The sequence below is a fragment of the Streptomyces roseoviridis genome (assembly GCF_039535235.1).
GTDB lineage: Bacteria > Actinomycetota > Actinomycetes > Streptomycetales > Streptomycetaceae > Streptomyces > Streptomyces roseoviridis.
The window spans coordinates 2,173,354-2,288,696 of the sequence record NZ_BAAAWU010000001.1 but is presented as its reverse complement, the minus strand read 5'-3'; the positions used below and the strand labels follow the sequence as shown (position 1 = coordinate 2,288,696).

Annotated in this window: 85 protein-coding genes, 3 pseudogenes and 1 riboswitch (2 of these 89 only partly in view); of the genes and pseudogenes, 53 read left to right on the top strand and 35 right to left on the bottom strand. The window is 72.2% G+C overall.

Features of this window, described 5'->3' with window-relative positions; genetic code table 11:
* The 4 genes and pseudogenes from ABD954_RS10130 to ABD954_RS10115 all read right to left on the bottom strand — a co-directional run.
* A pseudogene (locus ABD954_RS10130) lies at window positions 1-538 on the bottom strand (tyrosine-protein phosphatase) (its annotated part extends 125 nt beyond the left edge of the window); the annotation flags it as partial.
* A 39-nt stretch (window positions 539-577) separates the two neighbouring features.
* Entirely contained in the window at window positions 578-1,186 is a 609-nt protein-coding gene (locus ABD954_RS10125) for a helix-turn-helix domain-containing protein (RefSeq protein ID WP_345492065.1), read from the bottom strand.
* Between the two features lie 146 nt (window positions 1,187-1,332).
* On the bottom strand, window positions 1,333-2,043 hold the full coding sequence (locus tag ABD954_RS10120; RefSeq protein WP_345485560.1) for a response regulator: 711 nt from the start codon (window positions 2,041-2,043) through the stop codon (window positions 1,333-1,335).
* On the bottom strand, window positions 2,040-3,836 hold the full coding sequence (locus ABD954_RS10115) for a sensor histidine kinase (RefSeq protein WP_345485559.1): 1,797 nt from the start codon (window positions 3,834-3,836) through the stop codon (window positions 2,040-2,042). The genes ABD954_RS10120 and ABD954_RS10115 overlap by 4 nt, the downstream gene beginning before the upstream one ends.
* 151 nt (window positions 3,837-3,987) lie before the next feature.
* On the opposite strand from ABD954_RS10115, the gene ABD954_RS10110 reads away from it, so the two are divergent.
* Window positions 3,988-5,400 carry a cation:dicarboxylate symporter family transporter gene (locus tag ABD954_RS10110; RefSeq protein ID WP_345485558.1) on the top strand — a complete coding sequence of 471 codons (1,413 nt, stop codon included), beginning with the start codon at window positions 3,988-3,990 and terminating at the stop codon, window positions 5,398-5,400.
* 247 nt (window positions 5,401-5,647) lie between these two features.
* Here the strand turns inward: ABD954_RS10110 and ABD954_RS10105 are convergent, their stop codons facing one another.
* The gene (locus ABD954_RS10105; protein WP_345485557.1) at window positions 5,648-6,526 is read right to left on the bottom strand and encodes an aldo/keto reductase; all 879 of its coding nucleotides are present in this window, start codon (window positions 6,524-6,526) and stop codon (window positions 5,648-5,650) included.
* Window positions 6,526-7,542 carry an NAD-dependent epimerase/dehydratase family protein gene (locus ABD954_RS10100; RefSeq protein ID WP_345485556.1) on the bottom strand — a complete coding sequence of 339 codons (1,017 nt, stop codon included), beginning with the start codon at window positions 7,540-7,542 and terminating at the stop codon, window positions 6,526-6,528. The genes ABD954_RS10105 and ABD954_RS10100 overlap by 1 nt, the downstream gene beginning before the upstream one ends.
* A gap of 44 nt (window positions 7,543-7,586) precedes the next feature.
* Here ABD954_RS10100 and ABD954_RS10095 point away from each other — a divergent pair, with 44 nt between their 5' ends.
* The 4 genes from ABD954_RS10095 to ABD954_RS10080 all read left to right on the top strand — a co-directional run bounded on the left by ABD954_RS10095 (window position 7,587) and on the right by ABD954_RS10080 (window position 9,970).
* On the top strand, window positions 7,587-8,108 hold the full coding sequence (locus ABD954_RS10095; RefSeq protein WP_345485555.1) for an Lrp/AsnC family transcriptional regulator: 522 nt from the start codon (window positions 7,587-7,589) through the stop codon (window positions 8,106-8,108).
* Window positions 8,109-8,209: 101 nt separating this feature from the next.
* Entirely contained in the window at window positions 8,210-9,124 is a 915-nt protein-coding gene (locus ABD954_RS10090) for a nitroreductase/quinone reductase family protein (RefSeq protein ID WP_345485554.1), read from the top strand.
* A 49-nt stretch (window positions 9,125-9,173) separates the two neighbouring features.
* Complete coding sequence (locus ABD954_RS10085; RefSeq protein WP_345485553.1) at window positions 9,174-9,626, top strand: MerR family transcriptional regulator; 453 nt, start codon at window positions 9,174-9,176, stop codon at window positions 9,624-9,626.
* Entirely contained in the window at window positions 9,623-9,970 is a 348-nt protein-coding gene (locus ABD954_RS10080; protein WP_345485552.1) for a thioredoxin family protein, read from the top strand. The genes ABD954_RS10085 and ABD954_RS10080 overlap by 4 nt, the downstream gene beginning before the upstream one ends.
* Before the next feature lie 237 nt (window positions 9,971-10,207).
* On the opposite strand, the gene ABD954_RS10075 is transcribed toward ABD954_RS10080, so the two are convergent.
* On the bottom strand, window positions 10,208-11,110 hold the full coding sequence (locus tag ABD954_RS10075) for a squalene/phytoene synthase family protein (RefSeq protein WP_345485551.1): 903 nt from the start codon (window positions 11,108-11,110) through the stop codon (window positions 10,208-10,210).
* 92 nt (window positions 11,111-11,202) lie between these two features.
* Between ABD954_RS10075 and ABD954_RS10070 the strand changes: the two genes are divergently transcribed.
* Window positions 11,203-11,778, top strand: a complete 576-nt coding sequence (locus ABD954_RS10070; protein WP_345485550.1) for a hypothetical protein — start codon at window positions 11,203-11,205, stop codon at window positions 11,776-11,778.
* Window positions 11,775-12,755 carry a nucleotidyl transferase AbiEii/AbiGii toxin family protein gene (locus tag ABD954_RS10065; protein WP_345485549.1) on the top strand — a complete coding sequence of 327 codons (981 nt, stop codon included), beginning with the start codon at window positions 11,775-11,777 and terminating at the stop codon, window positions 12,753-12,755. Before ABD954_RS10070 ends, ABD954_RS10065 begins: the two co-directional genes overlap by 4 nt.
* Here the strand turns inward: ABD954_RS10065 and thrS are convergent.
* Together thrS and ABD954_RS10055 are read right to left on the bottom strand one after the other, a co-directional pair.
* On the bottom strand, window positions 12,752-13,984 hold the full coding sequence (thrS, locus tag ABD954_RS10060; RefSeq protein WP_345485548.1) for a threonine--tRNA ligase: 1,233 nt from the start codon (window positions 13,982-13,984) through the stop codon (window positions 12,752-12,754). The two genes, ABD954_RS10065 and thrS, sit on opposite strands and share 4 nt — an antisense overlap.
* 193 nt (window positions 13,985-14,177) lie before the next feature.
* A complete protein-coding gene (locus ABD954_RS10055) occupies window positions 14,178-15,200 on the bottom strand; it encodes a DUF6817 domain-containing protein (RefSeq protein ID WP_345485547.1) in 1,023 nt (340 codons plus the stop codon).
* A gap of 132 nt (window positions 15,201-15,332) precedes the next feature.
* Between ABD954_RS10055 and ABD954_RS10050 the strand changes: the two genes are divergently transcribed.
* A complete protein-coding gene (locus tag ABD954_RS10050; protein ID WP_345485546.1) occupies window positions 15,333-17,567 on the top strand; it encodes a HelD family protein in 2,235 nt (744 codons plus the stop codon).
* Here the strand turns inward: ABD954_RS10050 and glgB are convergent.
* The 4 genes from glgB to ABD954_RS10030 form a co-directional block, all read right to left on the bottom strand.
* Window positions 17,554-19,842, bottom strand: a complete 2,289-nt coding sequence (gene glgB, locus ABD954_RS10045) for a 1,4-alpha-glucan branching enzyme (protein WP_345485545.1) — start codon at window positions 19,840-19,842, stop codon at window positions 17,554-17,556. The two genes, ABD954_RS10050 and glgB, sit on opposite strands and share 14 nt — an antisense overlap.
* A gap of 274 nt (window positions 19,843-20,116) precedes the next feature.
* Window positions 20,117-21,472: a maltokinase N-terminal cap-like domain-containing protein gene (locus tag ABD954_RS10040; RefSeq protein WP_345485544.1), complete on the bottom strand. Its 1,356-nt coding sequence runs from the start codon at window positions 21,470-21,472 to the stop codon at window positions 20,117-20,119.
* A 244-nt stretch (window positions 21,473-21,716) separates the two neighbouring features.
* Window positions 21,717-23,411, bottom strand: coding sequence for a maltose alpha-D-glucosyltransferase (gene treS / locus ABD954_RS10035; RefSeq protein WP_345485543.1), 1,695 nt, complete (start codon window positions 23,409-23,411; stop codon window positions 21,717-21,719).
* Window positions 23,408-25,402, bottom strand: a complete 1,995-nt coding sequence (locus ABD954_RS10030; protein ID WP_345485542.1) for an alpha-1,4-glucan--maltose-1-phosphate maltosyltransferase — start codon at window positions 25,400-25,402, stop codon at window positions 23,408-23,410. Before ABD954_RS10030 ends, treS begins: the two co-directional genes overlap by 4 nt.
* Before the next feature lie 537 nt (window positions 25,403-25,939).
* Here ABD954_RS10030 and glgP point away from each other — a divergent pair.
* Window positions 25,940-28,495 (top strand): alpha-glucan family phosphorylase, encoded by a 2,556-nt coding sequence (gene glgP, locus ABD954_RS10025; RefSeq protein ID WP_345485541.1) that lies wholly within the window; start codon window positions 25,940-25,942, stop codon window positions 28,493-28,495.
* A gap of 184 nt (window positions 28,496-28,679) precedes the next feature.
* On the opposite strand, the gene ABD954_RS10020 is transcribed toward glgP, so the two are convergent.
* The 5 genes and pseudogenes from ABD954_RS10020 to glgX form a co-directional block, all read right to left on the bottom strand.
* Complete coding sequence (locus ABD954_RS10020; RefSeq protein WP_345485540.1) at window positions 28,680-28,874, bottom strand: hypothetical protein; 195 nt, start codon at window positions 28,872-28,874, stop codon at window positions 28,680-28,682.
* A 114-nt stretch (window positions 28,875-28,988) separates the two neighbouring features.
* Complete coding sequence (locus tag ABD954_RS10015) at window positions 28,989-31,019, bottom strand: M4 family metallopeptidase (RefSeq protein ID WP_345485539.1); 2,031 nt, start codon at window positions 31,017-31,019, stop codon at window positions 28,989-28,991.
* A 464-nt stretch (window positions 31,020-31,483) separates the two neighbouring features.
* Window positions 31,484-34,501 carry a carbohydrate binding domain-containing protein gene (locus tag ABD954_RS10010; protein ID WP_345485538.1) on the bottom strand — a complete coding sequence of 1,006 codons (3,018 nt, stop codon included), beginning with the start codon at window positions 34,499-34,501 and terminating at the stop codon, window positions 31,484-31,486.
* A 186-nt stretch (window positions 34,502-34,687) separates the two neighbouring features.
* Window positions 34,688-38,484: pseudogene (locus ABD954_RS33610) on the bottom strand (ABC transporter transmembrane domain-containing protein); the annotation flags it as partial.
* A gap of 131 nt (window positions 38,485-38,615) precedes the next feature.
* Window positions 38,616-40,832: a glycogen debranching protein GlgX gene (gene glgX, locus ABD954_RS09995; protein ID WP_345485535.1), complete on the bottom strand. Its 2,217-nt coding sequence runs from the start codon at window positions 40,830-40,832 to the stop codon at window positions 38,616-38,618.
* A 162-nt stretch (window positions 40,833-40,994) separates the two neighbouring features.
* Here glgX and ABD954_RS09990 point away from each other — a divergent pair, with 162 nt between their 5' ends.
* The 6 genes from ABD954_RS09990 (at window position 40,995) to ABD954_RS09965 (ending at window position 47,450) form a co-directional block, all read left to right on the top strand.
* The gene (locus ABD954_RS09990; RefSeq protein WP_345485534.1) at window positions 40,995-42,218 is read left to right on the top strand and encodes a L,D-transpeptidase; all 1,224 of its coding nucleotides are present in this window, start codon (window positions 40,995-40,997) and stop codon (window positions 42,216-42,218) included.
* Window positions 42,219-42,381: 163 nt separating this feature from the next.
* On the top strand, window positions 42,382-43,617 hold the full coding sequence (locus ABD954_RS09985) for a L,D-transpeptidase (protein WP_345485533.1): 1,236 nt from the start codon (window positions 42,382-42,384) through the stop codon (window positions 43,615-43,617).
* 86 nt (window positions 43,618-43,703) lie between these two features.
* The gene (locus ABD954_RS09980; RefSeq protein WP_345485532.1) at window positions 43,704-44,471 is read left to right on the top strand and encodes an enoyl-CoA hydratase/isomerase family protein; all 768 of its coding nucleotides are present in this window, start codon (window positions 43,704-43,706) and stop codon (window positions 44,469-44,471) included.
* A 134-nt stretch (window positions 44,472-44,605) separates the two neighbouring features.
* The gene (locus ABD954_RS09975) at window positions 44,606-45,109 is read left to right on the top strand and encodes an ATP-binding protein (RefSeq protein WP_345485531.1); all 504 of its coding nucleotides are present in this window, start codon (window positions 44,606-44,608) and stop codon (window positions 45,107-45,109) included.
* A gap of 395 nt (window positions 45,110-45,504) precedes the next feature.
* Complete coding sequence (locus tag ABD954_RS09970; RefSeq protein ID WP_382745887.1) at window positions 45,505-46,260, top strand: polysaccharide deacetylase family protein; 756 nt, start codon at window positions 45,505-45,507, stop codon at window positions 46,258-46,260.
* On the top strand, window positions 46,260-47,450 hold the full coding sequence (locus ABD954_RS09965) for a YncE family protein (RefSeq protein ID WP_345485529.1): 1,191 nt from the start codon (window positions 46,260-46,262) through the stop codon (window positions 47,448-47,450). The genes ABD954_RS09970 and ABD954_RS09965 overlap by 1 nt, the downstream gene beginning before the upstream one ends.
* Window positions 47,451-47,599: 149 nt before the next feature.
* On the opposite strand, the gene ABD954_RS09960 is transcribed toward ABD954_RS09965, so the two are convergent.
* Window positions 47,600-48,244, bottom strand: coding sequence for a GNAT family N-acetyltransferase (locus ABD954_RS09960; RefSeq protein ID WP_345485528.1), 645 nt, complete (start codon window positions 48,242-48,244; stop codon window positions 47,600-47,602).
* Window positions 48,245-48,317: 73 nt separating this feature from the next.
* Here ABD954_RS09960 and ABD954_RS09955 point away from each other — a divergent pair, with 73 nt between their 5' ends.
* Window positions 48,318-48,533 (top strand): EF-hand domain-containing protein, encoded by a 216-nt coding sequence (locus tag ABD954_RS09955; RefSeq protein ID WP_345485527.1) that lies wholly within the window; start codon window positions 48,318-48,320, stop codon window positions 48,531-48,533.
* Between the two features lie 96 nt (window positions 48,534-48,629).
* Window positions 48,630-49,541, top strand: a complete 912-nt coding sequence (locus ABD954_RS09950) for a CopD family protein (RefSeq protein ID WP_345485526.1) — start codon at window positions 48,630-48,632, stop codon at window positions 49,539-49,541.
* Window positions 49,542-49,646: 105 nt separating this feature from the next.
* On the opposite strand, the gene ABD954_RS09945 is transcribed toward ABD954_RS09950, so the two are convergent.
* Window positions 49,647-50,192: a GNAT family N-acetyltransferase gene (locus ABD954_RS09945; RefSeq protein ID WP_345485525.1), complete on the bottom strand. Its 546-nt coding sequence runs from the start codon at window positions 50,190-50,192 to the stop codon at window positions 49,647-49,649.
* Window positions 50,193-50,466: 274 nt separating this feature from the next.
* Between ABD954_RS09945 and ABD954_RS09940 the strand changes: the two genes are divergently transcribed.
* From ABD954_RS09940 to metK, 16 genes and pseudogenes are all read left to right on the top strand, one after another.
* Window positions 50,467-50,676, top strand: a complete 210-nt coding sequence (locus tag ABD954_RS09940; RefSeq protein WP_345485524.1) for a hypothetical protein — start codon at window positions 50,467-50,469, stop codon at window positions 50,674-50,676.
* Window positions 50,677-50,731: 55 nt separating this feature from the next.
* Window positions 50,732-52,579 (top strand): non-ribosomal peptide synthetase, encoded by a 1,848-nt coding sequence (locus ABD954_RS09935; protein ID WP_345485523.1) that lies wholly within the window; start codon window positions 50,732-50,734, stop codon window positions 52,577-52,579.
* The gene (locus ABD954_RS09930) at window positions 52,576-55,647 is read left to right on the top strand and encodes a condensation domain-containing protein (protein ID WP_345485522.1); all 3,072 of its coding nucleotides are present in this window, start codon (window positions 52,576-52,578) and stop codon (window positions 55,645-55,647) included. The genes ABD954_RS09935 and ABD954_RS09930 overlap by 4 nt, the downstream gene beginning before the upstream one ends.
* Window positions 55,644-55,997 carry an acyl carrier protein gene (locus ABD954_RS09925; protein ID WP_345485521.1) on the top strand — a complete coding sequence of 118 codons (354 nt, stop codon included), beginning with the start codon at window positions 55,644-55,646 and terminating at the stop codon, window positions 55,995-55,997. The genes ABD954_RS09930 and ABD954_RS09925 overlap by 4 nt, the downstream gene beginning before the upstream one ends.
* Window positions 55,998-56,014: 17 nt before the next feature.
* Window positions 56,015-59,503 (top strand): thioester reductase domain-containing protein, encoded by a 3,489-nt coding sequence (locus ABD954_RS09920; RefSeq protein ID WP_345485520.1) that lies wholly within the window; start codon window positions 56,015-56,017, stop codon window positions 59,501-59,503.
* Entirely contained in the window at window positions 59,500-60,372 is an 873-nt protein-coding gene (locus tag ABD954_RS09915; protein ID WP_345485519.1) for a 3-hydroxyacyl-CoA dehydrogenase family protein, read from the top strand. Before ABD954_RS09920 ends, ABD954_RS09915 begins: the two co-directional genes overlap by 4 nt.
* Window positions 60,369-60,653: an acyl carrier protein gene (locus ABD954_RS09910; protein WP_345485518.1), complete on the top strand. Its 285-nt coding sequence runs from the start codon at window positions 60,369-60,371 to the stop codon at window positions 60,651-60,653. Before ABD954_RS09915 ends, ABD954_RS09910 begins: the two co-directional genes overlap by 4 nt.
* On the top strand, window positions 60,646-61,773 hold the full coding sequence (locus ABD954_RS09905) for an acyl-CoA dehydrogenase family protein (RefSeq protein ID WP_345485517.1): 1,128 nt from the start codon (window positions 60,646-60,648) through the stop codon (window positions 61,771-61,773). Before ABD954_RS09910 ends, ABD954_RS09905 begins: the two co-directional genes overlap by 8 nt.
* A complete protein-coding gene (locus ABD954_RS09900) occupies window positions 61,770-62,765 on the top strand; it encodes a 3-oxoacyl-[acyl-carrier-protein] synthase III C-terminal domain-containing protein (protein ID WP_345485516.1) in 996 nt (331 codons plus the stop codon). The genes ABD954_RS09905 and ABD954_RS09900 overlap by 4 nt, the downstream gene beginning before the upstream one ends.
* Window positions 62,766-62,767: 2 nt before the next feature.
* Window positions 62,768-63,898, top strand: coding sequence for an HAD-IIIC family phosphatase (locus ABD954_RS09895; RefSeq protein WP_345485515.1), 1,131 nt, complete (start codon window positions 62,768-62,770; stop codon window positions 63,896-63,898).
* Window positions 63,891-65,510 carry an amino acid adenylation domain-containing protein gene (locus ABD954_RS09890; protein WP_345485514.1) on the top strand — a complete coding sequence of 540 codons (1,620 nt, stop codon included), beginning with the start codon at window positions 63,891-63,893 and terminating at the stop codon, window positions 65,508-65,510. The genes ABD954_RS09895 and ABD954_RS09890 overlap by 8 nt, the downstream gene beginning before the upstream one ends.
* Complete coding sequence (locus ABD954_RS09885; protein WP_345485513.1) at window positions 65,494-66,735, top strand: MFS transporter; 1,242 nt, start codon at window positions 65,494-65,496, stop codon at window positions 66,733-66,735. Before ABD954_RS09890 ends, ABD954_RS09885 begins: the two co-directional genes overlap by 17 nt.
* A gap of 24 nt (window positions 66,736-66,759) precedes the next feature.
* Complete coding sequence (locus ABD954_RS09880; RefSeq protein ID WP_345485512.1) at window positions 66,760-67,812, top strand: MupA/Atu3671 family FMN-dependent luciferase-like monooxygenase; 1,053 nt, start codon at window positions 66,760-66,762, stop codon at window positions 67,810-67,812.
* 1 nt (window position 67,813) lies between these two features.
* Complete coding sequence (locus ABD954_RS09875; RefSeq protein ID WP_345485511.1) at window positions 67,814-68,806, top strand: 3-oxoacyl-ACP synthase III family protein; 993 nt, start codon at window positions 67,814-67,816, stop codon at window positions 68,804-68,806.
* Window positions 68,803-69,561, top strand: a pseudogene (locus ABD954_RS09870) (thioesterase II family protein); the annotation flags it as partial. The gene ABD954_RS09875 and the pseudogene ABD954_RS09870, both read left to right, overlap by 4 nt.
* A gap of 57 nt (window positions 69,562-69,618) precedes the next feature.
* Entirely contained in the window at window positions 69,619-70,827 is a 1,209-nt protein-coding gene (gene metK / locus ABD954_RS09865; RefSeq protein ID WP_345492063.1) for a methionine adenosyltransferase, read from the top strand.
* Here metK and ABD954_RS09860 read toward each other — a convergent pair.
* Entirely contained in the window at window positions 70,805-71,368 is a 564-nt protein-coding gene (locus ABD954_RS09860; RefSeq protein WP_345485510.1) for a helix-turn-helix transcriptional regulator, read from the bottom strand. The genes metK and ABD954_RS09860 overlap by 23 nt on opposite strands.
* A gap of 573 nt (window positions 71,369-71,941) precedes the next feature.
* Between ABD954_RS09860 and ABD954_RS09855 the strand changes: the two genes are divergently transcribed.
* Window positions 71,942-72,772 carry a class I SAM-dependent methyltransferase gene (locus ABD954_RS09855; RefSeq protein ID WP_345485509.1) on the top strand — a complete coding sequence of 277 codons (831 nt, stop codon included), beginning with the start codon at window positions 71,942-71,944 and terminating at the stop codon, window positions 72,770-72,772.
* Window positions 72,773-72,780: 8 nt separating this feature from the next.
* Window positions 72,781-73,344, top strand: coding sequence for a flavodoxin family protein (locus ABD954_RS09850; protein WP_345485508.1), 564 nt, complete (start codon window positions 72,781-72,783; stop codon window positions 73,342-73,344).
* A gap of 163 nt (window positions 73,345-73,507) precedes the next feature.
* Here the strand turns inward: ABD954_RS09850 and ABD954_RS09845 are convergent, their stop codons facing one another.
* Entirely contained in the window at window positions 73,508-73,915 is a 408-nt protein-coding gene (locus ABD954_RS09845; protein ID WP_425584120.1) for a hypothetical protein, read from the bottom strand.
* A gap of 725 nt (window positions 73,916-74,640) precedes the next feature.
* Between ABD954_RS09845 and ABD954_RS09835 the strand changes: the two genes are divergently transcribed.
* Window positions 74,641-76,623, top strand: coding sequence for a DNA cytosine methyltransferase (locus tag ABD954_RS09835; RefSeq protein WP_345485506.1), 1,983 nt, complete (start codon window positions 74,641-74,643; stop codon window positions 76,621-76,623).
* On the opposite strand, the gene ABD954_RS09830 is transcribed toward ABD954_RS09835, so the two are convergent.
* The 7 genes from ABD954_RS09830 to ABD954_RS09800 all read right to left on the bottom strand — a co-directional run bounded on the left by ABD954_RS09830 (window position 76,538) and on the right by ABD954_RS09800 (window position 90,155).
* Window positions 76,538-77,032, bottom strand: a complete 495-nt coding sequence (locus ABD954_RS09830; protein WP_345485505.1) for a very short patch repair endonuclease — start codon at window positions 77,030-77,032, stop codon at window positions 76,538-76,540. The genes ABD954_RS09835 and ABD954_RS09830 overlap by 86 nt on opposite strands.
* A gap of 260 nt (window positions 77,033-77,292) precedes the next feature.
* A complete protein-coding gene (locus tag ABD954_RS09825; protein ID WP_345485504.1) occupies window positions 77,293-79,302 on the bottom strand; it encodes an AIPR family protein in 2,010 nt (669 codons plus the stop codon).
* Window positions 79,295-80,305: a PD-(D/E)XK motif protein gene (locus ABD954_RS09820; RefSeq protein ID WP_345485503.1), complete on the bottom strand. Its 1,011-nt coding sequence runs from the start codon at window positions 80,303-80,305 to the stop codon at window positions 79,295-79,297. The genes ABD954_RS09825 and ABD954_RS09820 overlap by 8 nt, the downstream gene beginning before the upstream one ends.
* Window positions 80,302-83,079 (bottom strand): Z1 domain-containing protein, encoded by a 2,778-nt coding sequence (locus ABD954_RS09815; RefSeq protein ID WP_345485502.1) that lies wholly within the window; start codon window positions 83,077-83,079, stop codon window positions 80,302-80,304. The genes ABD954_RS09820 and ABD954_RS09815 overlap by 4 nt, the downstream gene beginning before the upstream one ends.
* Before the next feature lie 63 nt (window positions 83,080-83,142).
* On the bottom strand, window positions 83,143-84,618 hold the full coding sequence (locus tag ABD954_RS09810; RefSeq protein WP_345485500.1) for an ATP-binding protein: 1,476 nt from the start codon (window positions 84,616-84,618) through the stop codon (window positions 83,143-83,145).
* 243 nt (window positions 84,619-84,861) lie between these two features.
* Window positions 84,862-86,760, bottom strand: a complete 1,899-nt coding sequence (locus ABD954_RS09805; protein ID WP_345485499.1) for a hypothetical protein — start codon at window positions 86,758-86,760, stop codon at window positions 84,862-84,864.
* Window positions 86,760-90,155, bottom strand: a complete 3,396-nt coding sequence (locus ABD954_RS09800) for a helicase-related protein (protein ID WP_345485497.1) — start codon at window positions 90,153-90,155, stop codon at window positions 86,760-86,762. The genes ABD954_RS09805 and ABD954_RS09800 overlap by 1 nt, the downstream gene beginning before the upstream one ends.
* An 879-nt stretch (window positions 90,156-91,034) precedes the next feature.
* On the opposite strand from ABD954_RS09800, the gene ABD954_RS09795 reads away from it, so the two are divergent.
* Window positions 91,035-92,618 carry a NaeI family type II restriction endonuclease gene (locus tag ABD954_RS09795; protein ID WP_345485495.1) on the top strand — a complete coding sequence of 528 codons (1,584 nt, stop codon included), beginning with the start codon at window positions 91,035-91,037 and terminating at the stop codon, window positions 92,616-92,618.
* A 198-nt stretch (window positions 92,619-92,816) separates the two neighbouring features.
* On the opposite strand, the gene ABD954_RS09790 is transcribed toward ABD954_RS09795, so the two are convergent.
* The 4 genes from ABD954_RS09790 to gcvT form a co-directional block, all read right to left on the bottom strand.
* The gene (locus ABD954_RS09790) at window positions 92,817-94,187 is read right to left on the bottom strand and encodes an L-serine ammonia-lyase (RefSeq protein ID WP_345485493.1); all 1,371 of its coding nucleotides are present in this window, start codon (window positions 94,185-94,187) and stop codon (window positions 92,817-92,819) included.
* A gap of 152 nt (window positions 94,188-94,339) precedes the next feature.
* Entirely contained in the window at window positions 94,340-95,599 is a 1,260-nt protein-coding gene (locus ABD954_RS09785; protein ID WP_345485492.1) for a serine hydroxymethyltransferase, read from the bottom strand.
* Window positions 95,600-95,623: 24 nt separating this feature from the next.
* On the bottom strand, window positions 95,624-96,001 hold the full coding sequence (gcvH, locus tag ABD954_RS09780) for a glycine cleavage system protein GcvH (protein WP_345485491.1): 378 nt from the start codon (window positions 95,999-96,001) through the stop codon (window positions 95,624-95,626).
* A 119-nt stretch (window positions 96,002-96,120) separates the two neighbouring features.
* Window positions 96,121-97,245, bottom strand: coding sequence for a glycine cleavage system aminomethyltransferase GcvT (gcvT, locus tag ABD954_RS09775; RefSeq protein ID WP_345485490.1), 1,125 nt, complete (start codon window positions 97,243-97,245; stop codon window positions 96,121-96,123).
* Window positions 97,246-97,404: 159 nt separating this feature from the next.
* Window positions 97,405-97,519, bottom strand: a riboswitch (glycine riboswitch).
* 151 nt (window positions 97,520-97,670) lie between these two features.
* Between gcvT and ABD954_RS09770 the strand changes: the two genes are divergently transcribed.
* From ABD954_RS09770 to ABD954_RS09715, 12 genes are all read left to right on the top strand, one after another.
* Complete coding sequence (locus ABD954_RS09770) at window positions 97,671-98,357, top strand: AAA family ATPase (RefSeq protein ID WP_345485489.1); 687 nt, start codon at window positions 97,671-97,673, stop codon at window positions 98,355-98,357.
* Window positions 98,358-98,458: 101 nt separating this feature from the next.
* Complete coding sequence (locus ABD954_RS09765; RefSeq protein WP_345485488.1) at window positions 98,459-99,226, top strand: enhanced serine sensitivity protein SseB; 768 nt, start codon at window positions 98,459-98,461, stop codon at window positions 99,224-99,226.
* A 91-nt stretch (window positions 99,227-99,317) separates the two neighbouring features.
* Window positions 99,318-100,109 carry an enhanced serine sensitivity protein SseB C-terminal domain-containing protein gene (locus ABD954_RS09760; protein WP_345485487.1) on the top strand — a complete coding sequence of 264 codons (792 nt, stop codon included), beginning with the start codon at window positions 99,318-99,320 and terminating at the stop codon, window positions 100,107-100,109.
* A 233-nt stretch (window positions 100,110-100,342) separates the two neighbouring features.
* Window positions 100,343-102,013, top strand: coding sequence for an ABC transporter substrate-binding protein (locus ABD954_RS09755; protein ID WP_345485486.1), 1,671 nt, complete (start codon window positions 100,343-100,345; stop codon window positions 102,011-102,013).
* Window positions 102,014-102,112: 99 nt separating this feature from the next.
* Window positions 102,113-103,108 carry an ABC transporter permease gene (locus ABD954_RS09750; protein ID WP_345485485.1) on the top strand — a complete coding sequence of 332 codons (996 nt, stop codon included), beginning with the start codon at window positions 102,113-102,115 and terminating at the stop codon, window positions 103,106-103,108.
* A complete protein-coding gene (locus ABD954_RS09745) occupies window positions 103,108-104,070 on the top strand; it encodes an ABC transporter permease (protein WP_345485484.1) in 963 nt (320 codons plus the stop codon). Before ABD954_RS09750 ends, ABD954_RS09745 begins: the two co-directional genes overlap by 1 nt.
* 4 nt (window positions 104,071-104,074) lie before the next feature.
* Window positions 104,075-105,067, top strand: coding sequence for an ABC transporter ATP-binding protein (locus ABD954_RS09740; protein ID WP_345485483.1), 993 nt, complete (start codon window positions 104,075-104,077; stop codon window positions 105,065-105,067).
* On the top strand, window positions 105,064-106,476 hold the full coding sequence (locus tag ABD954_RS09735) for an ABC transporter ATP-binding protein (RefSeq protein WP_345485482.1): 1,413 nt from the start codon (window positions 105,064-105,066) through the stop codon (window positions 106,474-106,476). Before ABD954_RS09740 ends, ABD954_RS09735 begins: the two co-directional genes overlap by 4 nt.
* Before the next feature lie 464 nt (window positions 106,477-106,940).
* A complete protein-coding gene (locus ABD954_RS09730; RefSeq protein ID WP_345485480.1) occupies window positions 106,941-107,618 on the top strand; it encodes a trimeric intracellular cation channel family protein in 678 nt (225 codons plus the stop codon).
* Window positions 107,619-107,641: 23 nt separating this feature from the next.
* On the top strand, window positions 107,642-108,559 hold the full coding sequence (locus tag ABD954_RS09725) for a thioesterase family protein (protein WP_345485479.1): 918 nt from the start codon (window positions 107,642-107,644) through the stop codon (window positions 108,557-108,559).
* Window positions 108,560-108,592: 33 nt separating this feature from the next.
* The gene (locus ABD954_RS09720; protein WP_345485478.1) at window positions 108,593-109,582 is read left to right on the top strand and encodes a helix-turn-helix transcriptional regulator; all 990 of its coding nucleotides are present in this window, start codon (window positions 108,593-108,595) and stop codon (window positions 109,580-109,582) included.
* A 287-nt stretch (window positions 109,583-109,869) separates the two neighbouring features.
* Window positions 109,870-111,033, top strand: coding sequence for a cysteine desulfurase family protein (locus tag ABD954_RS09715; RefSeq protein ID WP_345485477.1), 1,164 nt, complete (start codon window positions 109,870-109,872; stop codon window positions 111,031-111,033).
* Between the two features lie 462 nt (window positions 111,034-111,495).
* Here ABD954_RS09715 and ABD954_RS09710 read toward each other — a convergent pair whose 3' ends face one another.
* Complete coding sequence (locus ABD954_RS09710; RefSeq protein WP_345492061.1) at window positions 111,496-112,194, bottom strand: N-acetylmuramoyl-L-alanine amidase; 699 nt, start codon at window positions 112,192-112,194, stop codon at window positions 111,496-111,498.
* A 61-nt stretch (window positions 112,195-112,255) separates the two neighbouring features.
* Here ABD954_RS09710 and mnmA point away from each other — a divergent pair, with 61 nt between their 5' ends.
* The gene (gene mnmA, locus ABD954_RS09705) at window positions 112,256-113,404 is read left to right on the top strand and encodes a tRNA 2-thiouridine(34) synthase MnmA (RefSeq protein WP_345485476.1); all 1,149 of its coding nucleotides are present in this window, start codon (window positions 112,256-112,258) and stop codon (window positions 113,402-113,404) included.
* Window positions 113,405-113,471: 67 nt separating this feature from the next.
* Here the strand turns inward: mnmA and ABD954_RS09700 are convergent, their stop codons facing one another.
* Window positions 113,472-114,068: an alpha/beta fold hydrolase gene (locus ABD954_RS09700; protein WP_345485475.1), complete on the bottom strand. Its 597-nt coding sequence runs from the start codon at window positions 114,066-114,068 to the stop codon at window positions 113,472-113,474.
* 97 nt (window positions 114,069-114,165) lie between these two features.
* Here ABD954_RS09700 and ABD954_RS09695 point away from each other — a divergent pair, with 97 nt between their 5' ends.
* The 3 genes from ABD954_RS09695 to ABD954_RS09685 all read left to right on the top strand — a co-directional run.
* Window positions 114,166-114,702 (top strand): LOG family protein, encoded by a 537-nt coding sequence (locus ABD954_RS09695; protein WP_345485474.1) that lies wholly within the window; start codon window positions 114,166-114,168, stop codon window positions 114,700-114,702.
* Between the two features lie 154 nt (window positions 114,703-114,856).
* A complete protein-coding gene (locus tag ABD954_RS09690; RefSeq protein ID WP_345485472.1) occupies window positions 114,857-115,204 on the top strand; it encodes a hypothetical protein in 348 nt (115 codons plus the stop codon).
* Window positions 115,201-115,343 carry the beginning of an alpha/beta hydrolase gene (locus ABD954_RS09685; RefSeq protein ID WP_345485471.1) on the top strand. 1,633 nt of this gene lie beyond the right edge of the window, so only the first 143 of its 1,776 coding nucleotides appear in the window; the start codon lies at window positions 115,201-115,203; its stop codon lies beyond the right edge, outside the window. The genes ABD954_RS09690 and ABD954_RS09685 overlap by 4 nt, the downstream gene beginning before the upstream one ends.

Below are 115,343 nucleotides of genomic sequence, written 5' to 3'. Positions count from 1 at the left end.
CGGCGACGAGCCGCTTTGTGGCGAGCTCGGTGAGGGCGAAGTCGGCGAGGACCTCCTCGTCCGGCACGTCGAGCAGGCAGAGGACCAGGGCGGCGAGCAGGCCCGTGCGGTCCTTGCCGGAGGCGCAGTGGAAGACCAGCGGTCCTTCGGCCGCGGCGATGATCTCCAGGGCCGCGCGGATCTCGGCGTGGCCGTCGAGCGCGACCTCCCCGAACCGGTCGGCGAGATACCGCCAGGGGTCCAGGGCCGGGTCGATCTCGGCCTGGTCGTACGGCCGGTGCTCGATGCTCAGGTTGTGCCGGCTCCGCGGCTCGGTCTCGGGGTGGCGGCCCTTGGCGGCGATCTCCCACGGATAGCGCAGGTCGATCACGGTGGCCACGCCCAGCTCCAGGTCGGCGCGCGCGTCAGGGCCGGCGAGCTTGGCGAGGGAGTCCGAACGGTAGAGGGTCGTCCACCGCACGCTCCCGCCGTCGGCGGTCCGGTAGCCGCCCAGGTCACGGAAGTTGTGGAGCCGTCCGAAAGGTATCTGTCGTCTCACCGGCCCCAACCTAGGGGCCGGCGGGCGGCGCGGTGATCACTACGGGCCGACGGCGGCCCAGAAGTGGTCCGTGATCTCGTCCAGGTAGGCACGGCCCGTGTCACCCGTCGCACCCGAGGCGCCCCAGCTGCTGGTGGCGGCCATCGTGGAGTGGTAGTCGGTGTGCAGGCGCTGGAGGGCGTCCTCCACGGTCCGCTTCGGCAGCGGCAGCAGCTTCGTCACCGGTTTCACATACGCCTGCCAGCGGGTCGTCGCCGCGTCGCGCAGCAGATCGGCGAGCTGCTCGTCGCCGCCGGTCGCGGTGAGCAGCGCGCGCGGGCCGAGGCCGAGGAGGTCGGCGAGGGCGGCGGTCTGGCGCTCGTTGCCGCGCCAGCGCCCCGACTCCTCCATGCGCAGGTACGCGGCCGGGTCCAGGCCCACCCGCCGGGCCAGGTCCTCCGGGGCGAGGCCCCGGGCCATCCGGTGCTCCCGCAGGGTCGTGGCGGCGGCGAGGAGTTCGGCGGGGGAACACCACAGCACGCCGGCCAGGGCGGTCAGCTCCTGCGAGGTGGGGGTGAGCCGGCCGCGTTCCCAGGCGACGACGGTCTCGGGGTCGACGTACAGGCCGTACTGGACCCGCAGGCCGTAGGCGACGTGTTCGGGGCCCATGCCGAGCCCCTCGCGCAGACGGCGGGCGGCGAGCGCATGGAAAGGGGGAGAGGGTTGGTGCACGCCGCAACCGTAGATGCGGAGGGTGAGCAGGGGATACGGTGCGTTCCCCCAAAGCGGCAAGGTCGTAGGAACGTGGGAACTGATCAGTAACCGCGGGAGGGGCCCTCGCCCGCGCTGAGCCACCGGTACTGGAGCTCGGGCCGCCCTATCTGTCCGTACTGCGGGGCGCGGGCCGCCCGGCCGGCGGTGACCAGGTGCTCCAGGTAGCGCCGGGCGGTGATCCGGGAGATCCCGACGGCCGCGCCCGCCTCCGCCGCCGTCAGGCCCTCGGGGGCCGCGCGCAGCGAACGGGTCACCGCCTCCAGGGTCGGGCCGCTCAGCCCCTTGGGCAGCGCCGCGGGCTGGGGGGCGCGCAGGGTCGCGAGCGCCCGGTCCACCTCGTCCTGCCCCGACGCCTCGCCGGCCGTCGCCCGGAACTCGGCGTAGCGGGCGAGGCGGTCGCGCAGGGTGGCGAAGGTGAACGGCTTCAGGACGTACTGCACGACCCCGAGGGACACGCCCTCCCGCACGATCGCCAGGTCGCGCGCCGAGGTCACCGCGATCACGTCGGCCGCGTGCCCGGCGGCGCGCAGGGACCGCAGCAGCTGGAGGCCGTGACCGTCCGGCAGATAGAGGTCGAGCAGGATCAGGTCCACCGGCGTCCGTTCCAGCCCCCGCACGGCCGCCGCCCGCGAGTGCGCCACGCCCACCACCGCGAAGCCGTCCACCCGCCCCGCGTACAGGGCGTGCGCGTCGGCGGCGACGGGGTCGTCCTCGACCACGAGCACCCGGATGTCCCGTCCGGCCCCGCTCATGCCCCCACCTCCGCGACGGCGTGCGGGCCGGTGCCGTCCGTGGCCCCGGCACGCGGGGCGGCCGGCCGGGCGGCGCCGAGCGGAAGCCGGACCGTGAACTCCGCCCCGCCCAGGCCGGAGCGCGCGACGGTCAGGGTGCCCGACGCCCGTGCGACGGCCTGCCGCACCAGGGCGAGGCCGAGCCCCCGCCCGGGTCCACGGGTCGACCAGCCCCGGTCGAGGACCGCCTCCCGGTCCTCGGGGCGCACGCCCGGCCCGCTGTCGCCGACCCGGAGCAGCAGCTCACCGTCCTGCGCGAGCGCGGTCACGACGACCCGCGCACCCCTGCCGCCGTCCCCCCGCGCCTCGAAGAGCGCCCCGGCACCCCGCGCGGCGGGCGCCGCGGCCGGGCCGGCCGGCGGACCCGGGTCCGCCGCGCCGCCCCGGGGCGCCGTGTCCGGGCCGGCGGCCCCGCCCGCCGCCTCCACCGCGTTGTCGATGAGGTTGCCGAGGATCGTCACCAGGTCGCGGGAGGGCAGGGACACCGGCAGGACACCGTCGTCGATGCGGCTGTCCTCGGTCAGGACCAGCTCCACGCCCCGCTCGTTGGCCTGGGCCGCCTTGCCGAGCAGGAGGGCGGCGAGGACGGGTTCGCCGACGGCGGTCACCACGCGGTCGGTGAGGGCCTGGGCCAGTTCCAGCTCGGCGGTGGCGAAGCCGACGGCCTCCTCGACGCGGCCCAGTTCGATCAGCGAGACCACCGTGTGGAGCCGGTTCGCCGCCTCGTGCGCCTGCGAACGCAGCGCCTCCGTGAAGCCGCGTTCGGAGTCCAGTTCCCCGGAGAGCGCCTGGAGTTCGGTGCGGTCGCGCAGGGTCACCACGGTGCCGCGGCGCTCGCCGCCCACCACCGGACGGGTGTTGACGACCAGCACCCGCTCGTCGGTCAGGTGCAGTTCGTCCACCCGGGGCTCCGAGGCGAGCAACGCCCCGGTCAGCGACGCCGGCAGCCCGAGGTCCGCGGCCGGCCGGCCGACCACGTCGTCCCCGTCCGCACCGGCCAGGCCGAGCAGCTCCCGCGCCCCGTCGTTGATCAGCGCGATCCGGCGCTGCCCGTCCAGCATCACCAGCCCCTCGCGCACCGCGTGCAGCGCGGCCTCGTGGTAGTCGTGCAGCCGGCTCAGCTCGGTCGCGTTCATGCCCTTGGTGTGCCGGCGCAGCCGGGCGTTGATGACGTACGTGCCCGCCCCGCCGAGCGCGAGGGCCGCGCCCGCCATGCCGAGCAGCGCCGTGACCTGCTCGCGCACCTGCTCGCTGATCTTCTCGATGGTGATGCCTGCGCTGACCAGGGCGATCACCCGGCCTCGGTGGTGCGGGTCGACGACCGGCGCGACGGTGCGCACCGAAGGACCGAGCACCCCCATGTGGATCTCGGAGAAGGTCTCGCCGCGCACGGCCGGGCCGATGTGCCCGAGGTAGGTGCGGCCGATCTGCTCCGGTTCGGGGTGCGTCCAGCGCGTCCCGTCCGGCGCCATGATCACGACGAAGGTGACGCCCGAGCGCCGCCGCAGGGCCTCCGCGTACGGCTGGAGCGCGGCCGTCGGGTCCGCCGAGCGGGCCGCCGCCACCACGGCGGGCGACTCGGCGACGGCCGTGGCGGTCGCCGTCGACTGGCGGCGCGCGGTCTCCTCGGCCTGGGCGCGGTCCGTCACGTACGCGAAGACCGCGCACCCCGCGACGACGAGGGCCACCAGCACGACCTGCATCGCGAAGAGCTGACCCGCGAGGCTGCGGGGCCGGGGGAGGGGGAGACGCATGCGAGCAAGTGTGCCGGGCACGGCGGCGGAAGCTCGAACCGCGCCGCCGAATCGTTCCTGGACCGAGACGAACGCTTCGGCCGTGAACGAAACGTACGCAAGGGTGACCCCGGTCACAGGCTGGTGGATAGTCGCGGGGATCCACCGGGACGTGGACACCCCTGAGTACGAGGAGGACCCCGTGGCCGCACGACGGGACCGCACCCATTATCTGTATCTGGCCGTCATCGGCGCCGTCCTGCTCGGCATCGCCGTGGGCTTCCTGGCGCCCGGAGTCGCCGTCGAGCTCAAGCCGCTCGGCACCGGCTTCGTCAATCTGATCAAGATGATGATCTCGCCGATCATCTTCTGCACGATCGTGCTCGGCGTCGGTTCGGTGCGCAAGGCCGCCAAGGTCGGCGCCGTCGGCGGCCTGGCCCTCGGCTACTTCATGGTGATGTCCACCGTCGCCCTCGCCATCGGCCTGCTCGTCGGCAACCTCCTGGAGCCCGGTTCGAGCCTGCACCTCACCAAGGACCTCGCCGAAGCCGGCGCCAAGCAGGCCGAGGGCGCGAGCGAGGGCACCGCCGACTTCCTCCTCGGCATCATCCCCAAGACCCTGGTCTCCGCGTTCACCGAGGGCGAGGTCCTCCAGACCCTGCTGGTCGCGCTGCTCGCCGGCTTCGCGCTCCAGGCGATGGGCTCGGCCGGTGAGCCGGTCCTGCGCGGCATCGGACACATCCAGCGGCTCGTCTTCCGCATCCTCGCCATGATCATGTGGGCGGCCCCGGTGGGCGCGTTCGGCGCGATCGCCGCCGTGGTCGGCGCGACCGGCGTGGACGCCCTGAAGTCGCTCGCCGTCATCATGATCGGCTTCTACGTCACCTGCGCGCTGTTCGTCTTCGTGGTCCTCGGCGCCCTGCTGCGGCTGGTCGCGGGCGTCAACATCCTCACCCTGCTTGGGTACCTGGGCCGCGAGTTCCTGCTGATCCTGTCGACTTCCTCCTCCGAGTCGGCGCTGCCGCGCCTGATCGCGAAGATGGAGCACCTGGGCGTCAGCAAGCCCGTGGTCGGCATCACCGTACCGACCGGCTACTCCTTCAACCTCGACGGCACCGCGATCTACCTGACGATGGCCTCGCTCTTCGTCGCCGAGGCCATGGGCGACCCGCTGTCCGTCGGCGAACAGATCTCCCTCCTCGTCTTCATGATCATCGCCTCCAAGGGCGCGGCGGGCGTCACCGGCGCCGGTCTCGCCACCCTCGCCGGCGGTCTCCAGTCGCACCGCCCCGAACTGGTCGACGGCGTCGGCCTGATCGTCGGCATCGACCGCTTCATGAGCGAGGCCCGCGCCCTCACCAACTTCGCGGGCAACGCCGTCGCCACCGTCCTCGTCGGCACTTGGACCAAGGAGATCGACAAGGCGCGGGTGAGCGAGGTCCTGGCCGGGCGCATCCCCTTCGACGAGACCACCCTGGTCGACGACGGCCACGGCGCCCCCGCCGACGACTCCACCGTCCCCGACCGGCGCGCGGTCCTGCGACGCGCTGGTGAGGGCGACGAGAAGGCCCGCGCAGGCGTCTGACGAACCCCGGGTCCCGGGCCTTGAGCCGGATCCGGGCCCCGGCCGCGGAACGCCCCCGAGCGCCACGAGCGACGGGGGCGTTTCTCTGCGTTCCGTGGCTCGGTTCGCCTCCGGGGCGCGTCCGTCGCTGTCGACGGCCGGCCGTGCTCGCCTTCCTCGTTCCTCGGCAGGCCCCGCGCTCCCCCGCTCCCCTGTCTTCGGCGGGGAAGACCCCCACCCCCCGTTCGACAGCGCCGCGCCCTTCGGCTCACTCGCCCAGCTCGGCCAACTCCTGCTCGGTCAAGGCCAGTTCCGCGGCCGCGGCCGAGTCGCGGGCCGTCTGCGGGCGGCTGGCGCCCGGGATCGGGACGACCGTGCCCGGACGGGCCAGGAGCCAGGCCAGGGCCACCCGCTGCGGGCTCACCCCGCGGGCGCGCGCCACTCGGTGGAAGGCGCCGAAATGGGGATCCGCCTCCTGGGCGGAGGTGCCGTCGAGGGAGCTGCGGGAGATGCCGCCGAGCGGGCTCCAGGGCAGAAAGGCGAGGCCGAGCTCCGCGCACAGGCGCAGCTCCGGCTCACCTTCGCGGGCGGCCGGCGCGTAGCGGTTCTGTACGGAGACCAGCCGCTCGCCCAGGATCTCGCGGGCCAGCAGGATCTGTTCCCGGTCCACGTTGGAGATTCCGGCCAGCCGGATCGTGCCCGCGTCCAGCAACTCCCGCAGGGCGCCCAGCGATTCGGCGTAGGGGACGGCCGGGTCCGGCTTGTGGAGCTGGTAGAGGCCGATCGCCGGCAGCCCGAGCCGCCGCGCCGAGTCCTCGGCCGCCCGCCGCAGGTGCTCCGGGCGGCCGTCGACCGTCCAGCCCCCGTCGGCGCTCCGGCCGCGCCCGCCCTTGGTGGCCACGAGCACCGCGTCCCGGTCGCCGCCGTAGGCGGCGAGGGCGCGGGCGACGAGCCGCTCGTTCTCGCCCGGCTCCCCGTTCGGCGGGTGGTACGAGTCGGCCGTGTCCAGCAGCGTGACGCCCGCGTCCAGGGCGGCGTGGACGGTGGCGAGGGCGCGGGCCTCGTCGGGCCGGCCCTCGATCGACAGCGGCATCGCGCCGAGCCCGATCACGCTGACGGACGTGTCGCCGAGCAGGCGGTACCGCATCAGACCGCCACTTCCGCGCCAGCGCCACTCACACCACTCGCACCACTCGCGTCGCCCCCGCCGCCCTCGTCGCCCCCGTCACTCACCTCGCCGGCGCCGCCGGCACCGCTCCCGGGCGCTCCGTCGACCGTTTCGGCGAGCGCCGTGCGCAGCCATTCCGAGGAATGCGAGAAACGGAATCCGAGGCCCTCCGCCCGGGAATTGTCCATCGCGTACGCGCGGGTGAAGGAGAACGGCGACACCTCGCCCACCTCCACCTCCCGGTAAACGGTCCGGCCGCCGCCCACGAGGCGTTCGATCTCCCCGCAGATGTCCGCCGTCGTGAGCGGTCCGTGGGAATGCGCGTTCACCGGCCCGGTGAATTCCGCCTCGACGGCCGCCCACACCAGGAACGCGGCGATCTCCTCCACGTACACATAGGTCGCCGGCCGGTTCACGACCGGCACCGCGACCGGCTCGCCCGCCCGGATCCGGTGCGCGTAGTGCGCGATCCGCCCGGTGAAGTCGTCGGCGCCGCCCAGCACGTGGGCCACCCGCACCGAGGCCCACGGAAACCCCGCACCGGCCGCCGCGAACACCGCCTCCGCCTGTCGCTTCCCCTCCCCGTAGTGCTCCTCCAGGAACGCGGGGTCCTCCCACGGCAGCCCGAGGTCCACCGGCACCGCGGCCAGGTCGAGCGCGTCCTCGGCGACGGGTGCGGCCGAGTCCTCGTACTCGTACACCTCCACCGTCGAGGTCATCACATAGCGCCGGGTCCGTCCGGCGAAGACCCGCAGGGCGATGTCCGCCTGCCGCGGGGTGTAACAGACCTGGTCGACCACGACGTCGAAATTCCGCCCGGTGAGTGCCTTTTCCAGCGCCGCCTCGTCATTCCGGTCGGCGCGCAGCGCAAGGGCGCCTTCGGGGGCGGGAGAGGAACCGCGGTTGAGCACGGTCACCCGATGTCCGGCGTCGAGCAGTCGCGTGATGAGGCGCTTTCCGAAATAGCGGTTGCCGCCGATGATCAAAACGTCCATGGCTCAAGTGTTACGTTGTGCGCACGCCAACTGAAGGGGGAATCATGGGAGTCCAGGTCGTCTCGCCGAAGGAACCACGGCCGCCGCGCCCCGCCACCGTCGAAACGACGGCGGGTGCCTTCGACCCCATCGACCGGCAGATCCTGGACCTGCTCCAGAGCGACGGCCGCATCAAACTCAGCGAGCTCGGCCGCCGCGTCCGTCTCAGCCCCGCCGCCGTCACCGAGCGGGTCCGCCGCCTGGAGTCGTGCGGTGCCATCACCGGATACGGCGCCCAGGTCGCCCCCGCCCGCCTCGGCTACGGCATCCAGGCGTTCATCCGCGTGAACCCGCACGGCGGCTACACCCTCAAGCACCCCCGCACCCTGGAACTCACCGCCCGCCCCGAGATCCGCGAGGTCCACCACGTCGTCGGCGAGGACTGCTGGATCCTCAAGGTCGCCGTGACCGACACCGTCCACCTGGAGGAGATCCTGGAACAGACCTCCGCCCTCGGCCGGACCACCACCTCCATCGTGCTGTCCTCGCCGGTCGAGCGGAAACCGCTGCTGCCGCCCGGCCCTTGACAACCGCCGGGGTCCGCGGCTGGGATGAGGGGACTCGCGTCGCGTGCCGGTCCGCGCTGGAAAGCGGAGGCATGGAGGCAAGAGGACAGTAGGGACGGCTTGTGCCTCTCGACTTCAACACACAGATCATCGACGAGTTCCGCACCCGCGCCGGCCGCCTCGGCGGCCCCTTCGAGGGATGGGTGCTCCTCCTTCTCACCACCACCGGCGCCAGGACCGGGAAACCCCACACCACCCCGCTCGGCTTCGTCCGCGACGTCGGTCCGGACGGCTCGGGCGGCTCGGGTGAGCCGGACGGCGAGCGGCTGCTCGTGGTCGGCTCCGCGGGCGGCTCGGACCGGCATCCCGACTGGTACCGCAACATCCTGGCGAACCCCGAGGTCACCGTGGAGATCCCGGACGCCCGCGCCGACGGCGGCATCGCCACCTGGCAGGCCACCGCCGTCGCCGCCACCGGGACCGAGCGCGACGAACTCTTCGCCAAGGTCGTGTCCGTCGCCCCCGGCTACGCCGACTACCAGAAGGCCACCGACCGGATCCTGCCCGTCGTCGCCCTCTACCGGAACCCGGTCGCCGACTACACCCCGCCGACCCGGCTCGACGCCCTCGCCGACGAGCTGCTCGCGGTCCACGACTGGCTGCGGGGCGAGCTCGCCGCCCTGCGCGAGGGCCTCGGCGCCCGGCCCGCCGACGCCCCCGGCCTCACCGTGCGGCTGCGGCGGCACTGCCTCGCCTTCTGCTCGGCCCTCGCCGTCCACCACCGAGGTGAGGACGCCGGACTCTTCCCGTACCTGGCCCGGGAGCATCCCGGGAAGGCCGGCGCCCTCGACCGCCTCGCGGCCGAGCACGCCACCGTCGCCCGCGTCCTCGACGAGCTCCAGGCCCTGCTGGCCCGCCTCGACGAGGCGGATCCGGCGGCGCTGCGGGAGGAGTTCGACCGGCTCGCGCGCGAGTTGGAGGAGCACTTCGCGTACGAGGAGGAACAGGTCCTCCCGCTGCTGCGGGACCCGGCCTGAGCCCTCCGCGCTTGCCTTGACGTCGGCGTCAGGGCTTACGTTCGAGGACATGAGAATCGGCGAGCTGGCCGAGCGGGCGGGCACGACCACGCGGACTCTGCGCTACTACGAGTCCCGGGGCCTGCTGACCGCACGGCGCACGGAGAACGGCTACCGCACCTACGACGAGGACGACCTGCGGCTCCTCCAGCAGATCCGGACCCTCCAGGACTTCGGGTTCGAACTGGAGGAGACCCGGCCGTTCGTGGAGTGCCTGCGCGCCGGCCACCCGGCCGGCGACGCGTGCCCCGCGTCGATCGCCGTCTACCGGCGCAAGCTCGCCGAGCTCGACGGGCTCATCGAACAGCTCCAGAACGTGCGCGCCCAGGTCGGCGCGCAGCTGCTGCGGGCCGAGGCGGAACTGCCGGGCGGCCCCGAGCCGCGCTGCGAGCTGGGCCACGAACACCCCACCGGACGCGAGGCCGCGTCCGGGCCCATGACGACGAGAGGACGAGGACGATGATCCGAGCGGAAGGCGTGGCCGAGGTCACGGACGCCGACTTCGAGGCGGAGGTGCTCGGTGCCGGACTGCCGGTCCTCCTGGAGTTCACCGCGGACTGGTGCGGCCCCTGCCGTCAGCTGGCCCCGGTCCTGAGCGCGATCGCCCGGGAGGAGGCCGGTCGGCTGAAGGTCGTCCAGATCGACGCGGACACCAACCCGGAGACGGTCACCCGGTACGGCGTCCTGTCGATGCCGACCCTGATGGTGTTCCGCTCCGGCGAACCCGTCCGGTCGATGGTCGGCGCCCGCCCCAAGCGCCGCCTCCTGGAGGAGCTCGCGGACGTCCTGGAGCCGGCGCGGGCGTAGGCGGTGCCGCGGCGGGCCCGGGGTCAGGCGGTCAGGCGGCCAGGCGGCCAGGCGGTCAGGCGGTCAGGCGGTCAGGCGGCCGGGCGATCACGCGGGCCTACGGGCTGTGCGGGCGCCCCCGCCCGGCCGCACCACGCCCCGCCTCCGGCCTCGGCAGCACCACGCCCCGCCTCCGGCCTCGGCAGCACCGCGCCCCGCCCCACCCGGTCGGCGTCCGGTCACCCGGTCCGCGTCCGGTCACCCGGTCCGCGGACCGCGCCGGGCCCGTGCCGTCTCGCCGAGCAGCAGGACGGCCGCCCGCGGCGCCGACGGTCCCGACCCCCGGGCCGCCAGCGCCGGCCCGGCCCGGCGCACCGCGTCCAGGCGGAGGCGCTGGACCCCGGTGAGGGCGCGGACGAAGGGCCGGTACGCCGGAGCGGCCACGCCCACGAGCGGCGCCGCCGCCACCAGGTCCGCCGCCGCCCGGTCCGCCTGCTCCGCCACGAGCCGGCCGAGCTCCGGCCCCGGCCGGGTCAGGTCGGCGCCGTGGCGCGCCACCGCGTCGGCCGGGACGCCGGGCCGGCCCGCGCGCACGTCCTCGGCCAGGTCCTCCAGGAAGTCGAGGCGCTGCATGGCGCGGATGAGCACATGACAGTGGGCGGTGAACGCCTCCCGCGCCGACGGGGCGGCGGGGGCGAGCAGACCGGCGGTCAGCATCAGCGCGGGCAGCGCGTACTCCCGCACGTACCGATCCAGTTCGCCGTCGTCCGCGATCGTCCGCCACGCCACCTCGTACGCGCAGCCCCGCAGGAAGTCCGTCACGTGCCCGCGCACCTCCGGATGCCGCTCGGCGGTGCGCGTCAGGCAGCGCAGCACCGGAAGCTCCGAGTCGCCCTCGGCGAACGCCTTTCGTACGAGCGCGTCCCACTCCGCGAGCGCGGCCGCCCGCTCGTCGGCGGCGCCCCGGTCGATCCGGTCGTCCGTCTCGTGCATGAAGGCGACCGCGGCCACGACGTGCGGCAGCAGCCCGGCGGGCAGCAGCAGCCGCGCCGCCGCGTACTCGGCCGGCGCGAACCGCCGCACCGCCCGCCGCTGTTCCGTGTAGTCCCGTCGCAGGCGGGGCGCGCCGACCCCGGCCCGGTCGAGGGCCCGCTTCCACATGCCGGTCTCCTGTCGTCCGTCGACTGTGAGCCTACGGCCGACCCCGGAAACCCGGGTGAGCCGTCGACGGTCCGTCTGCCACACTCGCTCCGGTGTACGAGACGCATGTGACGGTCCGCTGCGGGACCGAGGGGGAGCGGGCCCGGCTCGACGGGTGGGCGGCGGAGCGGGGACTGAAGGTCACCACCATCGTCCTCGCCCGGGGCCGGATGCCCGTCCAGCCGATGCTGACCCTGCCCGACCGCACCGGCCACCCGGCGGTCGTGGCCGGGCTGCGGGCGGCCGGCTTCGAACCGGTGCGGGTCAAGGTCGAGACGGTGCCGTGGAGCGAGGAGCCCGCCGGCCCCGGCGGCGGCTACTACGAGCACCACCTGAAGCTGGCGCTGCCCGCCGCCCACGACCGCGCCGCGATCGAGGCCCTCGTCGTGCCGCACGGCGCGCACGTCTCGTGGAACGCCCGCCGGGTCCTGCCGGGCCCCGGCGGACGGCACGAGCGTTTCGTGACCCAGCGGCACCCGGGCCCCGCGGACGCGGCGGGCCGGGCCTGTGACGGGCTGCTCGCCGCGCTGCGTTCCGCCGGGTACGAGGTGGTCGCGGAGGAGAGGGAGTTCGTGCTCTGCGACAGCGACCTGTCCGTGGACGAGGGATGGCTGGAGGAGACCGCATGACGGAGAACCCCGCGGGGCCGGGCACCACCGGCGAGAGCCGCGCCGCGTACGTGAGCCGCGGGGAAGAGCTGCCCCGCACCCTGACCGCGGGCATCGGGGGCGCCGCCGTCCGGCACCGGGTCTTCGACCCCGCCCTCAAGCACTTCGACGAAGCGTTCCAGCCCACCGACGACGTCGTCGAGGACCCCGCGGTCCGCGCCCGCTGGCAGGCCGCCCGCCGCACGGCCCTCGACCTCGTGCTCGCGGCCGTCGCCGGGTCGTCGTGGGCGGACTCCCTGGTCCTGCGCGGCAGCATGCTGATGTCGGCCTGGTTCGGGGACGCCGCCCGCGCGCCCAAGGACATCGACTTCGTCGTCGTCCCCGACACCTGGCACATCGAGGAGCCCCGCACCCTCGCCCTCCTGGACGGCATCGCCGGGGCCGCCGAGCGGCTCGCCCGGGAACGGCCCGGCGACATCCGGTTGTCCGCCGGGGGCGCCGTGTCGGAGTACATCTGGACCTACGAGCGGGTGCCCGGCCGGCGCCTCGTCATCCCCTGGAGCGCCCCCGGTCTCCCCGGCGGCCAGGTCCAGCTCGACTTCGTCTTCAACGAGCGCCTCCCCGTCCCGCCCCGCCCGGCCGAGGTCGCCGGCGTGCGGCTGATGGCGGCGGACCGCGAGCTGTCCCTGGCCTGGAAGCTCATGTGGCTGAGCTGCGACATGTACCCCCAGGCCAAGGACCTCTACGACGCCGTCCTCCTCGCCGAGAGCTGCACGATGCCGCTCGGCCTCCTGGAGACGGTGCTGCGCGAGGCGGACGAGTGGCCGGGCCGCCCGAACGAGCCGCTGAACCCCGGCATGTTCGAGGAGGCCGCCCGTGAGGCCGACTGGGACGGCTTCCCGGCCGGCCACCCGGACACCGAGGCCGTACGACGAGACCTGACCGCCCGCCTGGTGACCGCGCTGGCCCCGCTCTTCCCGGAGGAAGCCGCGTCCTAGTCCCACAGCCCGGTCGAGCGCGCCGCCACCACCGCGCCCACCCGGTCGAGGAGTTCGGCGGCCGGCATCGGCGGGAGCCGGCGGCCGTCGCGCAGGCGGAGGGAGACCTCGTCGGCGGCGGCCTCCTTCGGGCCGATGACGGCCTGGTACGGGACGAGCCGGGAGGCGCGGATGCGGGCGCCCAGGGTGCCGCGGCCGGGGCCGGAGACCTCGGCGCGCAGGCCCCGTTCGGCGCACCGGCCGGCGAGGCGGTCGGCGGCCGGGGCGGCCTCGTCCGAGACGGGCAGGACGGCGAGCTGGACGGGGGCGAGCCAGGCGGGGAAGGCGCCGGCGTGGTGCTCGACGAGGTGCGCGACGGCGCGCTCCACGCTGCCGACGACCGAGCGGTGGACCATCACCGGACGGTGCCGTGCGCCGTCCGGGCCGATGTAGCGCAGGTCGAACCGCTCGGGCTGGTGGAAGTCGACCTGGACGGTGGAGAGGGTCGACTCGCGCCCGGCCGGGTCGGCGACCTGCACGTCGATCTTCGGCCCGTAGAACGCGGCCTCGCCCTCCGCCTCCTCGTAGTCGAGCCCGGAGGCGTCCAGGACCTCGCGCAGCAGGGCGGTGGACCGCTCCCACTTCTCGGGCGCGGCGACGTACTTGCCGCCCGGTCCGGGCAGCGAGAGGCGGTAGCGGGCGGGCTCGATGCCCATGGCCTCGTACGCCCGCCGGATCAGCTCCAGCGCCCCGGCGGCCTCCTCGGCGACCTGGTCGAGGGTGCAGAAGACATGGGCGTCGTTGAGCTGGATGGCCCGCACCCGGGTCAGCCCGCCGAGGACCCCGGACAGCTCGGAGCGGTACATGCCGCCCAACTCGGCCATTCTCAGCGGCAACTCCCGATGGCTGCGGGCGCGGGAGCGGAAGATCAGGGCGTGGTGCGGGCAGAGGCTGGGCCGCAGCACGAACTGCTCCCCGCCGACCTCCATCGGCGGGAACATGTCGTCGCCGTAGTGCGACCAGTGGCCGGAGATCTCGTACAGCTCGCGTTTGCCGAGCACCGGCGAGTACACGTGCCGGTATCCGGCCCGCCGCTCCGCCTCCCGTACGTACTCCTCGAGTGCGGCCCGTACGGCGGCCCCGTCGGGCAGCCAGTACGGCAGCCCGGCCCCGATCAGCGGATCGGTGTCGAACAGGTCCAGCTCCCGGCCGAGCCTGCGGTGGTCGACGACGTTTCCGGAGTCGTTCATGGTCACTCCTCGGGTGGGTGGGGGGAACGGCCCCGGACGCCGACACGACGAAGCCCCGGGGCGTTCGCCCCGGGGCTTCGGACAAGGACAGCTGTCAGCGCGCCGGGACACTCTCCGGCGTCGTCGTGAGGACGGCAGCGCGCTTCATGCCTCCGACGCTAGCAGCGGTCGCGGCCCCGGCGCCCGGCGTTTTCTACCGGCGCGGGACCAGCCGCACCCGCCGGGCCGGCAGCTCGACCCCGACGACCTCGACGGTCAGCTCCTCGCCCTCGGCGGGCAGCACACCGCCGAGCGCGTCCGCGTGGACCAGGCCCTCGATCCCGTCGGCGACGCAGACGAAGACGCCGAAGGGCACCACCTTGGTGACCGGACCGGTGACGACCCGCCCCGGCGCCTCCCGGGCGAACGCGGGCCACGGGTCCGGCAGCAGGGCCTTGCGGGACAGCGAGATCCGCTCCCGGTCGAGGTCGACGTCGACGACCTCGACCTCCAGCTCCTCGCCGACGGAGACGACGTCGGCGTAGTCCTCGTAGCGCTCCCAGGACAGTTCGGCGGCGTTGATCATCCCGTCGACACCGCCGAGATCGACGAAGACGCCCCACGGCTCGATGCGGGACACGGTCCCGGTGTGGACCGCACCGCGCCGCAGCCGGCGCAGGAAGGCCCGGCGCTCGTCGACCGTCATCGACAGCAGCCCCCGTACGTCCGCGTACGCCGCCTCGCCCAGGAGCGGCCGCCACCGGGTGAACAGCCGCAGCAGCGGAGTCCGGTACCGCTGCCGGAACACCGCGTTCACGGCCAGCACGTCCAGCTCGTTCGCCGCCGTCAGTTCCGCGAAATCCGCCCGCTGCCGGGCCGTCGGCACGAACTCCTCGCCCGTGAAACGGTCGCGGAAGAGCCCGTCCCCGGCCGCCAGGCCCGGGTAGGAGAAATCCCGGTCGCAGCTCGCGTAGAAGTACACCAGCTCCTCGGCCGCCGGGCCGACCGCCGCCGCCAGGTCCGCTCGCCGCTCCAGGGGCAGCAGGCTCTCGGCGAAGCCGTCGGTGCCGTAGAAGGCGTGGCACAGGCCCGCCAGCCGGAGGTCGTCCCGGGCGCCCCAGGCGGCGAGCCGGGCCTCGACCCGGTCGAGGTGGGACAGGAGGGTGCCGCCCGGGTGGTCGATCGTGTCGGCGCCGCGGGCGCGGAGCAGCTCGTGGGCTGCCGAAGGACTCGTCATGGCGCACAAAAATACCCCGGCCTAGAATTGACAGGCGGGGTAATTCAGCGACTATATTGGTTGGCTCTGTGTGCGCGAGGTGAACCGCGCTCACATATTCAATAAACGCACTGTATCGCGGCGGGAGTCGAATTGTCAACCGAAGAATTTCGGAACGAGCAGAAATTCATCACCGAGCTCTACGCCCGACTCGACGCCCTCAGGGACCAGGCCGAGGCCGGCGTCGCGGCCGCCCTCGCCACGCCCGGCGCGGGCAGCGCCCAGGCCCGCCTGGAGCGGGACGTGCTCGTCGCCGAACAGTCCGGACTGCTCGCCGCCCTCGATGCCGGCGAGAGCGGACTCTGCTTCGGCCGGCTCGTCTTCCAGGACGGCCGCGACCACCACATCGGCCGCCTCGGCATCCGCGAGGACGACGCCCACCGCACCCCGCTCGTCGTCGACTGGCGCGCCGACATCGCCCGCCCCTTCTACCTCGCCACCGGCTACGAGCCGATGGGCCTGCGGCGCAGGCGCCACCTCACCACCCGGGGCCGTGAGGTCGTCTCCCTCCACGACGAGGTCCTCGACCTGGCCGACGCCACCCGCACCGGCCACGAGAACCGCGACGCCGACGAGGTGCTCCTCGCCGCCCTCGACGCCGCCCGAACCGGCCGCATGCACGACATCGTGCAGACCATCCAGGCCGAGCAGGACGCCATCATCCGCTCCCCGCACGGCGGCGTCCTCGTCGTCGAGGGCGGACCCGGCACCGGCAAGACCGCCGTCGCCCTGCACCGCGCCGCCTACCTGCTCTACGCCCACCGCGAGCAGCTCGCCAGGCGGGCCGTGCTCATCGTCGGCCCCAACCCCGCCTTCCTCGGCTACATCGGCAACGTCCTGCCCTCCCTCGGCGAGACCGGTGTCCTGCTCGCCACCCCCGGTGAGCTCTTCCCCGGCGTCCGCGCCACCGGCACCGACACCCCCCGCGCGGCCGCCGTCAAGGGCTCCGCCGCCATGGCCGACGCGCTCGCGAACGCCGTACGGGACCGCCAGCAGGTGCCCGAGCGCGGCGCGCCGCTGATCGTCCCGCACGACGACGGCGACCTCGTCATCGACTGGGACATGGCCCTCGAAGCCCGCCACCGGGCCCGCGAGACCTTCCTGCCGCACAACCTGGCCCGCCCCTACTTCGTCTTCGCGATCCTCGACGCGCTCGCCGAACAGCTCGCCGACCGCATCGGCGCCGACCCCTACGGCGGACCCAACTTCCTCGGCCCCGACGACCGTGCCCTGCTCGCCAAGGGCGTCGCCGCCAACCCCGAGGTGCACCGCGCCCTCGACACCCTCTGGCCGCCCCTCACCCCGCAGGAGTTCCTCGCCGACTACCTCGCCGAACCCACCCACCTCGACGAGGAGGACGCCGCCGCCATCCGCCGGGACGGCGGACCGTGGACGCCCGCCGACGTCCCGCTGCTCGACGAGGCCGCCGAACTCCTCGGCGAGGACGACGCCGCAGCCCGCGCCGCCGAGGAGGCCGAGCGGCAGAAGCGGATCCAGTACGCGCAGGGCGTCCTCGACGTCTCCTACGCCTCGCGCACCTACGAGTTCGAGGACAAGGAGGAGCTCGACAAGGACGCCTCCGAGGTGCTGTCCGCACACGACATCATCGACGCCGAACGCTTCGCCGAACGGCACGAGGAGGCCGACCACCGCAGCGCCGCCGAACGCGCCGCCGCCGACCGCACCTGGGCGTTCGGGCACATCATCGTCGACGAGGCGCAGGAGCTGTCCGCGATGCTGTGGCGCCTCCTGATGCGCCGCAGCCCCACCCGCTCCATGACCCTGGTCGGCGACCCGGCGCAGACCGGCGACCCGGCGGGCGTCGGCGCCTGGGAGGAGATCCTCGCGCCGTACGTGGAGGACCGCTGGCAGCTCGTACGGCTCGGCGTCAACTACCGCACGCCCGCCGAGATCATGGCGGTCGCCGCCGCCGTGCGCCGCGAGGCCGACCCGGACTTCGAGCCGCCGAGCTCGGTGCGGTCCACGGGCGTCGAGCCCTGGGACCGCACCGTCGAGGACCCGGTGAAGGAGACCGCCGACGCGGTGGCGGCCGAGGCACGGCCCGAGGGCAGGCTCGCCGTCATCGCACCCGAGGCCCTGCACCCCGCCCTGATCGCGGCCCTTCCCGACGCCTCGTACGGCCCCGCGCCCGACCTGACGAGCCCGGTCGTCCTGCTCGACCCGCGCCAGGCCAAGGGCCTGGAGTTCGACACCGTCCTGGTCGTCGACCCCGACGGCATCCGGGCCGGCGCCGCGCACGGGACCAACGACCTGTACGTGGCACTGACCCGGGCCACCCAGCGCCTGGGCGTGATCAGGCCGGCCTGAGCCAGACCGTCGCCAGCGGCGGCAGCGTCATCCGTACGCTCGCCGGACGGCCGTGCCACGGCACCGACTCGGTCTTCAGCGGGTCGGTGCCCACCACGCCGCTGCCGCCGTAGCGGGCCGCGTCCGTGTTCAGCACCTCCGCCCAGGCGGCGAAGGCGTCCGGCACGCCGATCCGGTAGTCCGCCCGCACCACCGGCGAGAAGTTGCACACCACCAGGAGCGGGGAGCCGGCCGCGTCGAAGCGCAGGAAGGCGAAGACGTTGTCCTCGGCCGCGTCGCCCGCGACCCACTGGAAGCCCTCGGGCGAGGTGTCCCGCTCCCACAGCGACGGCGTCGCCGTGTACACCGTGTTCAGGTCCCGCACCAGGTCCCGTACGCCCCGGTGGTCACCGGCCGAGTGGTACGTCTCGTCCATCAGCCACCACTCGGGGCCGTGCTCCGCCGACCACTCCGCGCCCTGTGCGAACTCCTGCCCCATGAAGAGCAGCTGCTTGCCCGGGTGGGCCCACATGAAGCCCAGGTACGCGCGGTGGTTGGCGCGCCGCTGCCACCAGTCGCCCGGCATCTTCGACACCAGGGCGCGCTTGCCGTGCACGACCTCGTCGTGGGAGATCGGCAGGATGTAGTTCTCGCTGTACGCGTACACCATCGAGAAGGTCATCTCGTGGTGGTGGTACTTGCGGTGCACCGGGTCCTTCTCGACGTAGCCGAGGGAGTCGTGCATCCAGCCCATGTTCCACTTCATGCCGAAGCCGAGGCCGCCGAAGCCGCCCGGACCCACCTGGTCGGTCGGCCGGGTCACGCCGTCCCAGGCGGTGGACTCCTCGGCGAAGGTGATGACGCCGGGGCAGCGCTTGTACACCGTGGCGTTCATCTCCTGGAGGAAGGCCACCGCGTCCAGGTTCTCGCGGCCGCCGAACTCGTTCGGCAGCCACTCCCCGTGCTCGCGCGAGTAGTCCAGGTAGAGCATGGAGGCGACCGCGTCCACCCGCAGGCCGTCGAGGTGGAACTGCTCGCACCAGTACACCGCGTTGGCGACGAGGAAGTTCCGCACCTCCTTGCGGCCGTAGTCGAACTCCAGCGTGCCCCAGTCCGGGTGGGCCGAACGGCGCGGGTCCTCGTGCTCGTACAGCGGGCGCCCGTCGAACTCGGCGAGGGCCCAGTCGTCGCGCGGGAAGTGCGCCGGCACCCAGTCCATCAGGACGCCGATGCCGGCCCGGTGCAGCGCGTCGACGAGGAAGCGGAAGTCGTCCGGGGTGCCCAGGCGGGCCGTCGGCGCGTAGAAACCGGTGACCTGGTAGCCCCAGGAGCCGTGGAAGGGGTGCTCGGCGACGGCCATGAACTCCACGTGCGTGAAGCCGAGGTCGGCGACGTACGCGGGCAGCTGCTCGGCGAGCTGCCGGTACGTGAGGCCGGGCCGCCAGGACGGCAGGTGGACCTCGTAGACCGACAGCGGCGCCTCGTGGTGGGGCCGCGCCCCGCGCCGGGCCATCCACTCCTCGTCCTGCCACTCGTGGTGGTCGGCGGTCACGATCGAGGCGGTGTTCGGCGGGCACTCGGTGCGGCGGGCCATCGGGTCGGCGCGCAGGGTGTGCGAGCCGTCCGGGCGGGCGATGTCGAACTTGTAGACCGCCCCCTCGCCGATGCCCGGCACGAACAGCTCCCACACGCCCGTCGAACCGAGCGAGCGCATCGGCAGGGCGGTGCCGTCCCAGTACGTCCAGTCGCCGGTGACCCGCACGCCGCGGGCGTTCGGCGCCCACACCGTGAAGCGGGTGCCGGTGACGCCCTGGTGGGTCATCACCCGCGCCCCGAGCGCCGTCCACAGCTCCTCGTGGCGGCCCTCGCCGATCAGGTGCAGATCGAGCTCGCCGAGGGCGGGCAGGAAGCGGTACGGGTCGACGACCGCGAGCTCGTCGCCGTCGTAGCGGACCCGGAGCTCGTACTCCGGGACCTTGCGCAGGAGCGGGAGCACACCGGTGAACAGGCCGTCGCCCTCGTCGTGCAGCGCGTACCGCTTCCCCTTGGCCAGGACGGTGACCTCCCGGGCCCACGGGCGCAGCACCCGCACCGCGATCCCGCCCCGTACCGGGTGGGCGCCGAGCAGCGCGTGCGGGTCGTGGTGCTCACCGGCGAGCAGCCGCGCCCGTTCCCCCGCGTCGAGCGGTGGCGCCTTCCGTACGGCGGCCCGGTCCTGGCCGTCCGGCTTGGCCTCGGCCCGGGGTGCGGGCGTCTTCGGCTTGCGGGCTGTCTTGCCTGCGGATCGGGCGGTCACCGGGATGCCTCCTGGAAAGGGAAAGGGGAAGGGGGAACAGGGGGAACAGGGGGATGGAGCGGGGGAGTGGCACGGGGGAGGTGGAGCGGGAGTCGCGCTTCCCACGCAAGCGCAACGCGGCGCGTTCCGCTCGGGACACTCCGCCGAACGGGCCCCGTCCCTTCCCCCGCAGGCAGGACCCGCCCCGAACGGGGGCGGGGTGCGCCGAACGGGTGACCGGCCCTCCGGCCGGTTCCGGGACGGTCGCCCAGGCGGGCTCCCGCGGCAGCGTGGGTCACTCCGCCCCCGCCCCCGCCAGGCGTTCGATCGCCGCCATCGGCACCGGGAGCCAGTCGGGGCGGTGGCGGGCCTCGTAGACGACCTCGTAGACCGCCTTGTCCGTCTCGTAGGCCCGCAGCAGCGCCGGATGGTCGCGGGGGTCCGTGCCGGAGGCCTCCGCGTAGCCGGTGCAGTAGGCGGCGCGGCAGCGGGCCGCCCACTCCGCGTTCCAGGGGCGGTGCGTGCGGGCCGCGTAGTCGAAGGAGCGGAGCATGCCGGCGATGTCGCGGACCGGCGGCTGTGCGCTGCGGCGCTCGTCCAGCGGCTTGGCGGGCTCGCCCTCGAAGTCGATCACCGCCCAGGCCCCGTCGGAGCCCCGCAGCGTCTGCCCGAGGTGCAGGTCGCCGTGGATGCGCTGGAGCCGGCCCGAGCCGAGGGAGTCGCCGGCCGCCGCGAAGACGGCCCGCAGCCCCGGCACGTACGGCAGCAGCGCGGGCACGGCCTGGGCGGCGCTGTGCAGCCGGGCGTCCATCGCCGCAGCCAGGTGCTCGGCCCGGTCGCGCGGCAGCCGCTCGGTGGGCAGGGCGGTGGCCAGGGCGAGGTGGACCTCCGCCGTGGCGCGGCCCAGCGCGTGCGCCTCCCGGGTGAACTCGCGCCCGTCGGCGAGCGCGTCGAGGGCGAGGCGCCAGCCGTCGCGCGAGTCGCGCAGATAGGGCTGCAGCACCCCGAGCGTCGCCGTGCCCGTCTCGAACCAGGCGACCGGGGCCGGCACCCGGGCACAGCCGGCCCGGGCGAGGGCCAGCGGCAGCTCCAGGTCCGGGTTGGCGCCCGGACTGACCCGCCGGAAGATCTTGAGGATGAACGAATCTCCGTAGACCAGGGAGGAGTTGGACTGCTCGGCGTCCAGGACCCTGGGGGCGAGCGCGGGCGGCAGCGGCGCGGTGGTGTGGAAGCGCAGCGGCCCGGTCCGGCCGGGGCTGCGCAGCCTTTCGTAGAGCAGCCCGGCGAGCCGTGGGTCGCGCAGGGCCTCGTAGACCGCCCGTCCGGCGAGCGGACCCTGGCGGATCCGGCCGATCAGCGCGGGGGCGAGGCGGGGCGGCAACTGGCTCCGCACGCCCAGGAGCACCTGGTAGCAGTCGGCGGGCGTCCCGGCCGGCCGGCCGGGTTGCTCCACCCGTACGAGCAGGTGGAGGAGACCGGGTCCGGTGCCGTCCAGCGGCAGCAGCTCGGTGGCCGCGTCCAGGGTGAACCCGGTGACCCGGCGGCCCTTGCCGGCGAACCAGCGCTGCCGTGGCAGCCAGGTGTGCAGCAAGGGCGTGAGCGACGGTAGGAGGGCATCCGGGGCCCGGGTGGTGGATGCGGTCTCCGGCATGGCATCGCGTCCTTTCCCCGGGGTGCGCAAGGGGTGTTCGTAAGTGTTCAAATGCGCAGAGTGTCCCGGATGGCGGCTTCGGCTGTCCGGCTGTGCGGGACGTGTCGAGGGGGAAGATCCGTATGGGCCCGACAAGAAGGCCCGTATGGACCTGAAGCACAGGGAGTGAGCGTTGTGTCACACAGTGCCCATGGTGGGGCGGGGGAAACCGCCCCACACGGGACAGAACTGAATCGACGGTACTTCAGGACTGCTTGAGGCGGAACCAGTAGAAGCCGTGTCCGGCGAGGGTCAGCAGGTACGGCCACTGTCCGATCGGCGGGAACTCCACCCCGCCGATCAGTTCCACCGGCTTCGCCCCGTCGAAACGGCGCAGGTCCAGCTCCGTCGGCTGGGCGAAGCGGGAGAAGTTGTTCACGCACAGCACCAGGTCGTCGGCGGACTCGCGCAGGAAGGCCAGCACCGCCGGGTTGGACGAGGGCAGTTCGGTGTACGTGCCGAGCCCGAAGGCCCGGTTCTGCTTCCGGATCTCGATCATCCGCTTTGTCCAGTGCAGCAGCGAGGACGGCGAGGCCATGCCCGCCTCGACGTTGGTCACCTGGTAGCCGTGCACCGGGTCCATGATGGCCGGCAGGTACAGCCGCCCCGGATCGCAGGACGAGAAGCCCGCGTTGCGGTCCGGGGTCCACTGCATCGGGGTGCGCACCCCGTCCCGGTCGCCCAGCCAGATGTTGTCGCCCATGCCGATCTCGTCGCCGTAGTACAGCACCGGCGAGCCCGGCAGGGAGAACAGCAGGGCGGTGAACAGCTCCATCTGCTTGCGGTCGTTGTCGAGGAGCGGGGCGAGCCGCCGCCGGATGCCGATGTTGGCCCGCATTCGCGGGTCCTTGGCGTACTCGGCGTACATGTAGTCGCGCTCTTCGTCCGTGACCATCTCGAGGGTGAGCTCGTCGTGGTTGCGCAGGAAGATGCCCCACTGGCAGCCGGAGGGGATCTCCGGGGTCTTCGCCAGGATCTCGGAGACCGGGTAGCGGGACTCGCGCCGCACGGCCATGAAGATCCGCGGCATCACCGGGAAGTGGAAGGCCATGTGGCACTCGTCGCCGCCCGAGCGGAAGTCGCCGAAGTAGTCGACCACGTCCTCCGGCCACTGGTTGGCCTCGGCGAGCAGCACCGTGTCCGGGTAGTGGTCGTCGATCTCCTTGCGGACCCGCTTGAGGAAGGCGTGGGTCGCGGGCAGGTTCTCGCAGTTGGTGCCCTCCTGCTGGTACAGGTACGGCACCGCGTCGAGCCGGAAGCCGTCGATGCCGAGGTCCAGCCAGAAGCGCAGCGCGGACAGGATCTCCTCCTGGACCGCCGGGTTCTCGTAGTTGAGGTCCGGCTGGTGGGAGAAGAAGCGGTGCCAGTAGTACTGCTTGCGGACCGGGTCGAAGGTCCAGTTGGAGGTCTCGGTGTCGACGAAGATGATCCGGGCGTCCGCGAACTGCTTGTCGTCGTCCGCCCAGACGTAGTAGTCCCCGTACGGGCCGTCCGGGTCGGAACGCGACTGCTGGAACCACGGGTGGGCGTCACTGGTGTGGTTCATGACGAAGTCGATGATCACGCGCATCCCGCGGGCGTGGGCCGCGTCCACGAACTCCACGAAGTCGGCCAGGTCGCCGAACTCGGGCAGCACGGAGGTGTAGTCGGCGACGTCGTAGCCGCCGTCCCGCAGCGGGGAGTTGAAGAACGGCGGCAGCCAGAGGCAGTCCACGCCCAGCCACTGGAGGTAGTCCAGGCGGGACGTGATGCCCTTCAGGTCGCCGACTCCGTCGCCGTTGCTGTCCTGGAAGGAGCGGACCAGGACCTCGTAGAAGACCGCCCGCTTGAACCACTCGGGATCGCGGTCCTTGGCGGGGGTGTCCTCGAAGGTGTCGGGGACGGGCTCGTTGACAGTCATGATGTGGGTGACCCTCCGGTCTGCGGGGACGGTCGCAGGACGAGTACGTGTGCGGGCGTGACACCCGGCTCGAGACGCACGTAATTGGCCCTGCCCCAGTGATAGGTCTCGCCGGTGAGCTCGTCGCGCACCGGCACGGTCTCGTGCCAGGCGAGGCCGAGTTCCGGCATGTTCAACGAGACCGTGGCCTCCTGGGTGTGGTGGGGGTCGAGGTTGGCGACCACCAGGACGGTGTTCGGCCCCGAACGCTTGCTGTACGCGATGACGGCGTCGTTGTCGGCCTGGTGGAAGGTCAGGTTCCGCAGCCGGCGCAGGGCCGGGTGGCGGCGCCTGATCCGGTTCAGCGTGGCGATCAGCGGCGCGATCGACGCCCCCGAACGCTCCGCCGACTCCCAGTCGCGGGGCCGCAGTTGGTACTTCTCCGAGTCCAGGTACTCCTCGCTGCCGTCCCGCAGCGGGGTGTTCTCGCACAGCTCGTACCCCGCGTACACGCCCCAGGTGGGCGAGAGGGTCGCGGCGAGCACCGCCCGCACCTCGAACGCGGGGCGGCCACCGTGCTGGAGGTAGGCGGGCAGGATGTCCGGCGTGTTCACGAAGAGGTTCGGACGCATGTACGCGGCCGTCTCCCCGGAGAGCTCCGTCAGGTACTCGGTGATCTCCGCCTTGGTGTTGCGCCAGGTGAAGTACGTGTACGACTGCTGGAAGCCGACCGCCCCCAGGGTGTGCATCATCGCGGGCCGGGTGAACGCCTCCGCCAGGAAGATCACGTCCGGGTCGGCGCGGTTGATCTCCCCGATCACCCGCTCCCAGAAGACCACCGGCTTGGTGTGCGGGTTGTCCACCCGGAAGATCCGCACCCCGTGGTCCATCCAGTGCCGCAGCACCCGGACCGTCTCCGCGACGATCCCGTCCATGTTGTCGGCGGCCTTGTCGAAGGCGATCGGATAGATGTCCTGGTACTTCTTCGGCGGGTTCTCGGCGTACGCGATCGAGCCGTCCGGGCGGCGGGCGAACCACTCCGGGTGCTTGTCCACCCACGGGTGGTCCGGCGAGCACTGCAGCGCGAAGTCCAGGGCGATCTCCAGGCGCAGCTCGCGCGCCCGGGCCACGAAGGCGTCGAAGTCCTCGATCGTGCCGAGGTCCGGGTGGACGGCGTCGTGACCGCCCTCCGGCGAGCCGATCGCCCACGGCACGCCCACGTCCTCGGGGCTCGCCGACAGCGAGTTGTTCGGGCCCTTGCGGTGGGTGACGCCGATCGGGTGGATCGGCGGCAGGTACACCACGTCGAAACCCATCGCGGCGATGGCCGGCAGCCGCTCGGCCGCCGTGCGGAACGTGCCCGGCACCGTCCGGCCCCGCACCTTCCGTACGCCCTCCGAACGCGGGAAGAACTCGTACCAGGAACCGAAGAGGGCCCGCTCCCGCTCCACCCGCAGCGGCAACTTGGGCGAGGCGGTGACCAGTTCCCGCAGCGGATGGCGCTGAAGGGCATCGAGGACCCGCGGTGCGAGCGCCGCCGCGAGCCGTACCGCGGCCGGGCGGGACTCGTCGCGCAGCGTGTCCGCCACGGCGAGCACCGCCTCACGGCCGCCGCCCTTCTTCGGCACGCCCTTCGCCGCCCGCTCGTGCAGCTCGGCGCCCTCGGCGAGGACCAGCTCGGAATCGATCCCCGCCGGAATCTTGATCTTCGCGACATGCCGCCAGGTCGTCAGCGGATCGCTCCACGCCTCGACCTGATACGTCCACAGCCCCTCGGCGTCGGGGGTGATCTCGGCCCCCCACCGGTCGGTGCCCGGCGCCAGCTCGCGCATCGGGATCCAGGGACCGGACCGGCCCGACGGGCCGCGCAGCACGACGTTGGCGGCGACCGCGTCGTGCCCCTCCCGGAAGACGGTGGCCGTGACCTCGAAGGTCTCACCCACCACCGCCTTCGCGGGACGGCGGCCACAGTCGACCAGCGGGCGGACGTCCATAACGGGAATACGTCCCATGAGCGGATTCACGGCATCACCTGACGGTTCACGAGGGTGCGGGTGGTGTGCGCTCTTTCTAGCTCCGTCGACGGCCCACGGGTCGCGGGCATCGCCGCTGCTGTGCGCGTTCACTCGGATGGCGGGTCTGAAGACGGTCCGGAGGGGTACGGAGAGGAGCCTTCCCCCGGAATTCGGGTGGGCAATCCGGCGCTTTGTTAACTACTAGGGCGTAGCCGCCGCCACAAGAACGCGTCCTGGACAAGAAACCGGCCCCGTCCTCGTGGGACGCCGGCGCTTCCCCCTCCCGGCCGGTCCGTGGACCCGGTGCCGGACGTCCCCCGTATGGCCCTGTCGTGGCGGTGCCTCAGACCGCCCCGCCGCCCGCTCCGTTCGGCCGCACCCCTCGGGAAGGGGCTCACCCACGGGCGCCCCGCCGCCCCCGTACGCGCCGTGGCGGGCCCCGCCGCCGGTCCCCTAGGCTCGCGGGACGACAGCGGCGGCGGCACAGCGTGGTGCTTCCGCTCCGGTCCGTCACGGCCTGCGAAGGTGGAACACGTGAAGGCAATCCGTCGATTCACCGTGCGTCCCGTCCTCCCCGACACCCTTCGACCCCTCGCCGACCTGGCGCGCAACCTGCGCTGGTCCTGGCACGAACCCACCCGCGAACTCTTCGAGACCGTCGATCCCGAGGTGCTGCGCGCCGCCGACGGCGACCCCGTCCGCGCGCTCGGCTCCATCGGCGCCGGGCGGCTCGCCGCGCTCGCCGCCGACCAGGACTTCCTGGCCCGGCTGCGGGAGGCGGCCGAGGACCTCGACCGCTATCTGACCGAACCCCGCTGGTACCAGCGGCAGCCCGGCGAGCAGCCCGCCGCCATCGCCTACTTCTCGCCCGAGTTCGGCGTCACCGCCGCCCTGCCGCAGTACTCCGGCGGCCTCGGCATCCTCGCCGGCGACCACCTCAAGGCGGCCAGTGACCTCGGCGTCCCGCTCATCGGCGTCGGACTGCTCTACCGCCACGGCTACTTCCGCCAGTCCCTCTCCCGCGACGGCTGGCAGCAGGAGCACTATCCGGTGCTCGACCCCGGCGAACTGCCCGTCGCCCTGCTCCGCGAGCCCGACGGCAGCCCCGCCCGGGTCACCCTCGCCCTGCCCGGCGGGCGCAGCCTGCACGCCCACATCTGGACCGCCCAGGTGGGCCGGGTGCCGCTGCTGATGCTCGACTCCGACGTCGAGGAGAACGCCCCCGGCGAACGCGAGGTCACCGACCGGCTCTACGGCGGCGGCAGCGAGCACCGGCTCCTCCAGGAGATGCTGCTCGGCATCGGCGGCGTCCGCGCCGTGCGGACGTACACCCGGCTCACCGGCACGCCGGCGCCCGAGGTCTTCCACACCAACGAGGGCCACGCCGGCTTCCTCGGCCTCGAACGCATCCGCGAACTGGGCGGCACGGGACTCGACTTCGACGCCGCCCTGGAACTCGTGCGGGCCGGCACCGTGTTCACCACCCACACTCCCGTGGCCGCCGGCATCGACCGCTTCGACCGGGCCCTGGTCGCCCGCCACCTCGGCGAGGACGGCGCCCTGCCCGGCGTCGACACCGGCCGGATCCTCGCCCTCGGCGACGAGACCGCGCTCGGCGGCGAGCCCGGCGTCTTCAACATGGCCGCCATGGGTCTGCGGCTCGCCCGCCGCGCCAACGGCGTGTCCACCCTCCACGGGGAGGTCAGCCGCGCCATGTTCGCCGGCCTGTGGCCGGGCTTCGACCCCGAGGAACTGCCCCTCACCTCGATCACCAACGGCGTCCACGCCCCGACCTGGACGGCCCCCGAGGTCGCCCGGCTGGGCCCCGACGCCGACGACCGGGAGCTGTGGGAGCTGCGGCGCACCCTGCGGGAACGGCTCGTCAAGGACGTGCGGCACCGGGTGCGGGAATCCTGGCGGCAGCGGGGCGCGGCGGCCGCCGAACTCGGCTGGACCGACACCGTCCTCGACCCCGACGTGCTCACCATCGGCTTCGCCCGCCGGGTCCCCTCGTACAAGCGGCTGACGCTGATGCTGCGCGACAAGGACCGGCTGCGCGCCCTGCTGCTGCACCCCGAGCGGCCCGTGCAACTGGTCGTCGCGGGTAAGGCGCACCCCCGGGACGACGGCGGCAAGAAGCTGGTGCGGGAGCTGGTCCGGTTCGCCGACGACCCGCGGGTGCGCCACCGGATCGTCTTCCTGCCCGACTACGGGATGGGCATGGCCCGCGGGCTCTACCCCGGCTGCGACGTCTGGCTGAACAACCCGCTGCGGCCGCTGGAGGCCTGCGGGACGAGCGGGATGAAGGCCGCCCTCAACGGCTGCCTCAACCTGTCCGTCCTGGACGGCTGGTGGGACGAGTGGTTCGAGCCGGACTTCGGCTGGGCCATCCCGACCGCCGACGGCGCCGCGGCCCTCGACGAGGACCGCAGGGACGACCTGGAGGCCGCCGCGCTGTACGAGCTGATCGAGCACCGGGTCGCGCCCCGCTTCTACGACCGGGGCCCCGACGGGGTGCCGGCCGGCTGGACGGCGATGGTCCGGCGCACCCTCACCGACCTCGGCCCGAAGGTGCTCGCCGACCGGATGGTCCGGGAGTACGTGGAGCGGCTGTACGCCCCCGCCGCCGCGGACCGGCGGGCGCTCGGCCCGGACGAGGCCCGCGCGCTGGCCGCCTGGAAGGCCCGGGTGCGGGCGGCCTGGCCGAAGGTGTCCGTGGATCACGTGGAGGTCGGCGACGACCTGGAGGAGGCGGACGCGGAGCTGGGGGCGACCCCGGCCGTCCGGGTCCGGGTGGCGCTGGGCGAACTCGGCCCCGAGGACGTCGAGGTGCAGGCCGTGACCGGCCGGGTGGACGCCGACGACCGGCTCATGGACGCGCGGACCAGTGTCCTGAAGCCGGCCGGCGGCCCCGACCTGGAGGGCCGCATCCCCTACGCGGGCGCCCTGTCCCTGGACCGCACCGGCCCCTTCGGCTGCACGGTCCGCGTCCTGCCCGCCCACCCGTCCCTCGCCCACCCGGCGGAACTCGGCCTGGTGGCACTGCCGGCGGAGACGACGGGGGAGGGCGCGGGCCTGCTCATGCGCTGAGCCCGCGCGGACCGGCCCGGGGGCCGGGGCACGCGGGTGAGGGCACCCCCGGGGCCCCGCGCACCCCGAGACCCGGGGAGTCCTCGGGGGCCGGGGCGCCGTGTCGCGGCAGCGGGACTCACGACCGGTCGTGCGCACGGTGGCCGGGTCCCGCACGGCGGACGGTGCGCAGGGCGCCGCGGGCTCAGGGCAGCCGTGCCTTGTCCGCCAGCCGTCCGTCGGTGTAGCAGAGGCGGTACACCGGGATCGCCGCCAGCATCGTCGAGCGGTAGTACGCGCACTCGTCCATGCCGGGCGGCTCGGCCGGGACGCGGTGCGGGCGGCCGTCGAGGGGGCGGTCGGGGAGCAGGGGGGCGACGTGGGCGCGGCTCCCGCCCACCTGGATGCGGGCGTAGTCCTCCGGCTCCGGATAGGCCGGCCTACGGCGGTCCCGTACGACGACGACGGTCCCCGGGGTGCGCGCACCCCGGGGACCGTCGTTCTGCTGCGGGTCTTACGGGAAGGTCAGCTTGAAGCTGTTGATGTAGCCGGTGTCGATCGAGGCCTTGTCCTGGACGCGGAGCTTCCAGGTGCCGTTGGCGACCTCGGTGGAGGCGTTGACCGTGTAGGTCTGGGAGATGTTGTCGGCGCTGCCGCCGGAGCGGTTGTGCAGGTTGTAGACCGAGCCGTCGGGGGCGATCAGGTCGACGACGAGGTCACCCTTGTAGGTGTGGACGATGTCCACGCCGACGGCGAGGTTGCTGGGCGCGTTGCCGGTGACGCCGGAGACGGTCACGGAGGAGGTCACCGCGGCGCCGTTGTCCGGGATGGACACGTCGGCGTCGTTGGTGAAGACCTTGCCGGTGCCCGGGTCGCCGCCGCCGGGGCGGGAGCCGACGTTGATGGCGGCCCAGGCGTGCTCGACCGCCTTCACCTCGGCGCTGCCCGCGCCGTACAGCTCGGTCGCCACCGCGACGGTGCCCGTGCGGGCGCCGGCGTAGTTGGTGTTGGAGTTGAACTTGGTGGTGAGCGCCTTGAACCAGATCAGCGATGCCTTGTCCCGGCCGATGCCGGTGACGGGCAGGCCGTCGGAGGTCGGCGAGTCGTAGGTGACGCCGTTGACGGTCTTCGTGCCGCTGCCCTCGGAGAGCAGGTAGTACCAGTGGTTCGCCGGGCCCGAGGAGTAGTGGACGTCGATCGAGCCGATGCCGGAGTACCAGTAGTCCTTGGACGAGCCGTCCTTGCTGGGCTTGTCCATGTAGCGCAGCGGGGTGCCGTTGCCGCGGATGTCGATCTTCTCGCCGACCAGGTAGTCGCCCTGGTCCTGGGAGTTGTTGGCGTAGAACTCGACGGCCGCCGCGAAGATGTCGGAGGTCGCCTCGTTGAGGCCGCCGGACTCGCCGCTGTAGACCAGGCCCGCCGTGTTGGACGTGAGGCCGTGCGTCATCTCGTGCGCGGCCACGTCGATGGAGGTGAGCGGCTTGGCGTTGTTGGCGCCGTCGCCGTAGGTCATGCAGAAGCAGGAGTCGGACCAGAAGGCGTTGACGTACGCGTTGCCGTAGTGGACCCGGGAGTACGCGCCGACGCCGTCGCCGCGGATGCCGCTGCGGCCGTGCACGTTCTTGTAGTAGTCCCAGGTGAGCGCGGCGCCGTAGTGGGCGTCGGCGCCGGCGGTCTCCAGGTTCGACGGCTGACCGTTGCCCCAGACGTCGGTGCTGTTGGTGAACAGCGTACCGGTGCCGGAGGTGCCGCGGTTGAGGTTGTACGTCTTGTGGTTGCCGCGGGTCGTGTCCGTGAGCGTGTACGACGGGGCGGTGCCGAGGGTGACCTGGCCGCTGTACTGGGTGTTGCCGGTGCCGGTGTGGACACCTTCCCACTCGTACAGCTTCGCGCCGGTCTTCGCGTCGGTGACGACGTGCAGCTCGCTCGGGGTCCCGTCGTGCTGGATGCCGCCGACGACCGTCTCGTAGGCGAGGACGGGGGTGCCCTGGGCGGCCCACACGACCTTGCGCGGGGCGCGCTCGGCCTTGGTCTCCTTGGAGCCCTCCGCCTTCGCGAGGCCGACGGCCTGCTTCTCGGCGGCGGCCGGCGCGATGGTCGCCGCGGCGGTGTCCACCCGGGCGAGGTCGGCGCGGGTGGCCTTGGCGACGGAGGTGGTGGCTCCGGCCTTGGTCTCGGCGACGATCAGGTCACCGCCGAGGACCGGCAGGCCCGCGAAGGTGCGCTCGTAGCGCGTGTGGGTCGTGCCGTCGCGGTCCTGGACGACGTCGCGGACGACCAGCTTCTCCTGGGCGCCGAGGCCGAGCTGCTTCGCCGTGGCGGCGGTGTCCGCCTGGGCGGCGCGGATCAGCGCGGTGCGCTGGGCCGGGGAGAGGTCGGCCGGCAGCTTGCCCGGGTTCGCCTGGGCGGCGGCCTGGGCCTTGGGGGCGACGGTCGAGGCGCCGTCGGCCGTGGCGGTGCCGGTCTGGACGGTCACGGCGACCATGGCGGCGGCGGCGATCAGAGCGCCGGTCGCGGTGGCGCGGCGGCTGGGCGTGGATCTCACGCAGACTCCTTTTGCGAGGGGGGTACCGGAGGGCTGGGTCGGCCGCCCGGGCGGAGCAAGCAGAGCTGTGGAGCACGTACGGGTGAACACGTACGAGTGATGCGGTGAACATCGATGCGAAGAGCCGGGGAGAGACTGGCAGTTGCGGACCCTGGCTGTCAGGACCGCGTCAACAAGTTGGCCGGAAATCGTCCGCTGTCCGAAGGGGGGTGTTCGTTAAGCGGACGTTTCGCCGACCGGGGCCGCGATGCCGTCCGGGTTCCCCGAAGGCCGGATTCGAAGAGCGTCTCCCGGCTCGGGCCGAAGCCCTCGGGCGCGGGCGCGGAGGCGGGCGGAGGGGACGGACCGGCCGACCGGATCGCGTCGCCCCGTGGCTCGTTCCGTTCCCTCCGCCCGCCGTCCGAGATCCCCCCGGACCCGCCCTCCGTGTCACCGACCGGTCCGCCCGCCCGGCCGCCCGTGCATCACCTCAGGTACGGGCCGTCGACGCCGATCTTCCCGGGCCCGCCGAGCACGTAGACCCGCAGGTTGCCCTTGCCGGGCGCCGCGACGGTCAGGCTGCCGTTCGTGACCGTCCTGCGGTCACCGGTGACCGCGTCCACGTACGTGCCGTTCGGGATGCCGCCGAAGGTGGCGCCGCCGCTGACCGTGACCAGGGCGAAGCTGTCGGTTCCGCCGTCGGTGTAGCGGCGCTTGAAGGCCATGCCCCCGCTGACGCCCTCCGTCGCGTACTGGCCCGACTGCAGGGCCGGAACCGCGCGGCGGATCTCGTTCAGCCGCTGGAGGTGCTTGACCAGGGGCTTGTCCAGGGTCGCCGCCACCGCGCCGCTCGCGAAGGCCACCTTCGAGAAGCCGGCCGCCGTGACCTGGCCGGCCAGGTGGTCCCCGAAGTAGGCGCGGCCGGTCGTGGCCAGCGGACAGCTCGGCCCGCAGTCGATCTTCTTCCCGGCCTGGAACTCGATCTCCGAGCCGTAGTAAAGGGTCGGGATCCCACGGAAGGTCCACATCAGCGACATGTTCTCGGCCCACGCGTCGGTGCCGCCCGCGTAGCGCTCGCCGCTCTTGTTGGGGCCGTAGTCGTGGCTGTCCACGTAGACCACGTTGTACGTGGCGTCGTTGACGCTGTCGTCGGAGTCCTTGCCGTTCCAGAAGGCGTTCTGCGCGTCGCCGAAGTTCATGTGCATGCGCATGTCGATGATGTGCATGCCGGAGGAGCGCGAGTGGTCGGGCGCGTGGTAGGCGTTGCCCCGCAGGAAGACGTTGTCGCTGGTGGGCTGGCCGGACGGGCCGAGCTGCTGCTCGTGGGCGTACATCTCCAGGCTCGCCTTCGCGTCGTCGGCGTCGTACTCCTTGCGCTCCTTCCACGTGTAGAACTGCGCCGAGTGGTTGACCGAGCCGCGGTTCCACTTGTCGTTGACGAAGGCGGCGACCTCGCCGAAGACGAAGAAGTTCCGGGCCGCGTCGGCGCCGTGGCGCTGCGCCACCCGCTCCTGGATGGCGGGCAGGAAGCGCCGGTTCCAGGTGGTGCGCGGGATGTGCACGGCGGTGTCCACGCGGAAGCCGTCCACGCCCATGTCGATGTACTTGTTGTACGCCCCGATCAGATGGTTCTGCACCGGGGCGCTCTCGGTGTCGAAGTCCGCGAGGTCCTCGTGCAGCCAGCAGGAACGGGAGTCCTCGCCCTCCCAGTTGCCGATCCAGCACGGGTGGTAGAGCGCCTTCGGGAACATGCCGGAGGTCGGCGAGGGCCACTGGCAGTTGTAGAGCGTGTAGCCCTCGGGGCTCTTGCCGCCGGTGGGCTTCCCCCAGTTCAGACAGGTGTTGCCGGCCGGCTCGGCGGTGGACCACAGGTCGCCGTTGTAGTACGACTTGCCGCTCCTGGCGTCCACGGTCAGGCCGTCGTACTCGAAGCCGGCCTGCCGTTCGTCGTAGTACCAGCTCCACTGGGAGTCGCGCACGCCGTAGACGGTCGGCGTGAACAGGCCCTTGGCGCCCCAGCGGGAGGAGTGGTTGTAGACCACGTCCTGGTAGATCTTCATGCCCTTGGCGTGGGCGGCGTCGATGAGGTCCTGGTACGAGGCGCCCGCCGACTCCAGACGCGGGTCGACCCGGTAGAAGTCCCAGCCGTGGTAGCCGTGGTAGTCGTAGTCCGAGCGGTTGAGCACCACCGGGGTGATCCACACGGCGGAGAAGCCGAGCGCCTTGATGTAGTCGAGCCGCTCGACCAGGCCCTTGAAGTCGCCCCGGAACATGGGGTCGCCGTTCGCCGCGTTGCCGGACTTCACGTGCTGGCTGCCGCCCCGGTTGCCGGCGGGGTCGCCGTCGTGGAAGCGGGCGGTGAGGACGAAGTAGATCGGGTCCTTGCGCGGGTCGGTGCCCAGCGGCTTCCCCGGCGCCGGCGCGGCGGGCTTCGCGCCGGTGGTGGCCCCGGCGGGGGCGGAGGCGGCGGAGACGTTCCCGGCCGCGTCCACGGCCCGCACGGTGTAGCTGTACGTGGTGTGCTCGGCCAGGCCGGTGTCGGTGTGGACGGTCGAGCCGACGCTGGTGACGACGCTGCCGCCGCTGCCGCCGGTGCGGGTCACCTGGTAGCCGGTGACGCCCGAGTCGTCGGTGGACGGCTGCCACCCCAGGACGACGGAGACGCCGTCGGCCTTCGCGGTGAGCCCGGCCGGTGCGGTGGGGGCCGTGGTGTCGGGCGGGGCGGCCGCGCACGGGTCCTGGGCGTTCGGGGTGACCGTCCGGTTCCGCACCGTGCTGGTGCCCGCCGGCAGGGTGTAGTCGGCGCCGTTGTTGTTGTCCCAGGTGCCGTTGCCGTTGTTGAAGGCGGCCTTCAGGGAGGCGGCCGCACCGAGGGGGACGGTCTGCTTCCACCAGCCGGCGCACGCGGCCCGCATGCCGATGCCGGGGACGGTGGTCCAGGCGCCGCCGGCCGGCGCGTAGTGCAGGTTCGCCGTCGACCAGCCGAGCGCCTCGGTCGAGTAGTAGACGGTGGCGGAGTCAGGGGCGGGGGAGGGCGTACCGGAACCGGCGCAGGGGTCGGAGTGGGCGACGACCCCGTCCTTGACGGTGATGTTCCCCGTGCCGAGGGCGTAGTCCGCGCCGCCGTTGTTGTCCCAGGTGCCGTCGCCGTCGTTGAACGTGGCCCGCAGGCCGCTCGCGGAGCCCAGGTCGACGGTCTTCTTGACCCAGTCGGTGCAGGCGGGCTCCATGGCGGTGCCGGGCACGGTGGTCCAGGAGCCGCCGTCGGGGGCGTAGTGGAGGTGGTACGAGGACCAGTTCCTGGTCTTCGTGGAGTAGAAGACGGTCGCGGTGGTGCCGGCCGTCGTCGCGGCCGTCGTCCCGGTTCGCGCGTCGGCCGTCGTCCCGGCCGTCGCGGACGCCGGGCCCGGCGGGCTCAGCAGCGTGCAGGTGACGGCGGCGACGGCGGCGACGGCGCCGACGGCCGGGAGCCGTGGCAGCTGTCGGGTGGGGCCTCGTTCCATGGGGACTCCCTTGAGGAGCTCGACAAGCAAGAATCGGCGGCAAGTTGCTGCAAGCGCTTGCGACGGCTGGACCGTACCCCTGGATGGTTGAGGCGTAAAGAGATCGCGCGCGGACCCGCGAAAACGTCCGCATGCCGGCCCCGAAGGACCGGCATACGGACGTCCGTCGAGGATGATCCGGCCGGGTCAGCCCACCAGGCTGTCCCGCCAGGCCCGGTGCAGACCCGCGTAACGGCCCTCGCCGCCCACCAGTTCGGCCGGCGAGCCGTCCTCGACCACCCGGCCCGCCTCCATCACCAACACCCGGTCGGCGACCTCCACCGTGGACAGCCGGTGCGCGATCACCACCGCCGTACGGCCCGCGAGCACCGTGTCCATCGCCCGCTGCACCGCCCGCTCGCCCGGCACGTCCAGCGAACTCGTCGCCTCGTCCAGGATCAGCACCGCCGGATCCGCCAGCAGCGCCCGCGCGAAGGCGACCAACTGCCGCTGCCCCGCCGAGATCCGGCCGCCCCGCTTGCGGACGTCCGTGTCGTAGCCGTCCGGAAGCCCCGCGATGAAATCGTGCGCGCCGATCGCCTTCGCGGCCTGCTCGATCTCCGCCCGGCTCGCGTCGGGACGGCCGATCGCGATGTTGTCCGCGACCGTCCCCGAGAACAGGAACGCCTCCTGCGTCACCATCACCACGCCCCGCCGCAGCTCGGGCGTCGACAGATCGCGGAGGTCGACCCCGTCGAGCAGCACCCGGCCCTCCGTCGGGTCGTAGAAGCGGGCGAGCAGCTTCGCCAGCGTCGACTTGCCGGCACCCGTCGCGCCCACCACGGCGACCGTCTGACCGGCCGGAATCGTCAGGTCGAAGCGCGGCAGCACCTCGCCCCCGGTCCGGTACGCGAACCGCACCCCCTCGAAGACGACCTCCCGGCCCGGCCTGCTCGTGCGCGGCGGGGGCAGCTCGCGCGGCGCCGCCGCCTCCGGGACACCCGGCTCCTGGGCCAGCAGGCCCGCGATCTTGGCCAGCGAGGCCGCCGCCGACTCGTAGGAGTTGAGGAACATCCCGAGCCGGTCGATCGGGTCGTAGAGCCGCCGCACATAGAGCACGGCCGCCGCGAGCACACCCAGCTCCAGCGTCCCCTGCGCGACCCGCCACGCACCCCACAGACACATTCCGGCCACCGCCGTGTTGGCGACGAGCCGCGAGCCGACCACATAGCGGGCCATCTCCAGGAGCGCGTCACCGTTGCTGCGCTCGTGGCGCCGGTTCAGGGCCGCGAACTCGGCGTCGTTGGCCCGCTCCCGGCGGAACGCCCGGACCGGCCGGATCCCGTTCATCGTCTCCGCGAACTTCACGATCACCGAGGCGATGGCGGTGGAGCGCTCCGCGAAGACCACGGCGGAGCGGCGCCGGTAGAGCCGTACGAGGAGGTACAGCGGCCCGAACGAGGCCACGGCGACCGCCCCGATGCCCAGGTCCAGCCAGAGCAGCATCACCGAGATCGCCACGAAGGAGAGGGCGACGCCGACGAGTTCCTGGAGCCCCTCGGACAGCAGCTCGCGCAGCGACTCCACGTCGGTGGTGGAGCGGGAGATCAACCGGCCCGAGGTGTAGCGCTCGTGGAAGTCGACGCTGAGCGCCTGCGCGTGCCGGAAGATCCGCCCGCGCAGGTCGAGCAGCACGTCCTGGTTGACGTGGGCGGCGATCCGGACGAAGGCGTACTGCAACAGCCCGCCGGCCACCGCGCACGCCAGGTACCCGAGGGCCACGGCGACCACCGGCCCCCGGTCCCCGTCCCGGAACGCCGGCACGGCGCGGTCGATCGCGTACGCCACGAGCAACGGCCCCGCCTGCAGCGCGGCCTGCTGCACCAGCAGCACCAGCGCGGCCACCACGACCCGCGCCCGGTGCGCCGCCAGCAGCGACCGCAGCAGCCGCCCCGTGGCGCCGGGCGCGACGGGCAGGTCGTCCCGGTCGAAGGGGTCACCGGCAGAGGCGGTGGCGGGCGCCCCCGGACGGGATGCCGCCGGGCCGCCCCCGGCAAGAGCCCCGGCGCCCTTCCCCGCCCTCGGATCCGTCTCCGCCCCCGTCCCCGTCCCGGTCTCCGTCCCCGTGTCCATGGGCGCGTCCGTCATCGGGTCGTCACCTCCTCGTGCCGCTCGCCCGACATCAGCCAGGCGTACTCGGCGCTGGTGCGCAGCAGTTCGTGGTGGGTGCCGACGGCGGCGACGCGGCCGCCCGACAGCAGGGCGACCCGGTCGGCGAGCAGCACCGTGGAGGGGCGGTGCGCGACCACCAGGGCGGTGGTGTCGCGGAGCACCTCGCGCAGGGCCGCCTCGACGCGGGCCTCGGTGTGGACGTCGAGGGCCGACAGCGGGTCGTCCAGGACCAGGAAGCGGGGGCGGCCGACGACCGCTCGGGCCAGGGCGAGCCGCTGGCGCTGACCGCCCGACAGGCTCAGGCCCTGCTCGCCGACCTCGGTCGCGGCGCCCTCGGGGAGCCGGTCCACGAAGTCGTCGGCCTGGGCGACGGCCAGCGCGCGCCGCAGCTCCGGCCCGGCGGCGTCCGGCCCGGCCCCCATCAGGACGTTCTCGCCGACGCTCGCCGAGAACAGGGTCGGTTCCTCGAACGCCACCGACACCAGCGAGCGCAGCCGCTCCCTCGGCATCAGGGTGATGTCCTCGCCGTCGAGCAGGATCCGCCCGCCGGTCGGCTCGTGCAGCCGCGGTACGAGCGCGGTGAGGGTGGTCTTGCCGGAACCGGTCGCGCCGACGAGCGCCAGCGTCTCGCCCGGCCGGACGTGCAGGTCGATCCCGTCCAGGACCGGTGGGGCGTCCTCGGGCGCGTCCGGGTAGCGGAAGGTGACGTTCTCGAACCGCACGCCGTCGGGGGAGCCGGAGCCGGGGCCGATGCCGTGGGAGCCGGAGCCGGCCGGGGAAGGCCCGGGTGCCGTCTCCGCCTCCTCCGCCGCGTCCATCACCTCGAAGTACCGTTCCGTCGCCGTCGCCGCCTCCTGGCTCATCGCCAGCAGGAAGCCGATCGACTCCACCGGCCAGCGCAGCGCCAGCGCCGTCGACAGGAACGCCACCAGCGTGCCCGCCGACAGCTCCCCGTCCGCCACCTGCACCGTGCCGACCACCAGCGCCGCGCCCACCGCCAGCTCCGGCAGCAGCGTGATGAGCGCCCAGATGCCGGCGAGCAGCCGGGCCTTGCGCAGCTCCGTGGTGCGCAGCAGCCCGGCCAGGGTCCGGAAGGCCTCCGCCTGGCTGCGGTGGCGGCCGAAACCCTTGACGATCCGGATGCCGAGCACGCTCTCCTCGACCACCGTCGTCAGATCGCCCACCTGGTCCTGGGCCCGCCGCGCCACCACCGCGTACCGCCGCTCGAAGACCGAGCAGAGCACGACCATCGGCACCACGGGCAGCAGCAGGACGAGTCCGAGCGTCCAGTCCTGGGCGAGCAGCACCGCGTAACCCGCGAGGATCGTCACGCCGTTGACCAGCAGGAAGGTCAGGGGGAAGGCCAGGAACATCCGGACCAGCATCAGGTCGGTCGTGCCGCGCGACAGCAGCTGGCCCGATGCCCACCGGTCGTGGAAGGCGATCGGCAGCCGTTGCAGCCGTGCGTAGAGGGCCGCCCGCATGCCCGCCTCGACCCCGGCGAGCGGCCGGGCCACCAGCCAGCGCCGGAAGCCGAAGAGGACCGCCTCGGCGATGCCGAGCAGCAGCAGGTACAGCGCGCCGAGCCACACCCCGGTGGTGTCGCCGTCCGTGACCGGCCCGTCGACCAGCCACTTCAGGACGAGGGGGATGACGAGCGACAGGCAGGAGGCGACGATCGCGACGAACGCGGCCGTGAACAGGCGTACGCGCACGGGCCGGACGTACGGCCACAGGCGCAGCAGCGTGCGCACGGCCGAACGCCGGACCTGCGGATCCTCGGCGGGGACGGGGACGGGGACGGGGGCGGGGATGGCGGGTTCTGAGGGCATCAGGTCCGAGCCTAGGGTTCACCCCTGACATCGCTCATGTGGTTTTCCGGCCACGGGCACCGCCCGCGCCGTCGCGGACGCCGAGGGTACGCAGGCCCGCCGCGTGGACGCCGCCCGGCGCCGGCCGGCCCTCAGCCGCGCACCCGCAGCAGCACCACCGACCTCGCCGCCACCGTCAGCGTCTCCCCGCCCCGGTGCACCGTCCCCGGGGCGCGGGACTGGTCCTCCCGGGACGTGTCGAGGACCAGTTCGTAGGACTCGGCCCACGGCGGGCCCGGCAGGACGTAGTCGACCGGGCGGTGGTCGGCGTGCAGGACCGCGAGGAAGCTGTCGTCGGTGACCTGGTCGCCGCGGGCGTCGCGGCCCGGGATGTCGCGGCCCGAGAGGTAGAGGCCCAGGGTCGCGGCGGGCGCGTACCAGTCGGCCTCGGTCATCTCGGCGCCCTCCGCCGTGAACCAGGCCAGGTCCCGCAGCCCGTCCGCGCGCTGCGGCCGGCCCGAGAAGAAGGCGCGGCGGCGCAGCACGGGGTGCCGGTGGCGCAGGGCGAGGAGGCGGCGGGTGAGGGCGAGGAGCTGGGCGCGGCCCGGGTCCTCGGGCAGCGTCCAGTCCAGCCAGCTGATCTCGTTGTCCTGGCAGTAGGCGTTGTTGTTGCCGCCCTGGGTGCGGCCCATCTCGTCGCCGGCGACGAGCATCGGCACCCCGGTCGACAGCAGCAGCGTGGTGAGCAGGTTGCGCAGCTGCCGCAGCCGCAGCGCGTTCACCTCCGGGTCGTCGGTCTCGCCCTCGGCGCCGCAGTTCCAGGAGCGGTTGTCGTTCGTGCCGTCCCGGTTGCCCTCGCCGTTGGCCTCGTTGTGCTTGTGCTCGTAGCTGACCAGGTCGCGCAGGGTGAAGCCGTCGTGGGCGGTGACGAAGTTGACGGAGGCGTACGGGCGGCGGCCGCCCCACGCGTACAGGTCGCTGGAGCCGGACAGCCGGTAGCCCATCTCCCGCACGTCGGGCAGCGCCCCGCGCCAGAAGTCCCGGACGGCGTCCCGGTAGCGGTCGTTCCACTCGGTCCACAGCGGTGGGAAGGCGCCCACCTGGTAGCCGCCGTTGCCGACGTCCCACGGCTCGGCGATCAGTTTGACCCGGCGCAGCACCGGGTCCTGGGCGATGACGGCGAGGAACGGCGAGAGCATGTCGACGTCGTGGAAGGAGCGGGCGAGCGCCGCGGCCAGGTCGAAGCGGAAGCCGTCCACGCCCATCTCCGTCACCCAGTAGCGCAGGGAGTCGGTGATGAGCCGCAGCACCTGCGGCTGCACGACGTGCAGGGTGTTGCCGCAGCCGGTGTAGTCGGCGTACCGCCGGGCGTCGGACTGCAGCCGGTAGTAGCCGCGGTTGTCGATGCCCTTGAGGGACAGCGTGGGGCCGAGCTCGCCGGCCTCCGCCGTGTGGTTGTAGACGACGTCGAGGATGACCTCGATGCCGGCCGCGTGCAGGGCCCGCACCATCCGCTTGAACTCGCCGACCTGCTGCCCGGTCGTGCCCGAGGAGGAGTAGCCGGCGTGCGGGGCGAAGTAGCCGATGGAGTTGTAGCCCCAGTAGTTGGTCAGGCCGCGGCGCAGCAGGTGGTCCTCGTGGGCGAACTGGTGCACCGGCAGCAGTTCGACCGCGGTCACCCCGAGCCGTACGAGATGGTCGACCGCGGCCGGGTGGGCGAGGCCCGCGTAGGTGCCGCGCAGGTGCTCGGGGACGCCCGGGTGCAGCTTGGTGAAGCCCTTGACGTGCAGTTCGTAGATGACCGAGTCGGGCCAGGGCGTCTTGGGCCTGCGGTCGTCGGACCAGTCGTCGTCGTCCTGGACGACGACCGCCTTGGGGACGTGGGGGGCGGAGTCCCGCTCGTCACGGACGGTGTCGGCGACGTGCTGCTGCGGCCAGTCGCGGACGTGCCCGTAGACCTCGGGCGGCAGCCCGAGACGGGCGTAGTCGCCGTCGACGGCCCGGGCGTAGGGGTCGAGCAGCAGCTTCGCCGGGTTCCAGCGGGCGCCGGTCCACGGGTCCCAGCGGCCGTGCACCCGGTAGCCGTAGCGCTGTCCCGGGCCGACGCCGGGCACGAAGCCGTGCCAGATCTCGTGGGTCAGCTCGGTCAGGGCGAGGCGGGTCTCGGAGCCGGCCGCGTCGAACAGGCACAGTTCGACCGCCTCCGCCCCGCCCGCCCACAGGGCGAAGTTGGTGCCCGCGACGCCGTCGGGCCCGACCCGGCACCGGGCGCCGAGCGGCGTCGGCGCCCCCGGCCACACCACCGGGCCCGGCCCCTTCGGCACCCGGGCGTCCTCCCGTACGGCCTTCTGCTCGGCTGCGCTCGACACCTCGTGGCCTCCCGCGGCTCTCTTCCGTACGGAAGAAGGGTGCGGCGTCCCGGCCGCGGCTTCCCGCACGTGGTCCTCCACCCTTTTCTGCCCGCACGGCCGTGCTCCCAACATGCCGCGCTGGGACGTTTCCCCTGGAGGGTGGCCGTCGTTGGGCTGGGCGTGACTCTTGTACTGAAGCGGGCGAGGGCCTTCCTGGTGGTGGCCGCGGTGATGGCGGGGCTTTCGGGGCTCGCGGCGTGCACCGGTGACGGGCCGCCCGGGATCGACATCACCCTGCCCGGCAAGGCGCGGGCGCCCGGCGACGTCATCCGGGTGAGCCCGCGGGACGGCAGCCGCGGGGTGCCCGCCGACGGGCCGCTGGAGGTGAGGGTCGACAGCGGGCGACTCGAACGGGTGACGGTCGTCCAGGTGGAGGACGCGCAGCGGTCCCGGGTGGCGGGGGAGATCTCCGCGGACGGGCTGCGGTGGCGGCCCACGGCCGGCACCCGGCTCGCGCTCGCGGCGAAGTACAGCGTCGACGCCGTCGCCCTCGACGGCCACGGCCGCCGCTCGGCCCGGCACACCACGTTCACCACGGTCGTGCCCGAGCACCGCTTCATCGGCTACTTCAAGCCGGAGAACCGTTCCACGGTCGGCACCGGCATGATCGTCTCCTTCTCCTTCAACCGGCCGATCGTGAACCGGGCGGCGGTCGAGCGGGCCATCAGGATCACCTCGGACCCGCCGGTGGAGGTGGCCGGCCACTGGTTCGGCGGGGAGCGGCTCGACTTCCGCCCCGCCGCCTACTGGCGGCCGGGCACGAAGGTGACCGTCGACCTGGCCCTGCGCGACGTCGAGGGCGCGCCCGGCGTGTACGGGATCCAGCGCAAGACGGTCGGCTTCACGGTGGGCCGCTCGCAGGTGTCGCTGGTGGACGCCGAGAAGCACACCATGGAGATCCGCCGGGACGGCGAGCTGCTGACCACCCTGCCGATCACGGCCGGGGCGCCGAAGACCACCACGTACAACGGCAAGATGGTGGTCACGGAGCTGTACGACGTGACGCGGATGGACGGGCGGACGGTCGGCTTCGGCGGCGAGTACGACATCAAGGACGTGCCGCACGCGATGCGGCTGACCGAGTCGGGGACCTTCCTGCACGGCAACTACTGGGCGGCGCCGTCGACCTTCGGCTCGGCCAACGTCAGCCACGGCTGCGTGGGGCTGCGGGACGTGAAGGGCGGCGGTGCGCAGACCCCGGCCGGCTGGTTCTTCGACCGGACCCTCATCGGCGACGTGGTGGAGGTCGTCAACTCGGCGGACCGGCAGGTCGCCCCGGACAACGGCCTCGGCGGCTGGAACATGGACTGGGCCGACTGGAGGGCGGGCTCGGCGCTGCGCTGAGCCGGGTCCCGGGGGGCACCTCGCACGAACTGGGACTGAACGGTGACATGGGCGTGGAACTTTCGTGTCCGGCGGTGTGATTATCTAACGCCGTGTGCGCGGGAGGATGCGCACGGGGGTGGGGCCCGGGCAGTCCCGGGTCGTGCGAGGGGAGAAGACCATAGTGAACGGGCAGCCGATATCCGGGGGGAACGCCGGACGGCGCCGCCGCACCCGTCTGGGCGCGCTGGCGACGGGAGCGCTGCTCCTCGCCCTGACCGCCTGCGGCGGTGGCGCCACGGGCGGCGACAAGGGGGGCCAGGGCGCGGGCGGCGGTGGCAAGCAGGAGATCACGGCCTCCCAGGCGGTCGTGACGATCGCTCCCAAGGACGGCGCCGACTCGGTCGCCACCAGCGGCGCGCTGAAGGTCACGGCCCAGCAGGGCAAGCTGACCACGGTGACGGTCTCGGACACCGAGGGCAACAAGGTGGAGGGCAAGATCTCCGCCGACGGCAGCAGCTGGGAGCCGCTGGGCCACCTGGCCGCGAGCACCCAGTACAAGGTGCACGCGATCGCCGAGGACGCCGAGGGCCGTGAGTCGGCGAAGGACACCACCTTCTCCACCCTCACCCCGAAGAACACCTTCATCGGCCACTACACGCCGGAGAACGGTCAGACCGTCGGCGTCGGCATGCCGGTCTCCATCAACTTCACCCGCGGCATCACGAACCCGGAGGCCGTCGAGAAGGCCATCACGGTGACGGCGGAGCCGGCCGTGCAGGTCGAGGGCCACTGGTTCGGCAACGACCGGCTGGACTTCCGTCCCAAGGAGTACTGGGCCGCGGGCACCAAGGTGACCGTGAAGCTGAACCTGGACGGTGTCGAGGGCCGGCCGGGCGTCTACGGCAAGCAGAAGAAGACCTTCACCTTCACCATCGGCCGCCGCCAGGTCTCCACGGTCGACGCGAGCGCCAAGACCATGAAGGTCGAGCGCGACGGCAAGATCATCAAGACGCTGCCGATCACCGCGGGCGCGCCGTCCACGACCACGTACAACGGTCAGATGGTCATCAGCGAGAAGTACAAGGTGACCCGCATGAACGGGGCCACCGTCGGCTTCGGCGGCGAGTACGACATCAAGGACGTGCCGCACGCGATGCGCCTGTCCACCTCGGGCACCTTCGTGCACGGCAACTACTGGGCCTCGGCCTCGACGTTCGGCTCCGCCAACGTCAGCCACGGCTGCGTCGGCCTGCGCGACGCGCGGGGCGCGGGCGACAGCTCCACGCCGGCGGCCTGGTTCTACGACCGCTCGCTCATCGGCGACGTCGTCATCGTGAAGAACTCCAAGGACAAGCAGATCCAGCCGGACAACGGCCTCAACGGCTGGAACATGTCCTGGGAGGAATGGATCAAGTAGGTCCCGCGGGACTCCGTGACACGGACCCGGTGCTGTGAGCAACAGCACCGGGTCCGTTGCCGTTAACGCGCACTAACCTTCCCTGCATGACTGTGAACCTCGAAGTCGCCGAAGGCGTCGGCACGATCCGTCTCGACCGTCCCCCGATGAACGCCCTGGACATCGCCACCCAGGACCGGCTGCGCGAGCTGGCCGAGGAGGCGACGAACCGCGACGACGTGCGGGCCGTGATCCTGTACGGCGGGGAGAAGGTGTTCGCGGCCGGCGCGGACATCAAGGAGATGCAGGTCATGGACCACGCCGCCATGGTCAAGCGGTCCCGCGCCCTGCAGGACTCCTTCACCGCGGTCGCGCGCATCCCCAAGCCGGTCGTCGCGGCCGTCACCGGCTACGCCCTGGGCGGCGGCTGCGAGCTGGCGCTGTGCGCCGACTACCGGATCGCCGCGGACGACGCCAAGCTGGGCCAGCCCGAGATCCTGCTCGGCCTGATCCCGGGCGCCGGCGGCACCCAGCGCCTGTCCCGTCTGGTCGGCCCGTCCACCGCCAAGGACCTCATCTTCACCGGCCGCATGGTGAAGGCGGACGAGGCGCTCCGGCTCGGCCTGGTGGACCGGGTCGTCCCGGCCGCCGAGGTGTACGAGCAGGCGCACGCCTGGGCCGCGAAGCTGGCCCAGGGCCCCGCGATCGCGCTGCGCGCGGCGAAGGAGGCGATCGACCAGGGCCTGGAGACGGACATCGACACGGGGCTCGCCATCGAGCGCACCTGGTTCGCGGGGCTGTTCGCGACCGAGGACCGGGAGCGCGGGATGCGCAGCTTCGTCGAGGAGGGCCCGGGCAAGGCCAAGTTCGTCTGATCTCCCCGCACTTCGGACACATGTCCGCTGACATCGGCATGTGCCGGAGGCATTCCCGTGGAATTGCCCGTTCCGGGGGGTTGAATCCCCCGGAACGGCCCCGCGCCCGGCTCCGTGCGGCCATGATGGGAGGCATGGCGGGCCTGGAGGGTATGGATCAACCGCGGCAGCACGGCGGGGCGACCGCCGCACGGTGGGCACCGGCCCCCGAGGACGAACAGGCCGCGGAAGCACTGCACTTGTACGGGAACCCGGCCGAGGAGGACGCCCGGCTGCCGTCCCTCCCGGAGTCGGCCGCGGTCGCCCGGCGGCTCACCCAGTGGGTCGTGCTGCGCCACTGGCAGCTCTCGCCGCAGATCGCCGAGCACACGGTGCTGCTGGTCTCCGAGCTCGTCGGCAACGCCGTCCGGCACACCGGCGCCCGCGTCTTCGCCCTGCGCATGCTCCGCCGCCGCGGCTGGATCCGCGTCGAGGTGCGGGACCCCTCGCGGGGTCTGCCCTGCCTGATGCCGGTGCACGAGCTCGACACCAGCGGCCGGGGCCTCTTCCTCGTCGACAAGCTCTCCGACCGCTGGGGCGTCGACCTGGCCCCGCGCGGCAAGACCACCTGGTTCGAGATGCGGGTCAGCGACCGCTGAGCCGCGTCCGCCCCGGGACGCACGAAAGCCCCCGTCCGCCGTGATGAGGCGCCTGGGGGCTTCCGTGTGGTGCGCCGTGGATCAAGGGGGTGGTATCCACGGCCGCTCTGACGACCTGAACCCGGGTCAATGGGGGCCGTGTCCCCGACTATGGCAGACGGGTGGCCTCGGTGCCAAAAGACCTTACCGGGCGATATCGGGACACAAGTGGACAGTTAACCGATGAATCGTTGGTGACCTAGAGCACTCACCTTATAAACGATGAATAAATATGGGGTTCATCGGGTGTTTCTTCGCCCCGTCCGCATGGTGGACCGCTGATCGCGACCCGTAAACGTCCTGAAACGGCCCAATCGTTACCTTTGGGGCGAACCACCCTTTAAATGGTGCCCGTGATGCCGACCGACCGCCGCGGTGCCCTCCGGGCCGGCGCGGCCGCCGCCCTCGCGGGGACCCTCTCCACCGCCTGCGGCACGGACCGCCCGGCCCCCAGGCCCCGGCGCCCCGCGCCCGCGCCCGTCGCCGCCCCGGCACCCCGCCGCTACCCCGGCCGCCCCGCCGAGATCACCACCGGCCCCCGCGACCGGCCACGCGTCGCCCTCACCTTCCACGGCCAGGGCGACCCCGCCACCGCGCGGGCCCTCCTCGACCACGCCGAACGGGCCGGGGCCCGCCTCACCGTCCTCGCCGTCGGCGACTGGCTCGACCGCCACCCCGGCATGGCCCGGCGCGTCCTCGACGGTGGCCACGACCTCGGCAACCACACCCAGCACCACCTCGACATCACCGCCATGACCGAGGCCGAGGCCCACGCGGAGATCCAGGCGTGCGCCCGGCGGCTGCACCGCCTCACCGGCTCCATCGGCACCTGGTTCCGCCCCTCCCGCGCCCGGCACGCCGGTGAGACCGTCCGCCGCGCCGCCCGCCGCGCCGGATACCCGCACGTCCTCTCGTACGACGTCGACTCCCTCGACTTCACCTCGCCCGGCCCCGCGGCCGTCGTCGCCAACGTCACCCGGGAGATCCGCAACGGATCGGTGGTGAGCCTCCACTTCGGCTACCCCGACACGGTCGCCGCGCTGCCCCTCCTCCTCGCCGACCTCGACCGCCGCGGCCTCTCCGCGGTGACCACCACGGAGCTGCTGACCTGATGCCGACCCTCGCCCCGCGCACGCGGCGCGCCCTCGCCGCCACCGCCACCGCCCTGCTCCTCGCCCTCGCCGGCTGCGGCGGCCCCCGCCCCGCCGAGAGCGGCGGCGGCACCAAGAAGGCCGCCGCGCTCCCCGCCGTACCCAAGCCCGCCGTCCCCGCCGGACTGCCCGGCATGCCGCCCCCGCTCGACCCGAACGACGTCTACGCCGCCGACCGGCCGGGCCGGCTCTCCCCGGTGGTCAAGGACTTCCCCTCCCGGGTCTACGTCCCCAACACCAACTCCAACACGGTCTCCGTCATCGACCCCGCCACCTACAAGGTCATCGAGACCATCCCCGTCGGCATCCAGCCGCAGCACGTCGTCCCCTCCTGGGACCTGAAGACCCTCTGGGTCAACAACAACCGGGGCCACACCCTCACCCCGATCGACCCCGCCACCGGCGTCGCCGGCAAGCCCGTCGAGGTCCACGACCCGTACAACCTCTACTTCACCCCGAACGGCAAGTACGCCGTCGTCATGGCCTCGCTCGACCGCGAACTCGTCTTCCGCGACCCGCACACCATGGAACGGAAGAAGACCGTCCCCGTCTCCTGCTACGGCGTCAACCACGCCGACTTCTCCGCCGACGGGCGCTACTTCGTCGTCTCCTGCGAGTTCTCCGGCGAACTCCTCAAGGTCGACACCGAGAAGATGGAGGTCATCGGCCAGCAGAAGCTGCCCATGGCGGGCGCCATGCCGCAGGACGTCAAGATCTCCCCCGACGGGAAGACCTTCTACGTCGCCGACATGATGGCCCACGGCATGTGGGTCCTCGACGGCGAGAAGTTCACCACCCCGAAGCTGCTGCCCACCGGCAAGGGCTGCCACGGGCTCTACGTCTCCCGCGACTCCCGGGAGATGTACGTCCCCAACCGCGGCGAGGGATCGATCTCCGTCTTCGACTTCCAGCAGAACAGGCTCACCAAGAAGTGGTGGCTCCCGGACGGCGGGTCCCCCGACATGGGCGGCGTCTCCGCCGACGGCAAGGTGCTGTGGCTCTCCGGCCGCTACGACTCCGAGGTCTACGCGATCGACACCACCACCGGCAGGCAGCTGGCCCGCATCCCCGTCGGCGGCGGCCCCCACGGCCTGGCCGTCTACCCGCAGCCGGGCCGCTACTCGCTCGGCCACACGGGTGTGTTCCGTTAGTTTCGTGGCTCGGTTCGCCTCCGGGGCGCTCGCGCGGGACTCACAGCGCCGTACGTGCTCGCCTCCCTCGTTCCTCGGGAGGCCGCGCGCTCGTCACTGTTCCCCCGGCGCGCCCCTTCGGCTCACTCGCCCACGCGGTCCCGAGGTGCCTACCGCGCCACCAGCAGGGCCTCCGCGCCGACCGGGCGGTAGCCCGCCGCCTGGAAGACGCGGACGCTGCGGGCGTTGCCGGGGGACTGCTGGGCCCACACCACCGGGTCCGGGGTCAGCATCCGGGCCGCCGTGGCCAGCGCACGGCCCAGGCCCCGGTGGCGCGCCCCCTCCTCCACCTCGATGGCGGCCTCCATGCGCCCGGCGACGCCCCGGCCCAGGATCAGCACCCCGCCGTCCGCGGCCCACACCCGCACCTCGTCCCGGTACTTCAGCGCCCGCGCCACCCGCGGGTGCTCCGGGTCGTCGATCTCGCGCAGCCCGATCCCCGGGTCGCCCGGGAGGGCGTCCGCGACGGTCAGCAGGTCGATCGTGTTCACGTACCGGCCCGTGCGGGCCGCCAGCGCGGCCAGGAACGGCGGGGTCATGCTCGCCACCAGCGGATCCGTCGACGCCACCGCCAGCTCCGCCCGTATCCACTCCGGGTCCTCGTTCAGGAACACCACCGAGTGCGCCGTGAACGACAGCACGCCCGCGTCCCGGGCGTTCGGCTGCGGCAGGATCGTCGTCGACCCGTCCGGTGCGGGGAACACCCCGCGCGCCGCCGCCAGGATGTCCGCCACTGCAGTGACCTCGCTGCTCATACCCCCATCATCCGGTACCGCCGCGCCCGCTAATCTTGCCCCGACATCGAAGCACCATGAAGGGGCGGAAGCAGTGGCGGACATCGAGTCGGCACGTACGGCATTCGACAAGTTCGACGTGGACGGGGACGGCTTCATCACGGCCGCCGAGTACAAGAGCGTCATGGCCCAGCTGGGCGACTTCAACGTGACCGAGACGGTCGCCGAGGCGCTCATCAAGCAGCGCGACGCCAACGGCGACGGCGTCCTGTCCTGGGACGAGTTCTGGGCCCACCTCGGCAAGGCCTGAGCCACGACCCGGGCGGGCGGCCACGGACCACCGGGCGTACGACCATGCGTACGCCGTTGAGTTGCCGCCCGCCCGGACCCCGGTGACGATCATGAGGTGACGTTCCCAGGCCCCTCCGGCACCCCGAGCCGTCGTCTGACGGCAGCCGTCATCGCCGCAGCCGCCGTCCTCACGGTCGTCCTCCTCGGCGCCTCGCTCGCCCAGACGGGGACCGGCGAGCTGGAGGTCCCCGCCGCCGGAACCATCACCCTGCTGCGGCTCCTCGTCGTCACCGCCCTCGCCGTCCACATCGGCGAGATCGCGGGCGTCCGGATCGCCGGCGAAGGGCCGCTGCCCCGCCGCTGGTCCGTCCCCGCGGCCGTCGTCGGCTGCGCCGCCTCCGCGGGCCTCCTGGTCCTCCTCGCCGTCATCAGCGGACTGGAGCTGACCACCGTGTACGGGCTCCGCGAGGGCCGGCTGCTGCTCGTCACCGCCAACGCCCTCGCCGTGGCCGCCCTGTGCGCCGCCGGCCGCCGGCCGGCCCTCGCGCTCGGGCCACTGGCCGTCGCGATCGGAGCGGAGGCCCTGCGCGCCCACCCCGAGTCGTACAGCCCGGCGATCGGGGTCGGCCTCACCGTCGTCCACCTGACGGCCGCGTCCCTCTGGTTCGGCACCCTGCTCCACGTCCTGCGCACCATGTGGCTGCGCGGCGGCGGCCGGGACGTCCTCATGCGCTACGCCAGGATGGCGGCCTGGGTCTTCGCGGCCCTCGCGGTCACCGGCACCTGTTCCACCCTGCGCCGCCTCCCGCTGGACGGGATCCTCAGCACCGCCTACGGAAGGGTGCTGCTGGTGAAGCTCGCCCTCTTCGGCCTGGCCGCCCTGCTCGCCCTGGCCGCCCGCCGCCGCATGCTGAGCGGCGGCGACGCCCGGCCCCCCGCCCGGATCGAGCTGGGGGTCCTCGCGGCCGTCATGGTCGTCTCCGCGCTGCTCACCGTCGTACCGGACCCGCACTGGCTGCTGCCCTGACGGGCGCGGCCGACGCGGCGGCAGCGGCCGGGGGCCGGCCGGGGGCCGAGGGGGCAGCCGCGGCCCGGGGCGGGGCGCCGCGGGGGCGGTGCGGGGGCGCCCCGGCTACGCGGCGTCGCCGGCGAGCAGGGCCCAGATCTCCAGGTCCTGACGCACGCCGTTGAAGGCGAACACCTCACGCAGCGTGCCTTCGTGGCGCATTCCCAGGCGCTTGGCGACCGCGATGCTGCGGGTATTCGACGGGGTCACCCGCCATTCGATCCGATGCATTCCGCGGACCTTGAGCGCCCAGTCCGCGAGATGGCGCGCGGCCAGTGTGACAAGGCCCTTTCCCTGGGCGTCGGGGGACAGCCACACACCCATTTCACAGACGCCGGCCGGCACGTCGAAGATGCGGAACAGCGCCCCGCCCTCCATTGTGCCGTCGACCCAGATGCCGAAAATCCGGCCGCCGTCCTGACTCTGCGTGTCCGCGTACCGCTGGAGGAATTGCCGCGCCGATTCCGTGTCCTTCACGAAGTGCGCCCAGGGAAGCCACGGCGCGAGATGCGGCCGCACCCGGTCGACGTACTGGGCGAATTCTTCCGCCTGCCAGGGTTCCAGCGGGCGCAGCTGGGCGGAGTCTGTCAGGTTGTGGCCGAAGAGCGTCACGGCAAGCCTCCTTCGTGGCCGGATCCAGTTGCTGCGTGCGGCCGTTGGGCGGCCCCGCATCCCTGGTGGACGCCTTCGACTCTAGAGGAGGGCCCCGGAGCGGCCGAGGACGGCCGTCCGGGATGTCCGTTTCACCGGTCCGCATGAACGTGCGCCGCACAGGCGTGCGGTGAGAAGCCGTTGATACCGCTTCCCCGTTCGCCACACGATGTGGGACGTCGGAAAGCAGCGCGGCCGGAAAAGCACGGCCGGCCGTCGAACGAAAGCGAGAGAGATGCGTAACAACCGGTTCGTCGCGTCCACGGGAATCGGGCTGTCGGCCCTTTTGCTCGCGACCACCGCGGCCGTCTCGGGTGAAGCCCTGCCGACCGGGCGAATCGTGGCCGACGACCACGGCTGGGGCGTCGTCAACCCCGGTTCCGCGGCCCCGGCGGGCGGCACCGTCGTCCTCGCGGACGGCACCGACGACCACGGCTGGGGATGAACCGGCCTCCTTTTTAACGCACGGTTCACATCGAATTCAGAGGAGGGGTAGGAAAATGGCGGCAGTCAGCGTGCACGACGTCGTGGCGCAGTGGGTCGAGACACAGCCCGACGCCTGTGCCGTACGCGATCCGGCAGGGGGCCGGGCGCTCTCGTACCGCGAGCTGTGGCAGCGTGCCGGCTGGCTCGCCGCCGAGCTCGCCCACCGGGGAGTGGGCCGCGGCGACCTCGTGCCGGTCGCCCAGGACCGGTCGGTCGACCTGATCGTCACCTTCCTCGGCATCCTGCGCTGCGGCGCCGCCTACCTCCCCCTGGACGGTCTCGCCCCCACCGGCCGGCTCGCCGACGTCGTCGCCGAGTCGGGCTCCCGGGTGATCGTCCGCTCGCCGGGGGCCGGTGCGGCGGCCCCCGGCCGCTGGAGCGACCTGGCGGCCCGGCTGCCCGAGGAGGTCGAGCCGCTCGCTCTGCCCGAGAGCGATCCCGGCCTTCCGGTGCCCGCCGTGCCGGGCGACCGCGACGACCCGGCGTACGTGAACTTCACCTCCGGCTCCACCGGCCGGCCCAAGGGCGTCGTCGTGCCCCACCGCGCCGTGCTGCGCCTCGCGCTCGGCGCCCGGTTCTGCACGCTCGGCGCGGGCGACCAGGTGGCGAGCTCCGCCAACCCGGCCTTCGACGCCACCACCTTCGAGGTCTGGAACACGCTCTGCGCCGGCGCGACCGTCGTGGTCTTCCCGTCCGTCACCGACCTGGCCATGGACGAGTGGACCGCGCTGATCCGCAGCGAGCGCATCGACGCCATGTTCCTCACCACCTCCCTCTTCCACACCGTGGCGCGGGAGAGCGCGGGTGCCTTCGGCAGCGTGGGGACCGTGGTGGTCGGCGGCGAGCAGCTGGAGCTCGGCGCGGTGCGCCGGGTGCTGGCCGCCGGGCCGCCCGCCCGGCTGGTCAACGGCTACGGGCCGACCGAGACGACCACCTTCGCCGCCTACTTCGACTGCACGGAGGAGAGCCTGGCGGGCCTGGACCGGGTGCCGGTCGGCTTCCCCCTCCAGGCAACCACCCTGCACCTGCTGGACGCGGAACTGAACGAGGTGCCCGCGGGGGAGACCGGCGAGCTGTGCGTCGGCGGCCCGGGCGTCGCGCTCGGCTACCTGGCGCGCCCCGAACTGACGAAGGAACGTTTCGTCACCCTGCCCGCGACGGGTGAGCGGATCTACCGCACCGGCGACACCGGCCGCCTGCTCCCCAGCGGCGCCGTCGAGCTCTTCGGGCGCACCGACCGGCAGGTCAAGCTGCGCGGCTTCCGCATCGAACTGGAGGAGATCGAGCGCACCGCGCTGAACAGCGGACTCGCCGACGCCGCCTTCGTCGAGAAGGTCGGCGAGGGCCCCACCGCCTCGCTCGTCGGCTTCGTGCTGCCGGCCCGCGACGGCGAACCGGGACCGAGCCGCGAGGAGCTGCCCGCCGCCCTCAACCGGACCCTCGGCCAGACCCTGCCGAGCTACATGCTCCCGGCCCGCTGGCTGGTGCTCGACCGGGTCCCCTTCGGCTCGACCGGCAAGGCCGACCGCGCCCGGCTCCTGAAGCTGCTCGACGCCCCGCCGGCCGAGCGGACACAGCCGGTGACGCGGCCGGTGACGGCGCCGTCCGGCGACCGGCCGGCCGACGCCCCGGTGCTCGCCGCCCTCCAGACCGTCTGGCAGGACGTGCTCTCCGCCGACGCGATCGGCCCCGACGCCAACTTCATCGACCTCGGCGGCAACTCCATCCTCGCCATGCAGGTCGCCACCCGCGTGCGGCAGCACCTCGGCGTCCGCATCGACGCCGGAGCCGTACTGCTCACCGACAGCCTGGAGGAACTGGCCGCCCACGTGGCCGCGCAGCCGACGGCGGCCGCCTCATGACCACCGCCCCCCGCCCCGCCTCCCCGGACCGGGCGCCGCTCTCCTTCGCGCAGGAGCGGCTGTGGTTCACCGACGCCGCCGCCCCCGGCAACCCCACCTACAACGTGCCGCTGTACTTCCGCGCCGGCGGCCCCCTGCACCCCAAGGCCCTCTCGCTCGCCCTGGAGGCGGTCACCGCCCGGCACGAGCCGCTGCGCACGGTCTACCGGCCGGCCGACGACGGCCGCCCCGTCCAGATCGTCCTGGCCGCGGAGCCCGTCCCCGTCGAGGTCGTCGACCTCACCGGCGCGCCCGACGCCGCCGCCCGTGCCGAACGCGAGGCACGGGAGCGGGGCCGCGCGCCCTTCGACCTCGAACACGGTCCGCTGCTGCGCTGCACGCTGTGGCAAGGGCTGCCCGGCGGCGACGCCGTCCTGCTGACCATCCACCACATCGCCGTCGACGGCTGGTCCCTGGCACCGCTCTTCGACGACCTCTCCCGCGCCTACGAGGCCGCGGTGGACGGCGACCCGGCCGCACTGCCCCCGCTGCCCACCCGCTACGCGGACTTCGCGGCCCTCGAACGCGGCGCCGAGCACGACCCCGCCGCCCTCGCCGCCCTGGACGAGCGCGTCACCGAACTGCTGGGCGTGGCACCCGGACTGCACCTCGCCGGCCGCGCCGACCGGCCGGCCGCCCCCGACGGCACCCGGCCCGGCGCCCAGGTCGCCGTCACCGTCCCGCCGCCGGTCCGCACCGGCATCGCCGCGCTCGCCCGCTCGCTGCGGGCGACGCCGTACGTCGTGCTCACCGCCGCCGTCCAGGCCCTGCTGCACCGCTGGTCGGGCCGGAGCGACTTCCTGCTCGGCACGATGACGGCCAACCGGGTCCACGCCGGCCTGGAGGAAGCCATCGGCTTCTTCGTCAACACCGTGCCGCTGCGCTGCCGGGTCGACACCGCCGGCACCTTCGGCGAGCTGTGCACGGCGGTCCGCGCGGAGGCATTCCGCTCGCTGTCCCACCAGGCGGTCCCCTTCGACCGGCTCACCGCCGCCGTCGGCGCCGCCCGCGGCACCGGCCGCACGCCGCTGGTCGAGGTCGGCTTCGTGTACCAGAACACGCCCGTGCCCCGGGCCGGCCGCACCGGCTGGACGGCACCCGTCGTGCTCGGCACCGACACCGCCAAGTTCGACCTGCTCCTCGTCCTGGAGGACGGCCCCGACGGGCTGTCGGTCACCGTCGAGTACGACACCGAGCTGTACGCCCCCGCCACGGCCCGCAACCTCGCCGACGGCCTCGCGGCCCTGCTCGCCGAGGCGGTCGCCGACCCGGCCCGCCCGCTGGACGCGCTGCCGGCCCTGCCCGGCGAGCCGGCCGCGGACGAACTGCCGCCGCAGCCGGCGCTGCCCGCCGCGGTGCCCCCGCCGGCGCCCGGCGCCGCCCCGCCCCCCACCGGCGCGCCCCGGCTGACGGGCACCGAGGCGGAGGCGGCCCGGCTGTTCGCCGACGCCCTCGGCGGGCGCGGCGGCCTCGGACCGGCCCCCACGGCGGCCGAGCTGACCGCCGGCAGCGACTTCTTCGCCCTCGGCGGCCACTCGCTGCTCGCCGTCACCATGCTGGCCGAGGCCAAGCGCCGGCACGGCCTGGCCGTGTCCCCCCGGGCCTTCCTGCCCGACCCGACGGTCGGGGGACTCGCCCGGCTCCTCGACGAGGCGAAGGCCACCGAGGCCGCCCCCGCCGCCGACGGACGGGCCGCCACCGCGCCCGTGCCCGCCGACGACGAGGCGCATCCGGCCTCGCCGGTGCAGCAGCGCTTCTGGTTCCTGGACCGGCTGCCGTCGCTGCGCGCCGCCTACCTGATCCCCACCCTCGTCGAGTACGGCGGACCCGTCGACCGCGAGGTCCTGCGCCGCGCCGTCGACCTCGTCCTCACCCGGCACCCGGCCCTGTCCGCGGTCTTCTTCCTCGACCGGCGCAAGCGCCACGTCTGCTACCGCACCACCGGCACCCCGGCCCCGACGGCCGTCACCGACGCCGCCGACTGGAACTCCGACGCGCTGCGGGAGCGGCTGTCCCGGCTGTGCTGGGAGCCCGTGGACCTCGGCCGGCAGGCACCCGCCCGCGCGGAGATCCTCGCCCTCGGACCGGACCGGACCGTGCTCGCCCTGGTGGTCCACCACATCGTCGCCGACGGCTGGTCCCGCGACCTGCTGCTCGCGGAGATCGGCACGGCCTACCGGGCGCTGGCCGACGGAGCCGTACCCCAGCTGGCGGAGCCGGTCCACCCGGCCCGCCTGGCCCCGGCCGACCCCGGCACCGAGGCACAGGAGGCCGAGCGGGCCGCCGCCCTCCTGGAGCACCTGCGCGGAGCGCCCAACGACATCGCGCTCCCGCACGACTGGCCGCGTACCGAACTCCAGTCCACCAAGGCGGCGCTGCTCACCGCGACCCTGCCCGAGGCCACCGCCGCCCGGCTGCGCACCGTCGCCGCCGACGTCGTCGGCTGCACCCCCTTCATGACCACCGCCGCACTGCTCGCCGTGGCCCTGGCCCGCCGCGGCACCCAGCGGGACTTCCTGTTCGCCTTCCCCTGGGCCGGGCGCGAGGACCCGGCGGCCGCCGAGGCGATCGGGATGTTCGTGAACACCCTGATCCTCCGCGTCGACCTGCGCGAGGACCTGACCTGGCGCGAGCTGCTCGGCCGGGTCCGGGAGAGCTGTGCCGTGTCCTACCGGCACGCGGGCGTGGCGCTCGATGTCCTCGCGGGCGAGCTGCACAGCGACCGGGACCTGAGCCGTCCCGCCCTGACCCCGGTGTTCCTCAGTGCCCAGAGCGGCGCCGCGGGCCCGGAGCCGCTGACCGCCGGCACCACCGCCCGGCTGCTCCCGCTGGACCCGCTGCACATCAAGTACGAGCTCGAACTCGTCGCCTCCGAGGCCGCCGACGAGCGGCTCGAGCTCTCCCTGTCCTACGCCGTCGGCCTGTTCGCCCAGGACACGGCACAGGCCCTGCTGGCCGACGTGGTCACCGCCGCCGAAGACCTCGCGGCCGACCCCGATTCCCACCCCATCACCAGGAGCACTTCGTGAACGACACCGTGGCCACGACCCCGCTCACCGAGACCGAACTCCTCAGCCGGGTCCGGCAGGCCTGGGCCGACGTACTCGACCTCGACAGCGCGGACGAGGTACCCGAAGACGTCAACTTCCTGGAGGCAGGCGGCAGTTCCCTGCTCCTCATCATGCTGTGGGAAGAGCTGGACCCGCTCACCGAGCGCAGCCTGAAGGTCTCCGACCTCTTCCAGCACAGCACCGTCAAGGCCCAGGCCGCCCTGCTCGCCGACGCCTCCGGCGCCGAAGAGGAGCTGACCGAGCTCGGCGCCCGCAACCGCGGCGGCCTCCTCGGCCGCGCGCGCCGCGACCAGCTCGTCTCCGAGTGAGCGGGGGAACCGGAACCATGACGAACAGCACCGACATCGCCGTCATCGGCATCGGCCTGCGCTACCCCGACGCCACCACCGCCGAGGAGTTCTGGCGCAACATCGACCGCGGCGTCGTCTCCATGCGCGAGATGTCCCCCGAGCAGCTCAAGGCCGCCGGCGTCACCGACGAGATGCTCGCCGACCCCTCCTTCGTCCGGGTGGCCACCACCCTGCCGGGCGTCGAGGAGTTCGCCTCCGAGTTCTTCGGCTACCCGCCGCGCGAGGCCGAGACCATCGACCCCCAGCAGCGGATCTTCCTCGAAGCCTGCTGGGAGGCCCTGGAGTCCGCCGGGCACCCCGTCCGCAAGGACACCCACGGCGGCCCCGTCGTCGGCGTGTTCGCCGGCAGCGCCGCCGGCAACTACTCGGCCGCCCTGCTCGCCGCCAAGGCCAGGGAGTCCGGACTGCGCGCGGCCGTCGACGACCTCGAACTCACCGTGGGCGGCCAGGCCGACTTCATGACCTCCCGCGCCGCCTACAAGCTGGGCCTGCGCGGACCCGCCGTGAGCCTCCAGACCGGCTGCTCCTCCTCCCTCTACGGCGTGCACTACGCCACCCTCAGCCTGCTCTCCGGCGAGTGCGACATCGCCCTGGCCGGCGGCGCCACCGTCCTCGAACCCTTCCGCGGCTACCGCCACCAGCCCGGCGGCGTCCTGTCCGAGGACGGCTACTGCCGCTCCTTCGACGCGAGCTCCACCGGTACGACGTACAGCTCCGGCGTCGGCGTCGTCGCCCTGCGCCGCCTCGACGACGCCCTCGCGGACGGCGACAACGTCCTCGCCGTGATCCGCGGCAGCGCCGTCGGCAACGACGGCGGCGACCGCCTCGGCTTCATCGCCCCGAGCCCGCGCGGCGTCGCCGACGTCGTCGCCGCCGCCCTCGGCACCGCAGGCGTCACCGCCGACAAGCTGCGCTACGTCGAGGCCCACGGCACCGCCACCCCGGTCGGCGACAACATCGAGCTCATCGCGCTCAACCGGGCCTTCCGCGCCACCACCGACAAGAGCGCCTACTGCGCCCTCGGCTCGGTCATGTCCAACATCGGGCACACCGGCCCCGCCGCCGGCATCGCCGGCTTCATCAAGGCCGTCCACGTCGCCCGCACCGGAAAGATCCCGCCGCACCCCACCTTCGAGCGGCCGCGCGACCCGGGCATCCTCGACGAGAGCCCCTTCTTCGTCACCACCACCGGCGAGCACTGCACCGACGCCGACCGGCACGTGCTGGTCAACTCCATGGGCGTCGGCGGCACCAACGCCGCCGTCGTGCTCGCCGCCCCGCCCGAGCCGGTGCGCCCCGCCGCACCGCGCCGCGACACCGTACGCCTGGTGCTGTCCGCCCGCACGCGCGCCGAGCTCGACCAGCTCTCCCGCCGCCTCGCCGACGCCCTCGACGAGGGCGGCCTCGACGCCGACGACGTCGCCCACACCCTGCGCGTGGGCCGGGCCGCCTTCGACGAGCGGCGCGTGGTCACCGCCCCCCGCGAGCGCCTGGCCGCCGCCCTGCGCATGCCCCGGCCGCCGGCCGTGCGCACCGAGCGCGCCGCGGGCCGCCGCCCCGTGCTCGTCCTTCCCGCCGCCGACGCCCCCCAGCCGTCCGCCGCGCTGGTCGCGGGGCTGCGCGCCGCGCTGCCCGAGCTCGGCGACGTCCTGACCGGGCCGCAGGAGACCCTGCCCGAGGGCCGCTTCCCGGTCCTCGTCGGACACGGCGAGCCGGCCAAGGGCCGCCACGTCATCGCCCTGCCCGACTCGGCCGCCCCGCTCGACGAGGACGCCCTCGCCGACCTCATCGACGACGCCGTCACCACCGCGTGGCTGCACGGTGCCGAGGTCGACTGGTCCGCGCTCAGCGGCCGCCGCGGCCGCCGGGTCGCCCTGCCGACCTACCCCTTCACCCGCAAGCGCCACTGGGCGCTCGACCGCCTCACCTACGACGGCCCGGTCGCCCCCGCCACGCCCGCCGGATCCGGCACGGGCGGCGTGTCCACCGCCGCCGAGGGCACCGTGGAAGCCGGTCTCGTCCAACTCTGGAAGGACCTGTTCGGCCTCGACACCATCGGCCTCGACGACGAGTTCGGCGCCCTGGGCGGCACCTCGCTGCTCTCCGTCCAGATGGTCCTGGAGATCCAGCAGCGCTTCGGCGTCCTCATCAACATCCACCGGGCCGGCGGCAGCCAGGCCACCGTCCGCCGCCTCACCACCATCGTCGAGGGCCTCAAGAACGGCGCCGGACTCGGCGACGAGGAGGTCGACCCGGCCGCCGACGGTGACGGCGCGCTCGTCGACGCCGACCTCCAGATCGCCCTGGAGCCGCTCGCCAAGCGGTCCGCCCCCGGCAAGGACGTCCTGCTCACCGGGGCCACCGGCTACCTCGGCGCCTTCCTCCTCGACGAGCTGCTGCGCGCCTCCAAGGGCCGCGTGTACTGCGTCGTACGGGCCGCCGACGAGGCCGAGGGCATGGCCCGCCTGAAGGCCACCGCCGCCAAGTTCGGCCTGCCGGAGCCCGACCCGGAGCGGGTCCACGCCGTCCCGGGCGACCTGCGCGACATCGGCACCCTGTGCCGCACCTACCGCGACGGCGAACTCGCCGGCCGCGTCGAGCACGTGCTGCACTGCGCCGCCAAGGTCGTCTTCACCGAGCCGTACCGCATGCTCCGCGAGGACAACATCCTGCCGCTGGTCGGCCTGCTCAACTGGATGCGGCCGCTCGGCATCCGCGACTTCAGCTTCATCTCCACCGTCGCCGCCACCGCCCCCGCCGGCGCCGAGGGACAGCTGATGGAGACCCGCGAGCAGCCGCTCGACCCGCAGCTCGGCGGATACGGCGTCAGCAAGTGGGTCGGCGAGCGCATCCTGGAGCGCGCCGACCAGGACGGCATGCGGGTACGCGTCTTCCGACCCGGCCTGATCATGGCGTCCAGCAAGACCGGCGCCTGCAACGACAAGGACCTCATCTGGTTCCTGCTCGCCAGCGGCCTGGTCGTCGGCGCCCGCCCGGTCGACGACCGCGGCATGCCGGTCTCCCCGGTCGACGTGCTGGCCCGCGCGGTCGCCGAACTCGCCATGTCCTCCAAGTCGGTGGGCCGCGCCTACCACCTGGTCGACGAGATCTCCCCGAGCCTCGAGGACCTCTTCGAGGCGCTGGAGGAGGCCGGCCTGCCCACCCGCACCGTCCCGCTGACCGAATGGCAGCGGCTGATCGCGGAGCGCGCGCAGGCCACCGGCAGCAAGGTGCTGTCCGCCACGGCCCTGTACGAGATGGAGGGCCACGAGCTCGACGAGGCCGGCGTGCAGGCCCGCGGCTGGCAGCCGTGGCTCCGCAAGAGCGGACTGTCCCCGCTGGTCACCGGCGAGCAGCTGCGCAAGGGCCTGGCCTTCCTGGCCCACCGGACCGACGACATCGGCTCGCTGCTCCCGGCCCTGGCGGCCGAGGGCGCGGGCGGCGACCCCGAGGGGGAGAAGTGAGCGACACCGTCAACGACCGCCGCCACCGGCTCGCGGTCATCGGAGCGGGCGTCATGGGCACGGGCATCACCACCCTGGCCCTCGGCCGCGGGATCGACGTGATCCTGGTGGACGTCTCCGAGGACATCCTCGCCAAGGCCCGCACCGCGACCGCCGGCCAGCTGCGGCTCGCCCGCATGATGGGCAAGCTGCCCCGCGAGGGAGCCACCGGCGAGCTGGTCACCACCACCCGCGTCGAGGACATCGCCGACGCCACCGCCGTCGTCGAGGCCGTCACCGAACTGGCCCCGCTCAAGGCGAAGGTGCTCGCCGAGGCCTCCGCCGCGGTCGCCCCCGGCACCCTGCTGATCTCCAACACCTCCGCCGTCCCGATCGACGAGCAGGCCGACTCGGTGGCCCGGCCGGAGGACCTGGTCGGCATCCACTTCATGAACCCGCCCTACCTCATCCACACCGCGGAGCTGATCCGTGGCCCGCGCAGCGGCGAGGCCGCCCTCGCCGAGGCCCGCGCCCTCCTGGAGGCCCTCGGACAGCACGGCGTGGTCGTCGGCGACGGACCCGGCTTCGTCATCAACCGGATCCTGCAGCGCATGATCAACGAGGCCGCGCGGATCGTCGCCGAGGGCGTGGCCGACCCGGCCTCCGTCGACGCCGCCTTCGAGGGCTGCCTCGGCCACACCACAGGACCGCTGGCCACCGCCGACCTGATCGGCCTCGACAACGTGGTCGACTCCCTGCGCGTCCTGCACGAGCGCACCGGGGACGCGGGTTACGAGCCCTGCGCCCTGCTTCTGGAGAAGGTCGCCGCCGGCGACTTCGGCCGCAAGACCGGCCGCGGATTCTTCGCATACGGAGGAAGCACGTCATGAGCACCCCCACCGCCCAGCAGAACACCACCCCGCAGGACACCGTCATCCGCGAGACCCTGACCGCCTTCCTGGAGCAGCGCACCAAGACCGCCGTCGCCGCCGACGTGGACCTGTTCTCCACCGGCCTGGTCACCTCCCTGTTCGCCATGGAGCTCCTGGTGCACGTCGAGCAGTCCTTCGGGGTCCAGGTCGGCGGCTCCGACCTCACGCTGGACAACTTCCGCAGCGTGGACGCCATGACGGCACTCGTCCTGCGCCTGAAGGGCGGCGGCGATGAGTGACCCGTCCGGCGGCCGCTCCGCCCGCGCCGACGCGGAGCAGCTGGCCACGGAGCTGATCGGCGACCGGGCCGACGCCTGGGACCGGGCCGGCGAGCTGCCGCTCGACCTGCTGCGCGAGCTCGGCGGCAAGGGCGTCCTGTGCGCCCAGGTGCCCGCCGAGCACGGCGGCCTCGGCCTCAGCAGCGCCGACAACGGCGAACTGACCGCCCACGTCGGCTCCCTGTGCTCCTCCGTGCGCAGCGTGATGACCTCCCAGGGCATGGCGGCCTGGACCGTCGAGCGCCTCGGCAGCGAGGAGCAGAAGGCGCACTACCTGTCCCTGCTCACCTCCGGCCGGCTCGCCGGGGTCGCGTTCAGCGAGCCCGGCGCGGGCAGCGACCTCGGCGCCATGACCACCACCCTCCGCACCGAGGGCGACACCCTCGTCCTGGACGGCCGCAAGGCATGGATCACGGTGGGCGCCTACGCCGACCTGCTCGTGGTCTTCGGCCGCCACGGCGCCGGCGCCGGCGCCGTGGTCGTCCCGACGGACGCGCCCGGCGTGACGGTGGAACGGGTCGCCGACCCGATGGGCTGCCGGGCCGCCGGCCACGCGAACGTCACCTTCGACGACGTACGGCTGCCCGCCGACAGCCTCCTCGGCGGCGCCGGGCTCCCCGTCGACTGGCTCGTCACCTCCGCGCTCACCTTCGGCCGCGTCTCCGTCGCCTGGGGCTGCGTCGGCATCCTGCGGGCCTGCCTGCGGGCCGCCGCCTCGCACGCCGCCACCCGGCGGCAGTTCGGCTCGCCGCTCGCCGACCACCAGCTGGTCGCCCGGCACCTGGCCGAGCTGCACGTCGCCCAGGAGGCATCGGCCCGCTGCTGCGAGCAGGCCAGCCGCTGCTGGGACGAGAACAGCCCCGAGCTCGTCACGTCCGCGGTCACCGCCAAGCACCTCGCCGCCGGGAACGCCGCCCGCGGCGCGACGGCCGCCGTCCAGGTCCTGGCCTCGGCCGGCGCCCAGGACGGCGGCCCGGTGGCCCGCGCCTACCGGGACGCCAAACTGATGGAGATCATCGAGGGCAGCAACGAGATCAGCCAGCTCCTGCTCGGCAAGCACGCCCTGGCGGTGTGGTCATGAGCACCACCGCCCCCATCGGCATCGGCGCGATCCACACCGTCCTGCCCGAGGTCCGCACGCCCCTCGAAGAGCTCCCCGAGTTCCCCGGACTCTCCCCCGAGGAGGCCGAGTTCGCCCGCGGCAGCGGCATCGCCACCGTCGGCGTGTGCGAGGACCGCACCGCCGGGGACCTCGCCGCGGAGGCCGTCCGCGGCCTGCTCGACCGGCAGGGCGGCACCGCGCCCGGCGCACCCGGCACCCCCGACACCCTCATGCTGGTCAGCCCCCGCGCCCCCGACGTGCTGCTCGGCTCCGATGTCGGACGCGTCCAGGCCGAGGCCAAGCTGGACGGCGCCTTCGCCTTCACCGTGGACGGCCTCGGCTGCACCGGCTCCAGCGCCGCCTGGGCCCTGGGCCGCGACCTGCTCCTCGCCGACCCGTCCCGGCAGGGTGTCCTCATCGCCCACGGCAGCCGGCCCACCGGCCTGGACCGGGTGCGGTACCCGGTCACCGTGATCGGCGACGGCGCCTACGCGATGACGCTGGTCCGCGGCGGCCGGCCGGTGCTGCGGGCGCACCGCATGGAGACCGACGGCACCTTCCACGACCTCTTCCGGGTCGACTACAAGCAGGTGCCGTTCTACGAGTGGCGCGAGGAATGCGCCTCGCCCGACCGCTACCGCTTCGAACTGGCCATGAACAGCCGGATGCGCCTCGGCCGGATGGTCGAGCAGGTCCTCGCCGACGCCGGGGTCGACAAGAGCGCCGTCGCCACGACGCTCATGCAGAACGTCACCTCCAGCGCCTACCAGTTCTACGAGACCCTCCTCGGCCTGCCCATCCACCCCGTGTGCAACGAACACCTCGCCGCGTACGGGCACCTGGGCGCCATGGACGTCGTACTCAACCTCGACCGGCTCCTCGCGACCGGCGAACTCGCCCCGGGCGACCTCGTGCTCGTCCTCAACAACAGCCCGGTCGCGGCCTGGGCCGTGACCCTCTGGGAGGTGTGACCGTGACGGAGACGAAGCCCGAGACCGGGACCGAGCAGGACATCACGGCCGTCAAGTGCCTGGTGTGGGACCTCGACAACACCCTGTGGCAGGGGACCCTGCTGGAGGACGGGGAGGTCGTCCTCTCCGACGAGGTCCGCCGGGTGATCACGACCCTCGACGAGCGCGGCATCCTCCAGGCCGTCGCCAGCAAGAACGACCACGACCACGCCTGGGAGCGCCTGGAGCGGCTCGGCGTCGCCGAGTACTTCGTCCACGCCCGGATCGGCTGGGGCCCGAAGTCCGCCTCCGTGCGCGACATCGCCGAGCAGCTGAAGTTCGCGACGAAGACGATCGCGTTCGTCGACGACCAGCCGGCCGAACGCGCCGAGGTCGCCCACCACCTGCCCGAGGTGCGCTGCTACCCGGCCGAACAGGTCCTCGACCTGCCCTCCCTGCCCGAGTTCAGCCCCGTCACCACCGCCGACTCGCGCCGCCGCCGGGAGATGTACCAGGCGGGATTCCGCCGGGAGGCGGCCCGCGAGGAGTTCACCGGAGCCGACGAGGACTTCCTGCGCACCCTCGGCCTCGTCATGACCATCCGGCGGGCGGCCGAGGACGACCTCGCCCGCGTCGAGGAACTGACCCTGCGCACCAGCCAGATGAACGCCACCGGCGTCCACTACGGCGACGCCGAGCTGCGCGGCCTGGTCGCCGACCCCGGCCACGAGGTCCTCGTCATCTCGCTGAGCGACCGCTTCGGCGACCACGGCGCCGTCGGCATCGTCCTGCTGGAGCGGCTGCCCGGCGTCTGGCACCTCAAGCTGCTCGCCACCTCCTGCCGGGTCGTCTCCTTCGGCGCCGGGGCCGTCATCCTGCGCTGGCTGACCGACCGGGCCGCCGCCGCCGGCGTCCACCTGGCCGCCGACTTCCGGCGCACCGACCGCAACCGCATGATGGAGGTCGCCTACCGTTTCGCCGGCTTCGCCGACGACGCCTGCGCCTGCGCGGCGGCCGTCACCGGACCCGGCCGCGAGGGCATCGAGCTGCTGCACATCGAGCCCTCGCGCCAGGAGCCGCCCACCACCATGCGGCTCGACGCGCCGGACCTGGCCGTCCCCGCCGAGGCGGGCGCCGAGGTGTCGCATGGCTGACACCCTCTACGCCTGGTTCGACGCCTCCGTCGAGCGGTACCCGGACGAGCCCGCCGTGGAGGCCGGCGCCACCCGCCTCGGCTACCGCGAGCTGCGGCGGGCCGCCGAGCACGTCGCCGCCCGGATCCTCGCCGCGCACGGCTCCGCGCCCCGCCGGATCTCCGTCATGGCGACCCGTTCCGTCGCCGTCCTGGCCGCCTACCTGGCCGGCCAGCGGCTCGGCGCCACCGTCACCCCGGTCAACCCGGCCTTCCCCGCCCAGCGCAACCGGACGATCTGCGAGCTCGCCGGCACCGAGGTCCTCGTCGTGGACGCGGCCGACGCCGGCCAGCTCGACGGGGAGCTCGCCGGATGCGCGCCGACCGAACTGCGCCTGGACAGCGAGGAGGTCGCCGCCGCCGGGCGGGCGGCCGCCACCGAGCCGGGCCCGGAGCTGCCCCCGTACACCACCGGCCCGGACGACATCGCGTACGTCCTGTTCACCTCGGGCTCCACGGGCCGCCCCAAGGGCGTGCCGATCCGGCACCGCAACCTCAGCCCGTACCTGGCGCACAACATCGAGCGGTACGGGATCGGCCCCGGCTGCCGCACCTCGCACACCTTCGACCTGACCTTCGACCCCTCGGTCTTCGACCTGTTCGTCACCTGGGGCGGCGGCGCCACCCTGGTGGTGCCCGGCCGGGCGGAGCTCCTCTCGCCGGTCGACTACATCGTCGACAACGGCGTCACCCACTGGTTCTCCGTGCCGTCCGTGGTCTCCGTCAGCGCCCAGCTGGGCAACCTGCCCACCGGGCGGGCAACCGGGCTGCGGATGAGCGTGTTCATCGGCGAACAGCTCTCCTACGACCAGGCCGAGGCCTGGCGCGCGGTCGCCCCGAACGCCGCCATCGAGAACGTCTACGGTCCCACCGAACTCACCGTGGCGTGCACCGAGTTCGCGCTGCCCGCCGACCCCGCCGACTGGCCCCCGACCTCCAACGACACCGTCCCCATCGGGCCCGTCTACGACTTCCTCGACCACCTGGTCCTCGACGAGGACGGCAGGCCCGCCACGGAGGGCGAACTGGTCGTCCGCGGCTCCCAGCGCTTCGACGGCTACCTGGACCCGGCCGACAACCGCGGCCGCTTCCTCCGCCACGACGACGACGGCGTCACCCCCTACGAGGGCGAGGGGCCGCTCACCGCGGAGCACTACTACCGGACCGGCGACCGGGTGCGGTGGGAGGCGGGCAACCTGGTCCACCTCGGCCGCCTCGACAACCAGGTGAAGGTGCGCGGCTACCGGATCGAGCTCGGCGAGATCGAGGCCGCCATGCGCCGCCACCCGGACATCGCGCAGGCCGTCGTCGTCGCCCTGAGGAACGGCGACGACGTCGAACTCGTCGGCTGCCACACCGGCTCCCCCCTGGAGCCCCAGCTGCTCGGCCGCTGGCTGCGCAAGCGCGTCCCGGTCCACATGGTGCCCCGGCGATTCCGGCACCTGGACACCCTGCCGCTCAACCCCAACGGCAAGGTCGACCGGCCCCGCATCACCCGCGAGCTCCAGTCCCACGACCTCGCCGCGGCCGGACCGGCCGGCGGCCACGGAGGCCACCATGGCGCTTCTCGATGACATCGTCCCGCCGCCCGGCATCGTCCGGACCCTGTGTCTGAGCAACTTCGCCAAGACCGCGGGACACGGCGTCCTGATGGCCGTCAGCGTCCTGTTCTTCACCCGCACCGTCGGCATCCCCGCCGAGCAGGTCGGCCTCGCCCTCAGCATCGGCGCCGCCCTCGCCATGGCCGCGAGCATCCCGGCCGGCCGGCTCGCCGACGTCGTGGGTCCCCGCAACACCACGGTCGGCTTCCTCATGCTGCTCGGCGTCTTCGTCGGCGCCTACGCCTTCGTGGAGAGCTTCGCCGGCCTGGTGGTCGTCACCAGCCTCGCCCTGATGGCCGAGTCCTCCACGGACGCCGCCCGCGGCGCCCTCATCGCCGGCCTCATCCCGCAGGAGGACCGGGTCCGCGCCTGGTCCTACATGCGGGCGGTCAGCAACCTCGGCGTCACCCTGGGCGCCGCGGCCGGCGCCGTCGCCCTCTGGTTCGACAACCGGCCCGCCTACGTCGGCCTGCTGATCGCCGGCGGCCTCATGTTCCTCGTCGCCGGCGGCGCCTACCTGACCGTGCCCTCGGTCGACCCGGCGCCCAAGGAGAACACCGGCCCCCGGTGGGTGGTGCTGCGCGACCTGCCGTACGCCGCCGTCGCCCTGCTCAACTCGGTCCTGGTGATGAACGTCGCCATCCTCACCGTGGCCCTGCCCATCTGGATCACCACCCAGACCAGCGCCCCGAAATGGCTGTACTCCGCCATCCTCATCCTGAACACGATCATGGTCGTGCTCTTCCAGGTGCGGGCCGGCAAGGGCAGCGAGGACGTCCGCGGCGGCGCCCGCACCCTGCGCCGGTGCGGTGTCCTCCTCGCCGTGTGCTGCGCGCTCTTCGCACTGGCCGCCGACCGGCCGGTGTGGGTCGCGGTCGCCGCCCTGCTCGCCGGCGCCGTCGTCCACGTCATCGGCGAGATGCTCTACAGCGCCGGCTCCTGGTCGCTGGCCTTCGGTCTCGCCCCCGACCACGCCCAGGGGCAGTACCAGGGCATGTTCGGCATGTCCACCCAGCTCGGCTCGATGGTCACCCCGGCCCTCGCCACCCTGCTCATCGTCCGGCTGGGCTGGCCCGCCTGGATGGTCTTCGCCGCCCTGCTCCTCGGCGCCGGCCTCGCCGCCCCCGCGGTCGCGGCCTGGGCCGAGCGCACCCGCAGGCCCGCCCCCGACACGGGCGCCGAAGCGGCCGTGGCCTGAGCCGTCGCCCGATCGGAGAACCCCATGGACTTCAGCCTCTTCTACTTCGCCAACGACAGCACCGAAGGCTCCGAGAACCGCTACGAACTGCTCCTGGAGGGAGCGAAGTTCGCCGACCGCAACGGCTTCAGCGCGGTGTGGACCCCCGAGCGGCACTTCCACCCCTTCGGCGGCCTCTACCCCAACCCGTCGGTGACCGGCGCCGCCATCGCCGCCGTGACCGAACGCGTCGGCATCCGGGCCGGCAGCGTCGTCGCCCCCCTCCACCACCCGCTGCGCATCGCCGAGGAGTGGTCGGTCGTCGACAACCTGTCCGGCGGCCGGGTGGGGCTCTCCTTCGCCTCCGGCTGGCACGCCACCGACTTCGCGCTGCGCCCGGAGAACTACGAGAACCGCCGGCAGATCCTCCTGGAACAGGTGGAGCAGGTCCGCGCCCTGTGGCGCGGCGAGAAGATCGCCGTCACCGACGGCGTCGGCACCGAGCAGCGGCTCGGCGTCTACCCGCCGCCGGTCCAGCCGGAGCTTCCGGTCTGGGTCACCAGCGCCGGCGGCGTCGAGACCTTCCGCAACGCCGGCCGTTCCGGCTCCGGACTGCTCACCCACCTGCTCGGCCAGGACCTCGACGACCTCGCCCACAAGATCGCCGAATACCGCAAGGCCGTCGCGGAACTCGGCCGCGGCGACGGCTGGACCGGCCACGTCGCCCTGATGGTCCACGCCTTCCTCGGCGAGGACGAGAACACCGTGCGCGAGACCGTACGGGCCCCGCTCAGCGACTATCTGCGCAGCTCCCTCGGGCTGCTGCTCGGCTCGCAGCTCGACGGCCGGCGCATCGACGCCTCCAGGCTGTCGCCCGAGGACGTCGACTTCATCGTGGCCCGCTCCTTCGACCGCTACTTCGACGACGGCGGCCTCCTCGGCACCGTCGGCAAGGCCGCCACGATGGTGGAGCGCTTCCGCGAGATCGGCGTCGACGAGGTGGCCTGCCTGATCGACTTCGGGCTGCCCACCCCCGCCGTGCTCGCGAGCCTGGAGCACCTGAACCGGCTGCGCGAACGCTCGGCCGTCCGCGACTGACATGACCGACCAGCGAAAGGCAACGAGAACAGTGGGCGGAATCGTCGACTTCGAGGTGGTGTTCCCCTCGTCGAAGGTGGAGGTCGCCGAGCTGCACGCCGCGTCCGGCGTGCCGGTGGCCGACATCCTCGCCATCACCCACACCGAGGAGTTCCCCGCCCTCGACGAGGACGAGGCGGCCTGGGAGCTGGCCGTGGCCGCCGGCCGCGCCGTCCTGGACCGCACCGGGATCTCCCCGGACGACATCGGCCACGTCGTCTACGCCGGCTCGGGCGAGTGGGACCAGCCGTTCTGGTCCCCGGCCGCCAAGGTCGCGGACGAACTCGGCATCCGCCACGCCCACTGCTTCGAGGTCACCAACTTCTGCAACGGCGGTATGACGGCCGTCCGCACCGCCCTGGCCGAACTCGCCCTCGGCACCGCCCGCCACGCCCTCGTCCTCATCGGGGACCGGCTCAGCCGGCTCGTCGACCACGAGGACCCCGAGTCCAAGGCCCTGTTCAACTTCGGCGACGCCCCCGCCGCCGTCCTCCTGGGCCGCGAGGACTGCCTCCTCGACGTCCTGGCCTCGTCGATGCGCACCGACCCCTCCTGGGCCGACTACTACTCCGGCGACATCGAGGACGACCGGGTCCTGATGCGCCGCCGCGGCCGCCGCCAGGGCCTGGGCGACGCCTACCTGGAGAACTTCCCGGCCCGCGTCGACGACGTGCTGACCGCCCTCGGCAGGCAGGTGGGGGACGTCGCGTACCTCCTGATCAACCAGGGCGACAAGGGCATGCACGAGAAGCTGCTCGCCGCGCTCGGCATCCCCGCCGAGAAGAGCGTCTTCAACTACCACCGCTACGGACACATGGGCGGCTCGGACCCGCTGATCGCCCTCGGCGACCTCATCGCCGAGGGGCGCCTCGCTCCCGGGGACCTGGTCCTGGTGGCCACCAGCGGCATGGGCTTCACCTGGGGCGTCACCGCACTGGAGTACCGAGGCCGATGACCGCTCCCGCCCGCCCCTACGCCGGCTGGAAGGACCTGCGCCGCTTCCTGGCGCCGGTCTCCGCCCCCGAGCCGGCGCCCGCTCCCGGCGCCGACGACCCCTTCACCCTGCTGCTGGTCCACCACGCCGGCGGCTCCGCGGCCGCGTTCGCCCCGCTCCTGCGGCACCTGCCCGCCGACTGGCGGGTCCTCGCCGTGGACCTCCCCGGCCGGATGATGGCGGGGGGAGAGGACGGCTGCCGCAGCACCGGCGAGGCGGTCGACTGGCTCGCCCCCCTCACCCGACGGGCGGTGCGCGGACCGTACGGCGTCTTCGGCCACAGCATGGGCGCCCTGATCGCGTACGAGCTGTCCCGGGAACTCTCCCGGCGGGGACGGCCGCCCGTCTGGGTCGGCCTGTCCGGCGCTCCCGCGCCCGGCCACCGCCCCGACCGCGCCCAGCGGCACCTGTGGTCGCGGGACCGGCTGACCCGGTTCATGCGGGAGCTCGGCGGCACGCCCGAGGAGGTGCTCGCGCTGCCGGAACTCGTCGAGCCGATGGTCGAGGCGCTCCGCGGGGACCTGGCCGTCGTGGACACCTACGCGGAACACCCCGGACCACCGCTGAGCGTGCCGCTGTCGCTGTTCACCGGCCGCGACGACCCGGTCGCGGGACCCGAGCTCGCCGCCCCCTGGGCCGGCCACACCCGCGCCGCGACCAAGGCGCACGCGTGGCCCGGAGGCCACTTCTATCTGTTCGAACACGCGGCGGAGGTCTGCCAGGCCCTCGCCCGCGACGTCACCGACGCCCGCCGCAACCTTCCGGAGCACATCATGTCCCGCCGTCTGTTCACCTCGGAGTCCGTGACCGAGGGCCATCCCGACAAGATCGCCGACCGGATCAGCGACACGATCCTGGACGCCCTGCTCGCCCAGGACCCGGCCTCGCGGGTGGCGGTGGAGACGCTGATCACCACCGGGCAGGTCCACATCGCCGGCGAGGTGTCGACCAGCGCGTACGCGGACATCGCCACGCTCGTCCGGGACACCGTCCTGGAGATCGGCTACGACTCGTCCCTCAAGGGCTTCGACGGCGCCTCCTGCGGTGTGTCGGTGTCCATCGGCGCCCAGTCGCCGGACATCGCCCAGGGCGTCGACACCGCGTACGAGTCCCGGGTCGAGGGCGCGGGCGACGAGCTCGCCGCACAGGGCGCCGGCGACCAGGGCATCATGTTCGGCTACGCCTGCGACGAGACCCCGGAACTCATGCCGCTCCCCATCCACCTGGCCCACCGGCTCTCCCGCCGGCTGACCGAGGTCCGCAAGAACGGCACCGTGCCGTACCTGCGCCCCGACGGCAAGACGCAGGTCACCATCGCGTACGACGGCGATGTCCCGGTGCGCCTGGACACGGTGGTGGTCTCCTCGCAGCACGCCTCGGACATCGACCTGGACTCGCTGCTCGCGCCCGACATCCGCACCCATGTCGTCGAGCACGTCCTCGCCCGCCTCGCCGAGGACGGCATCAAGCTGGAGACCGAGGGCTACCGCCTGCTCGTGAACCCCACCGGCCGCTTCGAGATCGGCGGTCCGATGGGCGACGCCGGCCTCACCGGCCGCAAGATCATCATCGACACGTACGGCGGCATGGCGCGGCACGGCGGCGGCGCGTTCTCCGGCAAGGACCCGTCGAAGGTGGACCGCTCGGCTGCGTACGCCATGCGCTGGGTCGCCAAGAACGTCGTCGCCGCCGGGCTCGCGAGGCGCTGCGAGGTCCAGGTCGCCTACGCGATCGGCAAGGCCGAGCCGGTCGGCCTCTTCGTCGAGACCTTCGGCACCCACACCGTCGGGACCGAGAAGATCGAGCAGGCCATCGCCGAGGTCTTCGACCTCCGCCCGGCCGCGATCATCCGCGATCTCGACCTCAAGCGCCCCATCTACGCCGCGACCGCCGCCTACGGGCACTTCGGCCGCGAGCTCCCCGACTTCACCTGGGAGCGCACCGACCGCGCCGAAGCCCTCAAGGCCGCGGCGGGTCGCTAGCGGGGCTCCGCTCGCCCTCCGCCTCCGACAGCAGGCCCTTCGTCGCGATCAGATAGCCCAGCTGGGCCCGGCTGACGCTGCCGAGGCGCCGGGAGATCCGGCTGATGTACTCGGCCACGGTCCGCCGGCTGATGCCGAGGCCCCGGGCGATCTTCTCCTCGGTGTGGCCGGCCACGAGGAAGCGGATGATGCTCTGCTCGATCTCGGAGACCACGATCTCGGGTCTTCGGTGGACGGCGGGATCGACCGGCGTGCCGCGTGCCCACGCGTACTCGAAGACGTTGGCCAGGTACCAGACGATGCTGGGATCGCGGACCTCCAGTGCCTCGTCCGGATAATCGGAACTCGTCGGAATGAAGGCGACCGTGCGATCGACGATGATGACCCGGTCGAACATTTCGTCCACGGTGCGGACGGATCCGCCGGCTTCCGCGACGGTCCGGATGTATTCGGCGGTCGGCGGATGATTCCACACCGCGTGCTGATAAAGAGTGCGCTGCTGGACTCCCCTCGCCAGCAGTTCCAGATTCCGTCGGACCACCGTTTCCAGGATCTCCGGAGGACGGCGACCGCCGGCTGGGCGGTCAGCAGCTCCGACTTGGCGGTCCCCACCGCCGCGTCGATCGTCTCGGCGATCTCATGGGCACCCCGCAGCACCGTCGAGGACTGCGGACCGCGCTGCCGGGCCCCCTCGAAGACGGCCTCGGCCGTCTCGAAGGTCTTGGTGAGGGCTTCCAGCCGGCGCCGGCCCTCGGCCAGCGTCTCCTCCAGCGGAGTCAGCACCCGGCCTGCGGCGATCGCCGGAGTGACGGGGGAGAGGAGGCCCGGTTCCCCGACCGCGGGCTCCAGGAGGCCGAGCTCCGTCGCGCAGTGGACGGGCGGGTCGGCCGGTGCCCCGCCCGCGGCGACGGCGCTCTCGTAGCGCCGGAGTCCCGCCCCGCACAGACCTGGCCCACATGGCGTGCTATCACAACCTGTTTGCAACATTTGCCCCCCTGCGTGATCATGCGCTGCGCATACATGTTAGGGCAGGGCGTTGTTGCGGCAACCTTCCGCCGGAAACGATGAGTGGGCCTCTCCGATTCGGTGAACACCGTATTTACAAGGGATGGAAATGACTCATTCGATTCACAGTGAAGAGTTCCGTTCGGCGGTGGCCAGGCTCGCCGTGCCCGGAATGGGCACCGAAGTCGTCGGCCCGCTCCTCGCGAACCTCGTCCAGCTGCTCCGTCCGCGGCGCGTGCTCGAGGTGGGAATGGGATACACCACCCCCTTCCTCGCCGCCGCCCTCGCCGAGGCCGAGGAGACGGTCGCCGCCGAGTCCCTGGCGCTCGCCGCGAAGACCCGCTCCCACCTGGACGCCGGCCGCCCGCTCGACGACGCCTGGCTGCTGTCCGAGCCGCCGCTCGTGACGCCCTCGGTCCACCTGGAGCCCTACCGGCCCCGTCTCGCCGCCGTCGACAACCTCTCGATCGCCGACTCCTCGGCCGGCCGGGTACGGGAGGTGCTCACCGAACTCGGCCTCGACGACCGGGTGACCGTCGTCAACGCCGACCTGAAGGACTCGCTCGACAAGCTGCCCGAGGACTTCACCCCCATCGACTTCGCGTGGGTGGACGCCTGGGAGTGCCTGTGGTTCTTCGACCACTTCTGGGACCTGATCGACCCCGACGGCGGACTCATCGTCATGCACTACCTGATGACCTACCCGGAGGGCGACGCCGTCCGCCGCTACATCGCCAAGTTCCAGCAGCGCCACCCCGGCGAGCTGGAGGTCGTCAGCCTGCTCGAGTCGCAGAAGCTGATGCAGAACAGCGTCACCATCCTGCGCCGCACCTCCGGTGAGCGGAAGCTGCGCTACGCCGGTACCGGCGGCCGCATCGACTACTCGGACCGGCTGCTGAGCGACGCCCAGGAGCACCTGCGGCTCGTCGCCGAGCGGTGAGGAACGCCGTGACCGCCACCCTCGCCTCCGTACCGGTACGGAGCCGGAGCTTCGCCTTCATCCTCGGCAGCCCGCGCAGCGGCGGGAACACCGAGACCCTGGCCCGGTACGCGGCCGAGGGTCTGCCGCCGGACTCCACCAGCGGCTGGCTGAACCTGTGCGACCTGCCGCTCCCGGCGCAGCCGGCCGGACCGGTCCCGAGCGGCGCGGAGAAGGTGCTCCTCGACGCGACGCTGGAGAGCACGGACATCGTCGTCGCCTCCCCGCTGCACTGGTACAGCGTCTCCGCGGCCACGAAGCTCTACCTCGACTACTGGGCCCGCTGGATCGCCCTGCCGGACGTCTCGTTCCGCGAGCGGATGCGGGGCAAGAACCTCTGGGCCGTCACGGCGTACGCCCGGGGCGACGACCGCGACACCGAGCCCCTGACGGGCATGCTCCGGCGGACGGCGGACTACCTGGCCATGGAGTGGCGCGGAGCCCTGCTGGCCCGCGCCCACCGGCCCGGCGACCTCGAAGCCGACCCGGCGATCCTGTCCCGCGCGGCCGGCTTCTTCGACCCGCGCGACTGACCGCCACCCGGTCCTTCGTCGGAGGCGGGCCCGTGTCCCGGCCCGCCTCCGTCTTCGCCGCCGCCTCCGCCGTCGGCCGGGGCAGGCGCGTCACCGCGGCGCGGTCAGCACTCGATGATGTTCACCGCGAGGCCGCCGCGGGCGGTCTCCTTGTACTTCACGCTCATGTTGCCGCTCGCGGAGCGGTGGCGGGGATGCTGTACTCCTTGGGCAGCGCGCCAGCCGGGATGGTGCCGAAGTCGGTCCTGTCCCCTTCGGCGGTGCAGCCGCCCGCGGTGCCGGGCGAAGGACCAACGGCACCGTCCGGCGCCGGATTCGGCGACGCGTCACCGCCACCGCCGCCGGCCTTCGGCAGCAGGGGCTCCATGGCCTTCTGCAGCGCTGTGGCCAGCGGCTCCCACTTGGCGTACGCCTCCAGGAAGCCCGACCGCTGCACCGCCTGGGCGGCCTGCGTGATGGACAGTGACTCCCAGCCCGAGACCTTCTTGAGCCCCTCGTAGAACTTGAACCGATCACCACGGAACTGCCGTTCTCGTCCAGCCCGAGCGTGTCGATCCGGCCCCGGTGCCACGGTCCGGTCGGATACTCCGACGCCAGGAACCGGATACCAAGCATCTGCTCCAGCTCGGCCTCGACCCGCCGCTGCAGCTCCACCTCCAGCGACACCGTCGAACCGGGCAGCTCCACGTCCCGCCCGTCCGCGTCCCCGGAACAACATCAGGTCGGCCACCAGCGCCCCCTCCCGTGGTCTTCGCAAGGAGACCAGTCAACGGGAGGCTGCGGGTATTCCGCCGTCGGATAGCGGGAAGGGCGGCTTGCCCGGTCCCCGGGCCGGTACGCCCGTGCCAGAGGCAGGCGACCGATGACCCGAAGTCCTGGCTCGCGTCAGCTTCGTACTACTCCGGATCTCCCCCGAACCTTCGGGGCCTTCCAGCTCGACCACGGGATCGGCAAACCGCAGGATGCCGGCATCGTCTCGGGGCGGAAACCGATGCCGCGAACGAGGCAATGCATGAGCCCTGGTGCTTGTGCTGCCGCGAGCGATGCCCTTCTCCGGGGTGGCATGGACAACAGGACTCCTGGCGATCTTGTCAGTGTTTATCCGTATGCTTGACCCTCTCCGGAGTAACTTGGGGCTGCTTTCGGTCACAGGGGTGGGTGCTGCGTAATATTCTCGGGGCGCCTGGGGCGTCCAGATCGATCCAGTCATCCGAGGTAGACGCCGGATTCTTGATCTTGCCAGAGGTTGTGTGATCTCCTGGTGCTCGTTCTTCTCGTCCGATGGAGGTTGGCGCAGTGCGCAGGCAGCACTATGGGGTGCCTCTGGAGCGAAGCGACTACCTGGAGCTCAAGCGTCACAGGAACAGCTGCAAGCCCGAGAACTTCGACAGGTGGCTCGGTGGCTTCGGTGCTGGTAAGCGCTTGGCCGTCGACCTCTTCTCCGGAGCTGGGGGGCTGAGCCTCGGACTGGAGCGAGCCGGGTGGACGGTCGCAGCCGCGGTCGACTTCGACGAGAGGGCGCTCCAGACGCACGCCGCGAACTTCCCGGGCATGAGCCTCCATATGGACCTGGGCGATCCTGACGAGCGGGACAGACTCGTCGAGATGCTGGCGCCGGCCAAGATCGATCTGGTGGCCGGCGGCCCGCCGTGCCAGCCGTTCAGCAGGGCTGGCCGGAGTAAGATCCGCAGCCTCGTGGAGCATCACGGCCGCGATCCTCATGATCGCCGCAAGGAACTGTGGAGTGCCTACCTCGACGTCGTGAAGCGCCTTCGACCGCGTGCGGTCCTCATGGAGAACGTGCCGGACATGGGTCTCGGCGATGACTTCTTCGTGGTACGCACCATCGAGGAGCAGCTGGAGGATCTCGGCTACGCGACACAGGTCCGCCTAGTCGACGCGTGGAAGTACGGCGTTCCGCAGCACAGGAAGCGGCTGATCCTGTTGGCGAGGAACGACGTGGAGCGCTTCTCGTGGCGGCAGGAGCTGGAGCACGATCAGCGGACCACGCTGCGTGACGCCATCGGTGACCTTCCGGTGCTGCCTGTCGTACCCACCGAGCGTGTCGGGCAGCGCGAGCTCCCGTACGACGAGCCGTCCGAGCTCTCCAAGTTCGCTCGGGACATGCGTAAGCGGGCGCGGAAGGACCGGGTGTGGGACCACATGACCCGACGGGTCCGGAAGGACGACGCGGAGATCTTCTCCAGCATGGACTCCAAGACCCTGTACTCGCATATCTCCCCGGAGCTACAGCGCTACAAGGCCGACCACTTCACGGACAAGTACAAGAAGCTCGACTGGTCGGACCTCAGCAGGTCGATCACCGCCCACATCGCCAAGGACGGCTACTGGTACATCCACCCCGACCAGGATCAGCCACGCACCCTCACCGTGCGCGAGGCCGCGCGGGTGCAGACCTTCCCGGACAAGTTCCGGTTCGCCGGCACGCGCAGTGACGCCTTCCGTCAGATCGGTAACGCTGTGCCTCCCCTGCTTGGCGAGGCTGCGGCGGAGGCGCTGCTGCCCGTGGGCGACGAGCAGCCGAGCGAAGGCGGGCTCCAGCCGCACTGGCGCACGGTGCGAAGGGACCTGACCGCCTGGGCCGAAGGACGGCGTGAGTCGGAGGACTGGTACCAGCTTCCGGGCGAGCAGGTGTCCGGCTTGCAGGCCGCCGTCGTGGCCATACTGTCCGGGACCCGGATCCAGCCCGCGCAGCTGGCGGAGATGGTCGAGGTCGTGCGTGGGCGGACGTCCCTGAGCAAGGCTGCGCTCGAGGCACTCACTGCGGCAGCACCCTCCGAGGCAGCGAAGGCGCGGGTCGCCCGGCTAGCCGCGGTGATCGGTAAGTCGAGCGTCTGGGGTGACGAGGAGAAGGTTCGCGAGCAGCTGCAGCTGAAGCCGGCTGAGGCGACGGTCTACCGGCTGCTGGTCGGCGAGGATCTCCTGTGGATCGGGCAGGGGGCGCTGCGCGTCGCCGCCCGTCTGCACGGCAGTGATTCGGACCGCACGAACAGGCTCAGCGACGGTCGAGTGGACCTGGTGAAGCTCGTCGGAGCCGGCGAGGACGCGCCTCTGCGCATGGCGGCGCTGCGGCTCATCGGAAGCAGCTTGTGCCGGGCCAAAGAGCCGCTCTGCGAGCTGTGCCCCCTGAGCAAGTACTGCGTCGCCAGGGAGAGCGTCTCGGGCGACCTGTTCACGGACGCGTTGACCGGGACCCACGGACGGGAGACGGTGCCGAACCAGGCTCGCGAGCCTGGTCGCACTGCCGGGCGACGCTGAGCGCAGCGCGCTCGACGTCCGCCCGGATCTCACACTCCCAGACACGGACGACGGTCCAGCCGGCGGCCTCGGCTGCTGTGGTGTTCCGGCGGTCGCGCTCCTTGTTGGTCTCGATCTTCGCTTCCCACAGGGAGGCGTTGGGGCCGCGGAACGTCCTCGGGCCGTGCACAGGACATCCGTGCCAGAAGCACCCGTCGACGAACACCGCCACGTTGTACCTGGGCAGGACGAAGTCCGCCGTGCAACGGGCAGCCACCTTGCGCTGTAGACGGAACCGGAGGCCGAGCCGGTGTACGGCACGCCGGAGGGCCACCTCCGGCTTCGTGTCGCGGGCGCGCCGACCGCGCAGATGGCCGCTCAGCTCGGTGCTGACCCACTCCGCGCCCGTGGTGTCCTCACGTGCTGCCATACCTCAGCCCCAGCCCGTCGTCGGCCTACGAGTGCGAGGGTGCCACACTCGTCCCAGGCTTCGTGGACCTGCAGAAATCCGTGTCGACGACCACGGCCGGGTCGAGCTCCCCATCGGTCTGCTCGCGGAGGCGGGCATCCCACCGGGGGTGGACCTCCTGGCCTTCAGCGACGGAGACGGGCGGATCGTGCTCCGCCGCGCCGAGGACGCCATGAGGGACCTGCTCGAGCGGGGAGCTCTGAGGGCCGGGACGAGCGGACCTACGGATCGGGGACGAACCCGAGGGAAAGCGCCTCGTTGCGCGCGTGCAGTGCCTGTACCGCCTGTGGCTCGGGAACCTCCTGTTCGAGCTCGAGTCGTCGGCCGACGTACTGCGTGAGCTGGCGCTGCGAGGGATCCAGGTTGTGCGTCTCCTTCGCCCATCGCTCGATGGCATACCACTCGTCCGCCGGGATCGACCTCACCTCGTCGTTCGCTCCCCGATCGCCTTCCGCACCACCCGCGAGGGCCTCGTCGTCCAGCGGCTGATCACGGAGCTCGGCCTCCAGGTCGCGAGGCACGGACCAGGCCACACGGGAGACGGCGTCCCAGCAGGCGGGCTTCTTGGCCCACTCGCCCACGTGGTTGCCCTCACGAGGCCTGCTGACAACCCGCATGACCCGGGGGCACAGGTCGTCGATCGCGGCTTCGAGGGCTGGTGAGACCCGCTGCTCACGCCAGATCCTGTCGAGATCGATGCGCTGTTCCGTGGCGAGCGCCAGACGGGCCATGGTGTAGGTGGTGATCATGCTCTTGTAGCTGCCCGCCTCGTGGTTCGCAGCGATGCGGTCGACTGCCTTGAAGAGGACGGCCATGGCTATCACGCGCTGGCAGTACTGGACGTCGACCCGTGGAGGCGCCTCGCTGATGCGGTCCATGAACGCGACGAAGTTCTTCTGAGCGCCGCGGCTGACGCTGAACGGGAGGAGACTCCATGAGTTGACGTACTTCGCGAGGTCCGCCTTGGTGAACTTCTGCTTCGTCGGGTTGAGCTTCTTGAACGTGCGCTGTTTCGCGGGCGTCCGGGCCTTGGCCACCTCGTCGGTGTACTGGCCGCGCGCCCGTTCGTAGAACCAGTGAGTCTCCTCACCACTGCCGTCCGTCGCCGGCGCCCACAGGGAGCGGGTGATCCGCTGTACGGCCACGTGGTACTCGTGGTTCGAGCTGAAGTCGACCAGCGTCACGCGGTTCTGGGTGTTGGAGTACTCGGAGATCATCGGGACGATCTCCGAAAGCCGCTCCGGGGAGACCTCCGTCAGTTTCATCTGCACGGCCACGTGTGACAGGTCCGCCTTGTCGCGGCTGGAGGCGTAGTGCAGAGAAGCCGTCGTCTGACCGCCGTTCACGACCTGGAGCCCGTGCACGCGGGAGATGCCCGTGGGCCTGCCCTCCGGATCGTGGACGAAGTCGACCTGCGAAGCGGTCGCCGTGATGCCGTTGTTGTACGCCAGGAACCTGCCGGGGGAGTTCAGCAGGGTCTCCCGGATACCACGGTTGACCGACCCGCGGGCCTGCAGGAAGGAGCGGACGTTCAGTTCGAGGAGCCTGGTCCCGTACACCCCGTAGAGCTCGGCGAGCTTCTGGCCGGGGATCACGGCCATGGTCACCGAGTGGTCCGGCTCGCTGCTGGGCGCCGAGACACAGGGCAGAGGAGGATCGAACGAGACCACGATGGGCTCGCTGATGCTGCCGGACGTCTCGTGGCGGTGCAGCCGTGCCAGGTCCCACACCTCGTGGGTCACGGGGAGGCCGTCGAACTCGGTGGGCGGGAAGGCGGTACTCGTCCCGACGCGGTTGCTGAGCAGGAAGAGCCGGATCCTCCGTACCTCGGTGAGCGCCTTCTCCACCGCCGCGCACATGTCGTACACGTCGAAGGACTCGTCGATGTGCTGGCGCAGCCCGTCCCGACACCGGCGGACGAACGTCAGCAGGCGCCTGAACGCGGTCTCCGCCTGTCCCTTCGTGAGTTTGGACTCCAGTGGGTCCAGGTCGAAGTCGGTCACGAAGAGGTCGAGGCACTCCCCGGAGTCCCCGATGCCGTACCCGTGCACGAGATGACCGTGGGCCGAGTGGTAGGCGGTGAACGTGTTGGACACGATGCCGGCCCGTTCCAGGTCCTCGAACACGCGCCGGGTGAACGTCTCCGGGGTTGTGGTCCCCTCGGCGTCGGCGGTGGCCTGGACGTCCGTGACGACGTCGTGGGCGTACTGGGACAGGTCGAGCTCAGGCATGGGGTCCCCCGATCAGTGCGGTCACCTCGTCGGCCGTGGCGCGGTGGTGGTCGAGTCCCGAGGTGTTCACGTGGTACGAGCACTCGCCGACGCCCTCGGGAAGATCCGCCTCGACGAGTCGCGGGAAATTCTCCCCCACGTGCCAGAAACGCAGGTCGCGAACGGTGTAACGGGGCTCCTCGTACACGTCGCGCTGGCCGGGGAGATAGCCGGCCTGCACAAGGCGACCGTCGAAGGCGGCTCGGACGGCAGGGCTCGTCAGCTGCTCGCGTACACGGTCCACCAGGCGGTTCAGGCTCTCTCCTGATCCACCCCGCCGTTCGTCGAGCATCGCCAACGCCAACAGGAGCGCAGGCGTCCCGGTGTCGTCCAGCTGCCGCTCGCTGGCGATCCGGATGCTGCGGGGCCGTTTGGCGGTGCTGGCCTTCGCCTCGACGGCGACTCCGGGCAGCTGGAAGTCCTGGTTGGCTCCACTGGGCCCCGTCCACGCGTCGACGGCCTCGGCCGGCCCGACGACGGGCAGGATGTGGTCGCGCAGCACCAGGAGCTCGCCGACGAGCCCACGGCGGGCCTCAGGGCCGAGACCGTCTCTGCCGACGGCACGCAGGAGGTCCTGCCACCGCTCGAACCTCTCCACTGCTGCTGTCAGGGCTGCTGCGGCGCCGGGGGCCTCTCGGACCGTGTCGGCCACGTCCGTGACGAGGGGGTTGAACACCTCTCGCAGCTCGTCGGCGGTGAGGACCACCTGGAGCTCGTACTCGAGACGCGACACGGCGCTCACGTTCATCTCCAGCCCGGCAGCGCGAGGCAGCTGGCGTACGGAGCGCACGATGTGGTCGGCGGAGCGAGCGTCCGCCCTGAGCACGAGCATGCGCTGCTGTGCTGGGTGGGAGACGGAGAGGAAGACGTCCAACGGGGCGTCCGGGTGCAGGCGGATGCGGGAACGACCAGGGGCTCCCTGGGGTGCCTCCAGGTCACGCCACTCGGACTCGGTGACGGTCACTCGTCCTCCTCGTCGTCCAGGGCGTCGAGGCCCTCCTTCTGCCAGATGCTGTTGACCACGTACTCGGTGTCGGACTGGTGCTCGGAGCGCGGGAAGCTCGCCTTGAAGCCCACCAGTGGCGGCCGGGCCTCACCGTGCTCCGTCGTCGGCCGCTCGACCAGGTAGACGAGCAGCAGTGCCTGGTCGGCTCGGCGCTGCCAGCGGACATGGTCCCCCGAAGGCGACTGGGGCACCTTCTCCCGCTTCTTGATGACTGCAGCCTTCTGCGTCGCTTCCAAGGCGGCTTCCACCTGGTCGGGATCGAGGTCGAGGTACTCGTCGGGAGGGCTGAGCAGGCGGCGGATCGTGTACCGACCGTCGCTTTCGACGTCGTTGAGTGCCGACCGCTTCACGGGCCCCAGGCTGTAACCGGCGATGTCCTGCGGGGACTCGGCTGCCTGCTTCCCGACCAGGACCACGGTCCACTGCGGGAGCTCACCTACGGCCATGCACTGTTCGATGTACTTCGCGATGAAGCGGGGGCGCACCCTCTGGGCCATGCGGTCGGTCTCGTAGCGGGTGAGGAAGTCCACGACAGCTTCGGAGGGCACCTGCTTCCACGTCACGTTGGCACCCGCTACCTTCTGGTCGGCGGTGGCCAGGCCGTCGAGCCTGCGTACGAAGTCCCCGAGCACCTTGAGGTTGTGTTCCGGGACCCCGTCGGAGACGTTGAAGATCACCGTCTCCGGTCCCTCACCGGAGTAGCTGAGCAGGACCTTCGTGCCCTGGCGCATCTTGTTGGCAGCCGTCACGGCGAGGCCCAGAGAGGAGGCGCGGACCTTCAGACCGAAGTACCTCGGACTGAGGTTCAACGCCGCCATCTCCTCGACCTCACGACGCAGTTCGTCCGTCGCGGCAGTCACCTCGATGTACTTCGCCTGAAGGTCGGGGGTGGTGTACAGGCGGCAGAGGTCCTCGTGTCCCGGCCGGTATCCGAACCAGCGCCCCATCTGGAGCAGGGTGTCGTACGTGCTGGACGTGCGCAGGTAGTAGCTGACCGTCAGCCCCTCCAGGGTGAGGCCCCGGGAGAGCTTCTGGCCTCCGATCGCGATGACCGAGAGACCGGTCCTGCGGTGCTCGTAGTAGTCGAGTGCGTCGCGGGAGGCGCCGTTGACCGTCTTGACCACGATCTTCCGTAGCGCGGGCATGAGCTGGCTCGCCACGTCCTCCCAGGTGACGCGCTGCGCCTCGTCCGCGGGGAAGTGGTCCGTGGTGGGAACGAAGTCCCGCTCCCAAAGGGCCCGGAGCTCGGCCATGCGCTGCGGTGCCTGTCCGTACCGGTCGCGGAGCGAGTCCACGAGGAGCCGCAGGTAGTCGTCCACCTGGTCGCGGACGATCCCCTGGACCGCTGTGAAGCGGGTGACGTGCACCAGCATGGAGTTGTGCACCTTCGTCTGTCCGCGCACCCGCCGTACAGCGCTGGCGAGGACGAACGAGGCGATCGCCTCCCGGAGGGACCGTGGAAGGTCGTCGGAGGGGACGAAGGAGGACTTGTGCTTGCTCGGGACCCAGCCCTCGGCGTCGTCCACGGGGCGTACGAGCGGAAGCGGGGGCACGTCCTCCTCGTCGTCGTTGTCGACCTGGAGGCCGAACACCCGTTCCGGACCGAGGTAGTTGGTTGGCGAGGGCAGAGTGCGGATGAAGCTGTCGGGAAAGAGGTCGGCGCCGAGTTCGGCGTGGTCGACGTCGGGATCGATGTAGATGTTGGCGAACGGGGTGGCGGTGTACCCGACGTACGCCGACTTCTCGAAGCTCTTCATGAGCTCACGGATCGCACCGTTGGTCCTGGTCGGATCCGCGTCGGGATCGCGCTCGGTGTTGATGGAGGCGTTGTCCGCCTCGTCGTCGATGACGAACAGCGGGATGTCGCGTACGACCTTGTTCCCGCTCTCGTCCTCCGTGCCCTGGACCTCGGTCACCCACGTCCGCAGGTACTCGAGGATCTTCCAGTGCTTCTTGACGACGAGGACGACCGGGAAACGACCGAGCGGGAAGTTGACGGCGTTGGCCGCCTGCCGGCCGAAGTCACCCTTCTCCGAGCTGTTGGTGGGGGACGCGATGTCGAGCTTCTTGGCGCCCGGCATCCTGCCGGCACCCATGAGGCGGGACTTCCCGTTCTGGTTGGACCGCTGCTGGTGCTGGGTGTCGAACCCCAGGAGCCCCTCGTCGACACGCAGCTGGGTCTGGCTCCGGAGGTCGTTGTGGATGCCGGCGAGGATCACCACGAACTGGTACCCCGCGTCCACGGCCTTCGCGGCGAGCCCGATGTACTGACCGGTCTTGCCCGACTGGACCTGCCCGATCACCAGGCCCGTCCGGCGCCACGAGCCGACACGGCGCGGGTCCTCGAGCTGGCTCAGGACCTCGTCCGTGCTCTGGTCCAGCCGGCGCACGACGACCGGAGGGAGGTTCCGGACGTCCTCCAGGTAACGGCGGTAACGTTCCCAGAAGTCCCAGGCCCGGTCGTTCTTGGCTTCGGGCAGCCAGGGCTCGTGCCCGCTGTCGCTCTCCAGCCCGGAGGAGCCCTCCTGGAAGACCGCCGTCAGGACCTCGATCTCCTTGGCCAGCTGGTCACGGTCGAGAACCTCGCCCTGGCCGGCCAGCATCCCGAAGATGACGGTGACCGCGTTCTGCACCTCGTCCGGCGTCGGCTGACGGTCCTGCGACAGGAGCGCGAGAACCAGGCGACGGGCCTTGGCAAGGGACTCGAGAGAGTCCTCGGGGGTGGAACTCACAGAAGACCTCCGGCTGGGTGGGAACGGCATGGGGCAGGCTAGGGGCGGGCACTGACAACGGGTTCACCCGTTCCAGAAGCCCTGCATCTGGTCGAAGGGGGGCATCGTCCGGAGGCGTTCGCGGGCGGCCGCAGGCGAGCGGCCATCGGAGACCAGTGCCTCGTAGATGCGCTGTGCGACCTCCGTGGCCTCGGCGCCGGCGGGCCCGGGGCCTCCGAAGGGTTCGGGGTCGTCGCTGGTGTCCGTCTCGTGCATCACGCGGAGGGCGGTGACCGGCACCGTCTCCTCAAGCAGGCGGATCAGGGCACGCACGTCATCCGAGCCGGTACCGCCAGAGCGCAGAGCCGCCTTCACCAGAGGGTGGCCCCGGTTGATCCGGCAGGTGACCTGGTCGTCGACACGACGGACGTTCCATGCGTACACGAGCGGATCCCCGTGCGTGCGCGCAGCGATCTGCCCGCGGTGCCGAAGCACGTCGGCGGCCCTTCTCCTGGCCTGTAGAGCGATGCGCCGGAGATGAGAACGCAGCGCGACGGGCGGGACGACACTGGACTTCCGGACGTCGACCCCCCATTCGACATCCGTCTCGGCGGGGATGTCCACGGCGATCCGTGCCAGGTTGTACTTCTCCTCGCGGCGCAACCCGCGCTGTCCGAGCCAGTCACCAGCCAGGATCAGACGGTCCCGGCGGTACACGTAGAACCCCTGCTGGTCGAGCCATCCACGCGGGCCGCCGGCCTTCTCGTACTCGTCCGGGGTGAGCCTCTGGGCACTGGGGAGGACGAACGCCTCCACTCGCACAGAGCCCGCCCCCAACCGCAGACGCTCGACCGGAAGCGGTTGTACGGACGGGTGACGGGACAGGAACGGATCCCAGGGCTCGACGGGGCTGCCCGACACACGCAGGTTGCGACGTCGGCTTCCGGTGAGGAACCTGCCGAAGACCATGCCCAGGTGGGACTCCGTGCGGGCGGCCTCCGCGTAGAACTGCTTCTGGGTCCGCTCGTCCTCCACCGTCACCGCGTCGACGTGGTAGCCGTTGAGGCGCCGCCACAGCACGACGGTGCCGTGGTCCCCCTCACCTCGGAGCCTGCCGAGCAACTTGGTGGTCGTCTCGTCCGCGCCGCGAAGCAGCCGCCACTCGCCCGACCTCTCGACGACGTCGAGGTCCCACGTACGTACGTGCCATTCGCCGGCGGTGGCGGTGGCGACGGTAAGCTGCCTGGCCTGTGAGAACGAGGCCGACTTGAGGCCGACGCCGAAGCGCCCCAGGTCCGTGGCGCTTCGGGGTGTCGCAGGGCCTCGCGCGGCCACGGTCATGGCGGTCACGAGCTCACCCGCGGTCATCCCGGCACCGTCGTCAGCGACCGCGATCCAGGAGTCCTGCCCGGCCCAGGTGAACTCGACGTCGATCGTGGACGCCCCCGCGGAGATGCTGTTGTCCACGAGATCCGCGATGGCGGCAGGCAGGGAGTACCCGAGCGAACTGAGCGAGGCGACCATGCCCGCCGGTTCCGGAGCTGCTATGTCGTACTTCACGCCGAATGTCCAGCCTGCTTCCGGTTTCTGATACTGGTTGCGAGTATCCACCTATGCCGATCCGGCCCTGGGTGGGTAGCAGAGTGGGATGCCCTGCTGATGTGAGGCGACGGTGTCAAGCAGGTCCAGTTCGGGTTGCACACGGGCTCGCTTGTGTGCGATCGGCGGTCAACGGGTCGTGCGATGTCTGGCAGGGCAGGTCGTGGGGAGGGCCGATAGTGGGCCCTGCCCACGACCAGGCGGTCACAGGGTGGGGTCCCAGTAACCGACCCTCGAGCCATCCGGGGAACCGAACAGGTGCCAGCGGGAGAGATTCCGGTTCCAGGACTGACAGGCCGTCTCGGGGAGCTGGAGGCAACCGTGGTCCGCACCCTCGTTTGTGATCATGCAGTTGGGGTCATACAGACAGGAGTCGTTGTCGACGGCCCGGCTCACGACCGCGTCGAGGTTCTGCTCGAGTACGGTCCGCATGGCACCGAGGCTGAACTCGCTTCCGCCGTTGGGATAGATGGCGAAGGCCAGGTCGTACGGGAACAGGTACTCGGACAAGCTGGTCTCGCTGTACCCACTGTCGACTGCCAGCGCCCGCAGGAGCTGATGCGACAGGGAGTGGAGCAGACCGAACAGCTCGTGGACGGGCAGGTCGGGATGCCCCGGTGCCGGGCGGGTCTCGTGGGAGAGGGCCTTGCCGTCGCTCGGACCGAGCTGGTGCACCAGCCACTGGGCGACGCCGCCGGCGTCGTCGAGGGCGCGTCGACTCACGAGCTCGTTGCGGACCAACCACCGGCTCACCCGTTCCCTGTCCACCGGGAAGAGCAGGGCCTCCGCCTGCGTGGGGTGCGCGAAGAGCAGGGTCTTCTCGGGCGTGCCCCGTGAGGCGCGACCCCGGTAGGGCACGAGATCCGCCTCCTCAGGGCTGAAACCCGTCCGGCTGTAGCCGATCGCGAGGTAGGTGATCGGGAGATCGCTCACCAGGCAGGTGTCTCGGCCGAGGCCGGCAGCCGCAAGGACCTCAGGGTAACGCTCGTAGAGAGCGCTGCGCTCGGGGTTGCGCGCCTCCCGCTGGAGGCGGGGCACGCCCAAGCGCTCCAGATTGAGGACCCGACGGTAGGTGTGCAGCTCGGCTGCGAGCCCGCGGGCGTCGTCGCTCTCGGTGTCTAGTCCGAGAGCCTTGCCCACCCGCTCCCTCAGATGGTCCACTTCGACGGGCATGAAGCGCGCCCGCAGCGCGCGCGCCTGGTCGTGCAGACCGGCCTCCTCCATCACACGGATGCTCTCGACGACCTCGTCGGGGACGTCCACCGTGTGCCCGTCCGTGAGTCGCCGGAACTCCTCCTCGGTGATCTCACCGAGCCACCAGCCGAGTACGGCGGCCGTATAGAGGGGGTTGCTCTGACGGGCGGCCTCTTCGGTCGTCGTCACGTTCACGAGCGTCAGGCCCTGGCCGACATGCGCTGTCCCCGCCGTGTGGAGCAGGGGATGCATGAACTTGTCCGCGTAGCTGCATGAGGAGTTGTTGCAGCTCCACTGCACACCCAGCGGGAAGCCGCATGTCATGCACTCCCACCGGAAGTCGCGGAACCGACTCGCACGGTCGTCCAGCCTGAACCGGGTGTGACCTCTGGGGCACTTGCTCGGCGGGTACATCGGTGACATCTCGCCACACCTGTGTGCGAACACGAACTGGAGCTGCCGGTTACCGACGGCGTTGCCGCACGCGGGACAGGCCGGCGGCCAGTCGTCCGTTCCCGGCCGGGGGTCACCGGCCGACCAGACGTGTCCGCACCTTCCGCTGGCGCAGCGCACCACCCGGGGCCAGATCCGGCAGAAGACCTTGCCGGGGACCACGACCTCGTAGTGGCGATCAGCGAGCCGGTCCTCGTCTCCGGGGAACTCGGGTGCCCGGTCGGAGCCGGCGGCGAACGCACGGCCGGCGGCCCGCCACCTGCGTACGAACCGCATGGCCTCCTGGACCAGGTGATCGCGGTCGAGCGAGGGGCCGTCGAACTCCTCGTCCCGCCCGAACTGCACCACCTGGGCGGTGTAGCCGCCGCGGTGGTCGAAGGTCTGACCGGGGCGGTACCGGTAGAGGACCTGCCCTCGATCGCGGGCCATGTCGTCGTTCCGCGGGTTGAACGCCATCACGACCTCCTGCCGTCGGACACGATGTGGAACGGGATGCCCTCGGACACGTCCCGGAGACTCGTCATGGGCCGGTACTCGAGGCCCAGGTAGTCGCCTGTGGCGCGGTATCCGCGGTTGTTGCCGCCGGAGAGGCCGGCGGAGGCCCCGGCGGAGCGCAGGCTGGCCAGCGCGTGCTCCACCATGTCCTCGAGATCGCTGTGGAGCTCCTGGCCCTCCGGGCGATCCGACTGGAAGACCGTGTGAAGTGCCTCCAGCAGTTCGGTGAGCTGGACACCTTCGAGCCCTCCGATCGAAGGATCGCGGAGCGCGGCCTGCATCTTCGAGAGGTCGTGCAGGTGGCCCGGCGCGTTACCCGCCCGCCACCAGTCCCGGTTGGCGATCTGGAGGAGGTGGCCCATCAGTATCCCGGGGAGGGTCCTGCGCACGGCGAACCGGCTCCAGCGGTTGATTGCCACCGGTTCGACCATGCGGTCCAGGTACTCGTGGAACTTCCCGTGGTACCGGTAGTGCGACCGGTCCCGCTCCCTCACCGGGTTGAAGAGCATGAACACGAGGCCGTGGTACGCACGGCCGACCCGTGACGACGCCTGGATGTACTCGGCCATGGACCTGGGCATCCCGTTGAACAGCATGAGGTTCAACCGGTCCACGTCGACCCCGTGGCTGACCATGCTCGTCGCGACGACCATGCCCGTGCTGCCGTTGGTGCTGCCCAGGTCGTCCAGGACACCACGCACCTCGTCCAGGCGCGTCTCGCCCTTGAGCTCGGCCACGCGGAGGTCGGGGAACCCCTCCCTGCGCAGGGCCTCGTTGACCTGGGTGTCCAGCGAGCGCCGGATACGGCCGAAGTCCACGAGGGTCGTCGCATACGTGAGGCTCGTTCGGTACAGGTCGACGACTGCGCGGAGTTCCTCCTCCGGCCATGCTTCGAGAGCCGAGGGAAGGTCCCGACGCTGGTCGAGCTTCCACAGGGCCCGGTGCGCGGACGTCAGGATCCTGACCAGCGTCATCTCCGCCGTACCCCGTGTCGGCATGACCCCGACGAAGCGGCGCAGGGGAAGACCGCGGTCGAGACGCCAGTAGAAGCTCTCGTCGAGGTTGGGGCCGGGAAGAGGCACCACCACCGACCGCAGGCCGAAGAGGTGTTCGCTCTGGCGGTCCTCGCCACGGATGGTCGCGGTGGTCGCGACCACCTTCATCCGGACGCCCCGTCCGTCGGGGCGCTGCCGGGCTGTCAGCGTGCGCTGGACCTCTGCCAGGAGCCCCTCGTAGTGCCCTGAGAACGCACCGAGTTCCTCGTTGACCATGTGGAGTTCGTCGATGATCTCCAACGACGGGGAGGGGTCGTAGAGGGGAGTCCCCAAGGGCTCGGGGGGCGACTTCGGATGGCCTGGTGCATGACGCTCGTGGCACTTGCCTCCCCGACCGAATCCGTGGGGCGTGCACCAGCAGTCGACGTCCCCGAAGAGCGCGCCGAACCGGTCCGACAGTCCGATGTTCGCGAGCTTGTCCAGAGTGCCGACCACGACGGTGGGGAGGTAGCGGTAGATCTCCGTGTCCACCACGACGATGGGGAGGACCTTGCCGCACCGTTCGTTGCCACAGACGTGTTCCAACCTGAGGCGCTGGGGGTCGGGCGGCGGGATGTGCACCGACCGCTCACCGCAGTAGGGGCAGTCGTGCACCAGCCGGAACGCATGCCGCTCCGCCTCGCTCGACCGAAGGCGGTCGAGCGTGCGGTCGGTGGTCAGGGAGTTCGGCGTGTTGCCGCCGCCGGCGTAGAACCCGATGAAGAACGGCCACCCGGGGTCACCGCCGATTTCCTTGAGCCTCTCGGCGTTCCGGTCCCGGACGATGTCCGCGGCAGCGACGACGTCGAGTTGCCGCTGCGTCTGCTGCAGGGTGAGCAACCTGAGGGGGAAGCGGCACCAGGCCGAGACCCCGACCTTTTTGCCCCTGGCGCGGTCGTAGAACATGCATACCAGCACCAGTCCGAGGTACGCCTCGGTCTTGCCACCTCCGGTCGGGTACCAGACGACGGTGGCCGCCTCGGTCGGGTCCACGCTCTGGTCGTCGCCCCAGAGCCCGGGGGAGAAGAGGTGCTGCGGGTGCTCCCGCCAGGCCAGGGCGCCGAGCTGGCTGACGATGGCCACGAGCTGGAACAGCCGCCATCCACGACTCGGACGCTTCCGACGCCGGTTGAGCTCCGTCATGGACTCGTTCGCGAGCTGGAACGCCACCAGCAGGCGCCTGTCCCGTCGCAACCACGCGATGCCGTCGCGGAACCGCGAGACCTCGAGCGCGGCAGCCCGTCGGTCGGCCTCCTTCCGATCGGCCAGTCCGGGCCTGTCCTGGAGGTCCGCTGTGCTCCAGGCCGGCGCGTTCAGGTACGCCTCCATCTCGTCGGCGAGGTCGTCGAGCACAGGCAGCGGGTCGGTCGCGAGCGCCGCGTATCCCCATCGTTCGTCGGTCCGGGCCACGGCGCGGTGGGTGTCGTGCTGTGGAACGGGCACACTGCGCACGGCCACGAGTCGTCCGTCGTGCCACCGCGGCTCGACACCGCAGTTGTTCGCGTACGCCCCGAGCTCCCCGGAGTAGCGATAGGCGTCGGCACCGAGGTCCATCGTGATCGGCAGCAGACGGTCGCCCTCGACTTCGAGGCCCGCGCGGAACAGAGCGTTGTCCCTGGCCTCGTCACGGCGGGTACGGCCGGCGTTGCTACCCCGCCCCTGGACGGTCACGACGGGGTCTTTGGCGAGGTTCTGGAGTGTCGCCGTCACACGGAGCCGACCGGCGCCGACCGGCCTCGACGTGACGACGACATGCGCGGCGGGCGACGGCACCACGGGGTCCCCGCCCACTTCCCGGGCCAGCCACTGTTCGAAGGCGTCGTCGTCCTTCATCGCAGCAGGAGGGACCAGCCGCTCTCGGCGGTCGCTCCCGACGCGACGGTCGATCCGCGGGTCGCGAAGAGCCAACTCGACAGCCTCCGCGAAGGCGCGCCGGAACTCGGCCTCCAGGGTCTGTCGCAGACCGGCCTCGTGCCCCAGGACGATCTCCACCGGCCCGACCGTCACACCAAGTCGCTTGAACAACGGAGCCAGTCGGTAAGGTTCCTCGCGTTCGCCGGCCCACTCCAGCTGCTGGACGCGGGTCGGCAGCGCCGAGTAGTAGAACGAGGCTCTGGCCTTGACCGTGACGGAGCTGGCGTTCTCGGCTTCGAACTCGAACCCGAGGCTGTCCGGAGTGGTCCGTCCGTACCGTGGAGCGGCGCCGCCCGGCTCGATGGCGTGGGGACCGAGGCTTTCCATGAAATAGCGGGCACTGGGAGGTTCGCCCAGGCATACGTCGCCTTGGGCTTCTCCGGTCGCGTCGCTGACCACGGCGCTCACGAGGTGCTCGACGAGCGCTGTCTGCTGGGCGACGCTCGGCTCGAACGGGGGAGTGGTCACGGTGTCTCCCCAAGAGGCTGGGCGTGTGCCGCCGGAATGGGGGAGGGGCCGTAAGAGGACCTGACGAGGCAGGTGCCGTCGCTCGGGAACTGGCGACGGGGGAGCCGAATCGGCTCCGATGCGCGTGCCGGGGATGGTGAACATGCCGAACCGGCCCGCAGGACAGGTGTGTCCACGGGAACTCCAAGGTCCGCGAGTCAGAAGCCGCCATGGCACGACGCCAGGGCCGGACATCTTCTGCTTCTCCGAACCCGAGCAGCATGGGCTCTGGTGGAGCGAAGTCACAAGCCGCTAACCCAAATCGGTCAAGTCTGTCTCGAAGGATTCGATCTCTTGCCTGAATTGATCGAACGCGTCGATGAGCTCCGGCTCGGAGCGATCGGTGCCCTGTCCCCTTCGACCGTGAACGAGGCCACCGACCTCTGCCGAAGGGGCTACGAGTGACCCCGCTCTCGCCTGGCCGCTTCGGCTTCCCGGTCCTGGTCGTCGCGTGTCGTCGGCTCGGGCACTCGTCCCGTACCTTGGCCACCTGGTCCTGTGCGCCATGCGGAGTAGAGGCCCGCCAGCGCGATGGTCACCGCTGCGAGCGACTCGGGCGCGACGCCGAGCGCCACCAGCGCCACACCCGTCCCCAGTACGGTCACGAGGGCCGCCAGGTCGTACAAGGAGCGACGGGTGGAAGGGGTGCGCTGGGACATGACGGCTCTCCTCTGACGACGTACGTGACGAAGCCAGGCTGCGGTCCCCGACGGCAGCTCGGGTAGGGTTCTCTCCGTTCTATCTGAGAGAACATCGAAATCACCGAGAGAACGGACGCCGATGTCGGCTCGCCTGAAGGGGAAGGATGGGCGACCGCCTGGTCTTCCCAGCGGAGCGAACGACGCAGAGGACCTGCTCGTCCTGTTCCTGCGCAGTCTTCGGGATGCCGCCGGCCTTTCGGTGGCGCGGATACACCTTCTGCTGCCCGACATGGTGGGCAACAATCCGAAGCCGGCTCCGTCGACACTGCACAGAGTGCTGAGAGGGGCGGGCCTCAGGAACCACCAAGGCTTGGTCGCGGCCCTCGTCGAGATCTGTGTCGCGGACCCGGTTGAGGCGGCGAAGGCCCAGAGAAGGGCGCGTGCGCTGCTGAAGAGGGCGTGGGAGCAGCCAGCCCGGGCCGAGTCAGGCCAAGGCCAGGGCAACGACAAGGACTGCACTGCCCACCTGGCGAAACTCGTTCATGTGCACGAACAGCTGCTGGAGACCCAGGCCGCTCTCGGCCGCGCCCTCCAGGCCAAGGAACAGGCGGAGGCGAAACTCGACGCCCACTCGAGCTCCCGCCAAAAGGAGATCGCCGAACTACGGCGAGGTCTGCTGGCCGTCACGGGTGAGCGGGACGCGGCGTTGAGGACTGTCCAGGAAGCGATGCAACAGATCACCGCCTTGGAGCGGAAGCTCGCCGCAGCCGGTACGTCCCCGACTCCTGGCAGGAAGGTTGGGCAAGGGCGGGGAACGGAATCGACCCCCGGCGTCACACACAGTATGGACGAGGTGGCGGTGGTGAGGGATGAGCTGCGGGGTCTCGATCCCTCTGGACGTCGCATGACGGCCGTGCTGGAGCGCGCCACCGAAAAACTGTTCGACGGGGAGCTCACTGGACGGTTCCGTTGGGAGGAGCTCACCAAGTCGGAGAAGGCGATGGCTGGGCAACTCGTCGGGAACCTGATGCGACACCACTTCCGGTTCGACACCTGCGGACCGCTCGACTTCAGGATCGCCGGGGTTGATGTGGATCTCAAGGTGACGTCTGGTTCGACCTGGACCATCCCGAGGGAGGCCCAGGGCCGTGTGTGCATGCTGGTCCACCTCGACCACCGCAGGGGGTTGTGGAGCCTCGGAGTGGTGAGGGCGGCCGAGGAGCTGCTGCTCTCCGGCGCCAACAAGGACGGCAAGCGGAATCTGAGCCGAGCGGGGCGTGAAGCGATCGAGTGGGTCCACAAGGACAGTCGTCTGCCGGTGAACGTCCTCAACCGACTTCCTGCTGCCGATCTGCAGACGGTGCTTGCCCAGACAACCGGCCAGGGGCGCGTGAACGAACTGTTCCGTGTGGCGCAGCGCCAGTCGGTGACCCTTCCGGCCCTCGCCACGGTCGCCCGGCAGCGGGATGCGGCGAAGAGAGCGCGGGAGGCCCGGAGGATCCTGGCCACCGAGGGCATCCTCGTCCTGAACCACAGCAACTCCGATCCTGAGATCGCCAGCGCCTTGGGGCTACCAGTCCCGGAGAAAGGGACGTGGGTCAGCGTTCGTCTGGCACCGGCCACCGAGGAGGAACGTGGCTCAGGTCGGTCGGTCGTCCTGTTCGGTACGTGGTGGAGAGTGGCGAAGCCGGACGACGAGGTGAGCCCCCTTCCCGGCCACTGACAGACTCCACCCGAGGTCCTACGCAAGCGGTTGTGTCGTGCCCGATCAGCGGCGGCGGCCCCGTCTGGCGCCCAGAACGCAGGGACATCCCAGGGCCTTCCACGCATGTCGCAGGGAGATCTCAGGGACTTTCCGCCAGGCAGGCAGGGAGGGCCCTGACAGCGCTGAGGACAAACGTGCTGGTCAGGGCCTACGATGTCAGCACTCGATGATGTTCACGGCGAGGCCGCCGCGGGCGGTCTCCTTGTACTTCACGCTCATGTCCGCGCCGGTCTCCTTCATGGTCTTGATGACCTTGTCCAGGGAGACCAGGTGGTTGCCGTCGCCGCGCATCGCCATCTTCGCCGCCGTCACGGCCTTGACCGCGGCCATGCCGTTGCGCTCGATGCACGGGATCTGGACCAGGCCGCCGACCGGGTCGCAGGTCAGGCCCAGGTTGTGCTCCATGCCGATCTCGGCCGCGTTCTCCACCTGCTCGGGGGAGCCGCCCAGGACCTCGGCGAGGGCGCCGGCCGCCATGGAGCAGGCGGAGCCGACCTCTCCCTGGCAGCCGACCTCGGCGCCGGAGATGGAGGCGTTCTCCTTGAAGAGCATGCCGATGGCGCCGGCCGCGAGGAGGAAGCGGACCACGCCGTCCTCGTCGGCGCCGGGCACGAAGTTCATGTAGTAGTGCAGGACGGCGGGGATGATGCCGGCGGCGCCGTTGGTCGGGGCGGTGACGACCCGGCCGCCCGCCGCGTTCTCCTCGTTCACGGCCATCGCGTAGAGGGTGATCCACTCCATGGAGTGCGCCAGGGCGTCGCCCTCGGAGCGCAGCTTGCGGGCCGAGGTCGCGGCGCGGCGGCGGACCTTCAGGCCGCCGGGCAGGATGCCCTCGCGGGACATGCCGCGCGAGACGCAGGCCTGCATGACCCGCCAGATCTCCAGCAGGCCCTCGCGGATCTCCGCCTCGGTGCGCCAGGCCTTCTCGTTCTCCAGCATCAGCGAGGAGATCGACAGGCCGGTCTCCTTGGTGAGGCGGAGCAGCTCGTCACCGGTGCGGAACGGGTACGTCAGGACGGTGTCGTCCGGGATGATCGGGTTCTCGCCGGCGACCGCGTCCTCGTCGACGACGAAGCCGCCGCCGACCGAGTAGTAGGTCTTCTCCAGGACCAGGGCGCCCTCGGCGTCGTACGCGAAGACCGTCATGCCGTTGGCGTGGTACGGCAGCGCCTTGCGGCGGTGCAGGATCAGGTCGTCGTCGAACGAGAACGGGATCTCGTGCGCGCCGAGCAGGTTGATCCGGCCGCTCGACTTGATCCGCTCGAACTCGTCGTCGGCGGATTCCACGTCCACCGTGCGCGGCGAGTGGCCCTCCAGGCCGAGCAGGACCGCCTTCGGGGTGCCGTGGCCGTGGCCGGTGGCGCCGAGCGAGCCGTACAGCTCGGCCCGTATGGCGGCGGTGTGGGCCAGCAGGCCCTCGTTCTTCAGGCGGCGGGCGAACATGCGGGCCGCACGCATCGGGCCCACCGTGTGGGAGCTCGACGGACCGATGCCGATCGAGAACAGGTCGAAGACCGAGATGGCCACGGGGGACTCCTTGTGGGGGCGACGCCGTTGTCTGCCGGGGTGGTGCAGAACGAGCAGGAAGAGCGAGCAGGGCGGTAAAGGGGTGGGGCACCCCGCTCACTGTCCAGTGTGCGTGGTGCCCCGGAGCTTCATACCAACAAAAGGGTACGAAATTACTTCAGGCCGGGGTACAGCGGGTGCTTCTCCGCCAGAGCGGTCACCCGGGCCTTCAGGGCCTCGGCGTCGAAGCCGGGCTTGAGGGTCTCGGCGATGATGTCGGCGACCTCGCGGAAGTCCTCGGCCTGGAAGCCGCGGGTGGCGAGGGCCGGCGTGCCGATGCGCAGGCCGGAGGTGACCATCGGCGGGCGCGGGTCGTTCGGAACGGCGTTCCGGTTGACCGTGATGCCGACCTCGTGCAGACGGTCCTCGGCCTGCTGGCCGTCCAGCTCGCTGTCGCGCAGGTCGACCAGGAGCAGGTGCACGTCGGTGCCGCCGGACAGCACGGACACGCCGTGCTCGCGGACGTCGTCCTGGACCAGGCGCTCGGCGATGATCCGGGCGCCGTCGAGGGTGCGCTGCTGGCGCTCCTTGAACTCCTCCGAGGCCGCGACCTTGAAGGAGACGGCCTTGGCCGCGATCACGTGCTCCAGCGGGCCGCCCTGGAAGCCGGGGAAGACCGAGGAGTTCAGCTTCTTCGCGAACTCCTTCTTCGCCAGGATGATGCCGCCGCGCGGGCCGCCGAGCGTCTTGTGCGTGGTGGAGGTCACCACGTCCGCGTACTCGACCGGGTTCGGGTGCAGACCGGCGGCGACCAGGCCGGCGAAGTGAGCCATGTCGACCCACAGGTACGCCTCGACCTCGTCGGCGATCCGGCGGAACTCCGCGAAGTCCAGCTGGCGCGGGTAGGCGGACCAGCCCGCGATGATCACCTTGGGGCGGTGCTCCTTGGCGAGGCGCTCGACCTCGGCCATGTCGACCAGGCCGGCCTCGTCCACGTGGTAGGCGACCACGTTGAACTGCTTGCCGGAGAAGTTCAGGCGCATGCCGTGGGTGAGGTGGCCGCCGTGGGCCAGGTCCAGGCCGAGGATCGTGTCGCCCGGCTGGGCGATCGCGAAGAGGGCGGCCTGGTTGGCGGAGGCGCCGGAGTGGGGCTGCACGTTGGCGTACTCGGCGCCGAACAGGTCCTTGATCCGGTCGATCGCGATCTGCTCGGCCACGTCGACGTGCTCGCAGCCGCCGTAGTAGCGGCGGCCCGGGTAGCCCTCGGCGTACTTGTTGGTGAGGACCGAGCCCTGGGCCTCCATGACCGCGACCGGAGCGAAGTTCTCCGAGGCGATCATCTCGAGGGTGGACTGCTGGCGGCGGAGCTCGGCGTCGACGGCGGCGGCGACGTCCGGGTCCAGCTCGTGGAGAGGGGTGTTCAGAAGCGACATGTTTCGATCCCTGGGGGGTCTCGGTTAGCCGGCGGTGAAGGCGGTGTACTCGTCGGCGGAGAGCAGGTCCTCCGGCTCGGCCTCGATGCGCACCTTGAACAGCCAGCCGCCCTCGAACGGGGCGGAGTTCACCAGCGAGGGGTCGTCGACGACGTCCTGGTTGGCCGCGACGACCTCACCGGTCACCGGGGCGTACAGGTCGCTGACGGACTTCGTGGACTCCAGCTCGCCACAGGACTCGCCCGCGGTGACGGTCTCACCGACCTCGGGAAGCTGCACGAAGACGACGTCGCCGAGCGCGTTCGCCGCGTGCTCGGTGATGCCGATCGTGGCGACGCCGTCCTCGACGGCCGACAGCCACTCGTGCTCCTTGCTGTAACGAAGCTGCTGGGGGTTGCTCATGACCTGATTCTCCTGGATCGGGGGAGTGCTGATGAACGTGGGTCTTGCGAGGTGAGATGCAGAATGAGACGAATCGATGAGGGATACGTCACTTCTGGCAGATCCCTGTCAGTCGCCTGTCACTTCTGACGCTTGTAGAACGGCAGCGCCACGACCTCGTACGGCTCGTGCGTGCCCCGGATGTCGACGCCGACGCCCTCGGTGCCGGGCGCGGCGAAGGCGGCGTCCACGTAGGCCATGGCGATCGGCTTGCCCAGGGTCGGGGACGGCGCGCCGGAGGTGATCTCGCCGATGACCTCGCCGTTCGCGACCACCGACATGCCGGCGCGCGGGACCCGGCGGCCCTCGGCGACCAGGCCGACCAGCTTGCGCGGCGGAGCGGTCTCGGCGCGCTCGGCGGCCTTCTCGAGCGCCTCGCGGCCGACGAAGCGGCCCTCGTTGGTGGTCTTCTCGAACTTCACCACCCGGCCCAGGCCCGCGTCGAACGGGGTGAGCGCGGTGGTCAGCTCGTGACCGTACAGCGGCATGCCCGCCTCCAGGCGGAGCGTGTCACGGCAGGACAGGCCGCACGGGATCAGGCCGACGCCGGCGCCCGCCTCGGTCAGCGCCCGCCACACGCCCTCGGCGTGTTCCGGCTTCAGGAACAGCTCGAAGCCGTCCTCGCCGGTGTAGCCGGTGCGGGCGATCAGCGCCGGTACGCCCGCGACGGTGCCCGGCAGGCCCGCGTAGTACTTCAGACCGTCCAGGTCGGCGTCGGTGAGGGACTTCAGGATGCCGGGGGACTCCGGGCCCTGGACGGCGATCAGGGCGTACGCGTCGCGGTCGTCGCGGACCTCGGCGTCGAAGCCCCGCGAGCGCTCGGTGAGGGCGTCGAGGACCACCTGGGCGTTGGAGGCGTTGGCGACGACCATGTACTCCGTCTCGCCGAGGCGGTAGACGATCAGGTCGTCGAGGATGCCGCCGTCCTCCTGGCAGATCATCGTGTAGCGGGCGCGGCCGTTGCCGACGGTGGAGATGTTGCCGACCAGGGCGTAGTCCAGGAGGTCCACGGCCTGCGGGCCGGTGACGGTGATCTCACCCATGTGGGAGAGGTCGAAGAGGCCCGCGCGGGTCCGTACGGCGTTGTGCTCGTCGCGCTCGCTGCCGTAGCGCAGCGGCATGTCCCAGCCGGCGAAGTCGGTCATGGTCGCGCCCAGTGAGCGATGCAGCGCATCGAGGGCAGTCAGGCGGGGGGCAGTGCTCATGGGGTGGCTCCCGGGTCCCAGGGCGTGCAGGGCACGACGTGCATGACGGTGAGGACGATCCTCCCCATCTGTCATGGAACCTGAGAGGTTCACCGAGGGCATCCTCGGCTTGCACCTTGGGTGGGGCCGCGACAGGTGCGGCCCGCTTTTCAGATCTGCCTCATCCACGCGGTACGGGGCCTGAGAGATTCAAGGGAGGTTCTTGCTCCTTCGGCGCCCGGGGACGTCCGGCGCGACTGCGCCTGGCGGCCCGGGACTCTCCCGCGCGGATTCGAGCGGCCGGTATGCGGTTGTGCGCGCTCGTGCGAGCGCGTGGCGCGCTCATCATTGCACGGCGGGTCCGCCGGGCAAATCGCTTGTGTCCCATTACCGTTTCTTTACACTTCGTGGGCAGGGTCCCGGCAGGCCCGACAGGGGGAGCAGAGATGACCATCCAGCGCACCGGCGCCTACGCGGCGAGTCCCGGCATACCCGTCCAGCGGGCGGCCGCCCGCGCCCGCGCCCGCGACCGGGTCAGAAGCCGGCGCCGCGCCCGGATCCTGCGCGACCTGCGCGAGCGCGGCGGCCGCAGCCCCCGCGTGCTGACCTTCGCCGCCGGCGACGTCGTCGTGGTCTCCGGACTGCCCGGCGCCGGGAAGTCCACCCTCATGGACCGCGCCGCCGCCGGCCGCGCCATCGACTCGCAGCACACCCGCGAGCGCTGGGAGGCCCGGCTGCCCGGCTTCCTGCCGTACGCCCTGTGGCGCCCCCTGGCCCGCCTCGCCCACTACGCGGGCCTGCGCCGCGCCCTGCGCTCGGGCGCCGGGGTGATCGTCCACGACTGCGGCACCCAGTCCTGGGTGCGCGGCTGGCTCGCCCGGGAGGCCCGCAGGCGCGGCGCCGCCCTGCACCTGGTCCTGCTCGACGTCGACCCCGACACCGCCCGCGCCGGCCAGCGCTCCCGCGGCCGCGGCGTCTCCGGCTACGCCTTCGCCCGGCACCGCCGCGCCGTCGGCCGCCTGGTGCGCACCGCCGAGAGCGGCGCCCTGCCGCCCGGCTGCGCCTCGGTCACCCTGCTCGACCGGGACGCCGCCGACGCCCTGCGCCGGATCGGATTCCGCGACGTGGCGTGAACCACTCCCGCCCCCCGGGCGTCCTATTCGGTCACAGGGGCGGCGAGCCGCCGTTAAGGTGCTGAACCGCAGGCAGGTGCCGGAAGGGGACGACGAGAACCGTGGACGTGACGTGGCCGGGCAATGAGCTCGAGGAAGTGCTGGCCGCCTCGCTGGGCAACCCCGCCGCCGGCGGCAGGCTGGTCGAGGTCCTCGGCCGCAGCGCCGTCTGGGTGCCGCTGCCCAACGGCGGCGGACCCGACAGCCCCGACCTCGACCTGCCCACCATGGAGATCGACGGCTCCGCCTACGTGCCCGTCTTCAGCTCCCACGAGCAGTTCCTCGCCTGCGTCGGCGAGCACATGTCCTTCACCGTCGCCCCCGCCCGCGACTTCGCCCGCGGCCTGCCCCCGCAGCTCGGCATCGCCGTGAACCCCGGCGGCACCGTCGGCGTCCCGCTGCCCCCGGCCGCCGTCGCCGAGCTCTGCCGCGTCGGCCGCACCCCCCATGGGGGCGCCTCCCGTGACGGAGGCTACGGGGCAGGGCCCGCCTCCGGCGGCCGCGTCCGCCTCTTCGAACCCGACTGGCAGGACGACCCGGTCGACTTCCTCGCCGCCGCCTCCGCCGAGTTCGAGGCCCTCGGCACCGTCGCCACGGCCCGCCGCGCCCTCGCCAGCGTCGAGGGCACCGAACCCGCCCTCTTCGTCGGCGTCCAGCTGACCCACCCCGACGCCGACCCCGCCACCCCGCTGGACGCCCTCGGCCGCGCCCTCGGCCGGATCGAGGTCGCCTGGCCGGTCAACCTCATCCTGCTCGACGTGGCCCAGGACCCGGTCGCCGACTGGATGCTGGAGAAGGTACGGCCCTTCTTCCAGCGCGCCGCCGTGTGACGGTCCCCCTGTTTAAGCTGAACTGATTCAGAACCGAGAGCAACGAGCAACCGGGCCGTACGGCCGTACGAAAAGAGGGGCGGGACCCAGGGTGAGCGCGTCAGGCACCGCTGCGACCGGACAGGTCGAGCACATGCTGCGCCAGGTGGCACCCGGACGCCACGACGCCTACGAGCAGCTGCTGCACGCCCTCGCCGGCTCCGAGGTCTGGATGCTGCTCTGGCAGGGCGCCCCCGGATCCCCCGACGCCCAGTACGGGAACATGGAGGTCGACGGCTACGGCTACGCCCCCTGCGTCACCTCCGCCCAGGAGCTCGCCGCCTCCGGCTGGAACCGCGCCCACGAGCTCGTCCCGGGCCTGGAGATCGCCCGCGCCCTCTACCCCGACCGCTGGGGCATCTGGCTGAACCCGCACGCCCCCGGCGGCGGCGTCGGCATCCCCTGGGCCGACCTGCGCCGCATCGCCACCGGCCTGGACCGCATGCCGGCGGGACCCCTGCGGCTGTCCGAGCCCGCCCTGGAGATCCCGCAGTTCTACGCCCTGCTCACCCAGAACGCGCACCGCACCTCCGCCGTGCGCTCGCTGCGCCGCGCCTGGGTGCAGCCCGCGCTCGGCTCCCCGTACCTCGCCATCGGCCTCGACCTGTACGACTCCGCCCCCGCCTCCGTCGAGGCGGTCCGCGCGATGATGCACCAGACCGTCGCCGCCGTCCCCGACGGCCTGCCCGTCTGCACGGTGACCATGTCCGACACGTACGACCCGGTCGCGATGTGGCTGGCCGCCCACGCCCGCCCGTTCTACGACCGCGAGGCGCACGCCGCCCCGCAGGCCGCCCCGTCTCACCAGCCGGGATACGGCTACCCGCCCGCGCAGCACCGCTGACACCGCGGCGTCACCCGCGGACGCCGTGCGGAAACACGGCCGAAATCCCCTGCCAAGCTGAGGTTTTGCCTCCGCTTTCCGCCGGGCGCGCTGCGATGTCCCGCATCGGACCGTTTTGGTAACTGTCCGGGTCTCAGGTTGGTATCACCGCTATGCGGACTGTTCTCTGCCGCGTCACTCGCCAGTAGCGTTCGGCCGGTCAAGACCACACATGGCGACCCAGGGGTGGACCCATGCGAATATTCAAGTCCCGGGCGGCCCGGGCTTTGACGGCGGCCCTCACGGTCGGCCTCATCGCCACCGGCTGCGCGAGCGAGCGGGGCAAGGACGGGGACAAGGGCGGGGCGAAGGACACCTTCGTCTTCGGCGCCCCCGGCGACCCGGCCTCCCTCGACCCGTCCCTCGCGGCCGACGGCGAGACCTTCCGGGTCACCCGTCAGGCCTTCGAAGCACTGCTCGAGCACGAGTCGGGAGGCAGCAAGCTCGTCGGCGGTCTCGCCGAGACCTGGTCGAGCAACCCCCAGGGCACGGTCTGGACGTTCAACCTGCGCAAGGGCGTGAAGTTCCACGACGGCGAGGCGTTCAACGCCGCCGCGGTCTGCGCGAACTACGACCACTGGTTCAACTGGAAGGGCACCTACCAGTCCAGCGCGATCTCCACCTACTGGCAGGACATCATGGGTGGCTTCGCGAAGAACGAGGACAAGGAAGCCCCGCCGCCGAACTACAAGTCCTGCACGGCCAAGGACGAGAACACGGCGGTCATCGAGGTCCTCAAGCCCTCCGCCAACCTGCCCGGCGGCTTCTCCCTCCAGGCCCTCGCGATCCACTCGCCGAAGGCGATCAAGGAGTACGAGAAGCAGGCGGCGTCCGCCAAGGGCGACGCCATCACGTACCCCAAGTACAGCCAGGAGGCCGGCACGGTCGCCGGCACCGGCCCGTACAAGATCGCGAAGTGGAACAAGGGCAACAAGGAAGTCTCCCTCACCCGCTTCGACGACTACTGGGGCGAGAAGGCCAAGGTGAAGAACCTGGTCATCCGCACCATCGACACCGAGGACGCCCGCCGTCAGGCGCTGCAGGCCGGTGACATCGACGGCTACGACCTGGTCGCGCCCGCCGACATCAAGACCCTCGAGGCCGCCGGCTTCAAGGTCCCGACCCGTGACGTCTTCAACCTGCTCTACCTCGGTATGACGCAGACGAAGAACCCGGCGCTGCAGAAGCCGGCCGTCCGCCAGGCCATCGCGCACGCCGTCGACCGCGAGAACATCGTCAAGACCCAGCTGCCCGAGGGCGGCAAGGTCGCGACCCAGTTCATGCCCGACACGGTCGCCGGCTACTCCGAGAACGTGAAGAAGTACCCCTTCGACACGGCCAAGGCCAAGCAGCTCCTCGCCTCCGCCGGTGCGAGCAACCTCTCCGTCGAGATGTGCTACCCGACCGAGGTCACCCGCCCGTACATGCCGGCGCCGCAGGACATCTTCGAGCTGATCAAGGCCGACCTGGAGAAGGCCGGCATCAAGGTCACCCCGAAGCCGCTGAAGTGGAACCCGGACTACCTGGACGCGGTCGAGGCCGGCTCCTGCGCCCTGCACATGCTCGGCTGGACCGGTGACTTCAACGACGGCTACAACTTCATCGGCACCTGGTTCGCCGAGCCCGACAAGCAGTGGGGCTTCAAGGACGACAAGGTCTTCACCGCGGTGAAGGCGGGCTCGCTCCAGGGCGACCCGACCAAGCGCACCGACCTGTACAAGGCCGCCAACGAGGCGATCATGGAGTACCTGCCGGGTCTCCCGCTGACCTCCTCGCCGCCCGCCATCGCGTTCGGCAAGAACGTCAACCCGCCGAAGGTCTCCCCGCTGACGCAGGAGAACTTCGCCGAGGCCTCCTTCAAGTAGCCGAAGGAACAACGCCAGAGGTCCGCCCGGCCACGGAGAACACGTGGCCGGGCGGACCCGCATCCGACTCTCGTACAACGCAAGAAAGGGGCACGCGGGGTGTTGCGACTCGTCGTACGACGACTTCTCCAGCTGATACCCACCCTGCTCGGCCTGTCGGTTCTGCTCTTCGTCTGGCTGAACCGACTGCCCGGCGGACCCGCCTCAGCGATCCTGGGCGAGCGGGCGACCGAAGCCGACGTGGCGCGCATCAACCGGGCGCTGGGACTCGACCAGCCGCTCTACGTCCAGTACGGACGCTTCCTCAAGCGGCTCTTCGAACTCGACCTCGGCACCTCCGTGCAGACCGGACAGCCGGTCTGGGACGAGTTCCTGCTGCGCTTCCCCGCCACGGTGGAACTCAGCCTCGCCGCCATGTTCATCGCCGTCGTCGTCGGCATCCCGCTCGGCTACCTCGCCGCCCGCAAGCGCGGCGGCTGGCTCGACGTGGCCTCCGTCTCCGGCTCGCTCGTCGGCATCTGCATCCCGGTCTTCTTCCTGGCCCAGCTGCTCAAGGGCGCCCTCGGCGGCGTCTTCGGCACCTACGGCCGCCAGTCCACCGGACTCGACGCCACCAGCGTGACCGGCTTCGCCGTCCTCGACGGCGTGCTCACCGGTGAGTTCGACGCCGCCTGGGACGCCCTCATGCACCTCGTGCTGCCCGGCATCGCGCTGGCCACCATCCCGCTCGCGGTCATCGTGCGCATGACCCGCGCCAGCGTCCTGGAGGTCCTCGGCGAGGACTACATCCGCACCGCCGAGTCCAAGGGCCTGGAGCGCCGGGTCGTCCGCGGCCGGCACATCCTGCGCAACGCGATGCTGCCCGTGGTCACCGCCGTCGGCCTGCTCACCGGAAGCCTGCTGTCCGGCGCCGTGCTCACCGAGTCCGTCTTCTCCTTCGGCGGCATCGGCTCCTTCATCCGTACCGCCATCGACGCCCGCGACTACCCCGTGCTCGTCGGCTTCATCATGTTCATCGCGATGGTGTACGTCCTGATCAACCTGCTGGTGGATCTCGCGTACAGCGTCATCGATCCGAGGGTGCGGGTGCACTGATGAGCCTGGTATCCACCAACACGTCCAAGATCGACCGGCTCGCGCAGCTCACGGCTAAGACCGAGACGGCGAGCGGCGCCAGCCTCTGGCGCGAGGCGATGCGCCGGCTGCGCGCCAGCAAGATGGCGATCATCGGCGCGGTGATCATCGCGGCCTTCGTCCTGGTCGCGATCATCGGCCCCTGGATCGCCCCGCACGCGCCGACCGCCCAGACGTGGCGCGGCGAAGTCTTCGCCAACCGGGGCGAGTTCGTCGGCGCGCGGGCCGAGAACTGGTTCGGCCTGGACCACCTCGGCCGCGACATGTTCTCCCGGATGCTGGTGGGCGCGCGCCAGACGCTGCTCGTCGGCGTCGTCTCCATGCTCATCGGCCTGCTCGTCGGTGCCCTGGTCGGCGCCGTGTCGGGCGCCGCCGCCACCCTCGGCGGCCCGATGGGACGACGCTTCGACAACGCGATCATGCGCGTCACCGACATCATGCTGGCGCTGCCCTCGCTGCTGCTCGCCGTGTCGATCGCCGCGGTCATGGGCCAGTCCCTCACCACCGTGATGATCGCCGTCGGCGTCGTGCAGATCCCGATCTTCGCCCGCCTGCTGCGCGGCTCGATGCTCGCCCAGGGCGGCAGCGACTACGTACTGGCCGCACGCTCCCTCGGCATCCGCAAGCGGCGCATCGTCCTCACCCAGATCCTGCCGAACTCGCTGAGCCCGGTGATCGTCCAGGCCACGCTCAGCCTCGCCACCGCCATCATCGAGGCCGCGGCGCTGTCCTACCTCGGCCTCGGCAACCCCGACCCGGCGGTCCCCGAGTGGGGCGTCATGCTCACCCAGGCTCAGCGCTTCTTCGACAACGAGCCCATGATGTCCGTGTATCCGGCGGTCGGCATCATCATCACCGCCCTCGGCTTCACCCTGCTCGGCGAGGCCATGCGCGAAGCGCTCGACCCGAAGCTGCGAGGTTGATGTCATGCCACTGCTCACCGTGGACGAACTCACCGTCACCTTCGGCGGCCGCGGCCGCAAGGACGTCCGGGCGGTCAACGGCGTCTCCTTCGGCGTCGACCGGGGCCAGGTCGTCGGCCTGGTCGGCGAGTCCGGCTGCGGCAAGTCCGTCACCTCGCTCGCCCTCATGGGTCTGCTCCCCACCAAGGGCGTCACCCTCGGCGGGCGGGCCGACTTCGACGGTACGGACCTGCTGAAGCTGAACCCGTCCAAGATGCGCGACCTGCGCGGACGCGACCTGGCGATGATCTTCCAGGACCCGCTGTCCTCGCTGAACCCGGTCATCCCCATCGGCGTCCAGGTCACCGAGATCCTCGAGCGCCACCGGGGCCTGAAGGGCGAGGCCGCCCGCAAGGAGGCCGCCCACCTGCTCGACCGGGTCGGCATCCCGGACCCGACCCGGCGCCTGAAGGAGTTCCCGCACCAGCTCTCCGGCGGCATGCGGCAGCGCGCCCTCATCGCCATGGCCGTGGCCTGCGCCCCGCGCCTGCTCATCGCCGACGAGCCGACCACCGCGCTCGACGTCACCATCCAGGCCCAGATCCTGGAGCTCCTGAAGGAACTCGTGGACCAGGAGGGCACCGCCCTGCTGATGATCACCCACGACCTGGGCGTCGTCGCCGGCCTGTGCGACGAGGTGAACGTCCTCTACGCCGGCAAGGTCGTCGAGTCCGCCGCCCGCCGCGAGCTGTTCGCCCACCCGACGCACCCGTACACCCACGGCCTGCTCGGCTCCATCCCCCGGCTCGACGCCCCGCGCGGCGAACCGCTCCACCCCATCCGCGGGTCCATCAACGACCAGATCGCCTGGGCCGACGGCTGCGCCTTCGCCCCGCGCTGCGACCGGTACGAGATGGAGTGCCTCACCGGCACCCCCGAACTGACCGAACCACGCGAGGCCGGACACCGCGCCCGCTGCGTCAACCCGGTCCTGGCCACCACGGAGGTCCCGGCATGAGCCTGCTCGAACTCGACGGCGTGAAGGTCCACTTCCCCGTCAAGAAGGGCATCCTCTTCGACCGCACGGTCGGCCACGTCTACGCCGTGGACGGCGTGTCGCTGTCGGTCGAGGCCGGCCAGACGTACGGCCTGGTCGGCGAGTCCGGCTGTGGCAAGACGACGCTGGGCCGTGCGGTGCTGCGCCTGGTCGACCTCACGGACGGCTCGGTCGTCCTCGACGGCACCGACGTGGCCAAGCTCTCCGAGAAGGACCTGCGCTCCTTCCGCCGCCGGCTCCAGATGGTCTTCCAGGACCCGCTGGGCAGCCTCAACCCGCGGCAGAACATCGAGTCGATCCTGAGCGAGGGCATGGCCGCGCACGGGATCGGCGCGAACCAGGACGAGCGGCGGGAGAAGATCCGCGAGATCCTGGCGAAGGTCGGCCTGCCCGCCAACGCCCTCTCCCGCTACCCGCACGAGTTCTCCGGCGGCCAGCGCCAGCGCATCGGCATCGCCCGCGCCCTGGTGCTCGAACCGGACGTCATCATCTGCGACGAGCCGGTCTCCGCCCTCGACGTCTCCATCCAGGCCCAGGTCATCAACCTCCTGGAGGAGCTCCAGGAGTCGATGGGCCTGACCTACCTGGTCATCGCGCACGACCTGGCGGTGGTCCGCCACATCTCGGACGTCATCGGCGTGATGTACCTCGGCTCGCTGGTGGAGGAGGCCCCGAGCGACGCGCTGTACGCGGAGCCGATGCACCCCTACACCAAGGCCCTGATGTCCGCGGTCCCGGTCCCGGACCCGGAGGTCGAGGACCGTCGCGAACGCATCCTCCTCCACGGCGACCTCCCCTCCCCGGCCAACCCGCCGACGGGCTGCCGCTTCCACACCCGCTGCCCCTGGAAGCAGGACACCCTCTGCGCGACGGACCGCCCGGCCCTGCGCGACCTCGGCGACGGCCACAAGGTCGCCTGCCACTTCGCGCAGGAGATCCACGAGGGCACCCTGAGCATCACCCCGGCCTCGGAGGCCGTGGTGCTTCCGGCACAGGCGACGGGTGAGGCGCAGGACGCGACGGAGGCGGAGGCGGCGGAGCCGGTGGGCGCGGCGAAGGCCGCGCCGGCCGGAACGGCGGCGGGCGAGCGGGCCGACGCGGTGCCGGTGGGTGCGGCGGAGGCCGGGCCGGCCGACGGGGCCTCGGCGCCGAAGGACGCGGAGGCGGCCGAGGCGACGGACGTGGCGGCCGCCGCGGCCGGGCCGGAGGGCGACGAAGCACCGGAGGCCACCGCGACCGGTGAGACGGAGTCCGCCGACGCACCGGACGGGGCCGAGGCCACCGAGGGCGCGCCGCAGGCGCCGTCCGCGGCCGAGGCGGAGCCCGCCGAGGAGCCGTCCCCCGCGAAGACGGACTCCCCGAAGGTCTGACCCCGCCCGGCCGCCCCGGCCCGGCCGATCCCCGAGGCCCCCGCAGCCACCCGGCGGCGGGGGCCTCGGCGTTCTCGCCCGGCACCCGGCCCGGTCGCGGAAACCCCGGTCGCCCGCCGGTGGCCGGGAGGCCGCGGCAGGTCGCGACCGGGGCCAGGGGCCGCCCGCCACGGAGGCCGTGGGGCGCTGCGGGTGCGGGCAGGTCAGGGACCGCTCGGCCCGCGGCCGCCGCGTCGGGGGGGCGGGGGCCGGAGCCTGCGGTGCCGTCGGGTTTCGGGAAGGGGCGGGGCGGGGAAGTCCCGGCGCCCATGCCACCGCGGCGCGCGCGGCGCGCACGCGCGCACCCCAGCCCACGCCTCGGGCCGTCGGGTTTCGGGGCGGGGGAGTCCCGGCGCTCACGCCACCGCAGCGCGCGCGGCGCGCACGCGCGCACCCCACCCCACCCCAACCGGGACAATGGCCCGGTGCTCCACGACCTGTTCAATCCCTCCGTCCAACACGCCCTCGACCTCGTCGGCATCTTCGTCTTCGCGATCTCCGGCGCCCTCCTCGCCGTCCGCAAGAACTTCGACGTCTTCGGCATCGCCGTCCTCGCCGAGGTCACGGCCCTCGGCGGCGGTCTCCTGCGCGACCTCATCATCGGCGCCGTGCCCCCGGCCGCCTTCACGGACCTCGGCTACTTCCTCATGCCGCTCGTCGCGACGGTCCTCGTCTTCTTCCTCCACCCGCAGGTCGAACGCACCCAGGCCGCCGTCAACGTCTTCGACGCGGCGGGCCTCGGGCTGTTCTGCGTGACCGGCACCACCAAGGCGTACGACTACGGTCTCGGCCTCACCTCCTCCGCCGCGCTCGGCCTCGCCACGGCCGTCGGCGGCGGTGTGCTGCGCGACGTGCTCGCCAACGAGGTGCCGTCGCTGCTGCGCTGGGACCGGGACCTGTACGCCGTCCCGGCGATCGTGGGCGCCACGATGGTCGTGCTCAGCATCCGGTTCGACGTGCTCAACGCGTACACCAGCGCCGCCGCCGTCCTCACCGCCTTCGTCCTGCGGCTGCTCGCGATGCGCTACCACTGGCGGGCGCCGCGCGCCTGGAACCGGCGGTCCTCCGCCCGCGAGGAGCCGGAAAAAGCTACCGCTCAGTAGCTAAATCCTGTACGGTCGCCGTCATGAGTACGCGCAGCATCGAGACGGCGAGCGGTTCGGCGACCGGCCCCACGAGCGGGACGACCGGCGGGTCGACGGGCGGGACGGCCGGCGCCGACGTGACGAGCGAGTTCGACCGCGACACCGCCGTCACCCTCCGCGCCCCCGGCGTCTACGACGCCGAACTCTCCGCGGGCTGGACGATCATCCACGCCGTCAACGGCGGCTACCTCCTCGCCCTCCTCGGCCGCGCCCTCGGCGACCACCTGCCGCACCCGGACCCGTTCACCATCTCGGCGCACTACCTCACGCCCTCCGTGCCGGGCCCCGCGGTGATCCGCACGGAGACCGTCCGCACCGGACGCACCCTCTCCACCGGCCAGGCGTCCCTCTTCCAGTACGCCGAGGACGGCACCGAGGTCGAGCGGATCCGCGTCCTCGCCTCCTACGGAGACCTCGACGCGCTCCCCGACGAGGTCCGCACCACCGCGACCCCGCCCGCGATCGCCCCCATCGAGCAGTGCTTCGGCGCCTCCGACGGACCCACCCCGCAGATCCCCGGCTCGTCCGCCATCACCGAGCGCCTCGACATCCGGCTCGACCCGGCGACCGTCGGCTGGGCGATCGGCGCACCCTCCGGCAAGGGCGAGATGCGCGGCTGGTTCGGCCTGGCCGACGGCCGCGAACCGGACCCGCTCTCCCTGCTCCTCACGGTCGACGCCCTGCCGCCGACCTCCTTCGAGCTCGGCCTCAAGGGCTGGACCCCCACCGTCGAGCTCACCACCCACGTCCGCTGCCGCCCGGCCCCCGGCCCGCTGCGGGTCTCCATCACCACCCGCAACCTCGCGGGCGGCTTCCTGGAGGAGGACGCCGAGGTCTGGGACAGCGCCGACCGCCTGGTCGCACAGTCCCGCCAGCTGGCCCGCGCACCGCGCGGCTGACCCGTGTGAGCGGGGCGTGAGAGAGTCCGGGGGGTGAAGTCCGACCGGCTGCTGTCCCTGCTCCTGCTCCTCCAGACCCGGGGGCTCGTGCCGGCGAGCGAGCTCGCCGAACGGCTCGACGTGTCGGTGCGCACCATCTACCGGGACGTCGAGTCGCTGTCCGCGGCCGGCGTGCCGGTGTACGCCGAGCGGGGACGGCACGGCGGCATCGCCCTGCTCCCGGGCTACCGCACCGACGTCACCGGGCTCACCGCCGACGAGTCGCGGGCCCTGTTCGTCCTCGCCGCCGACGGCGCCCACGCCGCGCTCGGCCTCGACGAGGCGCTCGGGTCGGCGCTGCGCAAGGTGATGGCCGCGCTGCCCGCCCCGCACCGACCGGCCGCCGAACTCACCAGCCGCCGCATCCTGGTCGACCCGGACCGCTGGATGAGCGGGCCGCGCGCCGACGTCGACCTCGACGTCCTCAACCGGGGCGTGTTCGCCGACCGCCGGCTCACCCTCGCGTACCGCAGCAGCGGAGCGCCCGCGCCGAAGACGTACACCGTCGACCCGTACGGGCTCGTGGTGAAGGCCGGCGTCTGGTACCTGGTCGCCGACCACGAGGCCGAACCCCGGCTCTTCCGCGCCGACCGCGTCCACCGCGCCGAACTCCTCGACGAGCCCGTCCGGCGCCGGCCCGGCGTCGAACTCGCCGACGTGTGGGACCTGCTGCGCAGCCGCGTCGAGCGCCGCCCGGCGGACATCACCGTCACCGCCCGCGTGCACCGCGACCGCTACGACCGCTTCCTGCGCCTGCACGGCGACCGCCTCACCGCCCCGGCCCCACCGCACCCCGCCGAGGAGTGGACCACCGTCGAACTGGCCTTCGCCGAGCTCGGCGAACTCCGCCCCCTCCTCGCCATGGGCGCCAGCCTGGAGGTCCTGGCCCCGCCGGACGCCCGCGCCTACGTCGCGGACGTCGCCAGGGAGACCGCCGCTCTCTACCGGGCAACCGGATCCGGTGTCCAAAGCCGGCCGACGTGACCGCTGGATCCACGAACGGATCCCCTGTCCGAAGGTCGGCCCCGGGCCGGCCGAAGTGACACCGGATCCACGAACGGATCCCCTGTCCGAAGGTGGCCCCGGGCCGGCCGAAGTGACACAGGATCCACAGGCTACGGATCCCATGTCCGATCCGAAGGGCAGGCCCGAGGCGCACGGAATCCCCCGCCCGGACACCCGCATCGGATCCGATGGCCGAAGGCAAACCGGATACTGGATCCGGCCAGGCGACGGAGACGCCCGCGCCGCCTCGTAGAATCGTTCCCACCATGGCTTACCTCGACCACGCCGCGACCACGCCCATGCTGCCCGAGGCGATCGAGGCGATGACCGCCCAGCTCGCCGTCACGGGCAACGCCTCCTCGCTGCACGCGGCCGGCCGTCGCGCCCGGCGGACCGTCGAGGAGGCCCGCGAGACGCTGGCCGGGGCGCTCGGGGCCCGGCCCAGCGAGGTCGTCTTCACCTCCGGCGGCACCGAGGCCGACAACCTCGCCGTGAAGGGCCTCTTCTGGTCCCGCCGCGCCGCCGACCCGCGCCGCACCCGCGTCCTGGCCAGCCCGGTCGAGCACCACGCCGTCCTCGACGCCGTCGACTGGCTCGCCGGCCACGAGGGCGCCACCGTCGAGTACCTGCCCGTCGACCGGCACGGCCGCGTACACCCCGAGGCCCTGCGCGAGGCCGTCGCGCGCGACCCCGAGTCCGTCGCCCTCGCCACCGTCATGTGGGCCAACAACGAGATCGGCACCATCATGCCGATCCGTGAACTCGCCGACGTCGCCGGCGAGTTCGACGTCCCGCTGCACGCCGACGCCGTCCAGGCCCTCGGTCAGATTCCGGTCGACTTCGCCGCCTCCGGACTCGCCGCCATGACCGTTTCCGGTCACAAGATCGGCGGCCCCTACGGCATCGGCGCCCTGCTCCTCGGCCGCGAGTACACCCCCGTGCCCGTCCTGCACGGCGGCGGCCAGGAGCGCCACGTCCGCTCCGGCACCCTCGACGTGCCCGCCGTCGCCGCCTTCGCGGTCGCCGGCCGGATCGCCGCCGAGGGCCGCGAGGAGTTCGCCCGCACCGTCGGCACCCTCCGCGACGAGCTGGTCACCGCCGTTCGCACCGCCGTCCCCGACGCGATCCTCGGCGGCGACCCCGTCGACCGGCTCCCCGCCAACGCGCACTTCACCTTCCCCGGCTGCGAGGGCGACTCCCTGCTGCTGCTCCTCGACGCCGCCGGCATCGAGTGCTCCACCGGGTCCGCCTGCACCGCCGGCATCGCCCAGCCCAGCCACGTCCTGCTCGCCACCGGCACCGACCCGGACCTCGCCCGCGGCACCCTGCGCTTCACCCTCGGCCACACCTCCACCAAGGAGGACGTCACGGCAGTCGCCGAGGCCATCGGCCCGGCCGTCGAACGCGCCCGCACGGCCGGCCTCAGCTGACGACCGGCCCCGCGGCCCCCGCCCGGTGACGCCCGCCGGCCCGCCGCGGTCGCCGCCCGGTGATGCCCGGCGGGCCGCGCCCGCTGAGGCCCGTCGGCCGCGCGGGCCCCGCCGGGTGACGCCCACCGGCCCCCGCCCGACCGCCCGGTCCCGCCCTCGGGCCCCGCTGGGTGACGCCCGCCGGCCCGCGCGCGCTGATGCCCGTCGGCCGCACGGGCGCCGCCCGGTGACGCCCGGTGACGCCCGGTCCCGCCCGGCGGGCCGCGCCCGCCCGCCCGGTCCCGGCACGGGCGCCGCCCGGTGACGCCCACCGGCCCCCGCCCGACCGGCCGGTCCCGCTTCCGGGCCCCGCTGGGTGACGTCCGCCCGACCGCCCGGTGACGCCCGCCGGCCCGCGCCCGCTGAGGCCCGTCGGCCGCGCGGGCGCCGCCCGGTCCCGCCCTCCGGCCCTCGCGCCCCGGCTCAGTCGGCCGACGGCAGCTTCGCGCGCTCCCGCCGCACGAGCGGCATGTAGCGGTCCCAGTCCCAGTGCGGCCCCGGATCCGTGTGGTCCGTGCCCGGCACCTCCACGTGCCCGATGATGTGCTCCCGGTCCACCGGTATCCCGTAGCGGGCGCAGATGCCGGCCGTCAGCCGCGCCGACGCCTCGTACATCGCCTTCGTGAAGCCCTCCGGCCGGTCGACGAAGCCCTCGTGCTCGATGCCGATGCTCCGCTCGTTCATGTCCCGGTTCCCGGCGTGGAAGGCCACGTCGAGCTCCCGGATCATCTGTGCCACGTGTCCGTCCTTGCGGACGACGTAGTGGGTGGCCGCCCCGTGCCCGGGATCCTTGAAGACCTTCACGGCGGTGGCGAAGCTGCCCTGCACCACATGGATCACCACCCGGTCGATCACGAAGTCGTCCGGGCGGTCGGCCCGCCGCCAGTTCGCCCGCGAGGCCCCCGCCCACTGGGCACCCTTGTGGTCCAGCTCGCCCTCGACCCGGTCCTTCTCCATCCCCGGCAGCCGCCACCACCAGCGCGTCAGCTCCTCGCGCGCGAGCGCGGCCGCGCCGACCGCCGCGACCGTGCCGCCCACCAGGAAAGCCCGCCGCCCCGTACCGCTCCCGGTGCCGCCGCCCGCGCTCCGCCCGCCCGCCCCGCCCCTCGCCTTTTTCCCCATGTGTCCGAGAACGCTCACGCGTACGGCCCCGGTTCCCCGCGCCCCGTACCCTGGTAGGGCTATGACTGAGACCTCGCCGCAGCGCCCCAGCCCCCGCCCCCTCCGGGTCCTCGCCGCCATGTCCGGCGGAGTGGACTCCGCCGTCGCCGCCGCCCGCGCCGCCGAGGCCGGCCACGACGTCACCGGCGTGCACCTGGCCCTCTCCGCGAACCCGCAGTCCTTCCGTACCGGAGCGCGGGGCTGCTGCACCATCGAGGACTCGCGCGACGCCCGGCGGGCCGCCGACGTCATCGGCATCCCGTTCTACGTGTGGGACCTCGCCGAGCGCTTCCGCGAGGACGTCGTGGCGGACTTCGTCTCCGAGTACGAGGCGGGCCGCACGCCCAATCCGTGCCTGCGCTGCAACGAGAAGATCAAGTTCGCCGCCCTCCTCGACAAGGCGCTCGCCCTCGGCTTCGACGCCGTCTGCACCGGCCACTACGCGACCGTCGTGCTGCGCGAGGACGGCACCCGCGAGCTGCACCGGGCCTCCGACATGGCCAAGGACCAGTCGTACGTCCTCGGCGTCCTCGACGAGAAGCAGCTGGCGCACGCCATGTTCCCGCTCGGCGACACCGTCACCACCAAGGAGGAGATCCGCGCGGAGGCGGAGCGGCGCGGTCTCGCGGTGGCGAAGAAGCCCGACAGCCACGACATCTGCTTCATCGCCGACGGCGACACCCAGGGCTTCCTCGCCTCCCACCTGGGCACGGCGGAGGGCGACATCGTCGACGAGTCCGGTACGAAGGTGGGCACCCACCAGGGCGCGTACGGCTTCACCATCGGCCAGCGCAAGGGCCTGCGCATCGGACACCCCGCCCCCGACGGCAAGCCCCGCTACGTCCTCGACATCTCGCCGGTGAACAACACCGTCACCGTCGGCCCCGCCGAGGCCCTGGACGTCACCGCCCTGACCGCCATCAGGCCCCGCTGGTGCGGCACCGCTCCCGAGGGCCCCGGCCGCTACACCGCGCAGCTCCGCGCCCACGGCGGTGAGACGCCGGTGAGCGCCGAGATGACCGACGGGCAGCTGCACGTCACCTTCGACGAGCCCGTCCGGGGCGTCGCCCCGGGCCAGGCCATCGTGCTCTACGACGGCACGCGGGTGGTGGGCTCGGCGACGATCGCGACGACGGTCCGCCGCACGGACCCGGCGCCGGCCCGGGCGTGAGACGGGCCCCGACCGACGTCGGGGCCCGGCCACGGGGCACCCCGGCCGGCCCGCCGGCCGCCCGGGGTCACTGACCGGCGGACTCCTGCGCGTAGAAGTCCTCAAGGACCGGGGCCAGGACGTGCGGGGCCACCTCGTGCGTCTGGCCGGTGAGCGTGCGGTGCCGTCCGCGCGGGACGGCCGCCGCGATCGTACGGGCCGCCCGCCGCGTCCAGACCGGGCTCGCACCCCCGTCGACCACCAGCACGCGCGCGTGCACCCGGCCGAGCCGGCCGGCCTGCTCCGCACCGTACGGCGGCTCGAACACCGACACCGGCCCGACCGGCACCCCGGCCGCGGCGGCGGCCAGCGCCAGGGCGCCTCCGGACGCCGTTCCGTGCACCGTCGCCGTACCGTCCGCGTCGCCCACCACCTCCACGAGCGCCGCCAGGTCCTCGATCTCCCGCTCCACGCAGTCCGCGGCGTCGCGCCGGTCGTACGCGACGACCGAGAAGCGCCGGGCGAGCAGCCCGGCGAGCGGCCGTTCCGCTCCGGCCGTCCCCGGCGCCCCGCTCACCAGGATCACGGGCGGCCCGTCCCCGTACCGCTCGAAGGCGATCGGCGTCCCGTCCTGCGACCTGACCAGGCCCCGGGCCCGGCAGAGAGTGGTCTTCACCTCGTCCATGGAAGGGCAGACCGGAGCGGCCCCCGGAACTCATCGCTCGCGGAGGGAACTTCCCGAAAAAATCCCGCTGCCGGTGCGACGGCCTACGGTGGAGCCCATGAACATCTGCGTCTTCCTGTCCGCCGCCGACCTCGACGAGCGGTACACGGCCCCCGCCCGCGACTTCGCCACCCGCCTCGGCAAGGCGGGCCACACCCTGGTCTGGGGCGGGTCCGACACCGGCCTCATGAAGGTCGTCGCGGACGCCGCCGAGGAGGCCGGCGGCCGCCTGGTCGGCGTCTCGGTGGACTTCCTCGCCGCCAAGGCCCGCCCGGTCGCCGACGAGATGCTCTTCGCCAAGGACCTCGCCGAGCGCAAGGCCCTCCTCCTCGCCCGGTCCGACGCCGTCGTCGTCATGGTCGGCGGCACCGGCACCCTCGACGAGGCCACCGACATCCTGGAACTGAAGAAGCACGGCCGCCACACCAAGCCTGTCGTCCTCCTCAACGCGGCCGGCTTCTACGACGGCCTGAAGACCCAGTTCCGCCGCATGGAGGAAGAGGGCTTCCTGCCGGTCCCGCTGAGCGAGCTGGTCTTCTTCGCGGAGGACGGTGCGGAGGCGCTGGCGTACCTGGAGTCACGGGTGCGGAACTGACGATCTGCTCCCGCAATGGTTCCTCGCACGCCCGTACGGCTGCTCGCCCGGGGGCGATGGCGGGAAGTCTTCGCGACTGCGTACGAACGGACCTGGCTGCGCTAGCCTCCTCGACCTGGAGCGATGACGGGTCGCAGTCGAGAGCGGGGGAGCCGTGTCCCATGCGGTGCGCTGGCAGCAGTTGTCCGGGCCGACAGGCGGCGCCGCGGAGCTGAAACACAGCGGCGGCCCCTGGACCCGCGCCTCCGCCACCGCTGCCGAAATCCGGACGAGCGCCGAGACCAGCCGCTCCGTCCTCGGCCGCGGCCACGAGGGCATCGCGGCCGGCGGCGCCGGACTGAGCGCCGTCGCCGCGCTCGCCGGCTTACGCGAGTCCTGGGAGGAGCGGCTCACAGCCGTACGCGACGAGTGCGAGGCCCTGCGGGGCACCCTCCTCACGGTCGCCAAGGAGATGGGCGAGACCGACACCGCCGTCGGGAACTCCTTCGCGGGGCGGCGATGAGCGGGGCCGCACTCACCTGGCGGCAGCTCAGGGACGTCAGGCTGGCGGAGTTCGAGCAGGCTGGCGACGCCTGGCACGAGGTGTCGGGCCGGGCCGACGCCGATCGAGTACGGGTCGACCGCGCCATGTCCGCCAAGCT

Excerpts from the sequence above, each read along its gene's own strand:
- ABD954_RS09710 (WP_345492061.1), bottom strand. The coding sequence starts at position 112,194 with ATGGGGAAAAAGGCGAGGGGCGGGGCGGGCGGGCGGAGCGCGGGCGGC.
- ABD954_RS10030 (WP_345485542.1), bottom strand. The coding sequence starts at position 25,402 with ATGGGACGTATTCCCGTTATGGACGTCCGCCCGCTGGTCGACTGTGGC.
- ABD954_RS09885 (WP_345485513.1), top strand. The coding sequence starts at position 65,494 with ATGGCGCTTCTCGATGACATCGTCCCGCCGCCCGGCATCGTCCGGACC.
- ABD954_RS09965 (WP_345485529.1), top strand. The coding sequence starts at position 46,260 with ATGCCGACCCTCGCCCCGCGCACGCGGCGCGCCCTCGCCGCCACCGCC.
- gcvH (WP_345485491.1), bottom strand. The coding sequence starts at position 96,001 with ATGAGCAACCCCCAGCAGCTTCGTTACAGCAAGGAGCACGAGTGGCTG.
- ABD954_RS09940 (WP_345485524.1), top strand. The coding sequence starts at position 50,467 with ATGCGTAACAACCGGTTCGTCGCGTCCACGGGAATCGGGCTGTCGGCC.
- ABD954_RS09755 (WP_345485486.1), top strand. The coding sequence starts at position 100,343 with ATGCGAATATTCAAGTCCCGGGCGGCCCGGGCTTTGACGGCGGCCCTC.
- ABD954_RS09875 (WP_345485511.1), top strand. The coding sequence starts at position 67,814 with ATGACCGACCAGCGAAAGGCAACGAGAACAGTGGGCGGAATCGTCGAC.
- ABD954_RS09905 (WP_345485517.1), top strand. The coding sequence starts at position 60,646 with ATGAGTGACCCGTCCGGCGGCCGCTCCGCCCGCGCCGACGCGGAGCAG.
- ABD954_RS10120 (WP_345485560.1), bottom strand. The coding sequence starts at position 2,043 with ATGAGCGGGGCCGGACGGGACATCCGGGTGCTCGTGGTCGAGGACGAC.
- ABD954_RS10125 (WP_345492065.1), bottom strand. The coding sequence starts at position 1,186 with ATGGGCCCCGAACACGTCGCCTACGGCCTGCGGGTCCAGTACGGCCTG.
- ABD954_RS10055 (WP_345485547.1), bottom strand. The coding sequence starts at position 15,200 with ATGACGAGTCCTTCGGCAGCCCACGAGCTGCTCCGCGCCCGCGGCGCC.
- ABD954_RS09970 (WP_382745887.1), top strand. The coding sequence starts at position 45,505 with ATGCCGACCGACCGCCGCGGTGCCCTCCGGGCCGGCGCGGCCGCCGCC.
- ABD954_RS10085 (WP_345485553.1), top strand. The coding sequence starts at position 9,174 with ATGAGAATCGGCGAGCTGGCCGAGCGGGCGGGCACGACCACGCGGACT.
- ABD954_RS09980 (WP_345485532.1), top strand. The coding sequence starts at position 43,704 with ATGACTGTGAACCTCGAAGTCGCCGAAGGCGTCGGCACGATCCGTCTC.
- ABD954_RS09930 (WP_345485522.1), top strand. The coding sequence starts at position 52,576 with ATGACCACCGCCCCCCGCCCCGCCTCCCCGGACCGGGCGCCGCTCTCC.
- ABD954_RS09745 (WP_345485484.1), top strand. The coding sequence starts at position 103,108 with ATGAGCCTGGTATCCACCAACACGTCCAAGATCGACCGGCTCGCGCAG.
- ABD954_RS09975 (WP_345485531.1), top strand. The coding sequence starts at position 44,606 with ATGGCGGGCCTGGAGGGTATGGATCAACCGCGGCAGCACGGCGGGGCG.
- ABD954_RS09715 (WP_345485477.1), top strand. The coding sequence starts at position 109,870 with ATGGCTTACCTCGACCACGCCGCGACCACGCCCATGCTGCCCGAGGCG.
- ABD954_RS10010 (WP_345485538.1), bottom strand. The coding sequence starts at position 34,501 with ATGGAACGAGGCCCCACCCGACAGCTGCCACGGCTCCCGGCCGTCGGC.
- ABD954_RS10080 (WP_345485552.1), top strand. The coding sequence starts at position 9,623 with ATGATCCGAGCGGAAGGCGTGGCCGAGGTCACGGACGCCGACTTCGAG.
- ABD954_RS09735 (WP_345485482.1), top strand. The coding sequence starts at position 105,064 with ATGAGCCTGCTCGAACTCGACGGCGTGAAGGTCCACTTCCCCGTCAAG.
- ABD954_RS09700 (WP_345485475.1), bottom strand. The coding sequence starts at position 114,068 with ATGGACGAGGTGAAGACCACTCTCTGCCGGGCCCGGGGCCTGGTCAGG.
- ABD954_RS10065 (WP_345485549.1), top strand. The coding sequence starts at position 11,775 with ATGACGGAGAACCCCGCGGGGCCGGGCACCACCGGCGAGAGCCGCGCC.
- ABD954_RS09855 (WP_345485509.1), top strand. The coding sequence starts at position 71,942 with ATGACTCATTCGATTCACAGTGAAGAGTTCCGTTCGGCGGTGGCCAGG.
- ABD954_RS09725 (WP_345485479.1), top strand. The coding sequence starts at position 107,642 with ATGAGTACGCGCAGCATCGAGACGGCGAGCGGTTCGGCGACCGGCCCC.
- treS (WP_345485543.1), bottom strand. The coding sequence starts at position 23,411 with ATGACTGTCAACGAGCCCGTCCCCGACACCTTCGAGGACACCCCCGCC.
- ABD954_RS10095 (WP_345485555.1), top strand. The coding sequence starts at position 7,587 with ATGGGAGTCCAGGTCGTCTCGCCGAAGGAACCACGGCCGCCGCGCCCC.
- metK (WP_345492063.1), top strand. The coding sequence starts at position 69,619 with ATGTCCCGCCGTCTGTTCACCTCGGAGTCCGTGACCGAGGGCCATCCC.
- ABD954_RS09960 (WP_345485528.1), bottom strand. The coding sequence starts at position 48,244 with ATGAGCAGCGAGGTCACTGCAGTGGCGGACATCCTGGCGGCGGCGCGC.
- ABD954_RS09805 (WP_345485499.1), bottom strand. The coding sequence starts at position 86,760 with ATGGCGTTCAACCCGCGGAACGACGACATGGCCCGCGATCGAGGGCAG.
- ABD954_RS09830 (WP_345485505.1), bottom strand. The coding sequence starts at position 77,032 with ATGGCAGCACGTGAGGACACCACGGGCGCGGAGTGGGTCAGCACCGAG.
- ABD954_RS10115 (WP_345485559.1), bottom strand. The coding sequence starts at position 3,836 with ATGCGTCTCCCCCTCCCCCGGCCCCGCAGCCTCGCGGGTCAGCTCTTC.
- thrS (WP_345485548.1), bottom strand. The coding sequence starts at position 13,984 with ATGAACGACTCCGGAAACGTCGTCGACCACCGCAGGCTCGGCCGGGAG.
- gcvT (WP_345485490.1), bottom strand. The coding sequence starts at position 97,245 with ATGAGCACTGCCCCCCGCCTGACTGCCCTCGATGCGCTGCATCGCTCA.
- ABD954_RS09935 (WP_345485523.1), top strand. The coding sequence starts at position 50,732 with ATGGCGGCAGTCAGCGTGCACGACGTCGTGGCGCAGTGGGTCGAGACA.
- ABD954_RS10075 (WP_345485551.1), bottom strand. The coding sequence starts at position 11,110 with ATGTGGAAGCGGGCCCTCGACCGGGCCGGGGTCGGCGCGCCCCGCCTG.
- ABD954_RS09900 (WP_345485516.1), top strand. The coding sequence starts at position 61,770 with ATGAGCACCACCGCCCCCATCGGCATCGGCGCGATCCACACCGTCCTG.
- ABD954_RS09740 (WP_345485483.1), top strand. The coding sequence starts at position 104,075 with ATGCCACTGCTCACCGTGGACGAACTCACCGTCACCTTCGGCGGCCGC.
- ABD954_RS10100 (WP_345485556.1), bottom strand. The coding sequence starts at position 7,542 with ATGGACGTTTTGATCATCGGCGGCAACCGCTATTTCGGAAAGCGCCTC.
- ABD954_RS09785 (WP_345485492.1), bottom strand. The coding sequence starts at position 95,599 with ATGTCGCTTCTGAACACCCCTCTCCACGAGCTGGACCCGGACGTCGCC.
- ABD954_RS10040 (WP_345485544.1), bottom strand. The coding sequence starts at position 21,472 with ATGCCGGAGACCGCATCCACCACCCGGGCCCCGGATGCCCTCCTACCG.
- ABD954_RS09795 (WP_345485495.1), top strand. The coding sequence starts at position 91,035 with ATGTCGGCTCGCCTGAAGGGGAAGGATGGGCGACCGCCTGGTCTTCCC.
- ABD954_RS09770 (WP_345485489.1), top strand. The coding sequence starts at position 97,671 with ATGACCATCCAGCGCACCGGCGCCTACGCGGCGAGTCCCGGCATACCC.
- ABD954_RS09920 (WP_345485520.1), top strand. The coding sequence starts at position 56,015 with ATGACGAACAGCACCGACATCGCCGTCATCGGCATCGGCCTGCGCTAC.
- ABD954_RS09825 (WP_345485504.1), bottom strand. The coding sequence starts at position 79,302 with ATGCCTGAGCTCGACCTGTCCCAGTACGCCCACGACGTCGTCACGGAC.
- ABD954_RS09890 (WP_345485514.1), top strand. The coding sequence starts at position 63,891 with ATGGCTGACACCCTCTACGCCTGGTTCGACGCCTCCGTCGAGCGGTAC.
- ABD954_RS09910 (WP_345485518.1), top strand. The coding sequence starts at position 60,369 with ATGAGCACCCCCACCGCCCAGCAGAACACCACCCCGCAGGACACCGTC.
- ABD954_RS09880 (WP_345485512.1), top strand. The coding sequence starts at position 66,760 with ATGGACTTCAGCCTCTTCTACTTCGCCAACGACAGCACCGAAGGCTCC.
- ABD954_RS09695 (WP_345485474.1), top strand. The coding sequence starts at position 114,166 with ATGAACATCTGCGTCTTCCTGTCCGCCGCCGACCTCGACGAGCGGTAC.
- mnmA (WP_345485476.1), top strand. The coding sequence starts at position 112,256 with ATGACTGAGACCTCGCCGCAGCGCCCCAGCCCCCGCCCCCTCCGGGTC.
- ABD954_RS10105 (WP_345485557.1), bottom strand. The coding sequence starts at position 6,526 with ATGCGGTACCGCCTGCTCGGCGACACGTCCGTCAGCGTGATCGGGCTC.